Genomic DNA, 85,423 nt, shown 5'->3' with positions numbered 1-85,423 from the left:
CCCCCCCCGCCCCGCGGGGGCCCCCCTCGCCGCTTCCGGTCTGGGCTTCGGTCATAAAAAATTCGTGTAGGCAATCATTCTGCGAGTACGTGAGTTCCTTCCTACATGCGATCTCGACCCGATCCTATTTCATGCGCCTGCAGCGCTCCGCATGATGAGAGGACCAACCCCAACCCAAGGAGAATGCGATGAAACAATACCAAGGTGTGCTGCTGGGTGGCCTGATGGCCCTGGCCCTGGCGGCTTGCAGCTCCACCGGCGACAACATGGACAGCACCAGCGGCACCAGCAGCAGCGCGACCACGAGCAGCAGCACCGCGCCGAGCACGACGGGTTCCACCAGCGGCAGCAGCTCGACCTGGGGCACCGGCACCTCGTCCGGCACCAGCGCAACCACGCCCCCGCCTGTCGGCGCGTCCAGCACCACCACGACGCCGCCGGCCACCACGCCGCCGACCACGACCGATCCGCAATCGACCGATCCGAACCGCCGCTGAGCGTCCATCGCATTGCCTCTCCTGGCCGGTTTCCGCCGGCCTTCCAGGCCCGGCGCCGGGAGTGCGACCTTCCGCGCCGGGCTTGTTCCATCCAGCACGTCCCACGCGCGCGCCCGGGTTAGAATGGCCCCATGCCATCCGTCCCGACCATTCCCGCCGCACGATGAAGAACTGGCTCGCACGCCTGTTCGGCAACGCTCCCGGCACCGCGCCTGCGGCTGAAACGCGTCCGCCGGCCCCCGCCCTTCCCGCCGCCCCGCCTCCAGGCGGCGCTCCCGCTTCCGAGCCGCTCTCGGGCCGGGCGCTCGACCTGGCCTTCTTCCATTGGCTCGCGGGGCCCTGCGCCCTTCCCGCCCTGCCGGGCGGCGGCCTGGTGCTGGACGAACTGGCACGCCTGCGGGACCAGCCCGAAGCGGCGGCGGAACGTGTGCCGCGGGTGCCGGCCGTGATTCCCCAGCTCCTGCGCAGCCTGCGCGACGAGGCCAGCACGGCCGCCGGCCTGGCGCGCCAGGTGGCGCAGGATCCGGTGCTGGTCGCCGAGGTCATCCGCGAAGTCAACAGCCCGTGGTACCGTCCCGCTACGCCGGTGCGCAATATCGAAGGCGCGCTGCTGCTGCTCGGCCAGAACGGCTTGCGCATGCTGCTGGCGCGGGTCGCCTTCCGGCCCGTGATCGGCATGCAGGCCGGCCAGCTCGCGCGCCAGCTGGCGCCGGCGCTGTGGAGCCAGTCCGAGAAGTGCGCGCTGGCCGCCTCGCTGCTGGCGCCTGCCCATGGCGCCGATCCTTTCGAAGCCTACCTGGCGGGACTGATGCGCAATGTCGGCCTGGTGGTGGCGCTGCGCGTGGCCGACCAGGTGCTGCCCGGCGGCGCGCTGCCGGACGACGATGCCTTCACCGAGGCGCTCCTGGGCGCCGCGCTTCCACTGTCGGCGCGCATCGCCCTGGCCTGGGAGCTGCCGGCCAGCGTCGCCGCCGCGATCGGCGGGATTGATCCGTCCCAGCCGCTGGCGCGCGCGCGGGCCGCGGGCGACCGCCTGGCCAAGCTGCGCCTGCTGGCCGACGCCGCCCAGCCGGGCTTCGTGCGCACCGCCGGCGCCCTGGCCCCGCGCGAGCGCCAGGTATTCGACCAGCTCCAGCCCCCGGAAAACAACTGATGCCCTTTCCCATCGAGCAAAACTGGTGATCCGGGTCGACTCCAGCGCGCTGTTCGACCTGTCCGAATCGCGCCACATCTTCTTTGACCCTCAGCTCACCCACCTCCAGGCGGCGCCGGGCGGCAAGATCCCCATGGTCCACGTGCCTTTCGGCATCGCCAACCGGCGCGCGGGCGCCAAGGGTGCGGGCCCGGCGACCATCGCCGCCTGAACGCCGACCCGCGATTGTCCCGTGGTCCCGGCGCGTCGGTGCGCATGCGCACGGAGCGCGGCGTCGGCACACGCTAGGGTGGCCCCTTCACCTAAGGAGCCGCCATGAGCCAGGACCGAGGAAAGCCCCACACCCACACGCCCAACATGCCCGCCGGGGGCTGGGGCTCGCTCGGCGACGTCGCCACCATCCTGCTCGACCAGGACACGGTGGCGAAGGACAGCGCGCTGCTGCTTAAACAAAACAAGCCGGACGGCTATGCCTGCGTCAGCTGCGCCTGGGCCAAGCCTGCCCATCCCCATCCCTTCGAATTCTGCTCCAGCGGCGCCAAGGCCACCGCCTGGGAAACCACCAGCCGCAGCATCGGCGCCGATTTCTTCGCCCGCCACACCCTGGCCGAGCTGGCCGGCTGGAGCGACCACCAGCTCGAGGACCAGGGCCGCCTGACCGTGCCGCTGCGCTGGGACCCAGGCACCGACACCTACCGCGAGATCCCCTGGGACACCGCCTTCGCCGAGATCGGCGCCGCACTGCGCGGCTTCGCGCGCGACAAGGTGGTGTTCTACAGTTCGGGACGCGCCTCGCTCGAGACGTCCTACATGTACCAGCTGCTGGCGCGCATGTACGGCAACAACAACCTGCCCGACAGCTCCAACATGTGCCACGAAAGCACCTCGGTGGGCCTGCAGAAGACCATCGGCGTGGGCGTGGGTACGGTCGGCCTCGACGACTTCGAACAGACCGACTGCATCTTCTTCTTCGGCCAGAACGTGGGCGTGAACAGTCCGCGCATGCTGCACCAGCTGCAAGCCGCGCGCCGGCGCGGGGTCCCCGTCATTACCTTCAACCCGCTGCGCGAACGCGGGCTGGTGAGCTTCACCAATCCGCAGTCGCCGCTGGAGATGCTGAGCGGGCACGAGACCGTGATCAGCACCCAGTACCACCAGGTGCGGCCGGCCGGCGACAGCGCGGCCATCATGGGCTTGTGCAAGGCGATCCTGGCGGCCGATGAGCAGGCGCCGGTGCTGGACCGCGCCTTCATCGCGCAGCACACGCATGGCTTCGAGGACTTCGCCGCCGCCGTGCGCGCGGCAAGCTGGGACGAGATCGAGCGCGAATCGGGCCTGGCGCGCGCGGCGCTGGAAGCCGCCGCCGAGGTATGGTGCAAGGCGCGCGCCGTGATGGCCGTGTATGGCATGGGCGTCACCCAGCACCGCAACGGCGTACAGAACGTGGGCATGATCGTCAACCTGCTGCTCCTTGGCGGCCATATCGGGCGTCCAGGCGCCGGCGTCTGTCCGGTACGCGGCCACTCCAACGTCCAGGGCCAGCGCACCGTCGGCATCACCGAGAAGCCCGAACTGGCGCCGCTCGACAAGCTGAAGGAACAATACGGCTTCGAACCGCCGCGCAAGCCCGGCATGAACACGGTCGACGCCTGCGAGGCGATCCTGGCGCGCGAGGTCCAGGCTTTCATCGGGCTGGGCGGGAACTTCGTGCGCGCGGTGCCCGAGACAGCCCTGATGGAGGCGGCCTGGCGCGAGATCCCGCTCACCGTGCAGATCGCCACCAAGCTCAATCGCAACCACGTCGTCCACGGCAAGGCTTCCTACCTGCTGCCCTGCCTGGGACGGACCGAGATCGACCGCCAGGCCGGCGGCCAGCAAGCCGTCACGGTGGAGGACAGCACCGCGTGCATGCACGGCTCGCGCGGCATGGCGGAGCCGGCGGCGCCCACCCTGCTGTCGGAACCGGCGATCGTAGCGGGCATCGCCAAGGCCGCCCTCGATCCCAACCCGAAGCTGGACTGGGACGCCTGGGTAGCCGACTACGGCAAGGTGCGCGACGCCATCGAAGCCACCTATCCCGCCATCTTCAGGGATTTCAACGCCCGCATGTGGACGCCCGGGGGCTTTCGCAAACCGCTCGCCGCCGCCGAACGCCAGTGGGAGACCGCCAGCGGCAAGGCCGAGTTCACCGTGCCGGACAGCCTGCGGGGCGATCCCGACCTGCACAGGGAGGCCGCGGGCATGCGCCTGTTCACGATCCGCAGCGACGGCCAGTTCAACACCACCATCTACAGCCACGACGACCGCTTCCGCGGCGTACACGGCAGCCGCATGGTGCTGTTCATGGCGCCCGCCGACATGGCGCGCCTGGGCCTGGGCGAAGGCGACACGGTCGACCTGCGCGGCGCGGCGCGCGACGGCGTGGAGCGCCGCGTCGCGGGCTTGCGCATCGTGCCCTACGACGTGCCGGCCGGCTGCATTGCCGGCTACTACCCGGAATGCAATCCGCTGATCCCGCTCTGGCACCACGCCAGGGAAAGCAAGGTGCCCGCGGCCAAGGCCATCGACGTGATCGTCGAACGCGCCGGGAGCGCGCCATGAACGCGGCGGCGCAACTGGCGGCGGCGCGCTGGCACGGCGACGCCATGCAGGCGGCCAGCGAAACCGTGGCCGAGGAAGTGCCGGTGGCGCTCAGCTACAACGGCATCACCCACGCGGTGATGCTGGCCTCGCCGCTGGACCTGGAGGATTTCGCGGTCGGTTTTTCGCTGGGCGAGCGCATCGTAGCGCAGGCGCGCGAAATCCACGACCTCGAGGTCGAGGAAACGGAGGACGGCATCGCCATCGACATGCGCATCGCGTCAAGCGCCTTCATGCGCTTCAAGGAAGGCCGCCGCGCCCGCACCGGCAAGACCGGCTGCGGCCTGTGCGGCATCGACAGCCTGGCCTGGTTCGGCGACGAGACCCGTTCTCCCGGCCTGGCGGCCAATATGCCGGCGGCGGACGGGCGCCTGGCGCCGGCCGCCCTGCACCGCGCGATGGCCTCCCTGGGCGCACGCCAGGCCCTGCACCGCGCCACCGGGGCGGTGCACGCGGCCGGCTGGGCCGACCCTGAGGGCGAACTGATGTGCGTGCGCGAGGACATCGGCCGCCACAACGCGCTCGACAAGCTGGTCGGCGCCCTGGCCCGCGAGAGGGTGGACACGGCCGGCGGCTTCGCCGTGGTGACCAGCCGCGCCAGCTTCGAGATGGTGCAGAAGGCGGCGCGCGCCGGCCTGCCCTTGCTGGCCGCCATCTCGGCCCCGACCGCGATGGCGGTACGGCTGGCCGAGCGCGCCGGACTGACCCTGGCCGGCTTCGTGCGCGGCGGCCGGCACGTGGTCTACAGCCACCCGGGACGGCTGTCCATGGGTTGCTGAGCCGACAAGAAGCGGACCCGGTGCGCAGCACCCTACGCCCGGCGGCCCCTGGCCGCTTCGACTATAATGGACGACCCATCGTCGCGACTTTCACAGCACGCTGCATGCCCTTCGATCTCAAGAAACATCTCCCCAAACCAGGTCAACGTTTTGCCCTGCCGGCCCTGCACGGCTCCTCGGATGCCTACGCGCTCGCCGTCGCCGCGCTGGCGCTCAAGGCCAGCAAGCAGATGCTCACCGTGATCGTGGCCAACGCCAGCGACGGCCAGCGCCTGCTCGACGAGATCCCCTGGTTTGCCGAGGGCAAGCTGTCCTGCCACTTGCTGCCGGACTGGGAAACCCTGCCCTACGACGCTTTCTCGCCGCACCAGGACCTGGTGTCGGAGCGCCTGGCCACCCTGCACGAGATCCGCAACGACCAGTGCGACGTGCTGGTGGTGCCGGCCACCACCGCGCTGGTGCGCCTGGCGCCGCCCCCCTTTCTGGCCGCCTACACCTTCTTCTTCCGCCAGGGCGAGCACCTGGACGAGGCCAAGCTGAAGGCCCAGCTGACCCTGGCCGGCTACACCCACGTGTCGCAGGTGATGTCGCCGGGGGAGTATTCGGTGCGCGGCGGCCTGATCGACCTGTTCCCGATGGGCTCCGCCCTGCCCTACCGCCTCGACCTGTTCGGCGACGAGATCGAGACCATCCGTACTTTTGACGCCGACACCCAGCGCTCCCTGTATCCGGTCAGGGAAGTGCGCCTCCTGCCGGGGCGCGAGTTCCCGATGGACGAGGCGTCGCGGACCGCCTTCCGCGGCCGCTGGCGCGAACGCTTCGAGGGCGACCCGACCCGCTCGCCGCTGTACCGCGACATCGGCAACGGCATCGCCCCCAGCGGCATCGAATACTACCTGCCGCTGTTCTTCGACGAGACCGCAACCCTGTTCGACTACCTGCCCGAGGACAGCCCGCTGGCCCTGGTGGGCGACATCGACGCCGCCATCCAACGCTTCTGGCTCGATACCGAGTCGCGCTACCGCTTCCTGAAGAGCGACCGCGAACGCCCGCTGCTGGAGCCGCGCGAGCTGTTCCTGGGCGCCGAGCAGTTCTTCACCTGCGCCAAGCCGCACGGACGCTGGGCCATCGCCCGCGAGCCGAACGCGCCGGCCTCCGAACTGAGCGCCCCGATCCCCGACATCGCCGTCAACCGCCGCCTCGACGATCCGCTCACCAACCTGCGTGCATTCCTGGAGCGCAAGGACGCGCGCGTGATGATCTGCGCCGATTCGGCCGGCCGCCGCGAAACCCTGCAGCAGTACTTCGCCGAATACAAGCTGGACCTGGCCGCGGTCGAGGGTTTCGACGGCTTCCGGGCGACCGGTGCGCGCCTGGCGCTGGGCGTGGCGCCGCTGCAGGCCGGCTTCGAGCTGCTGGACGAAGGCAGCGGCCACCTGGTGTTCGTCACCGAGACCGAGCTGTATGCGGGCTCAGGCCGGCGCGCCGGCAAGAAGAAGCAGGAAGCGACCAGCCAGGTCGAATCCATGGTGCGCGACCTGTCGGAGCTGAAGATCGGCGACCCGGTGGTCCACATCAACCACGGCATCGGCCGCTACATGGGCCTGATGAGCATGGATCTGGGCGAAGGCGAAACCGAGTTCCTGCACCTGGAGTACGCCAAGGATTCGAAGCTGTATGTGCCGGTCTCGCAGCTGCACGTGATCTCGCGCTACTCGGGCAGCTCGCCCGAGGACGCGCCCCTGCATTCGCTCGGCTCCGGCCAGTGGGAGAAGGCCAAGCGCAAGGCGGCCGAGCAGGTGCGCGATACCGCGGCCGAGCTGCTCAACCTGTACGCGCGCCGCGCCGCGCGCCAGGGCCACTCCTTCGAATACTCGAGCGTGGATTACGAGAACTTCGCCACCAGCTTCGGCTTCGACGAGACGCCGGACCAGGCCGAAGCGATCCACAACGTCATCAAGGACATGACTTCGGGGCGCCCCATGGACCGCCTGGTGTGCGGCGACGTTGGCTTCGGCAAGACCGAGGTGGCGCTGCGCGCGGCCTTCATCGCCGTCATGGGCGGCAAGCAGGTAGCGATTTTAGCGCCGACCACCCTGCTGGCCGAGCAGCACGCCCAGACCTTCGCCGACCGCTTCGCCGACTGGCCGGTGAAGATCGCCGAGCTGTCGCGCTTCCGCACCGGCAAGGAAGTCAACAACGCGATCAAGGGCATGGCCGACGGCACCGTCGACATCGTGATCGGCACCCACAAGCTGCTCTCGCCGGACGTGAAATTCGAGCGCCTGGGCCTGGTGATCATCGACGAGGAACACCGTTTCGGCGTGCGCCAGAAGGAAGCCCTGAAGGCCTTGCGCGCCGAGGTCGACGTGCTGACCCTGACCGCGACCCCCATCCCGCGCACCCTGGGCATGGCCCTGGAAGGCCTGCGCGACTTCTCGATCATCGCCACCGCGCCCCAGAAGCGCCTGGCGATCAAGACGTTTGTCCGCAGCGAGGACGGTTCCGTGATCCGCGAGGCCTGCCTGCGCGAACTCAAGCGCGGCGGCCAGATCTACTTCCTGCACAACGAGGTCGAGACGATTGAAAACCGTCGATCCATGCTGGAGGAACTGCTGCCCGAGGCGCGCATCGGCGTGGCCCACGGCCAGATGCACGAGCGCGACCTGGAAAAGGTGATGCGCGACTTCGTCTCGCAGCGCTTCAACATCCTGCTGTGCACGACCATCATCGAGACCGGCATCGACGTGCCGACCGCGAACACGATCATCATGCACCGCGCCGACAAGTTCGGCCTGGCCCAGCTGCACCAGCTGCGCGGTCGCGTCGGCCGCTCGCACCACCAGGCTTATGCCTACCTCCTGGTCAACGACGTGATGAGCCTGACCAAGCAGGCGCAGCGCCGCCTGGACGCGATCCAGGCCATGGAAGAACTGGGCAGCGGCTTCTACCTGGCCATGCACGACCTGGAAATCCGCGGCGCCGGCGAAGTGCTGGGCGAGAACCAGTCCGGCGAAATGCTCGAAGTGGGCTTCCAGCTGTACTCGGACATGCTGAACGAGGCGGTACGCTCGCTCAAGGCCGGCAAGGAGCCCGACCTGGCCGCGCCGCTGGCCTCGACCACCGAGATCAACCTGCACGTGCCGGCCCTGCTGCCGGCCGACTACTGCGGCGACGTGCACGAGCGCCTGTCGATCTACAAGCGACTGGCCAACTGCGAGACCCAAAACCGCATCGACGACATGCAGGAAGAATTGATCGACCGCTTCGGCAAGATGCCGGACCCGGTGCGCGCACTGATCGAGACCCACCGCCTGCGCATCGCCGCCAAGACCGTCGGCATCGTCAAGATCGACGCCCACGGCGAAGCGGTGAACATGCAGTTCATGGAAAAGCCGCCGATCGACCCGATCAAGATCATCACCCTGATCCAGAAGAACCGCCACATCAAGCTGGCCGGCCAGGACAAGCTGCGCATCACGGCCGGCATGCCGGACCTGCAGGCGCGCGTGAACCAGGTCAAACAAACCATCAAACAGCTGCTCGCTTAAACCTATGAACATGAACCTGGTGCTCCAGGGGCCGCAGGCCTCTCCCGACACGCTCGCAGCCCTGGCCCGCCTGGCCGGCGGCGCCCGCGCCGTCGCCATCGATGCGCATGCCCTGCGCTGCGAAGACGTCCCCTTCAGCGCCGAACTGAAGGCGGCGGTCGAACAGGCCGCCTTCGAGGCCGGCGTGGACGCCACCTTCATCGAGGCCGGGCGCAGCCTGCGCGACTTCCGCCTGGTGGCCATGGACATGGACTCGACCCTGATCACCATCGAGTGCATCGACGAGATCGCGGACATGCAGGGCCTCAAGCCCCAGGTGGCCGAGATCACCGAGGCCGCGATGCGCGGCGAGCTCGATTTCGCCGCCAGCCTCACGCGCCGCGTGGCCCTGCTCGAAGGCCTGGAAGCCTCCGCGCTGGAGCGCGTCTACGAAGAGCGCCTGCGCATCTCGATGGGCGGCGAAGCCATGCTGCGCGCGGTGCAGGCGGCCGGGCTCAAGACCCTGCTGGTCTCGGGCGGCTTTACCTTCTTCACCGAACGCCTCAAGGCGCGCCTCGGCCTCGACTATGCGCACGCCAATGTGCTGGAAGTGGCGGACGGCAAGCTGACCGGCCGCGTGAGCGGCGGCATCGTCGATGCGGAGGAGAAACAGCGCACCGTCGAGCGCGTGTGTGCGGAACTCGGCATTGCTCCACTACAGGCCATCGTGATGGGCGACGGCGCCAACGACCTGCGCATGATGGGCATCGCCGGCCTCTCGGTGGCTTTCCGCGCCAAGCCGGTGGTGCGCGCCCAGGCCAGCGTGGCGCTCAATTTCAGCGGCCTGGATGGCCTGTTGAAGGTCCTGGCTTAGGGCCTATATAGCTGGGGAAACGAGGGGACGAGGCAGATCAAGGCCCGTCGACGCTCCGGTTGGAAGCGTGGCTTGCGTGGATTAGGGTAACGCTGCGGCCGTGCCGTGGCCGCTCGTCCACCGACAGGAGCCCGTCATGACAAGCCAGGCAAGCCGCCCTTCCCTTTCCAACGATCCTGCCAGCCGGGGCCGCCGCCGCATCTTCGCCGGGCTTCCCGCGCTGGCCGCCGCCCTGGCGCTCCCGGCGCCGCCGGCGCTGGCCCAGACCGCGCGCGGTCTATGGTATGCGACCTGGGGCTGCGCGCCTTCGGGTCCTCCGCCCTTAAGCACCGCTCTTACGCTGAGCGGCCAGACCCTGCGCCTGGTCGTGCGCACCAGCATCGGCGCGGGACGCCTGCGCGTTCGCCTGTCCAACGAGATGGGCAGCGCGCCGCTGCGCATCGGCGCCGCCAGCATCGGCCTGCGCTCCAGCGCCGCCACCGTGTACGCCGGCACCAGCCGCGCGCTCAGTTTCGGGGGGCGCTCTACCATCACCATCCCGGCCGGTACGCCTGCCCTGTCCGATCCGGTCGACTTGTCGGTCGGGCCGTTCGCGGACCTCGCCGTCAGCCTCTACCTGCCCGGACCGGTGACGGTCAACACCATCCACGCCAACGCCTACCAGGCCAATTACCTGTCGACCGGCGGAAACCACACCGCCGCGACCAGCCTGCCGATCCAGCGCACCATCGGGTCCTGGCCTTTCCTGGCCGAGGTCGATTCCGACCGGGTTGCGCCCGTCATCGTCGCCGCGGGCGACTCGCTCACCGATGGCATCGGCACCACCACCAACACCAACCGGCGCTGGCCGGACTGGCTGGCGCGCCGCTTCCAGGCGGAGTTGAGCGGCAGGGGGCCCTTCGCCGTGGTCAACCGTGGCCTCAGCGGCAACCGCCTGCTGCTCGACGACGCCAGCATGCCGCTGGCCGGCCGCGACCTGCTGGAGCGCTTCGACCGCGACGTGCTGGCCACGGCGGGCGTGCGCGCCCTGGCCCTGCTGATCGGCATTAACGACATCCTGTTCAGCCCGGCATTCAGCCCCGTGCCGCGCGAGGACATGGCCGGCGGCTACCTCCAGCTGATCGAGCGCGCCCATGCGCGCGGGATCGCGGTGATGGGCGCCACCCTGCCGCCCTTCGGCGGCAACGTCTACTTCAACCCGCGGCGCGAGGCGGCGCGCCAGGACATCAACGCCTGGCTGCGCAGCGCCGGCGCCTTCGACCTCCTGGCCGATTTCGACCTGGTCCTGCGCGATCCGCAAGCGCCGGAGCGGCTGCGCAGCAGCTACGACTACGGCGACCACCTGCATCCCAACGACGCCGGCTACCAGGCGATGGCGGCCAGCGTGCCGCTCGCGCAGCTGGCGGCGCTGGCCGCCTATTGAATCCGCCCCCCCGGCTCAGTCTCCGGCCTGTGTCGTCGGGGGTGGCTCCGGGTTGGCCTCCATCGACCACACCACGGCGGCGATCTTCCATCCGGCATCGGTGCGCAGCAGCTGCCAGCCTTCCTTGCCCCAGTTCTGCTTGTACCTGCCCTCCATGAAGGCGTAGTCGAACCAGACGTGGGCGACTTCGCCGTCGGTATCGATGCGCACGTTGGAGAAGGTCTCCTCGAGCCGCTGCGGGTCCTTGGCGATGTCCTCGATGAAGCTGCGCGGGTTGCTGCTGAAGAGCTTCGGCGGGCGCGGCCGCCCTGCGGCCTTGCTGCGCGCATGGAAGCGGTCGACACTGGCGTCGGTAAACACCGCGGACCAGGTAATGTCCTCGCGCAGGAACAGCTTCATGAAGCTGTCCTTGTCCTTGTCGATGATGGCCTTGCGGAAGGTCTCGACGATCCGCTCGATCTGCTCGCGGTGTTGGGCCTGGTCCTGGGCCAGGGCGGGAGGGACTGCGGCGAACAACAAGGCGGCAGCCAGCAGCGCGGCGGTCAAGGGTCGTTTCATGGGCTCTCCTCGTGGATGACCCGCCAGTATAGGGAGGCGCCGGCCGCCAAGTCTCACCAATATTCACTTGCCACACCGACAAGGTCGTACAATGCGGAAATTAACTGAGAGAGGCAACCATGGCGCTAGTGGCGAACATCCTGATGGGGCTGGTCCTCATCATCCACGTCTACATCTTCCTGCTCGAGACCGTGCTGTTCCGCAGCCGTGGCCGCAAGGTCTTCCGGCTGAGCGAACAGCAGGCCGAGGTGCTGGCGCCCGCGATGTCGAACCAGGGCTGCTACAACGGTTTCCTGGCGGCCGCCCTGCTGGTGGCCTTCCTGCATTCCGACCCGGGCACGGCGCGCGCCTTCGCCGTATTCGGCCTGGGCTGCGTGGCGGTCGCCGGGATCTGGGGTGCGGTCACCGTGCAGCGGCGCATCCTGCTGATTCAGACCCTGCCGGCCGTGCTGGCCCTGGCCGCGTTGCTGGGAGCCCAGGTGTAACAAAGCGTAATGCCGGCGGCATCCCGGCGCGAGAGCTTTTATCATGGCGGGATCAGGAGGACCGCCATGAAAAAGCTTGCCATCATCATCGCGTCGCTTGCCACGCTGGCAGGTTGCGCCACCCAACCGAATTACGCGACCCGTACCTACGCACCGCCGACCGATCCCAGCCAGTGGCATGTGGTCTCGGTGACGCCGGTCCCGGTCGGCACCGGCGCCCGCGCCGCCGCCAGCGGCCAGGCCTCGGCATTGAGCAGCGGCCCGGCCGTGACCTATTCGACGCCGACCACCGTCTCGCCCGTCTATGCCCCGGCGCCCGTCTATGCCCCGGCGCCGGTCTATGCGCCGCAGCCGGTCTATGTGGAACAGCCGCGTTATTACTATCCGCCGGTATCGATCGGCCTCGGCTTCAATTTCGGCCGCGGCTGGGGCCATCACCGCGGCTGGGGAGGCCACATCGGCACGCGCTTCCCTTACCGCTGGCGCTGAGCCTGCGACAACAAGAAAGCCGGCTCGACGCCGGCTTTTTTGCGTCCGCACGGACGTTCAGTGGCCGTGGCTGCGCTCGTACTCGTCCGCTTCCGCCTTGGTGGCGTGGACGATGCCGTCCGGATGCTCGGGCGGCGTGTACAGCGTGTAGAGGCGCATCGGCTCGGTCTTCGAGGTATTGATGACGTTGTGCTCGGTGCCGGCCGGGATCACGACCGCCACGCCGTCTTCCAGCTTGTGTTCTTCGCCGTCCAGCAGCGCCACGCCCTGGCCTGCTTCCACGCGGATGAACTGGTCATGGCCTTCATGGCGCTCGACGCCGATCTCCTCGCCCGCCTGCAGGGTCATGATGACCAGCTGGCTGCGCTGGGTGGTGTACAAGACCTCGCGGAAATTGTTCCCGGCGAGCGTCTTCTCTTCGATATTGATGCTGTAGCCCGACATGCTGTTCTCCATGGGTTCACGGCGGCCCTTGCCGCCCTGTCATGATTGTATAAGAGCCAAGCGGAGCCTGCCTTGGACCGGTCTGCTGTGCCGTACGTGAACGGCTTCAGGCGGAACCGAAGAGATCGTGGGCGTCGAGGATGGCCCAGGCGATCTCGGGCCGCTCGCCCAGCAGGCGCCGCACCGCCGCCGGCACCGACTTGCGCACCTTTTTGCACAGCCCGGGGCGTTCCTCGAGCACGATCACGATGCCGCGCGTGCTGCGCACCTCGTTGGGGCCGGGTTCGATGCGCAGCTCGGCGCCGATGTTCTTGCGGATCAGTCCCTGCACATGCTGCAGGTCCTGGTAGCTCTCGACCCGCTCGATGCGCTCGATCAGCTTCTGTTCCTGCTGGCGCGTCAGGGCGAGCGGACGGGGATCGGCACCAGGATCCGCCAGCAGGCGCTCGCGCCCGCACACGCAGGCGCCCGGCGGGCATTCCACGCGGACGGGGAAAGGCAAAGGCGGCGATGGCGAAGCAGGCTCGGTCACGCTCAAGGATGGTGGTCGTTTTCCTCAGGCGATTCTACATCGGAGAAGCGCTCCAGTGCATCCGCGCCGGGCCGCGAGACGGCCGCGAGCAGCGCCTGCATGCGCTTGTAGTGCGACCCCTTCCAGTACACGCGCCGGCAGTCGTCGCAGGTGGTGAATTCCTCGTGCTGCTCGCGCACCGAGGCCGGCAGGCGTTCCTCGACATCGGCCTTGGCCACCGCGTGCAGCGGCACATTGCAGTGCAGGCAGAGCGAGAACGGCCGCGCGCCGTCGGCCAGGTCGAGGCGCTCGAACAGCTCGCCCAGCTGTTCCGGCGGATCCAGCGAATGGATATAGCAGCCGTGCGTGATCGAACGGCGCTTGAGCAGTTCGCGGTCGCGCGTGAGCACGATCCGGTCCTCGTCCTGGGCGATGTCCTCGACGTCGTCGTCGTGGTAGTGATTGTCGTACAGGGTGTCGAAGCCGGCCATGCGCAGCAGGCGCGCCAGCCCGCCGAGATGGGCGTCGGCCACGAAGCGCATGCGCGCCAGCGGCCGCTCGCGCAGGCGCTCCAGCGGCGAACGGTATTCCGGCGCCAGGTCGTGCGCCACTTCCAGTACTTCGAAACGGGGATAGACCGAGACCCGGTCGCCGTCCTTGAGCACGCGGTCGAAGCCGCATTCCTGGCCGTTGACCAGCACCGCCTCGACCTCGGTGTGCGGCACGCCCAGTGCTTCGATCATGTGCTTGGTGGTGGCCGATTGCGCGCATTGCGAGGCAAAGGTGCGGCCGCGCCGCTCGCGCGGCAGGAAATCGTTCAGCTCTTCGTGGAAACTAAAAATTGCGGTAACCATGGACTCAGTATGGCACTTTCATGGAATGCCTGCATAAACTATCCGTGCATCAATTCAAGGGCATTCGGCACCGATTCGCCTGCGGCAGTGTTGTCGAAGATGCACCAGCAGGTGCGGCCTTTCGCGATATGCGCGTCGAGGTCGGCGCGCACTTCAGCGATGGTTTCGCGCGGGTAGCGCGAGTAGTAAATGCGCGGCGCGCCGTGCAGGCGCACGTAGACGTTCTCGTCGCTGGTGGGCACGTGCGGGCCGGGCTGCCCAGCCGGCGGATCGGCGATCACGCGGGTGACGCCGCGCTCGCGCAGCAGCTCGGTGGCGGGCTCCGAGAACCAGCTCGGATGGCGCGCCTCGAACGCGACCATGCAACCGAACAGGTCGTTCAGCTGGCCGAAGAAGGTGCGCGCCGGCTCATCGGTAAAACCGAACTTGGGCGGCAGCTGCACCAGCAAGCAGCCGAGCTTGCCACCGAGGCGCCCCGCCTCGCGCGCGAATTTCTCGAGCTGGGGACCGGCGTCCAGCAGGCGGGCGTCGTGCGTGACTGCGCGCGGCACCTTGACCGCGAACCGAAAGGCCTCCGGCACCGAATCGGCCCAGCGTGCATACGTCTCGGGCTTGTGCGGCCGGTAGAAGGACGAGTTGATCTCGACGGCCGGGAATACGGCCGCATAGCGTTCGAGGTGGCTGCCTTTTTCGGGGAAGGGGGCGGCGTGCTCTTTCCAGAGGTTCCAGCCGGCGCAACCTGCCAGCAGGCTGCCGGGTGCTTTGTGCGTCATCGGTCGATCGATAGTCTTGTCGATGCCGATTCTACGGAATGCTCGACAATAGCGGCGCATGGATGGCGTGGCCAGTACACCTTGACCGTCGAGCGCCAGTACTGTACGGCCGTGCAAGGCGCCACTGTGTCTGGACCGCCCGGGCCGGATGCGTAGACTGGCTGCTTTCCCATCAACGAAACGACACCATGCGCGCAGCCATCAAGACCGTCGACGTCTTCACCTCTCTTCCCTTCCGCGGCAATCCGGTCGCCGTCGTGCTCGACGCCGATGGGCTCTCCGCCGAGCGCATGCAGCAGGTCGCGCACTGGATGAACCTGTCGGAAACCACCTTCGTCCTGCCGCCGACGGCGCCGGGCGCCGACTACCGGCTGCGCATCTTCACGCCTGGCGGCGAGCTGCCCTTCGCCGGCCACCCCACCATCGGCAGTGCGCACGCCTTGCTGGAGGCCGGCATCGTCGCGCCACGGGACGGCGTGCTGGTGCAGGAGTGCGGCGCCGGCCTGGTCCGCCTGCAGGTGGAGGATGCGAGCGACGGCGCGCGCTGGATCGCCTTCGACCTGCCACCGGCAACCTTCACGGCGCTGGCGCCAGGCGATGCCGCCGAGCTGGAGGCCATCCTCGGCGTCCCGCCCGCGCACGGGGCCCGCCCCTTCCTGGTCGACGTGGGGGCACGCTGGGTGGTCGCGCAGTTGCCGCACGCGCAGGCGGTGCTCGATTGCCGCCCAGATTTGGCCCGCATGGCGATCCAGGACCGTCGCGGCCGCCATACCGGCGTCGTGATCTTTGGCGCGTACCCGGAGGGAAGCCCCGCGCGTATCGAGACGCGCGCCTTTGCTCCCGCGCACGGCGTGCCCGAGGATCCGGTATGCGGCAGCGGCAACGGGGCCATGGCGGCCTACCTGCGCCATACCGGACAGGCCTCGGCCTTCGAGGGCGAATTCCTTGTGAGCCAAGGCGCGATGGTGGGCCGCGCCGGTGTGCTCAGGCTGTCGATCTCGCAGGATCGGATCCGCGTCGGCGGACAGTGCGTCACCTGCATCGACGGCACGCTCAATCTCTAGATCGCCTTACAATATCCTCACTCGCACCAATCAAGGAGAAACCGATGAGTGACCCGCTCCACGTCGTCTGTCCGCACTGCGATGCCGTGAACCGCATGCCCCAGGCGCGGCTGCAGGATGCGCCCACCTGCGGCAAATGCGCCAAGCCAGTCTTCAGCGCGCGTCCGCTCGATGTCGACAGCGCGCGCTTCGACAGGCACGTCACGCGCAACGACATCCCCGTGCTGGTGGATTTCTGGGCCGAATGGTGCGGCCCTTGCAAGATGATGGCGCCGCATTTCGCCCAGGCCGCCCAGCGCCTGGAACCGAACGTGCGGCTGCTGAAGGTCGACACCGAACGCTCCCAGGACCTGGCGGCGCGCTTCGGCATCCGCAGCATCCCGACGCTGGCGCTGTTCAAGGGCGGGCGCGAAATCGCACGCCAGGCCGGCGCCATGGACGCCGGCCGCCTGGTGGCCTGGGTCGAGGCGCAGGCGCGCAACTAGGCCCGGGCTGCGGCCGGGCCGGTTTGGGTTATCATTCGATCAATTGAACTCACCGTGGAGGACGCCATGTCCCAGGAACTCGTCTTTGAGCAAGGCGTCGAGAACGCCAAGCAGTTCGCGCGCATCCTGTATGTCGTGCACGCGCTGACCTTCTTCTTCTCGGTCGGCACGCTGTCGATCCTGGTACTGATCGTCAACTACGTGAAGCGTCCCGACACCCAGGGCACGATCGTGTACTCGCACCATACCTGGATGATCCGTTCGTTCTGGTGGTACCTGGCGTGGATGATCCTGGGCGGCGTGCTGTGGGTGACCCTGATCGGCATCCCCCTCGCCATGCTGATCTGGGGCGTGGCCTGGCTGTGGATGGCCTACCGCATCATCCGCGGCTTCCTCGACCTCAACAACAACAAGCCGATGCCGGTCTGAGCCGCGATCGGGAGCGGGCCTGCGGGCCCGGCCCGCGTCAAAGCCTGGCGAGGGCCTGCTCGAGGTCGGCGATCAGGTCGGCCGTGTCTTCCAGGCCGATGTTGAAGCGCACCAGGATGCCCTCTTCCATCCACCGGCGGCGCATGCCCTGGATCCGGTAAGGCATCACCAGGCTGTTCGGGCCGCCCCAGCTGTAGCCGAGACCGAACAGCTTCAGGCTGTCGACGAAGCGGTCGGTCTGTTCTTCTGTATAGCGCGGATCGAACAGCACCGAGAACAGGCCGCCGGCGCCGCGGAAGTCGCGCTGCCAGTGCGCGTGGCCGGGGCAATCCTCGAAGGCCGGGTGCAGCACCTTGCCAATTTCCGGACGATCCTTGAGCCATTGCGCCACCGCGCGCGCATTGGCGTCGTGGGCGTCGAAGCGCAGCTTCATGGTCGGCAGGCCGCGCATCACCAGGTAGGCGTCGTCGGCGCCCACGCCCAATCCCAGGCGCATGTGGGCCTGGGCCAGGCGGTCGTTCAGTGCGCGGTCGCGCGTGATCACGGCGCCCATCAAGAGGTCCGCCCCGCCCGACTGGTACTTGGTCAGCGCATGCATGACGATGTCGGCGCCGGCGTCGAAGCCGCGCAGCGCCAGGCCGGCGGCCCAGGTGTTGTCGAGCGCGACCAGCACGCCTTTCTCATGGGCCGCCTTGCAGATGGCCGGGAGGTCCGGCACTTCCATCGACACCGAGCCGGGCGCCTCGGCCCAGACCAGCTTCGTGTTCGGCTGGATCAGTGCCGCGATGCCGGCGCCGATCATGGGGTCGTAGAAACGCGCGCTGACGCCGAAGTCCTGGCTCAGCCAGCGGCCCAGCTCGCGGTTCGGGTTGTAGACGTTATCCGGCAGCAGCACATCGTCGCCGCTCTTGAGCAGCGCGAGGTCGACCATCGCGATCGCGGCCAGGCCGGACGGCGCCAGCAGGCAGTGCGCGCCGCCTTCGATCTCGGCCAGGCGCGCTTCCAGGGTGAAGGTGGTCGGGGTGCCGTGCAGGCCGTAGGTATAGGCGTTCTTGTCCTTCCACTGGCCTGAGCGCATCGCGGCCACGTTCGGGAACAGCACCGTGGACGCATGGTGGATCCCCGGCGGGAAGGCGGCGAAGCCTTCCGGGGCGGCGTAGCCGCTGTGGATCAGGGTGGTCTGGACCGACTTCTGCTTTTCTTTCTCCGTCATGCCCTGCTCCTTGCCCGCTTCAGACCACGGTGGCCCAGAGGTCGTGGGCGTCGGCCTTGGTGACCAGCACCTCGGCGAACTGGCCGACGGCCAGCTTCGGCTTGCCCGGCACCAGCGAGCGCTTGATGTGCACCACGCCGTCGATTTCCGGGGCGTCCGCCCACGAGCGTCCCAGCGCCTCGCGCGGGCCGACCTCGTCCACCAGCACGCGCATGGTCTTGCCGACCTTGGCCTGCAGGCGCTTGAGCGAGATTTCCTCCTGCAGCAGCATGACGCGCGCGCGGCGCTCCTCGCGCACTTCCTGCGGCACCGGGTTGGCCAGTTCGTTGGCGGTGGCGCCTTCGACCGGCGAGTAGGCGAAGCAGCCCAGGCGGTCGATCTGCGCTTCCTTCAGGAAGTCCAGCAGGTACTCGAATTCGGCCTCGGTCTCGCCCGGGAAGCCGGCGATGAAGGTCGAGCGGATGGTCAGGTCCGGATTCATCTTGCGCCAGGCCTGGATGCGGTCCAGGTTCTTTTCGCCGCTGGCCGGGCGCTTCATGCGCTTGAGCACGTCGGGATGGGCGTGCTGCATCGGGATGTCCAGGTAAGGCAGCACGTGGCCGTCGCCCATCAGGGGGATGACCTGGTCGACGTGCGGGTAAGGATAGACGTAGTGCATCCGCACCCAGGCGCCGTACTGGCGCGCCAGCTGGCCCAGCGCTTCGGTCAGCTGGGTCATGTGGGTCTTGATCGGGCGGCCGTTCCAGAAGCCGGTGCGGAACTTGACGTCCACGCCGTAGGCGCTGGTGTCCTGCGAGATCACCAGCAGTTCCTTGACGCCGGCCTTGAACAGGTTTTCGGCCTCGACCAGCACTTCGTGGATCGGGCGCGACACCAGGTCGCCGCGCATCGACGGAATGATGCAGAAGCTGCAGCGGTGGTTGCAGCCCTCGGAAATCTTCAGGTAGGCATAGTGCTTCGGGGTCAGCTTGACGCCGTGGTCCGGCACCAGGTCGATGAAGGGATCGTGGGGCTTGGGCAGGTGCAGGTGGACCGATTCCATCACTTCGGCCACCGCATGCGGGCCGGTCACGGCCAGCACCTTGGGGTGCACCTTGGTGATGATGTCGTCGCCAGCGGCATCCTTCTTGGCGCCCAGGCAGCCGGTGACGATCACCTTGCCATTCTCGGCCAGCGCCTCGCCGATCGCATCGAGCGACTCCTGCACCGCGGCGTCGATGAAGCCGCAGGTGTTGACGATCACCAGGTCGGCGCCGTCGTAGGACTTGGCGGTCTCGTAGCCTTCGGCGCGCAGCTGGGTCAGGATCTGCTCGGAATCGACCAGCGCCTTCGGGCAGCCGAGCGACACGAAACCGACCTTGGGCGCGGCAATGCCGGGCGCCGGCGATGGGATGACCAGCGCAGGTTCGGCAACCGCGACGGCGGCGTCTTCGGTGTTGGCAGGGAGGGAATTGCGGCGAAGTTCAGGCATGGGCGGACGGCAAAGAATCTGGGCAATCCGCGATTGTACCTGAAGCAGGCCTCCCGGTCGAACCCGGAGGCCGGTTGGCGGCCCCTGGCGGGGCCGCAGTGTGGCAGGAAAGTCTTGAAAAAATTACTTTTTGTCGACCGGCATGCCCGGGAAGGGGAAAGCGCCGAACATGGCCTTGCTCTGGCTCTGCATCTGCTCCTGCATCTGCATGAACAGGTTCTTGCTCTGGTCGATGTAGTTGTTCATCATGCCCTGCATCATGGGTCCCTGGACGTTCATGAACTGGGTCCACATTTCCGGGCTGAAGGGCTTGCCTTCCAGGGCGCCGGCGGCGCCGCTGGTGAACTTGTTCTGGATGTCGGTGAAGGCCTGGACGTTCTTTTCCAGGTAGGAACCCATCATGCCCTGCATGGCGTGGCCGTAGTAGCGGATGATCTGGGCCAGCACGGAACTCGAGAACATGGGAATGCCGTTGGCTTCCTCTTCCAGGATGATCTGCAAGAGAATGCTGCGGGTCAGGTCTTCGTTCGTCTTGGCGTCGACCACGGTGAACTCGTCGGCTTCCAGGACCAGCTGCTTGACGTCCGTCAGGGTGATGTAGGAGCTGGTCTGGGTGTCATACAGACGGCGGTTCGGATACTTCTTGATCAGGCGTTCAGCACTCTTCTTTGCACTACTCATCGCAAGTTCCATAGGTTGCGCCGCAGCATAGGCGCGGCGCATTTTGATTGGTTACCAAAAAAACCCTGGTCCGCCGCCCGGTAAAGCTGGGGTATTGCTCTGGGGGACGGACAGGGCACACCTTACCACGCAATCCGCGCAGGTGCAGCAATTATTAGAATTATCACTGACGCTGATTTTTTGTCAACGCAGCCTGTGCTGAGGACCTCAATCCGCGCGCGCCTTGACGTAGCGGCCCGGGGCCGGCTCCAGCGGCGTATAGCGGCCGTTGCCCGCGGCGACCGGCGCAGGCACGTCTTCGCCGCCATACTGCGCCAGGAATTTCGCCCATTCCGGCCACCAGCTGCCCTTGTGCTCTTCGGCGCCTTCCATCCAGGCGGCATCGGTCTTGGGACGCGAGCGCCCGCCCTTGTCGTTCACCCAATAGCTGCGCTTGTTCTTCGAGGCCGGGTTGATCACGCCCGCAATGTGGCCGGAGGCGCCCAGCACGAAGCGGTTGGCCTTCGGATTCTTCGGGTTGAGCAGGTTCATCGAGGCGAAGGCAGCCTGCCAAGGCACGATGTGGTCTTCGCGCGAACCGTAGATGAAGGTCGGGGCCTCGATCGCGCCCAGGTCGACCGGCACGCCGCACACGGTGAGCGCGCCCGGCACCTTCAGCTTGTTCTCGAGGTAGGTGTTGCGCAGGTACCAGCAGAACATCGGGCCCGGCAGGTTGGTGCTGTCGGCGTTCCAGTACAGCAGGTCGAAGGCCGGCGGTTCCTTGCCCTTCAGGTAGTTCTGCTGCACGTAGTTCCACACCAGGTCGTTCGGGCGCAGGGCCGAGAAGGTGGTGGCCAGGTCGCGGCCCGGCATCAGGCCGCCGCTGCCCAGGGTCTGTTCGCGCAGGGCCACCTGGGCCTCGTCGACGAAGACTTCCAGCACGCCGGTATCGCTGAAGTCCAGCAAGGTGGTCAGCAGCGACAGGCTGGCGGCCGGCTGGCGGCCGCGCGCGGCGAGTACGGCCAGCGCGGTGGCGGCAATGGTGCCGCCCACGCAGAAGCCGAACACATGGGCCCTGTCCTGGCCCGAGATCTCGTTCACCACGTCGAGCGCGCGGATCGCGCCTTTCTCGACATAGTCGTCCCAGCTGACGTTGGCCAGGCCACGGTCCGGGTTACGCCAGGACACCATGAATACGGTATTGCCCTGCTCCACCACGTAGCGCACCAGGGAATTTTCCGGCTGCAGATCCAGGATGTAGAACTTGTTGATGCAAGGCGGGATCATCAGCAGCGGCAGCTTGTGCACGGTCGGCGTGGTCGGCGTGTACTGGATCAGCTGGAACAGCTCGTTCTCGTACACGACCTGGCCCGGCGTGGTGCCGACATTGCGGCCGACCTCGAAGGCCGATTCGTCGGACTGCGAGATGCGCCCCTTCTGCAGGTCGCCCAGCATGTTGGCCAGGCCCTTGGTCAGGCTTTCGCCCTTGGTTTCGATCAGGTGCTTCTGCGCTTCCGGGTTGGTGGCGAAGAAGTTCGCCGGCGACATGGCGTCGACCATCTGCTGGACCGCGAAGCGGATCTTCTGGCGCTCGCGCGGGCCGGCCTCGACGGCGTCGGCCAGCGCCAGCATGAACTCGGAATTCAACAGGTAGGAGGCAGCCGAGAAGGCCGACATCGGGTTCTCGGTCCAGGCCGAGCCGGAAAAGCGCTTGTCGTGCAGGACCGGGGCCTTGCCGGACATGAAGTCCTGCCACAGCTGGCCGATCTTCTTGAGGTAGTCGCCGCGCAGCGCTTCCAGCTTGCCTGGGGCGATGCCGGCGCCGAAGTCCTTCAGGATGCCGGCCAGCGGATTGTGGCCGTTCGCCGTCGGGGTCAGGGCCGGCATGGTCATCCAGCTCTGCCAGGCGGAAGGATCGGTGAACTGGGACATCCAGGTGGAGGCAAACGCTTGCGGGTCGGGCATGTTCATGTGGTCGTCCGTTGTTTAGAATCGGGGATTACATCACCAAAGGAAACAAATCATGTGGATCGTGGCCGTCGCCTGGATTTATGTCGTCGTACTCATGGCGGCAACCGAACCGACCGTTACCGGAGGGATTATGACGTTTCTTGCGTATTGCGTGGTGCCTTTGTCCATCCTTTTTTACCTGACAGGATCGAAACGGCGCCGCGCAAAGCGGGAACTCCAGGCCCGGGCGGCGCAAGACAGCGCCGCCGCCGACGGCGATAACTGAGCAGTATCGCCGTCTGGGCCGCCGTCTTAATTGAGCCAGATCAAACTTACCTGGCGGCCAGTCACGCCGTCGCGGCGATAGGAATAGAAGCGTTCCGGCGCGGTGGCCGTGCACAGCGTGCCGCCATGGACGCGGGTGACGCCGTCTTTCGCCAGCATCAGGCGGGCCAACGCGAACATGTCGGCCAGATATTTGCCCTCGCGGCCAGGATAGGGCTGGAAAGCGGGGCGCACATCCGCCCCGGGTAGGGCATTGGTGAACGCTTCCAGCACGTCGGGTCCGACTTCGAAGGCGGTGGCGCCGATGGCCGGGCCCATCCAGGCCGTGATCTCCCCTGCCCCGGCCTTGCGCATGGCGGCCACGGTCGCGCCCAGCACGCCGCCGGCCAGGCCGCGCCAGCCCGCATGTGCCGCGCCCACCACCTTGCCATCGAGATCGGCGAACAGCACCGGCAGGCAGTCGGCGGTCAGGATCGCGCACACCACGCCAGGCGCGCTCGCGATGCTGGCGTCGCCCACGCGCACCGGCTGGTCCGGCCCCACGGTGGCGGCATCGACCACCTCGGCGCCATGCACCTGCGAGATCCAGGCTGGACGGCCGGGCAAGACCTTCTGCAGCAGCGCGCGGTTGGCGCGCACGGCTTCCGGATCGTCGCCCACGTGCAGGCCCAGGTTGAGGCCGCCGCCGCCCTTGCCGTCATCGTAGGGGCCTGTGCTCACCCCGCCGTCGCGGCTGGTCGCCAGCGCGCCGATTGATGGCGGCAGGTCCGGCCAGTCCGGGAACACCAGTGCGCCGCGCTCCATTTACTCCTCGTCCCCGCCGTCGAAGTCGTCGTCCGCGGGCGGATTGTCGTCACCCGGCTCCTCGATGCCCGCGCGCGCGATCAGCTCGGCGAAATCGTCGGCCAGCGGCACGGTCCATTCGCATTGCTCGCCCGTGCCCGGATGCACCAGGCCGAGGCGGCGCGCCTGCAGCGCCTGGCGGTGGAAGACCGGGGTCAGATGGCGCTTGCCGTAGACGTTGTCGCCCACCAGCGCGAAGCCCAGCGACTGCATGTGGACGCGGATCTGGTGGGTGCGGCCGGTTTCCAGCCTGCAGCGCACCAGGCTCACCGGACGGCGGTCCAGTTCGCCCGTGGCGACGCGTTCGTAGTGGGTGATGGCCGGCTTGGCGAAGGGGCTGGTCGACACCGCCATCTTGACGCGGTCGCGCGGGTCGCGGCCCATGCCGGCGTCGATCGTGCCGGACAGGCGCGGCGTGCCCCATACCAGGGCGAAGTATTCGCGCTTGACGGTGCGCGCCTGCAGCTGGCGCACCAGGTCGGTCTGCGAGGCCAGGGTCTTGCCGACCACCATCAGGCCGCTCGTGTCCTTGTCGAGGCGGTGCACGATGCCGGCGCGCGGCACGCCCACCAGCTGCGGGCAATGGTGCAGCAGGCCGTTGAGCATGGTGCCGGTCCAGTTGCCGGCGCCCGGGTGGACCACCAGTCCGGCCGGCTTGTTGATCACCAGGATGTCGTCGTCCTCGTAGACGATGTTCAGGTCCATCGGCTCCGGGGTGAAGGCGGTGTCCTCCGGCGCGGCCTGCGGCTCGATGACGATGACTTCGTCGCCGTAGGCGGTATCCTTGCCGCGCGCCGGCTTGCCGTCCACCTTGATGTGGCCGCCTTCGAACCAGAGCTGCAGGCGGCTGCGCGAGAATTGCGGCACCAGGCCGGCGACGACCTTGTCGAGGCGCTGGCCGCAGGCTTCCGGCGTCAGGTTGAGGGTGATCGGCGACAGGTCGATACCCGAGGCGGCTTCGAAGCCCCCTTCGAGGTCGTCGTCCAGATCGGTGTCCAAAGGCATTTCCGCCGAATTCGGCGCAGGAGTTAATATCACGTGTGTCCCATCAGCTATAATCAGCTGTTCGTTGAATCTCGGTAAACTTCTTGCTTAGAGCTATGCAAAAAAAATTGTCTGTATTGGTCGCTACTTGCGCCCTCGTCGGCCTGTCGGCATGCGGTATTTTGCCGGAACGCGCCGATGAAACCAAAAACTGGTCAGCGGAGAAATTATACGCTGAGGCGCGCGATGAGATGGCCGGCGGGCACTACGAAGCGGCAATCAAGCTGTTCGAACGTCTCGAATCCAACTATCCCTTCGGCACCTACGCATCCCAGGCCCAGATGGAAATCGCCTACGCCCACTACAAGGCGCAGGACCAGGCCGAGGCGCTGGCCGCCGTCGAGCGCTTCATCAAGCTGCACCCGAACCATCCCCAGGTCGACTACATGTACTACCTGCGCGGCCTGATCAACTTCAACGACCAGCTGGGCTTCCTCAGCTTCATCTACGAGCAGGACCCGACCGAGCGCGACCCGAAGGCGACCCGCGAAGCCTTCGCCGCCTTCAAGGCCCTGGTCGACAAGTTCCCGAACAGCAAATATGCGCCGGACTCGATCTCGCGCATGAACTACCTGATCAACGCGATGGCGCAGTACGAAGTGCACGTGGCGAACTACTACTACCGCCGCGGCGCCTACCTGGCCGCCCTGAACCGCGCCCAGGACGCCGTCACCAACTACAGCGACGCCCCGGCGCGCGAGGAAGCGCTGTTCCTGATGATCCGCGCCTACGACAAGCTCGGCATGCCGGTGCTGCGCGACGACGCCCAGCGCGTGTTCACCTTGAACTATCCGAACAGCCGCTTCCTGAACCCGAGCGCCAAGGGCGACGCCCCGTGGTGGCAGTTCTGGTCGAAGGCCACCGCCAAGCCGGCGCCGAAAGACGCCGTGCAGTAATGCCCGTGCCGGCCCGTTGCGACGGGCCGGCGTGCATTCAGTCCGCGATCTTGCGTCGGAACACCCATTCGCGTTCGCCCGACACCGAGGACTCGAAGGCGTAGCCGTCGGCGTCGAAGTCCTTGAGCTGCTCGGCTTCAAGGATGCCGTGCTGCGCCGCATAGCGCGCCATCATGCCGCGCGCGCGCTTGGCGAAGAACGAGATGATCTTGTACTTGCCGTTCTTCCAGTCCTCGAACACAGGATAGATGACCGGCACGGCCAGCTTCTTCGGCTTGACCGCCTTGAAGTATTCTTCCGACGCCAGGTTGACCAGCGCCGCCGAGCCCGTCTCCTGCAGCTGGCGGTTCAGGGCTTCCGTGATCGTCTCGCCCCAGAACGCGTACAAGTCCTTGCCGCGCGGATTGGCCAGCCTGGTGCCCATCTCCAGGCGGTAGGGATGGATCAGGTCGAGCGGACGCAGCAGCCCGTACAGGCCCGACAGGATGCGTACCTGGCGCTGGGTATAGGCCAGCGCTTCGGGCGCCAGCGAGCGGGCGTCGAAACCTGTGTAGACGTCGCCGTTGAAGGCCATGATCGCCTGCCGGCCTTCGCTGTGATCCGGGTGCCAGTGGGCGTAGCGGCCAACGTTCAGCATCGACAATGTGTCCGACAAGGCCATCATCCTGGAAATCTCGGCCGGCGACTGGGTGCGCAGCACCTTGACCAGTTCGGCGGCGCTGTCGATGAAGTCGGGCGTGGTGTGCTGGGACGTGGTGCTCGGGGTGTCGAGGTCGAGGGATTTGGCGGGCGACAGAACAATCAGCATGGAACGAACATCTTCTTCTTTACGTAAACAGCCGACATGATACCTGCTTCCCGGAAACCCATCGTCATCGACACCAATGTGCTGCTCGACCTGTTCGTCTTCCACGACCCGCGCTGGGCCGGCTTGCTGGCGGCGCTCGAAACGGGCGAGGTCGAGGCGGTGACGCGCGCCGACTGCCGCGACGAATACCTGGCCGTGCTGCGCTACCCCCACCTGCCGCTCGACGACGGCAAGCGCGCCCAGGCAGCAAGCCGTTTCGACGCCTTGCTGCGGCTGGTGGCGCCGGATGCCGTGCACGTACGCCTGCCGGTCTGCACCGACCGCGACGACCAGAAATTCCTGGAGCTGGCCCGCGACAGCGGCGCCGAGGTCCTGATCACCAAGGACAAGGCCCTGCTCAAGCTCGGCCGCAAGACGGTGCGCGACGGGATGTTCAAGATCATGCTGCCGGAAGCCTGGATCAAGGCCAGGGCCGCGGCCAGCGCCGCCGCCAGCGCGGCTTCCGGCGCGACGGTAGAATAAGCCGGATCCGTTCTTTCATTACGCCATGACTACCCCAGCCATCGTCTCCCGCCTGCCGCAGGTCGGCACCACCGTGTTCACCCAGATGTCCGCGCTCGCCGCGCAGCACCAGGCCGTCAACCTCGGCCAGGGTTTCCCCGACTTCGATTGCGACCCCAGCCTGGTCGGCTTCGTGGACGAGGCCATGCGCGCGGGCCACAACCAGTATCCCTTCATGACCGGCGTGCCCGCCCTGCGCGAGGCGATCTCGGCCAAGATCGAGGCGCTCTACGGCCGCCGCTACGACGCGGCCCAGGAAATCACCGTGACCGCGGGCGCCACCCAGGGCTTGATGACGGCGATCCTGTGCAGCGTGCACCCGGGCGACGAGGTGGTCGTCATCGAGCCGGCCTACGACAGCTACGCGCCCTCGATCGCGCTGGCCGGCGGCAAGGCGGTGCCCGTGGCGATGCAAGTAGGCGACGCCGGCTACAGCGTGCCCTGGGACCGGGTGGCCGCCGCCGTCACGCCGCGCACCCGCATGATCGTGGTGAACACGCCGCACAACCCGACCGGCAGCATCCTGCGCCAGGCGGACCTGGACGCCCTGGCCGCCATCGTCGAGGGCACGGATATCCTGGTCCTGTCGGACGAGGTCTACGAGCACATGGTCTACGACGGCCAGCCGCACGCCTCGGTGTCGCACCACCCGGTGCTGGCCGAGCGCGCCTTCGTGGTGTCGAGCTTCGGCAAGACCTACCACGTGACCGGCTGGAAGGTCGGCTACGTGGCCGCGCCCGCGGCGCTGTCGGCGGAATTCCGCAAGGTCCACCAGTACAACGTCTTCACCGTCAACACGCCCATGCAGCACGGGATCGCAGCCTACATGCGCGACCCGCAGCCCTACCTGGCGCTGCCCGCCTTCTACCAGCGCAAGCGCGACCTGTTCCGCGAGGGGCTGGCCGGCACCCGCTTCAGCCTGCTGCCCTCCGACGGCACCTACTTCCAGTGCGTACGCTACGAGGCGATCTCCAGCCTGCCGGAAGCGGAGTTCGCGAAGTGGCTGACGGCCGAGGCCAAGGTGGCGGCGATTCCGGTGTCGGCCTTCTACAGCCAGCCGCGCGAGTCGGGCATCGTGCGCTTCTGCTTCGCGAAGAAGGACGAGACCCTGCAGCTGGCGCTCGAACGGCTGGCGCGCCTGTAGGCGCGCCGCCCTTCATTCACGCTGCTTCGGCCAGGTCGGTCGACACGGCCAGCGCCTGCCAGGCGCGCAGTTCGCGCTCGACCGCCAGGTGCTTGGCGCGCACCCGCTCGACCGTATCGCTGCCCAGCTGCAGGCGCAGCGGCGGCCGGGGCGACTCGGCAAGCACCACGATCGCGCTGGCGAGCTTGTGCGGGTCGCCCGGCTGCCGGTGGTTGGCGCCGGCGGCGAACTCGCGCATGGCGCCGACCGTGGCGGCGTAGTCGGTGATGCGCGCCGCAGTCGAGGACAGCGAGCTGGCATCGAGGAAGTCGGTGCGGAAGAATCCCGGCTCGACCACGGTCACGTGCACGCCCAGCGGCTGCAGTTCCTGCGCCAGCGCTTCCGACAAGCCCTCGACCGCGAACTTGGTCGAGCCATACACTCCCCAGCCGTGGTAGGCCGCATAGCCGCCCAGGGACGAGAAGTTGATGACGTGGCCGGCGCGCTGGCGCCGCATCGCCGGCAGCACGGCCCGGGTCACGTTCAGCAGGCCGAACACATTGGTTTCGTAGATGCGGCGCACCTCGTCCGCCGAGGACTCCTCGACCGCGCCCAGCAGGCCGTAGCCGGCGTTATTCACCAGCACGTCGATGCGCCCGAAGCGGGCCAGGGCTTCTCCAGCCGCCGCCACGGCGGCATGCTCGTCGGTGACATCGAGGGCGAGCGCCAGCAGGTCCTCATGGGCGCCGACGGCGTCGATGACGGCTTGCGGCTGGCGGGCGGTGGCGACCACCTTGTCGCCGGCGGCAAGCGCGGCCTTGGCGATGAGCAGGCCGAAACCGCGGGAGGCGCCAGTGATGAACCAGGTTTTCATGATCGTTTCCTTTCGAAGGGGTGGTTGGTGAAAGGAAGTCTAGAGCCCGCCGGCCTGCTACACTAGATAGAGGAAAGCTGTTTGATTTCCACTCTTTGGTTGTAAATCGCATGGACAAGGCCAGAGTCATCTCACTCTTCATCGGCGTGGTGCGCGCCGGCAGCTTCAGCCAGGCGGCGACGGCCGAAGGCTTGTCGGCGCAGGCGGTCAGCAAGGCCATTCGCCAGCTCGAGGACCACGTGGGCGTACGCCTGTTTCACCGCACCACGCGCAGCCTGGCACTGACCGACGAAGGCCAGCGCCTGTACGAGCTGGCGCATCCGGGTCTGCGGCTGCTGGACGAAGCGCTCGACCAGGTCAAGGGCAGCCGCGACGAGGTCGAAGGCCTGATCCGGGTCGCCGCGCCCACCTCGCTGGGCACCCACCTGCTGGCGCCGATCCTGCGCAGCTTCCAGGAACGGCATCCGCGCGCACGCTTCGACCTGCACCTGGCCGACCAGTTCACCGACCTGGTCGCCGCCAGGATCGACCTGGGTTTCCGGGCCGGCAATCCACCCGAGCGCAACCTGGTGGCGCGCCGGGTCGGCGACATCGTGCTGAAGATCTGCGCCGCACCAAGCTACGTGGCGCGCTTCGGGGCGCCGCGCGATGTGGAAGAGCTGCTGGGCCACCGCTGCACCGGCTACCGCCAGGCCAACAGCGGCCGCCTGGTTCCCTGGGAACTGCGCGGCGACGGCGGCACCGTGTACCAGGACGTGCCCTGCGTGGCGAGTTTCAATACGACGGAGAGCGAAGTCGCGGCGGTGCGCGAAGGACTGGGGATCGGCCAGCTGGCGGGCTACCTGGTCGACGAGGAGATCGCCGCCGGCCGCCTGCTGCACCTGCTGCCGCAGCTCGACACCTGCAACGCCGGCATCTACATGTACTACCCGCAGCGCACCCGGATTCCCTCGCGCGTGCGCCTGTTCATCGACCACGCCTGGGAGGCGGCGCGGGCGCGGCTGGGCGGCCCGCCGGCCTAGCGGCCCAGCGGCTTGAGCTTGCGCTCGACGAAGGCCTGCAGCTCGGGCGACAGCGTGCCCGTGGCCAGCGCCCGCTGGAAAGCGCCCGCCGCTTCGGCATCGCGCTTCTCGGCCTGCAGCGACACGCCCAGGCCCATCCACCACACGCCATTCTGCGGTGCGGTGCGCAGCGCCGCCTGGTAGTGCTCGGCCGCTTCGCGGTGGCGCTCCTCGCGCTGCAGCACGCCGGCCAGGAAGGCGTGGTAGTCGCCATTGCCGGCGGCATACGGCAAGGTCCGCATCAGGGTGCCTACCGCGGGGTCGCCGCGCTCGAGCTGCAGGCGCGCCATCAGCATCGCCAGCGCCGGCTGGCGCGCATCGAGCGCCAGCGCGGCCCCGAGCTGGCGCATCGCTTCCTCGGGACGCTTGGCCTCGATCAGCAGCCCCACCAGGGTCTGGCGCGCCGACTCGTGGCGCGGGTCGGCCCTCAGGGAGGCCTGCAGGTTGGCGATCGCCTCGGTCACGCGGCCATCTTCCAGGTTCGCCAGCGCGCGCCGGTAGGCGTTCTCGGCGCGCTGGGCGGTGGTCTCGGTGCGGCCGGCGGCGGACGCGGGCACGGGCTGCGCCGCCACGTCCCGGGCCGGCGCCGGCTTCGGGACCGGCTTCGGCATGGGCCTGGCCGCGGTCTGTGGCGCGGGCTCGGCGCGCGCGACAGGCTGCTTGGGCGCCGGTGCCGCTTCTTCCTTGGCTGTGGCCGGTTCTTCCTTCGCCGGTCCTTCCCTCACGGGCCCCGGGTCGGCCTTGGCAGGCGGCGCCGGAGCACCGGCCGCGCCGAATTCGCCGCGCGTACGGTCGCCCGGCAGCGGCGTCACCGTCATCTGCGTGGCGGCGTGCATCTGTTCCGTCACCGGCACCTCGACCGCCACCGCCGTGTTCTTCATGCGCCAGCCGACATAGCCGGCATACCCGACGGCGCCCAGCAGCGCGACGGTGCCGCCGATTACGGCCACCCGCATCCACGGCAGGCGGCGCTCCGGCGCCATGACCGGCTTGATGCCGGGCGCGACGCCGGGCGCGCCCGGCTCGCCGCCGCGCGCATCGAGGTCCTGCAGCATCTTGTTTATCAGGCTCATCGTGCGAACATCCCCAGCATCCACGCCGCGCCGGCGGACGCGCCGGCGACCGCGGCGCCACCGGCCAGCCAGGCCAGGATGTCGCGCCGCACGCCGATCGTATCACGCGCGGCCGTGGTCACGTGGGCACTGGCGACCTGCTGCCTGCCCTGCCCGAAGCTCAGCATCATCGCCTTGTGCGCCATGATGTTGACCAGGCGCGGCACGCCGCCGCTGGCCTTGTACAGCTGCCGGATCGCGGCGCCGGTGAACAGGCGCGCGCCGGTGTAGCCCGCCACCCGCAGCCGGTGCGCCACGTAGAAATCGAGGTCGTCGCGGCTCATCGGGCCGAGGTGGTAATGGAAGGTGATGCGCTGGGCCAGCTGGCGGATCGATTCGAGCGCCAGCTTCTGGTTCAGCTCGGGCTGGCCGAACAGGACGATCTGCAGCAGCTTGCGCTTCTCGGTCTCGAGGTTGGTCAGCAGGCGGATCGCCTCCAGGCTCTCGACGGGAATCGCCTGGGCCTCGTCCAGGCACAGCACCACGCGCTTGCCGGTCCGAGCCAGGGTCAGCAGCCGGTGCGTGATGGCCTTCAGCAGGCGGTGCTGGTCGACCTCGCGCTCCAGCGGCACCTCGAGCTCCTCGGCCAGGGCCAGCATCAGGGTGCGCGGCTCCAGGTAGGGGTTCGGGATGTAGGCCGTGACGAAACCCTCGCCCAGCGAGGCCATGAACTTGCGGCACAGGAGGGTCTTGCCGGTGCCGACCTCGCCCGTGATCTTGATGAAGCCCTCGCCGGTGCGCGCCGCCACCAGCAGCGTATTCAGGGCTTCCTGCGAGCGCGGGCTGCCGAAGAAGTAGCTGGTGTCGGGCGTGATCCCGAAGGGCAGCTCCCGCAGGCCGAAGTGGGCCGCATACATTACTTGCGCTCCCTCGTCCGCGGGTCGAGTTGTTCGATGCGGCGACCGGCGTCGAGCAGGTCCGCGCTCCAGTCGTTGGCGCCTTCGACGATGGTCGGCTTGATCAGGACCACCAGCTCGCGCTTCTGGGTGACGCGGTTCTTGTTGCGGAACAGCGCGCCCAGCACCGGCACCTTGTCGGCGCCCGGCAGCTGGTCGACGTCGCCGATGGTCGCCTGGCGCATCAGGCCGCCGATCGCGACCACCTGGCCGTTCTGGCCGCGCACGATGCTGTCCAGCTCCGAGGTGCTGGACGCCGCCAGCGGCAGGCGGAAGATGCCCGACGAACCCAGGTCGACGTCCTTGTTGACCGTGCTGACCTGGCTCACCGAAGGGTGCACGTGCAGCAGGATGTTGCCCTTGTCGTCGATCTGCGGCGTCACGTCCAGCACCACGCCCGAGAAGAAGGGCTGCACGGTCACGCTCGGCGTGACGATGGTGCCGTTCTCGGTATTGTTGATGGTGTTGGTGATGCCGGTGACGAAGAACTCGTCGGTGCCGATCTTGAGCACGGCCTTCTGGTTGTTCATCGCCGCCACGCGCGGGCTGGACAGGACGTGCACATTGCCCTGCGATTCCAGGAACGACAGCAGCGCGGCGAAGTTATTGGTCTGGAAGGCGAAACCGAACAGCGAGCCGGCCGCGGTGGCCGCGTTCGACAGCGAGAAGCCGGTACTGGCCGACAGGCCCTGGCCGTTGCCGATGACGGCCGGCTGGCCGCCGTCGCGCGGCAGCGGCGCCAGATTGGCGCCCGGGCCGATCATGCCGGTCGCCACCCGGTTCGGGTGGGAGCTGCTGATCGAGGCGAACGAGGCCCAGTTGATGCCGCTCTGGAAGCGGTCGTTCAGCTCGACCTCGATGATCTTCGCTTCGAGGATCACCTGGCGGTCGACCGACAGCTGGGTTGCCTTCAGGTAGGCGTCGACGTTGCGCAGCTCGTCCGGCATGGCGCGGATCACGAGCACGCCCGACTGCGGGCTGACCACCACGCTGCGCCCGCCTTCGCGCGAACCGACGATAGCGTCGATGGCCGCCTTCAGCTCGCCCCAGAAGTCGTTCTCGGACACCGTGTTGACGTCGGTGCTGTCGAGCTGGACCTGATTGCTGGGGCCGTTCCGGTTATTGTTGTTCTGGTTATTGTTTGGCTGGTTGCCCGCGCCTTGGCCGCCGCTGCCGCCGGACCCGCTGCCGTTGCTGCCGGCATCGGCCACCGAGGTCGAGGTCACGCGCAGGTTCGACATGCCGCGCCGCTTGGCGGTCAGGTAGTTCACCTGGAACATGCGGGTCTGCATCGTCAGCGGACGGATGGTGATGCGGGTGCCGTCGATGCGGTAGTCGTAGCCGTACATCTCGCGGATCGCTTCGAGCGTCTCGGCCAGGGTCACGTCCTTGAGGTTGGCGCTGATGCTGCCGCTGACGTCCGGATGCACCAGCATGTTGTAGCGGGTGCCGGCCACGATCGAGCGGAAGAACTGCTGGGCCGGGACGTTATTGAAGGACACGTTGAAGCGTTCTTCCAGCGCCGGGCGCGCCTTGGGCAGCTGGCTGGCCAGCGCGCTGGCCGGCGGCAGCAGCGCATTGGCGACCGCCTGGTCGACCACCGGCGCGGCGGCCGGCTTGGCGCTGGCCTTGGCCAGTTCCTTCGCGATCACGTCCGAGGCTTCGTTCTTCGGCGCGGTATCGCAGCCGGCCAGCTGCAGCACGCCGGCGGCGGTGGCGCCCAGCAGGAACAGCTTGCTCATCGCGGCGCCACGCTTCATTGGACCGCCCGGGTCATGCCGGCGACGGTCGCGGCGGCGACGTCGAGGCGCAGCACCTGGCGCTCGGCGCCGCGCGCCAGCTCGACCTCGGTCTGGGTCATGCGCACAACGCGGGCGCCGCGGAAGGAATCGCCCAGGCGCACGGTTTCGCCGTCGATCACGGCGACGTGGCGGCCGCCGGCGCGCGGCGAAATCAGCACCGACTGCAGGCGCGGCAAGCCGTCGCCGGGGCCGTCGGCGCGTGCGCCTTCGAGTGCCGCCGGCGGGCGGGTCGGGTCGGTCAGGGCCTGCGCACCGGCAGGCAGGTGGGCGAGCGCGATGCCCGCCAGGGTCGTCAGGATCAGGTTCTTCACAGCTTCATCCATTTCCGGTCCAGGCTCAGGGTGTACAGGGTGAGGGTCAGGCGGGATGCCGGATACTCCTCCACGTCGAGCTGCGCCTTGCCCCAGAACAGCCGGGTGGGCATGGTTTCGAGCGCGCTCATGTAATCGACCATGTCGAGATAATTGCCGCGCACGGTGACTTCGACGCCGTGGCGGTACAGCAGATCGGCTTGCTTGGGCGCAGCGGCTCCCGAGGGCGACGCCCCGGGCGCAGGCGCTGCCGGCGGCAGCACCGCGCCCGGCGTACCCGGCGCAGGCTGTGGCGCGGACGCCGGCGGCGCGGCGGACGGCGCGTTGCCCGCCCCTTCGGCGCCCGACAGCGGCTCCGAGGGCAAGGTGCGCAGCGACACCAGCTTCAGGCGGCCGTTGGCCTTGAGGATGGACTCGACCAGCGGCGCCATGCGTTCCGGCGGCACCAGTCCGTGCTCCATGGCCAGCAGCGCCTCGTTCAGGCGTGCGGTTTCTTCCTTGATCGCGGCCAGCCGGTCGCGCGCGGGCGCATCCGGGTCGACCTGGTAGGCCTGCACCTTGGCGGTGATCTCGCCGTCCAGGCCCATCATGTTGTTGCGCTGCTGGGCGATCTGGTCGCGCAGGGTGTCCTGGTCGCGCAGCAAGGGGCCGAGCGCCAGCGAATGCGCCAGGAAGACGATGACGGCGACGACCGCGGCGAACATCAGCCCGCGTTCGCGCAGGCTCAGGGCGTCGATCTTCGCCGCCAGTTCCATGATCCGCCCCTTCATTGGAGCACCTCTTCGGCCACCGATTGCAGGCTGAACTCCACATATGGCGCCGGGGCGGTGGACGGCTTGCCGTCCGCGCCCGTGGCGGCCACCGGCGCCGCCTGGCCGATCTGCAGGCTGGTGAAGGCCTTGCCCTGCATCAGCGGTTCCCCGGTCAAGCGGTTCAGGTAGCCCGGCACCTTGGCCGGATCCGTCGTGCGGCCCTTGATGCCGATGTCCTTGCCGGCGCCGGCCACCGTCACGCCGGTCAGCCACAGGCCCGGCACGCTCTGGCGCGCCAGCGCGCGGAAGTAGCCGGCATAGCCCCGGGTGTCGCCCAGGTCGCCGCGCTCGATGATGCCGGAAATGCGGCGCAGCGAAGCCAGGTGGGCCTCGGCTTCCAGGATCTCGGCATCGAGCTCGCGGCTTTTCTGGCGCGGCGCGAATTCGCTGTTGACGCTCGCCAGGCGCTCCTGCTTCTGCTTCAGGCGCAGGGCGCCGGCCTCGGCTTCGGCGCGCAGGCTCTCGGTGCGCACCTTGCCATAGGCGAGCAGCGCGCCCAGGCCGGCGACCAGCACGGCCAGGGCGATCGCCATGGTGGTAGCGGTCAGGATCTTCTTCTGCGGCAGGAAGATCGGGTTGAACAGGTTGATCTGCTGGCTCATGCCGCCACCTCCTCGCGCAAGGCGGCGCCCAGCGCCAGGAAGAAGCGCTGCTGGACCGACTTGCCGGCCAGCTCGGGGGTGCGCGAGATGTCGAGCAAGCTGGCCAGGTCCAGGCTTTCGACCGGGGTGTAGAGGTTACTCGACAGGTACTCCTCGAGGCCGCTCACGTCCGAGGGGCCGAGCACCAGCTTGGCCACGCTGATGAAGGAATACTGGCGCTCGAAGTGGTCGAGCGAGCGCTGCAGCTCGAGCGTGATGCGGTCGAAGCTCGCGTGCTTGCGCTCGTGGTCGGGCTCGAGCAACTGTTCGATGGTGACGTCGAAGCGGCGCGACAGGTACAGTTCGCCTTTGTAGGTGACCGTCAGCAGGCCGCCGTCCTCGCCGAACGAGAGCATGGCCACGCCCCGCCCTTCCGGCGCCAGCATGGCCGAGACATTCCGCTGCGCCATCTCGGGGATGTCGATCACGCCCAGGTCGACCTTGGCGTCCAGGAACAGCTTCTGGCGCGGACCGATCACGGTATTGCGCGCCGCGACCACGAACACCGACTGCTGGGCGCGCACGCCGGCATTGGCGTCGACCGGAATGTCGAGCACGTCGATGGTGGCCTGGTCGACCGGGAAGTCGAGGATGTCCTTGAGCCGCCAGCGGATGGCGGTCTTCATCTCTTCCTTCGGCACGTTGGGCGCCTCGACGCTCAGGACCTGGTACTCGCCGCCCGCCAACACGGTGGCGCAGTGGAAGCTGTTGGCCTGGCCTTCCCGCGCGGCTTTTTCGAGCACGGCTGCCGTATCCTGGCCCGGAAGGAATTGCGCAAAGCGCACGAAAGGCTTGCCTTCGGCGACGCGCTTGATGCTGGCGGCAGCAATCCCGTCTCGCTGGACGGCGATGCTCAACCAGCCATCTTTCTTCTTTGCTCTCTTAAAAAAACGCATGCACGCCCGGTGGAGTCGATCGACGAAAAATAAAGGGATTCGGCTACCTCTTGATTATATTCAAGAAGTGCCGAAAACCATCACAAAATCTCACCGATTACCCGCTACGTGTGCGTTTCACGCCGTTTTTGCCCGATTTCGTTATCAATAGACTTCGCGCACGTAGATCACCGGGCTGCGATATTGACCGAAGGTCACTTGCCCGAAGGTGCTGGGCAGCCAGGCCGGACTGGCGAGGTTGACAAACACGCTGCCCTGCCGGTTGGCGCCGATCGGGGCGATCTTGTACTCGGCGCGGCCGCCTGTGAGGGGCAAGGCCCCGGCGCTGGCGGAGTCCAGGGCGATGCAGTTGGCGGTGCCGCTCATGCCGGCGACCTTCAGCGAGCGGGTGCAGCTGGAGAAGCGGACCTGGCTGACGTCGAGGACTGCCGGGTCGGCGTAAGTCGAGGTCGGCGCCCAGGCGGTGCCGGTCCAGAACTGGGCCTGCAGGGGGATGCGGGTATTCAGGCGTTCGGAGCCGAAGACGTTGGCCACCTCGACCCGGCCGGTGACGACCATGATGCCGTCCTCGATCGATTGGTCGATGTCGCTTTGTACCGAGCTCAGAGTCACGCCCTTTACCTTGTTCACGGCGCTATTGTCGCCGCGGAGTTCGCTCGCCTCGGCGCGCAGGTACACGGCGGTCGGGGACGGCCAGCCCGATTTGCTTCGCGCTCCATTCGGAACGAACTGAGGGCCAAGGGTGTAGTCCAGCGGACGGTTCAAGGTCAGGCGTTTATCGAGACTTGGATCAGACAATCCGCCGTTCAGAGGGCGCACGATTTCCGTCCCTGCACCCGGCTTGTTAACGGCTTTCAGGGTGATGTTCGGAACCAGCTCCAAGAACGTTTGCTGGTTGAAGCGCGGGAGATCGGCGCCATCGACATCGTGTGCCTTGATCGTGGTCGTAAACCGCTGCGCCGAATGGGTCGCGCTATCGATGGCGGCCTGGCCCTCGCTCGGACATTGCATGCGTGGCGCGCAAGGGAGGTTTCCGGCAACGGCAGTGGAGAAGTAGGCCGGATAGAAGCGGCCCACGATGTGCGGATCGGCCTCCGGATCGGCGCTCGTGCCCAGGTAATCGATTACCTTGGAACGTAGGGTGAAGCTGCCGATGTCGCTCCAGCTAAACTCCTTGCCGAGGAAAGGACCGGCATCTGGAAACGCTCCTTTCAGCTCAGCCACTTCGTTCGCCGCTACACCTGTAAGGTTATCGGCACGTGCGATCTCCGGCTTGGCATTCGGTCTCAGCGCCACGCCTTCATTGCCGAAACCTGGCAATACCGTCGTATTGTCGCTGGCAAGCGCCAGCAGGGAGATCGTGAATTCTTCACCAGCCATGGCGAACCCTGGCTCAGTCAGCTTCATTTTCGATTGGTTGATATACAGACCCTCGTTGCGGGTCACGATAAATTTCAGCTTGCTCGGCACCGAAGTGATGTCCGCATCGTCCAGGAGCCCCTTGCTGTCCTTCAGAAAGAGCTTCAGTTTGCCGACGTCGAGGTAGGAGAATTTCGTCTCGACCGAGGCGGTATTCGCGGGATAGCTCAAGGTCAGCGATTGCCAGGTTGGGTTGCCGGTAGCCGAGCTGCACTTGTCCAGGTTGATCGCAGTGGTTGCGGTCCCGACCGTGTGACTGTACCTGGCCTGCACCGTCGACGATTGCGGACCATAGCAGCCCAGCGCGAACTGGAGCGGCGCGGCGATGGTCTGGTTGCTGCTGATCGCCTGCGCCTTGCCGTCGGAGACGGCGGTCACCCACACCGAAGCCGTGGTCCCGGCCACAATCCCGTTGGCGGTCTCGTCATACAGCGGACAGGCGCTCGAACCGACCACCGCACCGATGTCGCATTTCTTGCTGGTGAACTTGTAGGCCGCCGCCTGCGGCACCACCGTGGTCGACTTGACGCTCTTGCTGTTGTTGGTGGTATCCGGATCCATCGACCCGGTCACCGTTGCGCTGACCGTCATCTCGCCGGCCTTCGTCACCTTGGTATTGAGCACGAGCGGCGGCGTGACCTCGTTCATGGCCAGCGTCTGCGCGTAGTTGCAGGTCACCACCTGGCCGAAGACCGTGCAGCTCCAGTCGGTGCCTGTAGCCGAGGTATAGGTCTGGCTGGAAGGCAGGGTAATGCGCACCGTGATCGGCCCCTCGTCCGCCGACGGGCCCTTGTTGTTCACCGTGAAGTTGTAGCTGGCCGGGGCGTTTTCCTTCAAGGGCCCGTTCTGGACGATCTCGAGCGCGAGGTCGGCGTCCGGCGCACTGGGCACGGCGAGGACGGCCGTGCTCAGCAGGATCATGTCCTCGGTGGCGCGGAAAGTGGCGCTGGCCAGGTTCTGCTTGGGCGTGAAGGGGCCGATCTCGTAGGTGTCGAAGTCGACGCCGATCGAGGCGCTGTCCTTGTTGACGCTGCTCTGCGAGTTGAACTGGTTGCCGGACGGCGCGTAATAGCCGTTGGTGAGGATCGAGGAGGTGTTGTTACCCGTGAAGTACACCGCTTCGGCGTTGGCGGACAGCGCCTGGTCGCCCTCCCACACGATGTGGCCGAAGCGGCCGCGTTCGGACGTGGTCACGTTGTCCGGGGTGCGGAAATTGGTCATCGTGAAGCGCAGCTCGGCGTAGTACAGGGGCTGGAAGCCCTCGTAGATGTTCAGGTTGCGGTAGGACTCGTTACCGTTCGAGTACACCACCAGCAGCGCGAAGCCGCCCAGCACGGCGTTGCGGTCGCAATGCAGGCTGCCGTTGGACACGCTCAGCCCGCTGAACGTGTAGTCGCCGGTGCCGTAGGACTTGACGATGCTGGTGACGTCGGCCGCGCTGCTGAAGTAAGGGATGCCGTTGGCCACGCTGGCCGTGTAGCTGCGGGTCGAGGATGCGGTGATCGAATAGCCGTTCATCGTCACGGTCCGGTCGGGACTGCTGCCCGAACCGGCCCAGTACAGCTGGGCGGAGACCACGTTCGACAGGAACGGCAGGGTGAGCCTGGCCGTCTCCTTGGTAGTCGGCGACGTCACCTGGCAGGACTTGTTGCCTTCCGCATAGCTGCGCAGGCTGGCCTGCGTGCCGGTGAAGTTGATGTTGCCCGAGTAGGTCTTGTACAGGCGCAGCGCCGTTTGCGCCTGCGCGGACGCGGCCCCGAACACGCCCCACGAAAGGATCGCGAACGCCGCCAGCGTCCGCAGCATCGACATGCATCGTTTCATAACTCGACCTCCACCTGGCGCCGCACATAGTCCGGACTAGTGCTGCTGGGCTGCTGCTCGCAGGCGCCGTTGACCGGCTGGTTGCAGGCGATCGCGCGGATGCGCCAGCGCTGCAGCGGCTGCGGATCGCCGTTGTCGTCTTCCACCTGCAAAGTGGGCAGCAGGGTGCAGCTCACCGTCACCGTATAGCTGGCCAGCACGCTGTCCGGCAGGCGGAACGAGGTCGGCGCCGCGCATTGGCCTGCGCGCAGGCGCTGGAACAGGCCCCATTCGATACCGGCGCGGGCGGCCTGGTAGGCGCGCGCGCCCTCCAGGTCGAGGCTGGCGCTGGCCTGCTGCGAATTGAACAGGCTCACCGCCGCCACGCCCATGCCGGCCAGGACGACCAGCAGGAAGATCGCGGTGACGAGGCCGACGCCGGCGCTGCGCGCCAGGCGGCGTACGGAAAGATGGTAGCGGTTCATGGCGTGTTGTCCACATGGACCTGGTGCACCAGGCGGACGGTCGCATTGCCGCCCTGCGGCACCCGCAGGAGGAGGTTCATGACCACCAGCGCGCTGCGGCGCGAGGCGGCGCTGCCGTAAGCGAACATGCCGGCGCAATTCGCCACGCGCGCGGCGATCACGGCGCGGCGCGGATTGCCCTGCGGCGGGGTCAGCTGGGCCGCGTTGATCGGATAGTCCCAGTAGCGCACCAGCGCATCGCTGCCGTCGCCCTGGCGCTCGCAGACATAGCTGACCGGGAAGTCGACCACCTGGAAGCGGCGGCCCGGCGAGGTCATCGGCGTCACCTGGGTGGCGAAGGTATTGAACTTCAGCCTGACGACCGGATTGTTGGGGTCCGCCATGTTGACCGACTCGACCCGCTCGATATTGCGGTCGGTACCGCCGCTGCGCGCCAGGTAGGCGTCCGAAGGCGCGCTGCCCTCGCCGAGGTTGTACACGACGATGTAGTCATCGGGGTCGATCCTCACGCTGGTGCCGCCGACGACCGTGAAGTCCCTGTTGGTAGCCGGATCCGTATTGTTGAAGTCGAGCGGGGTGCCGCTCAGGCCGAAATCTTCCGCCGCCAGGTAGCGCCCGCCGGTCTTGGTGAGCAGGAACTCGATGGCGTCGCCGTTCGGGTTCACGCGCACGCTGTTGGGCAGCGCCATGCGCAGGTCGCGCGCCACGCGGCGCAGCGCCAGGTCGGCTTCGTCGGTCACGGCGGCGCGCGCGGCCGTGTCGCGGTAGCCCCCGACCGGCCCGCGGATGAAGACCGCGACGATGGCCCCGAGGATGCCGACGATGACGATCACCAGGACCGCCTCGACCAGGGTAAAGCCGCGTGCGCGGCGCAGCAGGCGGCCGGCCGTCATTGGACCAGCGGCGCGTAGCGCGCGCGGTAGCCGTCCAGCACCAGGCGCTGGCCGTCGTAGGCGACCTCCACGCGGATGCGCAGGAGATCGGTATCGGCTGCGGCGCCGGCCGCACCGACACCGTTCATGGCCTGGGGCGTGATCGTCACGGTCGCCGCGTAGCCCTGCACGCCCAGCGGCGCGCCATTGGCGTCCGACAGCACGCCGTTCACGTTGAAGGCGGCGGTTGCCTGGTTGGCGGCGGCGACGTAGTCGTTGACGTTGTCGAACGGCCGGTTCCCGCTTTCCGAGCCCCAGTTCTCCGGCACCAGGCAGCCGGCGCTGCCGGTGACCGTTTCCGGGTTCGGATCGTCGGAGCTGGGGTCGCACCAGGTAAAGCGGGCCAGCCGCACTTCTTCCAGCAGGCCCTCGGCGATCATCAGCGCCTGCTTCTGGCGCAGCGGATCGGCGCTGTTGCGCGACGTATAGTTGAGCACCCCGACCACGGCCGCGAGTGCGATGCCGACGATTACGATGAACAGGATCAGTTCGATCAGGGTCAGGCCGCCCTGGCGCCGCGGCTTACTGGACATAGCCGGTCTCCGGGGTTACCGACACGGTGCGGCTCTGGCCGTCGCCGCCGACCGCGATCGCCAGGCCCGGGAACTCCCCGGCGCCGGCCACCGGGCGGCCCAGGGCGTCGAAGGCGAACTGGGTCATGACGACGGAATAGGAATAGCTGACGCCTTTCGGGCGGCCGATGCAATACCAGGCCGCCGACTGGCAGTAGGTGTCCGTGCCCTCGCCCGTGCTGCGCCCGGACGGGAACTGCACCCGGCTGGCCGCCGGGCAATTGCCGTTCGGCGCCACGTGGCACAGGCCGATGCGGTTGTCGCCCAGTTCGACGAACACCGGGGTGTTGCGGGCGATCGCGGTCTTTTGCGCATAGCGCAGCATGGCGCGGGTCTGCTCGGCGAAGAAGGCGGCGTCGAAGCTGTTGCGATTGAAATAGCGGGCGGCGCCGATGGCGCCCAGGATGCCGATCAGGACCAGTACGACGATCAGCTCGACCATCGTAAAGCCGGACCGGTGCAGCCGCTTTGCAGGGAATGGAATTGCGCCCACTCTGGTCTCGCGAGGCTTAACCGCAGACGAGCGGGTTGGCGGCCTGGCTGAAGACCGGAGGACGGTTGGCGCCGGTCGGCGCGGCGTAAGCGATGAAGCAGGTGGCGGCGGACGGATCGCTGTCCAGCATGCCGGCGGGCGAGATCACCAGCTCGTCCTTGTTGACTTCGATGCGGTAGTCATTCGCGTTCAGGCCGGCCGCGGCGGCGAAGGCCGCGGTCGCGTCCGGATAGCCATTGACGATGCCGACAGCCTGCCCTTCGACCGTCATGCTAGCGGCCGGCTTGATCAGCCACTGGGCGTGGATCATGGCCGCCGAGGAAGTAAGCGCGCCACGCGCGGCCTTCAGCTTGGCCACCTGAGCATCGCCGCTCAGCTTCGCGAACTTCGGCAAGGCCGTGGCTGCGAGGATGCCGAGGACGACGATCACGACGATCAGCTCGATCAGCGTGAAGCCCTGGTGGTGCCGAAGACGACGGATATGCATGACGCTCCCTTGAAAATCAAAAGGCACGGCCGCGAATGCGACCGTGCCCAAAGTATAAGCTGTCAGATCGACAGGCTTATTCGCACTTGGTCAGGTCCTGGGTGTAGGTCGGCGCGGCGTTGGCAGCGGCTTCCGTATAGCGCACGAAGCAGGTGGCTTCCAGGGTAGTCGGCAGGCCCAGCGGAGTCAGCGTGGTGGTCGCGTTGGCGCCGGTGGTGGTGACGACCTTGTAATCCTGGTTGTTGGTGATGCCGGCCAGCGGGGCGATGGTGCCGGCGCTCGGGTAGCCGTTGACCATGGTCACGGCGACACCTTCGATCGACGACACATTCGAATCGATCAGCCACTTGCCGTGCACCATCGATGCCGCCGAGGACATCGAACCGCGTGCAGCCTGCAGGCTGGCCTTGCGCGCATCGCCGCTCAGGCTGGCGAATTTCGGCAGCGCGGTCGCGGCCAGGATGCCCAGGATGACGATCACGACGATCAGTTCGATCAGCGTGAAGCCGCCCTGTGCGCCTTTGTTGAAGCTCTTGTTCATTCAGTTCTCTCCGTTGAGGTGGTGCGGACGTCACGGCCGCGGTGGGTTGATTGGTACTGCCTAATGCTGTTTCAGGTTCAGCGCATCGATTTCCAGCAGCGCCAATCCCCGCGTATCCCCGTCGAGCCGGTCATTCCGGTGCATCCGGGGCGAACGCATGAATTCTACCTTGAACTTCAGCAATTTTGATGTCCCGCGAGAAAAAGTGTCGCGGCTAAACAAATAGTTGATGCTCTTGTCAGTCCGGTCGAAGTACCAGCTTCCCTTGCGCAAGCCCGCCAGGTCGGGCGAATAGTATTCACCCAGGTAGTTCGGTGGCAAGCGGCTCAGCCAGTGCATCGGGTTTTCGCCGGCCAGTTTGGCCAGTTGCGCGTCCTCTTCCATGCGTGCCACGCGCGCCGCCAGCGCAGTCCTGAGCGCCCCCGCCACGTGGTGGGCGGCAGCGCGCTCGGACTCCTCGCGCACATCCAGCAGCCTGATCAGCAGGCCGCCCGCGAGCAGCGCCACCAGCAGCATGCAGACCGCGAATTCGAAGCGGCTTGCCCCGCCCTGCCGCTTCATCACTTGCCGTGCAGCGCCGCCTGGCCCAGGTCCCAGATCGGCATGAAGATGCCCAGCGCCAGGATCAGCACCATGATCCCCAGGAAGGTGATCAGGATCGGCTCGATCTGGCTCGACAGGGTCTTGAGTTCGTAGTCGACCTCGCGCTCGTACATTTGCGCGATCTCGTCCATCAGGTCGTCCAGCGAGCCGGATTCCTCGCCCACGGCGATCATCTGCAGCACGATGGGCGTGAACACGTTGGCCGCCACCGAGGTGCGCAGGATGCTTTCGCCGCGCTCGACGCCGTCGCGCATCTGCTCGATGCGCGAGCTCAGGTAGGCGTTGTCGGCGGTCTGCGACACCACGGTCAAGGCTTGCACGATCGGCACCCCACTGCGCATCGACAGCGCGAAGCTGCGCGCGAAACGGGCCATGGTGGCCTTGTGGATGATCTTGCCGGCGATCGGGATGCGCAGCTTCTTCTGGTCCCACTTGAGGCGTCCGGACGGCGTTTTGGTCCAGGCGCGGAAGCCGAAGATGCCACCCGCCGCCAGCACGGCCAGCGCAGGCCAGTAGGCGACCGTGAATTCGGAGGTATTCAGCAGGATGCGGGTCATCAGCGGCAGCTCGGCGCCGAAGGACTTGAACACCGCGGCGAACTGCGGGATCACGAACACGTTCACGACCGTCATCGCGATCACCATCGCGACCACGACGAAGGTCGGGTAGCGCATCGCGGTCTTGACCCGCTCGCGCATGTCGCGGTCGAACTCCAGGTGGTCGAACAAGCGCAGGAAGACTTCTTCCAGGCGGCCCGTCATTTCGCCCACCTTCACCATCGACAGGTAGAAGGGCGTGAAGCATTCCGGGTGGCGCATCATGGCCGCCGACAGCTCGCGGCCGGAGTCGAGCGATTCGCGCAGGTCCTTGATGACCTTGGCGAAGGATTTGTTGATCGCCGATTCCTGCAGGCCCGCCAGGCCGCGCATGATCGGCACGCCCGACTTGAGCAGGGTGTAGATCTGGCGGCTGAACAGCTGCACGTCCATCGACGTGACCTTCTTTTCGGTGAAGCGGGCCAGCAGGCCGGCGGCGCCTCCGGCGGCCTCGCCCGGCCCCTTCTTCGAAGGCGTGATCTCGATCGGCGTCATGCCGTTGGCGAACAGCAGGTCGGCCACGGCCGAGCTGTCGGCGCCTTCCAGGATGCCCTGGGCCAGCTCGCCGCGCGCGTCGCGGCCTTTGTAGGCGAAGAAGGGCATCAGTCGTCCTGCTGGTTACTGACGCGCATCGCCTCGGCGATGGTGCTGCGCCCGGCCACCGCCAGGGCGACCGCGTGGCGGCGCAGGGTCTGGCCGCCCATCTCGGCGTGGGCCACCTTCAGGAAGTGCGAGGGGTCGGGGTGGTTCACCGCCTCGGTCACGGCGCGGGTCATCTCCAGCAGCTCGTAGACGCCGGTACGGCCGCGGTAGCCGGTGCCGTTGCAGTGCGAGCAGCCCTTGCCATGGAAGAAACGGGTGCTGGCGGCGCGCTCGCCCAGTTCGGAGCGCAGCCAGTTGACTTCGCTCGCTTCCGGCTGGTATTCGGTGGAGCAGCTCTCGCAGATCACGCGCACCAGGCGCTGGGCCAGCACGGCCTGCAGCGAGCCGCCCACCATGTAGCGCGGCACGCCCATGTCCATCAGGCGCAGCGGCGTCGAGGCGGCGTCGTTGGTGTGCAGGGTCGACAAAACCAGGTGACCGGTCATGGCGGCGCGCAGGCCGATCTGGGCGGTTTCCTGGTCGCGCATCTCGCCGACCAGCACGATGTCCGGGTCCTGGCGCAGCGCGGACCGCAGCACGCGCGCGAAAGTCAGCTCGATCTTGTCGTTGACCTGCACCTGGTTGATGCCCTTCATGCGGTATTCGACCGGGTCCTCGACCGTGATCAGCTTCTTCTCCACCGAGTTCAGCTCGGACAGCGCGCTGTACAGGGTAGTGGTCTTGCCGCTGCCCGTGGGGCCGGTGACCAGCACCAGGCCGTTGGGGCGCGCCACGATGTTGCGGAAGCGCTCGACGATGCGCGAGGGCATGCCGATCGCATCCAGGCGCAGGGTGGTGCCGCCCTGGTTCAGCAGACGCATGACCACCGATTCGCCGTACTGGGTCGGCATCGTCGAGATACGGACGTCGACGCGCTGGTTGCGCACCTTGACCGCGAAGCGGCCGTCCTGCGGCAGGCGCTTCTCCGAGATGTCGAGGTCGGCCATCAGCTTGAGGCGCAGCGCCAGCGGGGTGGCGACCTTGAGGTCGGCCTCGGTCTGCAGGTGCAGCACGCCGTCGATACGGAAGCGGATCGCCAGGCGCCCGTCCTGGGGCTCGATGTGGATGTCCGAGGCGCGCACCTGCACCGCGTCGTCGAACACCGACTGCAGCAGCTTGACGATGGGGGCTTCTTCCAGGCCCGGGTTGGCGGCCAGGGCGCCGAAGTCGATCGAGGTGTCGCCCAGGTCGGCCTCGACCTCGCGCGCCAGGCCGGTGATCTCGCCGGTGCGGCGGTAGATGCGGTCGATCGCGGCCAGGACCTCGGTCTCGTTGACCACGGCCAGCTCCACGCCCTTCTTCAGCAGGCGTGCGATCTCGTCATAGGCGAACAGGTCGGTCGGGTCGGACACGCCCACCAGCATGGTCTCGCGGCGGTCTTCCAGCACCAGGGCGCGGAAGCGGCGCGCAGCCGTTTCCGGCAGCTGGCGCACCAGCTCGTCGTTGATGTTGTAGAACTTGAGATTGATATAAGGGATGTTCAGCTGGCGTGCCAGCGCGCCCGAGATCTGCTCCTCGGTCACGTAGCCGCTTTCCACGAACACCCGGCCCAGCTTGCGGCCGGTGCGCTTCTGGTCGGCCAGCGCCTGGTTGAGCTGTTCTTCGCTCAACAGCTTCTGCTGCATCAGCACTTCGCCAAGTCGCACTTTTTCCGGCCTTGCCATACCATCCCTCGAGAGTTGTGTTTCGCGGGCACAATTTTATTCCAGAAAGAACAGTAATTGACGGCTGGCATCGAGATTGCACCGCTATTCTGTCTCGAATACGCCTCGCTCATCCATATGGGCGGTGTAAGATGGCCAATATCCGTGTCTTTTCACTCATGATGGGAGTTTCGATGCACGAGCCTGCGCCGGGCGAGCGCCGCCGCATCTACCTGATGCGCCACGGCAGCGTCACCTATTTCGACGACAGCGGCAAACCCTTCCTGCCCGAGACCGTGGACTTGAACGAGGCCGGCGTCGCCCAGGCCGACGCGGCCGGCCAAGCCTTCTTCGAGGCGGGAGTGCGTTTCGACCGGGTGATCGTCTCCGGCCTGCCGCGCACGGTCCAGACGGCCCGGCGGGTGCTGGCCGCGACCGGCCAGCCGGCCGAGATCGAGGTGTGGCCGGAACTGCACGAAATCCGCGGCGGACGCCTGGCCGATATCCCGGCGGCCGATCTGCGGCGCGCCTTCACCGGCGCCTTCGAGGGCCTGGTGGACGAGCAGCAGCGCTTCCTGGGCGGAGAATCGGTGGGCGAGATGATGGACCGGGTCCACCCGGCGGTCGCCAAGCTGCGCGCCGCGGGCGACTGGGACACGGCCCTGCTGGTGCTGCACGGCGGCGTGAACTGCGCCATCCTGTCGCTGGCCCTGACCGGCCAGCGCCTGTTCCTGGGCGGCCTGTCCCAGGCCGCCGGCTGCATCAATGCCCTCGACGTCGGCCTAGCGCCGCACGACTGGGTGGTCCGCTTCGTCAATCATGTCCCGCCCGGCCCGCTGCAGCCGGGCGCCCGCACCACCACGATGGAACAGTTGTTCGAGCAGTACCGCAAGGGGCGCTGAGAGCATTCTTTCGCCCAAAAATAGAACGTCCGTGCCTTTTGCGGACGCACATCCCACGACCTGGAGACACGATGTTCGAAGACATGATGGGAACCAAACCGGTGTCGGAGCGCCAGCGCTTCGACACCGGCGCGCTCGACGCCTGGATGCGCGCGCACGTGGAAGACTACCCCGGCGGCCCCCTGGCCGCCGATCAGTTCAAGGGCGGCCAGTCCAACCCGACCTTCCTGCTGCGCGCAGCTGGCGGCAAGCGCTATGTGCTGCGCACCAAGCCCGGCCCGGCGGCCAGGCTGCTGCCCTCGGCGCACGCGATCGAGCGCGAATTCCGCGTCATGAACGCCCTGCACGGCGCCGACTTTCCAGCCCCGCGCCAGTACGCGCTATGCACGGATGAAGCGGTGATCGGACGCGCCTTCTTCGTCATGGAGCACATCGAGGGCCGGGTGCTGTGGGATCAGTCCCTGCCCGGCATGACGCCTGAGGAACGCGCCGCCATCTACGACGAGCAGAACCGCGTGATCTCGCGCCTGCACACCATCGACCACGCCGCCATTGGCCTGCACGACTATGGCAAGCCGGGCAATTATTTTGCGCGCCAGATCGAGCGCTGGACCAGGCAATACCAGGCCTCGATCACCGAGCCGATCGAGGCCATGGACCGCCTGATCGACTGGCTGCCGGCCCATATCCCGCCAGGGGACGACACCAGCATCGTGCACGGCGACTACCGCCTCGACAACCTGATCTTCCACCCCAGCGAGCCGCGCATCCTGGCGGTGCTGGACTGGGAGCTGTCGACCCTCGGGCACCCGCTGGCCGATTTTTCCTACCACTGCATGAGCTGGCACATCCCGCCCGGCCAGTTCCGCGGCATCGCGGGCCTGGACCTGGCCGCCCTCGGCATCCCATCGCTGCAAGAATACGTGGCGCGCTACTGCGAACGCACCGGCAAGACCATCCGCGAGGAGGACTTCGACTTCTACCTGGCCTACAACATGTTCCGGCTGGCCGGCATCATGCAGGGCATCATGAAGCGCTATGTCGACGGCACCGCATCCAGCAGCGCCGCCCTGGAAAACGGCAAGGCCGCGCGCCCGATGGCGGAGATGGCCTGGCGCTTCGCTTCGCGCAGCGCGGCGTAAAGAACGACCAACGGAGACACCATGGATTTTGCCTACTCAAGCCGCTGCGAGGAGCTGCGCAACCGCCTGCTCGCCTTCATGGACGAGCACATCTATCCGAACGAAGGCGCCTTTGCCGAGGAAGTCGCCCGCAACGGCGCCAACGGCAGCCGCTGGCAGCCGGTACAGCTGATCGAGCGCCTCAAGCCGCTGGCGCGCCAGGCCGGCCTGTGGAACCTGTTCCTGCCCCGCTCCAGCCGCGCGCCCGAAGGCCTGTCGAACCTCGACTATGCGCCGCTGTGCGAGATCATGGGCCGGGTGCCCTGGGCGCCCGAGGTCTTCAACTGCTCCGCGCCCGACACCGGCAACATGGAAACCATGGAGCGCTACGCCGGCGAGGAACTCAAGGATGCCTGGCTCGAACCCCTGCTGCGCGGCGAGATCCGCTCGGCCTTCGCCATGACCGAGCCCGAGGTCGCTTCCTCGGACGCGACCAACATCGCCACCCGCATCGAGCGCGACGGCGACGGCTATGTGATCAACGGCCGCAAGTGGTGGATCTCGGGCGCCGGGGACCCGCGCTGCCGGGTCTATATCGTGATGGGCAAGAGCGACCCGGGCGCGGAACGGCACCGCCAGCAGTCGATGATCGTGGTGCCGGCCGATACGCCCGGCATCACGGTGGTGCGCCCGCTGCCGGTGTTCGGCTACGACGACGCGCCCCACGGCCATTGCGAGATCCTGTTCGAGAACGTGCGCGTCCCGGCCGCCAACATGCTGCTGGGCGAGGGACGCGGCTTCGAGATCGCCCAGGGCCGCCTGGGCCCGGGCCGGATCCACCACTGCATGCGCGCCATCGGCGTCGCCGAGCGCGCCCTGGCGCTGATGTGCCGGCGCCTGGAGAGCCGCGTCGCCTTCGGCCGCAAGCTGTCCGACCAGGGCGTCTGGCGCGAGCGCATCGCCGAAAGCCGCATCCGCATCGACACCGCGCGCCTGCTGACACTGAAGGCGGCCTACATGATGGACACGGTCGGCAACAAGGTGGCGCAAATGGAAATCGCCATGATCAAGGTGCTGGCGCCCACCGTGGCCCAGGACGTGCTGGACTGGGCGATCCAGGCCCATGGCGCGGCCGGGGTGTCGGAGGAGTTCCCGCTGGCCTACCAGTGGGCGGCCAACCGCACCCTGCGCCTGGCCGACGGCCCGGACGAAGTGCATCGCAACGCTATTGCCAAGCTGGAACTCGGACGCCACGGCTAGGCGGAGCGGCCAAGCCCCCCTAGCAGGGGCCGCGCGCACGATCCGGGACGCCGCTATGCATGGTGACTGAGCTCAGCTACCATGGGGCATCGCGGCGCCCCGCGCCGCATTGCCCGAGGGAGGCCCGTTGCCGTTCAACCGCCCATCGCTGCCGACGATCCGTTCCAAGCTCTACACCCTGGTCCTGGCCTGCGCGCTGCCAATCCTGATCGGCTACATCGCCCTGGCGCGCGACGCCGCGGTGCGCGAGCGCTCGCACGTGTCCGAGGATGCGCAGACCGTGGCCGAGGTGCTGGCCGCGGCGGTCGATCGCGACCTCGACGGCGGCGAGACCGCGGCCCGGGTGCTGGCCAATTCGGCCATGCTGGCCAGCGGCGAGCTGCAAGCCTTCCACGCCGGCGCGCGCCAGCTGCTGCGCCCCGAATTTCCGGCCCAGGGCTTCATGCTCAGCGGCCCCGACGCCCTGCCCCTGCTGCACACCCGGTTCGCCTACGGCGCGCCGCTGCCGCCGCTCGGCAATCCGGACGACATCCGGCGCGTGTTCGCCACCGGCGACACCGTCGCCTCCGGGCTGCACGAGGCCGAAGGCGACCAGCCCTATGCACTCTCGGTCGACGTTCCGGTCTGGATCGAAGGCAAGGTGCGCTATGTGCTGTCGGTGCTGTTGCGCCCGCGCCGCCTGACCGACCTGCTCGAGAGCCAGCACCTGCCGGAAGGCTGGGTGGCCGAGATCTACGACAAGCGCCTGCTGATGGTGTCGCGCAGCAGCGACCCGAGCGCGCACGTGGGCTCGCCCATGGCCCCGGCGCTGGCGGCCGAAGTGGCCAGGCAGGAGCGCGGCATCATCCTGCTGGGCGCCGGCAACGAGGCCGGCTTCGCCGCCTATGCCCGCTCGCCCAAGCACGGCTGGGTGGTGACGATCCGCTATCCGCCGAACGCCGCGCGCGAGCTGCTGGGCCACTCGCTGACGACCACGGTGATCGCGATCTGCGTGCTGCTTGTCATCAGCCTGGGGCTGGCACGGGCCCTGGGCGGCGCCATCGCGCGCGCGGTGCAGGCCCTGGCCGGCCCCGCCGAAAGCCTGGGCCGCGGCGAACCGCTGGCCCTGCCCCCGCCCGAGATCAAGGAAGTCGACAAGGTGGCGCGCGCGCTGCGCCGGGTCGACGCCGAACTGCAGGCCTACCGCACCCGCCTGGAAACCCTGGTTGCCGAGCGCACCGCGGAACTGGAACGCTCCAAGGCCCAGCTCGAGATCGTGTACGCCTCGGCCCCGGTCGGCCTGTGCTTCATGGATACCGGCATGCGCGTGGTGATGATCAACGACTACCTGGCCGAGATCAACGCCCAGCCCGCGCGCGCGCACATCGGGCGCACCCTGCCGGAACTCCTCGGCCCCGTCGGCAGTACCTTCGAGTCGGGCTACCGCCAGGTGCTGGAAACGGGGCGCCCGCTGCTGGAAGTCGAGGACACCGGCGAAGTGCCCTCCACGCCGGGCCAGCCGCGCCACTGGATCTCGAGCTACTACCCGGTGTGGGGTCCCGAGCACCAGCTGATGGGCGTCAACGCGGTGGTGCTCGACATCACCGAGCGCAAGCGCCAGGAACAGCGCAACCGCGACAACGAGGAGATGTTCCGGGTGCTGTTCGAGGGTTCCAGCGACGCCCAGGTGCTGCTGGCCTTCGGCGCCGGCTTCGTCAGCGCCAACCCGGCGGCGGCGGCGCTGTTCGGTTTCTCCAGCCCGGTGCAGCTGCTGAACGAGTCGCCGGTCAGCACCTCGCCGCCGGTCCAGCTGGACGGCCGTCCCAGCGCCGACGCGGCCATGGACTACATGCGGCGCGCGATCGACACCGGGCGCTGCCAGTTCGAATGGCTGCACAAGCGCGTGGACGGGAGCGTGTTCCATGCCGACGTGCTCCTGAGCCGGGTCGACATCGGCGGGGCCGGCATGATGGCGGCCACGATCCGCGACATCAGCGCGCGCGTGGCTTCCGAGAACGCGCTGCGCGCCGCCAGCGAGCAGCTGGCCCAGCGCGAGCGCTTCCTGCGCACCGTGACCGACAACCTGCCGGCGCTGGTCGGCTACTGGGACGCCGAGCGGCGCTGCCGCTTTGCGAACCGGCCCTACCTCGACTGGCTGGGACGCAGCGAGGAGGATGCGCTGGGGCGCACCGCGGCCGAACTGCTGCCGGCCGAGCAGCTGGCCCAGATCAGCCCCTTCCTCGACGGCGTCCTGGCCGGCACCCCCCAGACCTTCGAGCGCACCTTGTCTCGGCCGGGCGGCGCTTCGATCCATGCCCTCAGCAACTTCATTCCCGACATCGACGAGCACGGCGCCGTGCGCGGCTACTACATGCTGCATGCCGACGTGACCGACCTCAAGCAGACCCAGTCGCAGCTGGTCGAGGCCCTGCACCAGGCCGAGGCCGCGAGCCGCGCCAAGGGCGAGTTCCTGGCCAATATGAGCCACGAGCTGCGCACACCCATGAACGCCATCGTCGGCCTGGCGCGCCTGCTCGAGGAAGGCCAGCTGGGGCGGCGCGAACGCGGCTACGTGTCGCGCATGCAGACGGCCGCCCGCTCGCTGCTGGGCATGCTCAGCGACCTGCTCAACTTCTCGCGCATCGAATCCGGCCAGCTGGTGCTGGAACGCACGCCGTTCGCGGTCGACGGCCTGCTGTCCAGCATCGCGGTGCTGACCGCGCCCAACGCCTGGGCCAAGGGTGTGGAACCGGTGTTCGCGGTGGCGCCGGATGTGCCGCCCACCCTGCTGGGCGATCCGATGCGCCTCGAGCAGGTGCTGCTCAACCTGGTGGGTAACGCCGTCAAGTTCACCGAGCGCGGCGAGATTGTGCTGGCCGTGCGCGTGGTGCGGCGCGAGCACGCGCAGGTGGAGCTGGGCTTCTCGGTGCGCGACACCGGCATCGGCATCGCGCCGGAGCAGCAGGCGCGCATGTTCGACGCCTTCTCTCAGGGCGACAGTTCGACCAGCCGCAAGTACGGCGGGGCCGGCCTGGGCCTGGCGATCGCGCGCCGGCTGGTCGAGCTGGCCGGCGGCCGCCTGGGCGTGACCAGCGCCGCCGGCGCCGGCGCCGACTTCCACTTCACCCTGCCCTTCGTGGTGGTGGAGGACGAGCGTCCCCTGCCGCGGGGAGCGGGCCGCCCCTTGCGGGTGCTGGTCGCGGATGACAACGACAGCGCCCGCGCGGCCCTGGCGGCGGCCTGCGCCGCCTTCGGCTGGAGCGTGGACGGCGCCGCCGGCGGCCAGGCAGCCCTGGCGCGCCTGCGCGCGGGACAGGCTTACGACCTGGCCTTCCTGGACGGCGCGATGCCCGACCTGGACGGCGTCGCCGTACTGGCGGCCGCGCGCGCCGAGCAACTGGCCTTGCCGCCCACCTGCCTGCTGGTGGCCGACCCGGACGCCGAACGCCTGTCCGAGCTGGCCGGAGAGCTGCAGTTGGGCGCCGTACTCGGCAAGCCCTTCACCCTGGGCGGCCTGCGCGAGGCGGCCGACCGCCTGCTCGGCGCAGGCCCGGCGGCGGCGCCGGGACATGGCGCGCCCCTGGTCGCGCGCCTGCAAGGGCTGCGCGTGCTGCTGGTCGAAGACAATCCGATCAACCAGGAGGTGGCCGGCTTCATCCTGACCCACGCCGGCGCCAGCGTCGACATCGCCGGCAACGGCCGGGTGGCGGTCAGCATGCTGGGCGAGCGCGCCGACTACGACGTGATCCTGATGGACGTGCAGATGCCGGTCATGAACGGCTACGAGGCGGCGGCGGCGATCCGCCAGGCCGGCCTTTCGATTCCCATCGTGGCGATGACGGCCAATGCCATGGACGAGGACCGAGAACGCTCGCTCGCGGCCGGGATGCAGGCTCATTTGCCGAAGCCGATCGACGTCGACGAGCTGGTGGCCACCCTCGAGCGCATCGCACCGCGCGCGTCCGCAGCACAGGATGGGACCGGCGCGGCGGCGACACCGGCCACCCAGGCGGAAGCATCGAGCCCGGTGCCGATGCACCTGCCCGGCATCGACCTGCAGGCCACCCTGCCCCGCTTCGGCGGCAGCTTCGAGCGCTTCGCCGCCGTGTTTGCGCGCTTCATCGACAGCCGCACGGCCACCCTGGCCGAACTGCGGATGCTGACCGATGCCGGCGACCGCCATGCGGCCCAGGGCGTGACCCACCGCCTGCGCGGCGTCGCCGCCAACCTGGGCGCGGTCGACGTCGCGCGCACGGCGCACGAGCTGGAACTGGCGCTGCGCAACGAGGACCACCCGACCGTGGTGCTGCGCCTGGCGGAGCTGGCGGCCGCGCTGGATATCGCGGCCGCGGGCGCCCGCGAACTCGACGACCCCGAGCGCCAGCGGGCCCTGGCGGCGCCGGCGGAAGGCGACGGCCCGGCCCTGCACGATTCGCTGGCGCGCCTGCTTCAACTCCTGGAGAATAACAACATGAAGGCTCTCACCCAGTTCGATGCGCTGCGCCCGGCGCTGGCGGCGCATGCCGGCCAGGACGCCGCCGCCCGCCTGGCCGACGCCGTCGGCACCCTGCGCTTCGGCGAGGCGGCCGTCCAGGTGCGCGAGCTGCTGCAGCGAAAGACACAGGCATGAGCTGGACCGAAATGGCCCTGAACGGGCGCATCCTGATCGTCGACGACGCCATGGAAAACGTCCAGATCCTTCACGGCGCCCTGCAGGACGAGCAGGAAGTGCTGTTCGCGCTCGACGGCCCGCGGGCCCTGGAGCTGGCACGCACCCAGCACCCCGACCTGATCCTGCTCGACGCCGTGATGCCCGGCATGGACGGCTACGCGGTGTGCGCCGCCCTGCGTGCCATGTCGGAGACCAGCGACATCCCGGTCATGTTCGTCACCGCCCTCACCAGTCCCGAGGACGAGACCCGGGCGCTGGGCGCCGGCGCGGCCGACTTCATCACCAAGCCGGTGAACGCCGCCGTGGTGCGGGCCCGGGTGCGCACCCAATTGACCGTCAAGCGCCAGGCCGACGCCCTGCGCGCCCTGACCCTGACCGATCCGCTGACCGGCGTGGCCAACCGGCGCGCCTTCGACGATCGCCTGGAGGCGGAATGGCGGCGCTGCGCGCGCGCCGGCCTGCCGGTGTCGCTGATCCTGGTCGACGTCGACCACTTCAAGCTCTATAACGATCATTATGGCCACCAGGCCGGCGACGCCTGCCTGGTGCAGGTCGCGGCGGGACTGCGGCGCGCCGCCGGCCGCACCCACGACCTGGTGACGCGCTATGGCGGAGAGGAATTCGCCATCCTGCTGCCACAGCTCGATCCGGCCGGCGCCGAATGCGTGGCGCGCCGCCTGCAAAAGGAACTGGCCCAGCTCGACCTGCCCCACGCGGCCTCGCCCACGGCGCCGCGCCTGACGGTCAGCATGGGCCTCGCGACCCAGGTGCCGGGCGAAGGCCAGGCAGCCGCGGCGCTGCTGGCCGCCGCCGACGCCCAGCTCTACGAAGCCAAGGCCGACGGCCGCAACCAGTACCGCGTGGCCTTGCAGGACTAATTGTCCTCGAGCGACTGACAAAACCCCCAGGCGAAGGCGCATGGCCGACGACAGTACGCCTGTACGGCAAGTCGACACAAGGCAGCGATGAGGGTGTTGTCAGGCGCTCGAAGCGCTTCAGGCGTAGCAGCGCACGAGAAACTCGGCCGTGCACACGGGCCGGCCGCCGCTCTCGGATTCAACCGACGCATTCCAGCGCAGCTGCAGGCCTCCCCGCACGGGCTCCGCCTCCGCCAGCGTCCAGCGCGCCCGCACCCGGCTGCCTGCCGGCAGGGGCGCCACGAAACGGACCTTGTCCAGGCCGCAGTTGACCCCCATGCGCATCCCGCCGATGGAAATCGCGCTCTCCAGCATGGCCGGCAGCAGCGACAGGGTCAGGAAGCCGTGCGCGACCGGGCCGCCGAAAGGCGACTCGCGCCGGCAGCGCTCCGGGTCGACGTGGATCCACTGGCGGTCGTCGGTCGCTTCGGCGAAGGCGTCGATGCGTGCCTGGGCCACCTCGAACCAATCCGACACGGAGACCTCCTGGCCGGCCAGCGCGGCCAGCTCCTCGAACGGGATTGGCCTAGTCATGGCTGCCCTCCCGAGGACGCCGGCCGAACATGCCCATGCCCTCGACGGTGCAGACTTCCTCGCCGTGCTGGTTGGTGGCGATCCACTTCGACCACACCACGCCGCGGTCCGGCTTGGAGGCGGAGGCCTTCACCTGCTGGGTGATGTAGCGCACGCGCAGGGTGTCGCCGGGGTGCAGCGGCCGGATCCAGCGCACCTTTTCCAGGCCCGGCGAGCCCAAGCTCGAAGCGGCGCACATCATGCCGTCGACCACCATGCGCATCATCATCGAGCAGGTGTGCCAGCCGCTGGCGATCACGCCGCCGTAGATCGAGGCCGCGCCGGCCTCACGGTCGACATGGAAGGGCTGCGGGTCGAAGTCGCGCGCGAAGGCGACGATCTCCTCTTCGGTGACGATGCGCTCGCCCAGGTCGATCTCCTGGCCCGGATGGAAGTCCTCGAAATACCATTGCACGCTCATGCGGCCGCCTCCGCGAAGCCCGGCAGCGCCGCGAAGCGCGCCAGGTGATGGTCGCTGTCGCCCAGGGTCAGCTCGATCATGGCCAGGCGCTTGAAGTAGTGCGACGCCGGCAGCTCGTCGGTCACGCCCATGCCGCCGTGCAGCTGGATCGCCTGCTGGCCGATGAAGCGCGCCGCCTGGCCGACACGGTACTTGGCGGCCGACACCGTGCGGCGGCGCTCGTCCGGGTTGCCTTTGGCCAGGCGCACCGCTGCCAGCAAGGCCATCGAACGCGCCTGCTCCAGGTGGATGACCATGTCGGCCATGCGGTGCTGCAGGGCCTGGAATTTCGCGATCGGCACCCCGAACTGCTGGCGCGTCTTGAGGTAGTCCAGGGTCGTGTCGAACAAGGCCTGCATTGCGCCGAGGGCTTCCGCGCACAGCAGGCCGGCGCCGTAGTCGGCCGCCGCCTCCAGGATGGAGCCGCCCTCGCCTTCGCGGCCGATCAGGCTCGACTCCGGAACCACGGCGCCGTCGAAGCGGACATCCGCTGCGCACATGCCGTCCAGAGTGCGGTAGCCGGTGACCGTGACGCCCGGTATATCGGCCGGGACCGCGAACAGGCTGATGCCCGCGGCGTCGCGCTGGCTGCCGCTGCCGCGCGCCGAGACCACCAGCACGCCCGCAGCGGCGCCATGCAGGACCGCCTTCTTTTCGCCGTCCAGGCGCCAGCCGCCGTCCACTCGGGCTGCGCGGGTGGCGATGTCGTTCAGGTCGTGGCGCGACTGGCGCTCGCCCAGCGCACAGGCCAGTTTCAGCTCGCCGCCGGCCACCTTGGCCAGCAGCTCGCCGTGCGCGCCGCCCAGGCGCAGGAACTCCGCGCCCAGCACCGTGGCCAGGTAGGGCTCGACCACCAGGCCGCGGCCCAGCTCCTGCATCACCACGAACATGTCCACCGCATCGCCGCCGAAGCCGCCGTGCTCCTCGGGTACCGGCAGCGCCGTCATCCCGAGCTCGGCCAGGGTGGCCCAGGCGCCGTCGTCGACGCCGCTCTCCGAGCGCACGATCGCGCGGCGCCTCTCGAAGTCGTAGCCGCGCTCCACCCAGCGCCGCAGCGCATCCGCGAACTGGAGCTGTTCTTCCTTGAAATCGAAGTTCATCGTGTCCCCTTACAGCCCCAGGATCATCTGGGTGATGATGTTGCGTTGGATTTCGTTCGACCCGCCGTAGATCGAGGTCTTGCGGTAGTTGAAGTAGTACGGCGCCAGCGGCGCAGCCTCGTCGTCGCCCGCGATGCTGTGCGCGCGTTCGCCCTCGAGGTAGGCAGGGTCGAAAGGCAGGGCCATCGGGCCCGCCGCTTCCAGCATCAGCTCGGTCAGGGCCTGCTGGATGTCGGTGCCCTTCACCTTCAGCACCGAGGCTTCCGGCCCCGGCGCCTGTTCCGCGCGCGCCAGCACCCGCAGCACCGTCATTTCCAGCGCCATCAGCTCGATCTCGACGCCGGCCACCTTGGCCGCGAACAGCGGGTCCTCGATCAGCGGGCGGCCGTTCTTGTGCTCGCGGGCGGCCAGGCGCTTGACGAAGGCCAGCTCGCGCTTGGAACGGCCGACGGCGGCAATGCCGGTACGCTCGTGGCCGAGCAGGTACTTGGCATAGGTCCAGCCGCGGTTCTCCTGGCCCACCAGGTTGGCCACCGGCACCCGCACATTGTCGAAGAAGACTTCGTTCACCTCATGGTCTTCGTCGAGCATGACGATCGGGCGTACCGTGACCCCGGGCGCGTGCATGTCGATCAGGAGGAAGGAAATGCCCTCCTGCTTGCGTACGCCGGAATCGGTGCGCACCAGGCAGAAGATCATGTCGGCGTGCTGGGCCAGGGTGGTCCAGGTCTTCTGGCCGTTGACGATGTAGTGGTCGCCGTCGCGCACGGCGGTGGTCTTGAGCGAAGCCAGGTCGGAGCCGGCGCCGGGCTCGGAATAGCCCTGGCACCACCAGTCCTCGCAGGACAGGATGCGCGGCAGGTAATGGTCTTTCTGGGCCTGGCTCCCGAAGGCCATGATCACGGGCGCGACCATGTTGACGCCGAAGGGCAGGACCGGCGGCGTGCCCGCCAGCGCGCATTCTTCCTCGAACAGGTGGCGCTGCACGGGTGTCCAGCCCGGACCGCCGTATTCCTTCGGCCAGCCAGGGGCAACCCAGCCCTGGGCGGCAAGGATCTTGTGCCAGCGCACGTAGTCGTCCTTGCCCAGGCGGCGATGCTGGCGCACCTTCTCCTGCAAGTCTTTCGGCAGATGGGAATCGAGGAAGGCGCGGACCTGGTCGCGAAAGGCCAGGTCCTCGTCCGTGTAATGCAGATCCATGTCGTCTCCTTGTTATCGTCGCCCGAAAAGCACGATCGTTCACAAGAATTGTACATGAATAAAGATTGCCGCCAAGGGGGATTGCGCACTGGGCGCAGTGCCAGGAACGCAGGGGCGGCGCCTGCGTTCCCGCTTTTTCTTACTGCTTGCGGCGGCGGCCGGCCAGCGAGAAGGCGCCGGCGACACCCGCCAGCATCAGCGCCACGGTCGACGGTTCAGGCACTTCGGCCGGCTGCCCAACTTCGTCGGCGCCCTGGCCAATGTCCGAGCCCTGGCCCGGGCTGGTGTCCTGGCCGGCGCCCGCACCCGGGATGGGACCGACGCCAGGCGCGGTGCCGCTGCCGTTGCCCAGGCCAGGCTTGCCGCCGCCGGCCGGCGGAGTGCTGCCGGTTGCGCCACCGCCCATATCGACACCGACGTCCACGCCGCCGCCCAGGTCGACCTGGCCCGGGTTGGTATCGATGATGGTCACGCCGTCATTGGTGTTGACCACCGACTTGTTGTTGCCCAGGCGGGCCGCCAGGGCGCCGTTGTCCGAGCCGATCAGGTAGCTGCCCTGGATACCGTTTTCGAAACGGAGCTGGGTACCGTTGCCGAGACTGGCGCTGGCTTTGCCGAACAGCACGTCTTCCAGGCTGGCGCTCGCGCCGCCGGTGGTATGCGAGATACCGCCAATCAGGTTCACGTTGCCGCCCAGGGCGCCGGAAGCGATCACGTCGGTTCCGTTACCGGTGGTCCAGTTGGTCAGGAAGCTGGGGGCCGTGACGACTTCTGCGTGGGCAACACCCGCGCTGGCGAGCAGCGCAGCTACTACAAGGCGGCGGATTGACATGACATTAACTCCTTTGAGGTTGATCGGTTATTTTTATTGCAACTATGAAGTCATCGTAGCACAAATAAAAAAAGATCAATCTTTGCAAGGAATAAATTGTGCGTCGCTAATTACTGTTGAGTTGTATTACGCGCATGCCAAGCGAACGTATAGATGAGCATGAACCTGCTTCTGTTCTTGCCAAATGAAGAAACTGAACCGCATCTCCACCTCGTACAACAAAAGAACATTAATTCCGAGCAATACGCCATTGCGATCACAGGCGTTCTTTAGCCGATAGGCACGGGAGCGTCTGTTAGGGATTTAACATACCGCGACATAAAAATGCTTGTCGCACATATATCGTCGTCAGGAAATTTCGTTGAAGAAATAATATCCCTCGGGACAGGCACTGAGCCGGCAAACAAGCCCTGTGGCCCTGCCGCACCAATGAAAAACGGCCGCATCCCGAAGGACGCGGCCGTTGTTTTCAGACAGCGCAGGCGCGCCGGCGGCGGTCAGTTGCCGCGCGTCGAAGCCATGTAGGGCATGGCGCGCGAGGCCATGCGGGTATCGGTCTTCAGCATGCCAACCTCGTCGGCCAGGATGTTGGCTGCCTCCTGCAGCAGCACGTCCTTGGCGTCCTTGGCCGCCTTCTCGGCCGCCAGCTCGGCCTGGAGGTTGCGCTCGTCCGCCTGCAGGCCGTCGTCCTGGCGCGGCTGGCCGCGCAGGGCCACCACCGACTTGGCCGGCTTGGCCGAATCCGGCACCTTGGCGCGGGCTTCCTTGCCGCCCGGCGCACGCGCCGGTTCGTCGGCCACCGTGCCGTTCACGCCGGCCAGGCGCGCTTCACGCAGCTTGGCGCGGGTATCCTGGGCGTCGCGCTCCTTGCGGCGCACGGCTTCGTTCAGCGAGATCGCGTTTTCCTTGCGCAGCTTCAGCACTTCGGAAATGTCTTCCTGCAGGAACTGGAACTCCTTGTCCTTGGCGATGCGCGCCTCGTGGCGCTTCTGCAGCGGGCCGATCAGCTCCTTCAGGTCGCCCGCCGGCAGGTAGGTGGCCGGCTTGATCGCCACCCAGGGCAGCGCGTTGTCATACGAGGACTCGCCGAAGTTCTCCAGGTCGGACAGCACCGGCAGCTTGATGTCCGGGGTCACGCCGCGCAGCTGGGTAGTGCCGCCGTTGATGCGGAAAAACTGTGCGATCGTCATCTTGAGCTCGCCGTAGCGCACCTTCTCGCTCTGCGAGAAGCGGTCCAGGTCGATCAGGGTCTGGACGGTGCCCTTGCCGAAGCTGGGCTCGCCGATCACCAGGCCGCGGCCATAATCCTGGATCGCGGCCGCGAAGATCTCGGACGCCGAGGCCGAACCGCGGTTGATCAAGACGCCCATCGGGCCGTCCCAGGCCAGGCCGGGGGTGGTGTCGCTTTCGACCTCGACACGGCCTTCGGCGGTACGCTGCATCACCACCGGACCCTTGTCGATGAACAAGCCGGTCAGCTCGATCGCTTCGATCAGCGAACCGCCGCCGTTGTTGCGCAGGTCGATCAGGACGTTGTCGACCTTGTCCTTCTTGAGTTCGCCCAGGATGCGCGCCACGTCACGGGTAGCGCTGCGGAAGTCCTTGTCGCCCTTGCGACGCGCCTCGAAGTCCAGGTAGAAGGTCGGCAGCGAAATCACGCCGATGCGGCGCTCGACGCCATTGTCCTTCACCTTGATGATGGATTTCTTGGCAGCCTGCTCTTCCATGGAAATTTTCTTGCGCACCATCGACACGGTCACGTGCTTGGCGTCCGGGCCGCCGTCGCCGGGGATCACGTCGAGGCGGACGGTCGAGCCCTTCTCGCCGCGCACCAGCGCGACCACGTCGTCCAGGCGCCAGCCCAGCACGTCGGTGAAGGGCGCATTACCCTGGGCCACGCCGACGATGCGGTCGCCGACCTTGAGCTTGCCCGACTTGTCGGCCGGGCTGCCCGGCACGATCTCGCGGATCAGGGTGTAGTCGTCGCGCGACTGCAGCACCGCGCCGATGCCTTCGAGCGACAGGCGCATCGAGATGTCGAAGTTGTCCGCCGAGCGCGGGCCCAGGTAGTTGGTATGCGGTTCGATCGCGGTGGCGTAGGCGTTCATGAACATCTGGAACACGTCTTCGTTGTTCAGCTTCTTGATGCGGCTGACGTAGTTCTCGTAGCGCTTGTCCAGGGTTTCGCGAATCGCCTTGTCTTCCTTGCCAGCCAGCTTCAGGCGCAACCAGTCGTTCTTGACGCGCTTGCGCCACAGGTCGCGGATCTCGTCTTCGGTCTTGGCCCAGGGCGCCTTTTCGCGGTCCAGCTGCAAGGTCTCGTCCGTGGTGAAGTCAAACTTGCCTTTCAGCAGCTCACGCGCATAGGCCATGCGTTCGGTGAAGCGCTGCTGGTACATGTTGTAGATCGCAAACGGAACAGCCAGGTTCTCGCTGTTGATCGCGTCGTCGAGCTTGTTGCGCTGGGGCGCGAACTGGTCGACGTCCGCCTGCACGAAGTACAGCTTCTCGCTGTCGAGGGCCTCGAAGTAGTTGTCGAAGATCTTGCTCGACATCGCATCGTCCAGCGGCATGGCCTTGTAGTGGTAGCGGCCGAGCACGCGCGACGCCCATACCGCCGCCTGGGTCTGGGCGGCGACCGGTTTCATCTGCGAGGCGGGAGTGGAAGGGGCGATGGAGGCAACCGTGGGCCCGGTCTTGTCGGGCTGGGCGGTCACCACATGGGCGGACATGGCGAAGGCCAGGGCGGCGATGAACACGTGCTTCTTCATTCTTCGTTTCTCCGAAGGGATACTGTTGCGGTTGCGGTGCGGCCCTGGTGCCTTGGGACGTGCCTGCGGAGCCGGTCAAACCGCGCTTGCGGCCCATTCTACAGGAACGTACTGGCAAGCAGAGCGGCATTGTGCGCGCCAAGAGCCCAGGCTTAAGGCTGGCATAAGCCAAGCATTAGCCTTTGACAAGGGCGAGCAGCTGGCCATGAAAGCAATAGGCTCCGGCGCCCAGCGCCAGCAGCGGCACATAGGGCCAGGACCTGGCCGCCAGGCGCCAGTCCACCGGCGATGGCCAGAACGACAAGAACTGGGGCGCCAGTACGAACATGAGGGCGAGGTCCAGCGGTTCAAAGACCCAATCGTGCCGCGTGCGCCACCAGGCCACGGCAAAAGGCAACAGCAGCACCAGCAGCGGCGCCAGCGCCGCCGGCGCCGCGTTGTACCAGCGCAGGTTGGCGAAGGTGACCGAGCCCAGTTCCCAGTTGTGGCCCTTGCCGGGACGCGGGATGCGGCGCGGCACCACGCTCAGGCCGACCGGTTCGGCATTGGTGAGCAGGCCGGCCGAGAAGTGCGCCAGCTCGTGGCACAGGGTGCCGGCGGCGGTGAACAGGAAGAAGAAGGGATGGGCGCCCGACCCGATCCAGAACAGGAAGGCCAGCGCCGCCGAGGGCGCCAGGTAGAGCAGCACCGCTCCCGGTCCGCCGGGGGCGCACACGGCCGCCGGCAGCCAGGCCTGGCAAGCGCTCAGCAGCGCCATTGCTTCTGCATACGCCTAGTTGGAGTAGAAACAGCGGCCGCAGGCCTGGCGGTAGCTTTCGTTGCCGCCAATGCTGACCTGCTCGCCTTCCTTGATGCGGCGCCCTTCGGCGTCGACCCGGATGTTCATGGTCGCCTTCTTGCCGCAGGTGCAGATGTTCTTGATTTCCTCGATGTCGTCGGCCAGCGCCAGCAGGTAGGCCGAACCCGGGAAAGGCTCGCCGCGGAAGTCGCTGCGCAGGCCGTAGCAGATCACCGGCACGCCGCGCACCTGGGCCAGCTGGTGCAGCTGCTGGACCTGGGCGGTGGACAGGAACTGGGCCTCGTCGACCAGCACGCAGGCCACGGCCGGGGTCTCGTCCAGGAAATTGGTTTCCGGGCCGAAGGTGTCGACCTGGCGCTGGGGCCCCAGGCGCGAAGTGATCAGCCCGACTCCGTAGCGGTCGTCGATGACGGCGGTGTAGAGCTTGACCTTCTGGCCCTGCTCCTCGTAGTTGTGCGCCACCTGCAGCAGTGCCGTCGATTTGCCGGCGTTCATCGCCGAATACCTGAAATAGAGTTTAGCCACTGCGCGGTCCTGCCTGAATCTGCGATGAAGTAGGGGAAACGAAGGATGCGATTATAGCAAGCGAAACTAGCCGGCGGCCAGCTCCTGGGCGGGATTGCCGGCCACGCTGGTGCCCGCCGCCACGTCGTGGGTGACCACGCTGCCGGCGCCAACGATGGCGTCGTCGCCGATCGTGATACCGGGCAGGATGATGGCCCCGCCGCCGATCCAGACATTGCTGCCGATGGTGACCGGACGGCCCGATTCGACGCCGGTGCGGCGCCGCGCCGGGTCGCGCGGATGGTCGGCGGTGTAGATGTGCACGCCGGGGCCGATGCGGGTGTCGTCGCCGATGGCGATGCGAGCGACGTCGAGGAAGACGCAGCCGAAGTTGACGAATACCCGCGCGCCGAGCCGGATGTTCCAGCCGTAGTCGCAATGGAAAGGCGGGCGCAAGATGGCGCCCTGCCCCGCCTGGCCGAAACGCTCGGCCAGCAAGGCTTGCCAGGCCTCGACCGGTTCGGCCAGCGCCGCGTTGTAGCGCGCCAGCCAGGCCGCGGCGGCCGCCTGCTCGGCGCGCAGCTCCGGGTCGCCCGGGTGGTAGGGCCGGCCGGCCAGCATCTTCTGCTTTTCGCTCAGGCCCATCGCCTCACCATCCTCTTATTGGCCCCTCATTGTCCCGGATTGTAACGGCGTTCGAGCGCCTTCTCGATGTCCTCCTTGTAGAACAGGACATCCTTGAACTCCCCGCGGCTGTACATCTCGGCCTGGTCGCTGAAGTGCGGCGAGCGCGGGTCGCCGCTCTGCCCGCCCGCCAGGATACTTTTCGCGCGCACCCGTGGGCCGAACTCGACCGCCGCCACGAAGCTGTTGCCGCGGTCGCCGTAGATGCGCTTGGTCTTCTGCTTGGCGACCATGCCGAACGAGGCCAGCGAACCCCAGTTGGCCGAGGCGAAGGCCACCGGCCAGCTCGGCTTGCTGTCGTCGTATTGCTGGTCGACGGCGCCGCTGATGCGCTGGAAGCGGTTGATCTCGCCCCAGGGCGTGCGCCAGTCGCCGAAGTCGGCCTGCAGCTTGCTGGATGCGCGCGCGAGCGAGGCCAAACGCTCCTCGCCGTTCAGGCTGGACGTGATGTAGTCGACTGCCGGCGTGCCCTGGGCGCGGGCGCGCGCGCCATGCTGGGCCACCATATCCTGGCCCCAGTAGATGGCGAGCGAGGTCGGCACCGAGGCCGCGGCGTAGCGCAGGTCCCAGTTGCGCAGCACCGCCACCTGCTCGCCCAGGCCCGCCTTGCGCGGGTCGTCCGCCGGCAGCGCGTCGTAGTCCTTGAACAGCTGCGGCAGCAGCGGTTCGAAAGCGGTCAGGTGGCTGTCGTAGGCCGCCGCGATCAGGCTGTCGACGGTGAAGTCCTTCGCGTCCTTCAGCACGCGCTCGGCGTGGCGGCCGCGCGCGTTCTCGGGCAGCGACCACATGTAGTCCGGATAGTCCTGGCGCTTCGGGCTGCTCGCGCCTGCGCTGCTGAAAGGCCAGTTGTTGGTGTTCGAGATGTAGCCGCTGGCCGGATTGAACAGGGTGATGGTGTCCTTGATCTCGTGCAGGCCCTGCCACTCGGTGGCCGGGTTGCTGCCGTCCACCGGCTTGCTCCAGTCGAAGCGCGGATCGCGCCTGGGGATGAAGTTGCCGTGGAAGTAGGCGATGTTGCCGTCGGCATCCGCATACACCGTGTTGTTGGACGAATTGGTGCGCAGCTCCATGGCCTTGTAGAAGGCGTCGTAGTTCCTGGCCTTGGTGCGCGTGTACGACTGGGTCAGGGCCTTGAGCGGCTCGTCCATCATCTTCACCGCCACCCACTTGCCGTCCTGGGCGCGCACCACCGGGCCGTGATGGGTAAAGTAGGCCGTGACCGTGCGGCTGGCCATCGCGCCGCTTGCGGTCTTGTAGGGCAGCACGATAGGGACCGCGCGCACCGGGCGCTCGCCGTCGCCGTACTGGTAGACGAACTTGCCGTCGCGCTCGCGCACGGTCTCGAGGTACTCGTCGATCACGTCGCCGCCGCCGGACGTATGCATCCAGCCCAGCCTGTCGTTGAAGCCCTGGTAGATGAAGAACTGGCCCCAGGTCACGGCGCCGTAGGCGTTCAGGCCCTCTTCGCTCACCATGTGCACTTCCGGCCGGAAGTAGAACGAGGTATGGGGGTTGATCATCAGCAGTGCATGGCCGCCCTTGGTCAGCCGGGGTGCGATGGCGAAGCCATTGGAGCCGCGCGGCTCGGGATCGAAGCCCTTGGCCGCGCCGAGCGCAGCCAGCGCCGGCGCGGGGCGCTTGCCGTAGAAGCGCTCCAGCTCCTTGAGATCGATCGACTCGATGTCGCCGCCGATGCTGCCTTCGCTGAAGGCAAGCGCCATCCAGGGCTCGAAACGGGTGATCAGCTTGGGCTTCACCTCGGGATGGGTATGCAGGTACCAGTTCAGGCCATCGGCGAAGGCGTTCATCAGCTGCTGCAGCCATGCCGGGCTGGCCGCGTACTTGGCCTTCATGCTCTCCGGCTGGATGTACATCTTCATGCGCAGGTCGCGCCAGATCTCCTTCTCGCCCTCGATCTCGGCCAGGCGCCCCAGCGCGTTGATGTAATTGAGCTCGACCCGGTTGAAGTCGTCCTCCGCCTGCGCGTAGATCATGCCGAACACCGCATCCGCGTCGGTCTTGCCGAACACGTGGGGGATGCCCCATTTGTCGCGCAGGATGCTGACCCGCTGCGCCGCCTGCTGCCAGCGCGCCACGTCGGCGGCGCCGGCGCCTTGTTTGCCCGTTTGCTTGAGCTCCTGCTTGCCGGTTTCCCTGGCGGCAGCTTCGGCCGGGGCGATGAAACCGGCGGCCAGCAGGCCGGCGCCCAGCAGTATGGGGGTGAAGCGGTAGGGTGCGTGCATGTGGTCTCGTCTCCTGGAGGGATGTTCTTATGCGTCCTGCCCGCCGTGCGCGGCCAGGCGCTGCTTCAGCACTTCGTTCTCGGTGAGCAGGGTCGCCACGCGGTCCTTCAGGGCCGCGACCTCGGCGCGCAGGGCGGCCTTCTCGTCGACCGGTTCTCCTTCCGGCGTTTCCTTGCGCGGCCGGCTGGCGGCCTTCTGCTCGCGCACCTGGCGCGCCGCCTGCTGCAGTTCCTTGCGGCCGCCGGCCACGGCGGCGATCTGGACCGCTTCGGGCAGCTGGGCCACGTTGGCGGCGGCGTTGATCGAGATGGTCCCCTGGCGCACCGCCTCGCGCAGCTGGGGCGTGGCGGCCTTCTGGATACGCTCGATCTGGCTGATGGTATTGCTCGACACCCGGGCCGCCCGCGCGATGTCCTCGCGCGTGTTCCAGGGCGGGCTGGCATCTGGCGCCGGGTCGTTCTTGTCGCCGTCCTCCGCAGCCGGCTTGTCCACCACGCGGGCGGCATGGATTTCCTTCTTGCGCAGGGCGAGCACGCCGCGCTGGAAATCCGACACGCTGCGGCGCGCCAGGTGGTTGTCGATCATCCAGAGCATCACGTCCTCGAGGGAGGTGAACTTGTCGTTCTGGACGGTGCGGAAGTCGATGCCGTGCTTGCGGCAGATCTCGTAGCGGTTGTGGCCGTCGATCAGCACGTCGCCCCATAGCACCAGCGCGTCGCGGCAGCCTTCCGCCAGCAGGCTGCGTTCCAGGGCGGCGTATTCGATAGGGGTAAGCGGGTCGACGAAGGATCGCAGTTCGTCGTTGATCGTGATGTTCAAATGGGGGTCCTCATGCTTGCTGTTCGCCTCGGCGGCGTCGCCGTGCATGCTACACCATCCTTTGCCACCCTTCCAATGTCGGGGCGGGTGTCAATACGCCGGCGGCGCCGACGGTGTCGAGCGCCAGCTACGCTCCGTGTGAGCGGAGTGCTGGCAAGTTCACCAAAGTTGCTGTAATGATCCTAAGGGAACACGCATGTGCTAGAATGCCGCCCGCTGCCCGGATGGTGAAACTGGTAGACACCGGGGACTTAAAATCCCCTGCCAGAAATGGCGTGCCGGTTCGATTCCGGCTCCGGGCACCAGTATACAAACGACCGACGGAAGCAGCTGTGGAGGAGATAACGGCGTTCCTTCCACGCCATGGCGCCTGGATTTCGCATCGATGCCTTTATCTCACTGCCAGCGACGATCTCACGATTGCCCCGACTGAGCAGCACGACCTTCCTCACTCCTTCTCGGCGCCTTCCGTCAGGTCGAGGCAGCGGTCAGCGCATCGGAATGCGATGGCAGAATCCCGACAAATCGGGAAGGCTGAAACGTTTTATGTCCGGGACGCCAGCGAACAGTCTTGGACGGTGTGTTTTCAAATCCGACAAGCGCTTAGCCAATTCCGGTTTCATGCTGTCTACCATCCTCAGGTAACAATCCAGTTCAAGCGTGTCTTCCCGAATAGTGAGGCCAGCAACAACTTGTCCGTCTCTCGACCCTGCAGCGTGACAGTTCATACTGTGACAGAGCAGCCCCGTCGAGCTTGGCCAGATCGCTTCGATTTCCTTGAGCGCTTCCCGTCTCGAGTGAGTCGACCAAACGGTGAACGTTCCCTCGACAATTCGCTCCCACATTGGCGGATGCTTCGGATACGGCAGCCCAAGCCAATACTGGCGCGCCGCGCGTTCCCAGTCCGGTCGTAACGAACCATCGCCCGCGATGATTTCATCAATCCAGTTCGCATCGACTCTGGAGGTTTTTCGCGCCGACACGCCAACATCTGCCATGTACTCGCACTGAAAGTGCCCTCCCCATTTGTCGATCTCCCACAGTTGGGCAATGCTTTCAAGCTCGTCGAATACGAACAGTCCTCGCAATCTTGAAACTTCGTGGGGCGCGACTTGTTTCCGCACCCGCTCTAATTCGAACTCGGCTCGAATCCGGTCGGCTGATGAGTTGCGCAGCATAGAAGCCAGCGCGGTTGAGACGACAAAACCGTCTACCTCGTCGGAAAACATATCTGCAGAGTCGAAGCCGCCGCGGGCAATATTCCATATCACTGGAGGATAATGGTGGTCCAGATAGACATGGGCTTCGAATACCGTTCGATCAGAATAGAGCATGCTGGGCCGGTTAAAGTCGAGGTGTGTTGATGGGTTCGCAAGGCATGCATCCCATCACCTCCGAACAATGCCCGATGTGATGCAGTTGCTGAATAATACAGCGGGTAATCCGGAAAAAAAAAGAGCCGCTGCCCATGTTGCCGGCAGCGGCCGAATCCTCAGCGGAGCTGAGATTGGAGACACAAAGAGAACCGACCACTCGCGCCGGTACGATACCAAGATAGGGCTCGACTTCACCGCTACAAGGGCATTTTTCGGTAATCCATGCCGCGTCAGCACGTAAGTCTAGTCGGACATTAAGCCGACAATACTGCCCGGAAACTCATTCATCCGAGGCCAGGCTTCATCTATCAGGGTCCTTTGACCCATATCAATCGCATTACTGACACGCATCAGGCAAAGGAATACATTGGCATCAGGGTGATCCAAGCAGTCATGGGGCGCCCGGCCAGATTCCTTTGCAGACCCGGCGCGCCGGTCCTATCGGAAAACAGGCCGCACGGGTCCGCCAACCCGTCACGAAAGGAGCGAGCATGTACAAGACCATCGTGGTGCATGTCGACGGCAATCCGGAGGAGGAAGCGCGGCTGCGCGCCGCTGCCAGGCTCGCAGGCGAACACGCGGCCCACCTCGTGGGCAGCGCCGCCACCGGTATTTCCTGGCTCGACTACGCGCTGCTGACCGGCTCGATGGGCGCGCCGATGATGCCCGAATCCGATTTCAACGGCGTGCGCGAGGCGGTCCAGCTGCGCCTGCAGCAGTTCGCCACCACCGCCCATCGCCTCGGCGTCGCTTCCTATGAGACTCGCATGATCGAGGACGACGCGCGCTACGCACTGCTGCTCGAATCGCGCTACGCCGACCTGGTGGTGGTCAGCCGCGCGGCCGAATCCGCGCCCGCGCCCGGCCTGTCGACGCCGGTGCGCGGCCTGCCGGAGTACATTGCCCTGCATGGCGCCCGCCCGGTGCTGGTGGTTCCGCCCGGCTGGCCCGACCTGCCCCTGGACGGCCCCGCGGTAGTCGGCTGGGATGGCAGCGTGCAGGCGATCCGCGCCATCGCCGCCGCCCTGCCCCTGCTCAGGCAGGCGGCGTCGGTCAAGTTGACCCTGGTTAATCCCGAGTCGATGGCCGACCTGCATGGCGAGGAGCCGGGCGCCGACATGGCGCTGCACCTGGCGCGCCATGGGGCCAAGGTCGATGTGGTGCTGGAGCATACCCGCGACAGTCCCGGCGACGCCTTGCTGGCGGTGGCCCGCGGCGCCGGGGCCGGCCTGCTGGTGACCGGCGCCTTCGGCCACAGCCGCTACCGCGAGTTCGTCCTTGGCGGCGTCACCCGGGCATTGCTGGCGCGCAGCAACGTCCCGCTCCTGATCGCGCACTGACATGGCCCCCGATACCGTTCCCGGGGCCCGCCCGGAGTCCGCCGGCACCACGCGGCGCCTGGAAGCCAGTTCCTGGCAAGGCGGCGCGCGGCCCCGCTATCCCGAAGCCGACGTCGGCCATGCGGTGGCCGACCTCATGCTGTCCGCCTGGCTTGGGCGCCTTACCGGCTACCTGTCGCCCGGCGCCCTCGGCGTCGCCTGGTTCGACTGGGCCTGCCACCTGGTGCTGTCGCCGGACAAGCAGCACGAACTTCTCACCCAGGCCGTTTCGAACGCCCAGCGCTGGGTCACCTACGCCAGCGCCGGCGGCGCCGATCCCGTGCGTCCGCTGGAACAGGACAAGCGCTTCGCCGACCCCGCCTGGCAGCAATGGCCCTGGCACCAGCTGAGCCAGGCCTTCCTGCTGACCCAGCAATGGTGGCACCGCGCCACCGCGGGCGTGCGCGGCGTCTCGCCCCACCACTCCGACGTCGTGACCTTCGTTGCGCGCCAGTTGCTCGACTGCGTGGCGCCCTCGAACTTCGTCGCCACCAACCCCGTCGTGCAGCGCGCCGCTGTCGAGAGCGGCGGCCTGAACCTGCTCAACGGCAGCATGCGCGCGGCGCGCGATGCGCGCGAGGCATTCTGCGGCCATGTGCGCACGCCCAGCTTCCGCCCGGGACGCGAAGTGGCGGCCACGCCGGGCCGGGTGGTGATGGCGAACCGGCTGATCGAGCTGCTGCGCTACGATCCCGTCACTCCAGGCGTGTACGAGGTGCCGCTCCTGATCGTGCCGGCCTGGATCATGAAGTACTACATCCTGGACCTGTCTCCGCACAACTCGCTGGTGCGCTACCTCGTCGAACGGGGCCACACCGTCTATATGGTGTCGTGGAAGAACCCGCAGGACGCCGACCGCGAGCTGTCGATGGAGGACTACCGCCGCCTGGGTGTGATGGCCGCCATCGACGCCATCACCGAGCAGACCGGGGCGCCGCAGATCAATGCCGCCGGCTATTGCCTCGGCGGCACCCTGCTGGCGATCGCGGCGGCAGCCATGGCGCGCGACGGCGACCGGCGGCTGGCCAGCATGTCGCTGCTGGCGGCCCAGGTCGACTTCGCGGAACCGGGCGAGTTGTCGCTGTTCATCGACGACAGCCAGGTCAGCTTCCTGGAAGCCACGATGTGGCAGCAGGGCTATCTCGACACGCGCCAGATGGCCGGCGCCTTCCAGTTGCTGCGCTCGAACGACCTGATCTGGTCACGGCGGCTCAGGCACTACCTGCTCGACATCCCGGACCCGGAAACCGACCTCATGTCCTGGAACGCGGACGCCACCCGGATGCCTTACCGCATGCATTCGGAATACCTGCACAAGCTCTTCCTCAGGAACAGCCTGGCCAGCTCGCGCTATCTGGTGGGTGGGCGGCCGGTGGCGCTCACCGACATCACGGCCCCGATCTTCGCGGTGGGCACCCTGACCGACCACGTCGCGCCCTGGCGCTCGGTGTACAAGATCATTCCGCTGAGCGATACCGAAATCACCTTCGCCCTCACCTCGGGCGGACACAATGCGGGCGTGGTCGCTCCACCAGGCAGTCCCAACCGCACTTACCAGATCGGGGTGCATGCCCATGCCGATCCTTATATCGATCCGGACAGCTGGCAGGCGCGCACCGAGCAGCTCGAGGGGAGCTGGTGGCCCGCTTGGGAGCAATGGCTCGCGCGGCGCGCAGGGCCGCGCGTCGATCCTCCCGCGCCCATGCCGGACCGGCCTCCCGCGCCCGGGTCCTATGTCTTGCAGCCGTGATCGCGCGGGCGCCCATGCGATGGTCCCGATAATCCGCCCTCGGCTGCTACTTTGGATAGAGAAAAGTTGCCACTCCCTACCGTACGCACCGCCGCGCGGCCGCTGACTTAGAATCTTCGAGGCTGTTACCGCTATAGGCCGAACAATTGTGCGGGCCCCGGCCCCCTACCGATACGCTGCCGCTACGGGCGGTGCCGTGGTAATAGCCGAATCCCTCATTCAGGGCAAGCTTTTCTGGCGGTTCAGCGCACCGGGAGTCCGCCCGGTTCCTGGAAGCCCCTTCGCCACCACAAAGGAACAGGAGCATGCACGATTTCAGCTACGTCAAGATCAGCCGGCGCAATCTCCTGCTCGCAGGAGCCGCGACCATGTCCAGCGCCGCCATCCCCACTAGCGCCGCTGTTGCCGAGGCCGGCGCCGCCGCGCCGGAACGCCCGCCCAGCATCGCCGGGGTCGGCATGAAGGTGAACGGCAAGCCCGTCACCCTGCAGCTCGACACGCGCACCACCCTGCTCGACGCCCTGCGCGAGCACCTGCGCCTGACCGGCACCAAGAAAGGCTGCGACCAGGGCCAGTGCGGCGCCTGCACCGTCATCGTGGACGGCCGCCGCATCAATTCCTGCCTGAGCCTGGCCGTGATGCACGAAGGCGCCGAGGTCACCACCATCGAGGGCCTCGGCAACAAGGACCGCATGCACCCGATGCAGGCGGCCTTCGTCAAGCATGACGGCTACCAGTGCGGCTACTGTACCCCCGGGCAGATCTGTTCGGCCGTGGCCGTGCTCGACGAGATCCGCCAGGGCGTCCCCAGCCATGTCAGCGCCGACCTGAACGCGCGCCCGCTGTTGTCGGCCGACGAAATCCGCGAACGCATGAGCGGCAATATCTGCCGCTGCGGGGCCTACTCGAACATCCTGGAAGCGATTGCCGAAGTCGGGGGAGCGAAAGCATGAAGGCCTTCACCTACCAGCGCGCCGCCAGCGCCGGCGAAGCGGCCGCCGCGGCCGCCAAGACGCCCGGCGCGCGCTTCATCGCCGGCGGCACCAACCTGCTCGACCTGATGAAGCTCGAGATCGAGACGCCCTCCCACCTCATCGATGTCAACGGCCTGGGCTTCGACAAGATCGAAGCCACGCCCGACGGCGGCCTGCGGGTCGGGGCCTTGGTCCGCAACACCGACCTGGCGGCCGATGCGCGCGTGCGGCGCGACTACGGCGTGCTGTCGCGCGCGCTGGTGTCCGGCGCCTCGGGCCAGCTGCGCAACAAGGCAACGACGGCGGGCAACCTGCTGCAGCGCACGCGCTGCTACTACTTCTACGACACCAACATGCCCTGCAACAAGCGCCAGCCCGGCAGCGGTTGCGGCGCCCTGCAGGGCTTCAGCCGCCACCACGCCGTCGTCGGCGCGAGCGAAGCCTGCATCGCCACCCATCCGAGCGACATGGCGGTGGCCATGCGCTTGCTCGACGCCGAAGTCGAAACCGTGCGCGCGGACGGCAAGACGCGCGTGATTCCCATCGCCGACTTCCACCGCCTGCCGGGCAACACGCCCCACATCGAACACGCCCTGGAACCCGGCGAACTGATTACCGCCGTCAAGCTGCCCAAGCCGGCCGGCGGCGTCCAGGTCTACCGCAAGGTGCGCGACCGCTCGTCCTACGCTTTTGCCCTGGTGTCGGTGGCGGCCGTCGTCCAGCCGGACGGCAGCGGCCGCGTGGCGCTGGGCGGCGTGGCGCACAAGCCCTGGCGGGTCGAGGCCGCCGAAGCCCGCCTGCCGGCCGGCGCCGGCGCCGTGGCCGAGCTGCTGCTGGCAGGCAGCAAGACCACCGAACACAACGCCTTCAAGCTGCCGCTGGTGCAGCGCACCCTGGCCGCCGTGCTGAACGACCTCAAGCGAGTCTGAGCCATGAAATTCACGACACCAGCCACCCGCAACCCCATCGACCAGCTCAAGGTGGTCGGCCGCCCGACGGACCGCATCGACGGACCGCTCAAGTGCACCGGCGCCGCGCCCTATGCCTACGAGCGGCACGACATCGCCCCGCATGCCGCCCACGGCTACATCGTCGGCGCGGGCGTCGCCAAGGGACGTATCGCCTCGATCGACACCGCAGCCGCGCGCCGCGCGCCGGGCGTGCTCGCGGTCGTCACGGCCGCCAGCGCCGGCAAGCTCACCAAGGGCAAGTTCAACACCGCCCACCTGCTGGGCGGACCGGAGATCCAGCACTACCACCAGGCTGTCGCCGTCGTGGTGGCCGAGACCTTCGAACAGGCGCGCGCCGCCGCCGGCCTAGTGCGGGTGCGCTACGCGAAGCAGCCCGGACGCTACGACCTGGCCGCCGCCAAGGCGTCGGCCGGCGTACCCAAGACCGAGGACAAACCGGATACCAGGGTCGGCGACTTCGCCCGCGCCTTCGAGGAGGCGCCGGTCAGGCTGGACGCCACCTACACCACGCCCGACCAGTCGCACGCCATGATGGAGCCGCATGCGACCCTGGCGCTGTGGGAAGGCGGCAAGCTGACGGTCTATACGGCGAACCAGATGGTCAACTGGGGACGCAAGGACCTGGCGCGCACGCTCGGCCTGCCGCCCGCCAATGTGCGCCTGGTGTCGCCCTTCGTCGGCGGCGGCTTCGGCGGCAAGCTGTTCCTGCGCGCCGAGGCCATCTGCGCGGCGCTGGGGGCGCGCGCCGCCAAGCGGCCGGTGAAGGTGGCCCTGCAGCGCGCGCTCATGATCAACAACACCACCCACCGCCCGGCGACCATCCAGCGCATCCGCATCGGCGCGGCGCGCGACGGCAAGATCAGCGCGATCGCCCACGAAAGCTGGTCCGGCGACCTGCCCGGCGGCCAGCCCGAAACCGCCGTCCAGCAGACCCGCCTGCTGTATGCCGGGGCCAACCGCATGACCTCGCTGCGCCTGGCCACGCTCGACCTGCCCGAGGCCAACGCCATGCGCGCGCCGGGCGAGGCGCCGGGCATGATGGCGCTCGAGATCGCGATCGATGAGATGGCGGAGAAGCTGAACATGGATCCGGTCGCCTTCCGCATCCTGAACGACACCAAGGTCGACCCGGAAAAGCCGAGCCGCCCGTTCTCGGAGCGGCGCTTCGCGGAATGCCTGCGCCTGGGCGCCGAACGCTTCGGCTGGAAGAGCCGCAACCCGCGCCCCGGCAAGGTACGCGACGGGCGCTGGCTGGTCGGCCTGGGCATGGCGGCCGCCTTCCGCAACAACTTGGTGATGAAGTCGGGCGCGCGTGTCCGGCTCGAGCGCGACGGCAAGATCGTCGTCGAGACCGACATGACCGACATCGGCACCGGCAGCTATACCATCATCGCCCAGACCGCCGCCGAGATGATGGGCGTGCCGCTCGAGCGGGTGACGGTGCGTCTGGGCGACTCCGACTTCCCCGTGTCCGCGGGTTCAGGCGGCCAATGGGGCGGCAACAGCTCCACCGCGGGCGTCTACGCCGCCTGCGTCAAGCTGCGCGAAGCGATTGCGGCACGCCTGGGCGTGGTCGAGGCCGAAGCCCAGTTCGCGGACGGCGCGGTTAGCGGCGGCGGACGCACGGTGCCGCTGGCCGAGCTGGCGGCCGGCGCCGAACTCGCCGGCGAGGACAGCCTCGAGTACGGCGACCTGGACAAGAAGTTCCAGCAATCGACCTTCGGCGGCCACTTCGTCGAGGTGGCGGTCGACGCCTACACCGGCGAAACACGGGTGCGCCGCATGCTGGCGGTCTGCGCCGCCGGCCGCATCCTCAATCCCAAGTCCGCACGCAGCCAGGTGATCGGCGCCATGACCATGGGCGTGGGCGCGGCCCTGATGGAGGAGCTGGTGGTCGACGGGCGCCACGGCTTCTTCGTGAACCACGACCTGGCCAGCTACGAGGTGCCGGTGCATGCCGACATCCCGCACCAGGACGTGATCTTCCTCGACGAGACCGATCCGGTGTCCTCGCCGATGAAGGCCAAGGGCGTGGGCGAGCTGGGCATCTGCGGGGTGGCGGCGGCGGTGGCGAATGCGATCTATAACGCGACCGGGGTGCGGGTGCGCGATTATCCGATCACGCTGGACAAGCTGATTGCGAAGATGCCGATGCCGGCCTGAGACTTGGTTCGGTGTGACGTCGCAGTTGGCCTACGTTACAGTGTCAGCTTGAAAACCTCATACGCGCCACTGGCGCCTATGACTTCCGGCGAAGGCCGGAATGCAAGTTCTGCATGCGCCGACACAACGCTACGAACTTGGGCCCCGGCCTCCGCCGGGGCGACGGTTTTTCAGCTAACCACGTCATCGCGGTCACGCCCTGTGCCTCGGTCAGGAGCCATCCCCATCGGCCACCACCCGGTTCCGCCCACCGCGCTTGGCCGCATACAAGGCCTTGTCCGCCGCCTCGATCAGCGCCGCCGGTTCATTCAAGCGGTCCTTCTCGAAGCTCGCCACGCCGATACTCAGGGTCACCATCGGATGCACCGCCGCCGGCGCATGCTCCAGGGCCAGCCCCGCCACGTGCTCGCGGATCGCGTTGGCATGGGCGCGCGCCTGCTCGAGCGAGGTGTCCGGCAGGATGGCCGCGAACTCCTCGCCGCCGTAGCGCGCCGCCACGTCCGCCGGGCGTTTCAGCATGCTTGCCAGCGCCTGTGCCACCGTGGTCAGGCAGCTGTCGCCCTGCTGGTGGCCGAAGTGGTCGTTGTAGGCCTTGAAGGAATCGATGTCGACCAGCAGCAGCGACAGGTCGCCGTCCGCGCGCTGGGCGCGGCGCAGCTCGCGTTCCAGCGCCACGTCGAAGTGGCGGCGGTTGGCGATGCCCGTCAGGCCGTCGACATACGAGCGGGCGCGCAGCGATTCCGCATGGTCCATCAGCTTGCGCTCGCGCACCGCCGAGCCACTGACGTCGCGGATCTCGATCATGCAGCAACGCTCGCCGTCATCGCTGAAGGGCGTTACCGAGACCGCCTGCTCGATCAGCGCGCCGTCGAAGCTGCCCGCCTCGCGCAGCGGGAAGGGGGTACGCTCCTGGGACTGGGGGATGGTGGTGGCGATGCCTTCGGTGAGTGCGGCCAGCACCGCCGCCTCGATGCGCGAGCCGCGCAGGGCCGGGAACACGTCGAACAGGGGCTGTCCCTGCACCCGGGCCGCGGAGCGGCCGGAGCGTGGCACCATCCAACTGTTCCACAGGGCGATGTCTTGCTGGCTGTCGACCACGACGATGCCGCTGTCGACCAGGTTCAGGACGCGCGCCGCAAACCCGGCGCCGGCTACAGGCTTCGAAATGAGCACGGACAATAAGAAATAATAGTTAAACAACGGAAACAAGCCGGGTGGATGATACCGGAATTTCAACAGTTTGCGCGAAGTTTGGCAGCCCGCACGCCCATGCGCACGCTTGAACCGCGGTTCCGCAAGGCTGTGCTATGGTTAGCACAAGCACAATATTCTTGCAGACTATGAACACCGACAATGTGTTGGCGTTTGAACGCCGCGCCCCGCCCTCCCCGCCGGCCGACTTCGATGCGGTCCATGCGCTCCGCACCTGCCGTTCCCTGATGCAGAGCCTGGGCCAGTACGACCTGTCCGAGATTGTCTACGAAGCCTGCGTCGCGATGCTGCTGGTGAACCTGCACGACCTGCTGCAGACGGCCAGGGCGATCGGCAAGCCGCTGGTGTTTGCCGAATACCTGGATCCGAAGGAAGACGCGACCAACATCACGGAACTGGTGGCGAAGTGCCGCAACGCGGCCTGCCATGTGTGGACCAAGTCGAGCGCGACCAAGTCGACCGTGTACCGCTTCTACCGGGTGGCCGGTTATTGCCCGCGCGCGACCGTGCTGGACGACAAGCCGCTGGGCTGCGACTACCACGACGACGTCGCCGTGTACTACGGACGCCACCGGCTTTACCTGAAACGGCACGTGCAGCGCGCCATCGACGAGCTGGCGCTGCTCTTCGGGGGCGCTGCGCCGGCGGCGCCGGCGCCCTAGCCGGGTGTGTGGACCATTTGCCAGGCCACCGCCACGCAGACGATGCCGACAAATAGCAGCAGGCCGTAGACGAACCAGCGCATCGAGTTCGCCAGTCCGCTGACGGCGCGGCTCGCTTCGTCGTTGAGCTTGCCGCGCCGGCGCGCCGCGTTCATCAGCATGGAAATGAAGACGAACGAGGTCGCGAGGATCAATACCGCTTTCATGGGTTTCCCGAGCGCGCTAGGTGCGCGCGGCAACCAGGGCCAGCGCCACCAGGGCCAGCACCGACGACACGCCGGTTGCGACGCCCAGCCACAGCATGCGGGTCCGGATCACATCCATCTTGGCGATGAGCTGGGCGTTCTGGTCGGCCAGGTTGGCGATGATCTCGGAGGCCGAGAGCATCTGCCCGCGCAGCTCGCCCACCGTGGTTTCGTTCTTGTCCAGGCGCGCCATGACGATGCCGAACACGTCTTCCTGGGGCTCGATCTCGTCGATGATGGGGCCGGGCGGCGGCATGGTGCCGGACCTGCGCGCCACGGTGTCCCACAGGCGGCGCGCGCCGGTGGCCACTTGCGGCGCGGCGTGGATCACCTCGCTCCACGGCACGGTCTTCAATACCTTCCACCAGCCTGCTGCCATACCTGCTCCTTGTCGTCGTAACCAGCGATGTATACCTGAGCATACCATCGCGGGCCGGGACGGCCAAACGGCGCACGGCTGGCGGACAGCGTGCGTGCCTCCTCCGGCGCTTGCGGTAGGATGGGGCCATGTGTGGACGATTTGACCAGAGCCAGACGGCGCGCTACTACGCCAACGCCTTCGGCTGGGCGGACGCCGTGTACGACAGCGAATCCGACCCGGCCTATAACGTCGCGCCCGGCACCTACCGGCCGGTGATGCACGTGCAGGACGGCGAGCACCGGGTCGACGACGTGTTCTGGAGCTACCAGGCGCGCTGGGCCAAGGACAAGGTTCCCATCTGCATCAACGCACGCATGGAAAAGCTGACCAACCGCTACTGGCGCGCCCTGCTCAAGTCCGGGCGCGGCGTGGTCGCGGCCGACGGCTGGTACGAATGGACCGGCGAGAAAGGCCACAAGCAGCCCTGGCACATCCACCGCAAGGACCGCGCCCCGCTCTACATGCTGGCCCTGGCCAACTTCGGCGGCTTCACCGAGAACCGGGCCGAAGCCGGCTTCGTGCTGATCACCGACGACGCCACCGGCGGCATGCTCGACATCCACGACCGCCGCCCGGTGGTGCTCGACGCGGCCGACGCGGCGCTGTGGCTCGACCCGGCCCTGTCGCCGGACGAAGCGGTGCAACTGGCGCGCCGCGCCGCCCTGCCGCCCGAGGCCTTCGAATGGCACAAGGTCAGCACGGCCGTGAACCGCGCCGGGGCCGACGGGCCGCAGATCGCGCTGCCGATCGACGACTAGGCAGCGAAGGCCGTGCCCCGGTTCATCGTATTGCCGGGGCAATCAGATGCGGTCCGGCCCCGGCCCGGCGGCGACGAAGATACGCGCCGAGCCGGACGCGGCGACGTTCGAGCCCACTGCGGGAGCTGTCAATTCCAGCGCAGCCGGCGGAGCTTGTTCCGCAGGCGCCGGTGCAGCCTGGACGGGAGCCTGCTCGGCCACCGCCTCGGCTTCCACCGGCACCGCCGGCGCGTTCACATCCGGTTCATCGGCAGCGGCCGCACCCGCGACCGGCGCCGCGGCCACCGTCTTGCTGTCGAGGACTTCGGCCGCCGTCTGCGTTACCAAGCCATGCTCGCGCCTTGCTCCATCGTTGCCGCCGCAGCCGGCCAGCATGGATGCGGCGAAGCAGCCCAGCAGCGCATGGGTACGGAGTGTCGAGACGATCGCAGCGAGTTTTGCCATGAGAGCTTCCTTACCTGAGAAGTGAACGTACTCCTTTGAGCGAAGGAAACTGCCCAAGTTCAACTTTTCTGAAAGAAATTCTCTTGAGGTAGCAAAAACGGAGGACGATTTCCTGATAGAAATCAAACGTTTGCATGATCCAGATCGCAAGATCCACGCAACTAAGTGGCGAAGCCGACGGTCGAAACGGACTGCCACCAAACGCGAAGAGGACTCCATGGGCGAATACATGCAAATCCGGGGAATGCTGAAGGAAGGCGAGCATTACGCTGGCCTCATCCTGGGCAAGAACGAACCCGACTATCACCTGATCCTGCTGCCGGACGACGCGGCGGATGTCAGCTGGCCGGCGGCCTGCGACTGGGCCATGCAGAACGGCGGCGCGCTGCCGACGCGGCGCGAACTGGCGCTGCTCTTCGCCAACCTGCGCGAATCCTTCCAGCGCGAATGGTACTGGTCGAGCGAGCCGCACGAAACCCGGGTCCAGCTGGTCTGGGGCCAGAACTTCGCCAGCGGCATCCAGACCATCTACGGGCGCCCCTACCGCGGCCACGCGCGCGCGGTCAGGCGCATTCCGAGCGTCTGATCGCGCGGCCGCGCGCCCCGCTGCGTGTCCGGGCGGATCAGCGCTCGGGCACGCTGGCGCGGCCGATCGGCTGCTCCATGTTGGCCAGGAACCAGGCTGTGGCCGTCATCACCGCGACGTGGCGGCGCAAATGGTCCGGGTCCACCTTGTCCAGTGTATCGGCCGGGGTGTGGTGATAGTCGAAGTAGGCCGAGGTGTCGATCAGCGGCGCAAAGCTGGGCACGCCCGCGCGCTCCAGGCCCGACAAGTCGCCGGTCTGCAAGGCGTCCTGGCGCTGGAACACGCCCGCGCCTAGCGGCTGCAGGGCCGCTTGCAGCGGGCCGAACAGCTTCATGGCCCCCGGCGCGGCGCTGGTGCGCATGCCGAAGGGGCGGCCGACGCCGTTGTCGCTTTCGATCGCGCCGAAATGCTTGCCGACATTGGCCTGCTCGGCAGCCAGGTAGCCGCGCGCACCGCGGGTGCCGTTCTCCTCGTTCATCCAGGCGATCATGCGGATCGTGCGGCGCGGCCGGTAGTCGAGCTTTTTCAGGGTCTCGATCACGGCCATGGCGCTGGCCACACCGCCGGCGTCGTCATGCGCGCCGGTCGCCAGGTCCCAGGAATCCAGGTGGCCCGAGACGATCACGATCTCGTCGGCCTTGTCGGTACCCGGCAGGTCGGCGATCACATTGAAACTGTCGGCGTCCGGCAGCGTCTGGGGCGTGAGCACCAGGCGCATGCTGAGCGGGCCGCGCTTGGCCAGGCGCGCCATCAGCATCGCGTCCTCGGCCGTGACGGCCGCCGCCGGGATGCGCGCGCCATCGGCCAGGCCGGTGCCGCCCGTATGCGGCAGGCGGTAGCTCGCGCCGCCCACCGAGCGCACCAGCACGGCGCTGGCGCCCAGCTCGGCCGCCAGGCGCGGGCCATCGCGGCGGTAGGCCGAACCCTGGCCATAGGCCGGGCCCGCCAGGCCGCGGTCGGCCATGTGCTGGTCGAACGCCACGTCGAACAGCACGATCTTGCCCTTCACCTCGGCCGCGCGCGCCTTGAGCTCGTCGAAATGGCTCAGCACCAGCACCGGCGCCGTCACGCCGGCGGCCGGGGTGGCGCCCGACCCGCCCAGCGCGGTCAGCACGACGCGCTGGGTGATGCCCTTCGGCCGGCCCGTGTACTCGACCAGCTCGCCGGTCTCCACGCCGCGCACCCAGTGCGGCACCTTGACCGGCTGCAGGCTCACCTTGGCGCCCAGCTTGCGCATGGCCTCGGCCACCTGGGTCACGGCCGCGGCGGCGCCCGGCGAGCCCGACAGGCGCGGGCCGATCAGGTCGGTCATGTCGGCCGTGCGTTCCCAGGCATAGTCGCTCGCCATCGCGGCGTCGCGGATCTTCGCCAGCGCCGCCGGATCGTTACCGGGGCTGGCGGCGAAGGCAGGCAGGCTCAACAGGCTGGCGGCAAGGACGCTCAAGAAGGGAAGACAGCAGCAGCGGCGGTTCATGCGTTCGGATCCTCAATCAGGTCAAAGGATGCCAACGATAACGCATCGCGCCGGTTTCTGCAGGGCTTTTGTTGCCGTCTTTACATGATTAGGGCTAGGCCGGCACCAGGCGCACCAGGGTGATCTCGGACGGCGCCCCGAAGCGCTTCGGCGGTCCCCAGTAACCGGTGCCGCGGCTGGTGTAGACCCACATGTCGCGCACCCGTTTCAGGCCGGCCACGAAGGGTTGCTGCAGGGGCACGAACAAATTCCACGGGAAGAACTGGCCGCCATGGGTGTGGCCGGACAGCTGCAGGTCGAAGCCGGCGGCCGCGGCCTCGGGCGCGCTGCGCGGCTGGTGCGCCAGCAGCACCCGCACGTCGACGTCCTGCGGAGCCCCGGCGGCGGCGGCGCGCGGATCGCTGCGGTGGGCCGGGTTGAAATGGTGGGCGGTATAGTCGGCCACGCCGGCGATCATCAGCGCCGCGCCGCCGCGCCGCCGCACCACGTGCTGGTTGAGCAGCACGGTCACGCCCAGGCGCCTGACCTCGGCGATCCACTCTTCCGCGCCGGAATAATATTCATGGTTGCCGGTGACGAAGAAGACGCCGTCCGGCGCCGCCAGGCGCGCCAGCGGCTGGGTATGCAGGGCCAGGCGCTGCACGCTGCCGTCCACCAGGTCGCCGGTGATCGCGATCGCATCCGCGCGCAGGCCGTTGACCTTGTTGACGACGGCGTTCAGGAAGGCGCGCTTGATGGTCGGGCCCACGTGGATGTCCGAGATCTGGGCGATGGCGTAGCCGTCGAGCGCCGGCGGCAGGTTGACGATCGGCACGTCGACCTTGACCACGCGCGCCACCCGCCGGGCGTTGACGAAGCCGACCAGGGTCACCGTCGCCGCCACCAGCGGCACGGCCAGCGCGCTGCCCTGCCTGAACTCCGGACCCAGGGCGCCGGCTGCCAGCAAGCCCAGCAGCACCAGGTCGCGCAGCAGGGTCGTCACCAGCAGCGAGGAAAAGAAGCCCATCGACAACAGGCCGGCCCAGGCCACCAGTTCCGACCAGCGCCGGCGCCGCAGCGAGGCCGACATCAGCCCTACCGGCACCAGCACGGTCAGGAGCACCAGGGCCAGCACCGCCGCGATGCCCCCGGCCAGGCCCAGGGCGAGGTCGGGCAGCAGGCGCATGCCGATGTATACCTGGAGCAGGACGAGCAGGGACAGGAGGATCACGAAGCTGCGGCTGGGTCGCATGGAGGCTGGCTGTGAGGGAAGATGCAGGCTAGATGGGGCGGCGGCGCGCCACTGCAAGGGCGCGGAGCGGTCCGCGGCGCAATGTTACAGTGCCGCCCCAGTTGTAAAAATCTGTATTAACAGATGGCATCCTCCCGGACGGCAACTATAGTGGGCTCATACCCCGCGTCGCAGCGATCATCCGATCACCGCAGGGACGAAAGGAAAAGCCATGTTGAATTCGAAAACCTTTGGTGCGGTCTTGCTGGCGGCCGCCGCCGCTTCGCCGGCGGCCATGGCTGGCGACCGCGGTGTGAACACGGCAGTGGGCGCGGTGCTCGGCGCGGCGATCGGCCACAGCGCCGGCGGTACCGAGGGCGCCATCGTCGGCGGCGTGCTGGGCGCGGCGGTGGGCAATTCGATCTCATCGCGCGACGACCGCCGCCATTACGACAACCGCGGCTACTACGACAATCGCGGCTACTACGACAACCGCGGCTACGTGACCAGCAACTACCGTCCGGCGCCCGTCTATGTCCAGCCGCGTCCGGTGTACGTGCAGCCGCGCCCGGTCTATGTCGAGTCGCGTCCGGTGTATGTCCAGCCGCGTCCGGTCTACGTCCATCCGGGCCGCGGCCATGGCCACGGCCACCGCGACTGGGACCGCCATGACCGCCGCGACCGCTGGGACCGCGACGACCGCGGCTACTACGGCCGCTGATCCGAGAAACCGCCCGCGAGGGCGGTTTTTTGTTGGCGCCGCTATCCCATGCACTGCGCATTGCCACCGCGAAGGAACGGTGCGACTATGTCGTTTTGATATCGCTAACTACTCCCGTATGGGCTACCACCTCACCATCCTGCGCTCCACGTCCGACGGCGTGATCCCCATCGCACTCGGGGAGGCGAAGCTGGCGGCGTCCGGCCTGGGCTGGCGCTTCCACGACGATCCGCCCGGCTTTACCCGCGTCGCGCACGCCGGCAGCTGCACCGTCTGGCACCAGGACGGCGAACTGTGGACATCCAGCCCGGACGAAGCACACCTGCCCCACCTGGTCCTGCTGGCCGAGGTGCTGGGCGCGCGCCTGCGCGGCGACGAATTCGAAACCTACGACAGCAGCGCCGCCACCTATTCCCATCCGCACGACCTGCGCCTGAAGCAGGAAGCCATCGCGGCTTCGGAAGCCTTGCTCGCTCCCTTGCAACGGGAACAGCGCCTGATCCGCAACGGCATCGTCCTGTTCTTCGTCCTGCTGGGCGCCGCCGGCTACTACCTGGCGCGCTGAGCACACAGACCTTTTCACCCTCCCCCCGCTGAGCCACGGCATCGGCGCCGCATGCGCCAGGCTGGGGGACACCATGTACGAAGCAGGCAGCATCGTTGCGCTTTCGGGCGGCCACTACCGGCTGTGCGAGCCGCTGGCGGGCGCCAGCTACGGCGTCGTCTGGCGCGCGGAGGCCGCCAGCGCGCCGGGCGCAGGCGTCGCCCTCAAGCTGGTCAACCTGGAACAGATGGCGCGCGCGCCGCAGGCGCTGCGCGAGCGCTGGCTGGACAGCGCCCGGACCGAACTGGCCTTCCTGCGCACCCTGGCGCCCTGGGACGGCCGCCACATCGTGCGCCTGCTCGACAGCGGCGAGCACCAGGGCATGCCGGCACTGGCGCTGGAGCTGCTCGACGGCGACCTCGCCACCCACCTGGCGGCCGAGCAGGCCGCCGGGCGCCAGGTCGCTCCCCTGCAGGCGCTCGGCTGGGCCGGGCAAGTCAACCAGGCGCTGGAGAAGGTGCATGCCTACGGCTGGCGCTATCTCGACCTCAAGCCCGGCAACCTGCTGTTCGAGCGCGCCACCGGCGCCATCAAGCTGGCCGACTTCGGCACCAACCGCCGGCTCGACGACCTGCGCGCGCATTCCTATGCCGGTACCGCCAACTGGCAGGCCCCCGAACAGTTCTTCCCGGACGGCGACGGCTACCTGACCGGCGCCGCCTGCGATTACTTCGCCCTCGGCGCCCTGCTCTACTACCTGCTCTGCGGCCGCCTGCTGCGCTACAGCGCCGCCTGCGGCCAGGCCTGGCAGCTGCATGGCCGAGAGGCGGCCGCCGCGCTGGCGGAGCACGGCCGCCCGCCCATCCTGCAGGCCGACGAGGCCGCGCTGTTCGCCGAGCGCATCGGGCCGGCGGCCGCGACCCCGGCGCTGACCCTGCTGCGCCGCCTGCTGGCCCACCGTCCCGCCGACCGCCCGCGTCATGCGCTCGAGATCAGCCGCCTGCTGGGCGCCGCGGCGAATGCACTGCGCCAGCCCCCGGTGCGGAGCGCCGCATGATCGCCGCCGTCCGCCGCCGCATCCTGCCGCTTGCGCTGCTCGCGGTGCTGTGCGCGCTCCAGTTGCTGGCCTTGCTGCGCGCGCCGGCGGCCTGGATGCCGGCCGCGATCGAAGTCAGCCTGAGTCCCGGCGCGACGCTCGCACTGGGCGCGCAGGAACTCGCCGCCCCGCGCGCGG

At 67.7% G+C, this 85,423-nt stretch carries 83 protein-coding genes and 1 tRNA gene; 36 read left to right on the top strand and 48 right to left on the bottom strand.

The genetic code is table 11. The annotated features are described in order from the left end of the window. Positions 1 to 188 precede the first annotated feature (188 nt). From KBW98_RS09070 to KBW98_RS09035, 8 genes are all read left to right on the top strand, one after another. Positions 189 to 497: a hypothetical protein gene (locus KBW98_RS09070; protein WP_211519792.1), complete on the top strand. Its 309-nt coding sequence runs from the start codon at positions 189 to 191 to the stop codon at positions 495 to 497. 163 nt (positions 498 to 660) lie between these two features. Beyond that, positions 661 to 1,650 carry an HDOD domain-containing protein gene (locus tag KBW98_RS09065; protein WP_211519791.1) on the top strand — a complete coding sequence of 330 codons (990 nt, stop codon included), beginning with the start codon at positions 661 to 663 and terminating at the stop codon, positions 1,648 to 1,650. Between the two features lie 25 nt (positions 1,651 to 1,675). After that, positions 1,676 to 1,861, top strand: a complete 186-nt coding sequence (locus KBW98_RS09060) for a 5'-nucleotidase (RefSeq protein WP_229429074.1) — start codon at positions 1,676 to 1,678, stop codon at positions 1,859 to 1,861. Positions 1,862 to 1,965: 104 nt separating this feature from the next. Beyond that, positions 1,966 to 4,251: an FdhF/YdeP family oxidoreductase gene (locus tag KBW98_RS09055; RefSeq protein ID WP_229429073.1), complete on the top strand. Its 2,286-nt coding sequence runs from the start codon at positions 1,966 to 1,968 to the stop codon at positions 4,249 to 4,251. Further along, positions 4,248 to 5,069, top strand: coding sequence for a formate dehydrogenase accessory sulfurtransferase FdhD (gene fdhD / locus KBW98_RS09050; protein ID WP_211519790.1), 822 nt, complete (start codon positions 4,248 to 4,250; stop codon positions 5,067 to 5,069). Before KBW98_RS09055 ends, fdhD begins: the two co-directional genes overlap by 4 nt. A gap of 104 nt (positions 5,070 to 5,173) precedes the next feature. Next, positions 5,174 to 8,620, top strand: a complete 3,447-nt coding sequence (mfd, locus tag KBW98_RS09045; RefSeq protein ID WP_211519789.1) for a transcription-repair coupling factor — start codon at positions 5,174 to 5,176, stop codon at positions 8,618 to 8,620. A gap of 10 nt (positions 8,621 to 8,630) precedes the next feature. Continuing rightward, a complete protein-coding gene (serB, locus tag KBW98_RS09040; protein ID WP_211519800.1) occupies positions 8,631 to 9,473 on the top strand; it encodes a phosphoserine phosphatase SerB in 843 nt (280 codons plus the stop codon). Positions 9,474 to 9,609: 136 nt separating this feature from the next. Further along, positions 9,610 to 10,896 (top strand): SGNH/GDSL hydrolase family protein, encoded by a 1,287-nt coding sequence (locus KBW98_RS09035; RefSeq protein WP_211519788.1) that lies wholly within the window; start codon positions 9,610 to 9,612, stop codon positions 10,894 to 10,896. Positions 10,897 to 10,911: 15 nt separating this feature from the next. Here the strand turns inward: KBW98_RS09035 and KBW98_RS09030 are convergent, their stop codons facing one another. After that, on the bottom strand, positions 10,912 to 11,454 hold the full coding sequence (locus KBW98_RS09030) for a hypothetical protein (RefSeq protein WP_211519787.1): 543 nt from the start codon (positions 11,452 to 11,454) through the stop codon (positions 10,912 to 10,914). A 119-nt stretch (positions 11,455 to 11,573) separates the two neighbouring features. Here KBW98_RS09030 and KBW98_RS09025 point away from each other — a divergent pair, with 119 nt between their 5' ends. Both KBW98_RS09025 and KBW98_RS09020 read left to right on the top strand, forming a co-directional pair. Continuing rightward, on the top strand, positions 11,574 to 11,939 hold the full coding sequence (locus tag KBW98_RS09025; protein WP_211519786.1) for a DUF1304 domain-containing protein: 366 nt from the start codon (positions 11,574 to 11,576) through the stop codon (positions 11,937 to 11,939). 66 nt (positions 11,940 to 12,005) lie between these two features. Beyond that, positions 12,006 to 12,428 carry a hypothetical protein gene (locus KBW98_RS09020; RefSeq protein ID WP_211519785.1) on the top strand — a complete coding sequence of 141 codons (423 nt, stop codon included), beginning with the start codon at positions 12,006 to 12,008 and terminating at the stop codon, positions 12,426 to 12,428. Between the two features lie 57 nt (positions 12,429 to 12,485). Here KBW98_RS09020 and KBW98_RS09015 read toward each other — a convergent pair whose 3' ends face one another. The 4 genes from KBW98_RS09015 to KBW98_RS09000 form a co-directional block, all read right to left on the bottom strand. Continuing rightward, entirely contained in the window at positions 12,486 to 12,872 is a 387-nt protein-coding gene (locus KBW98_RS09015; protein WP_211519784.1) for a cupin domain-containing protein, read from the bottom strand. A 106-nt stretch (positions 12,873 to 12,978) separates the two neighbouring features. Next, on the bottom strand, positions 12,979 to 13,410 hold the full coding sequence (locus tag KBW98_RS09010) for a hypothetical protein (RefSeq protein WP_229429072.1): 432 nt from the start codon (positions 13,408 to 13,410) through the stop codon (positions 12,979 to 12,981). Then, positions 13,407 to 14,237, bottom strand: coding sequence for a Mut7-C ubiquitin/RNAse domain-containing protein (locus KBW98_RS09005; RefSeq protein ID WP_211519783.1), 831 nt, complete (start codon positions 14,235 to 14,237; stop codon positions 13,407 to 13,409). Before KBW98_RS09005 ends, KBW98_RS09010 begins: the two co-directional genes overlap by 4 nt. 38 nt (positions 14,238 to 14,275) lie before the next feature. Continuing rightward, positions 14,276 to 15,010: a DUF72 domain-containing protein gene (locus KBW98_RS09000; protein ID WP_211519782.1), complete on the bottom strand. Its 735-nt coding sequence runs from the start codon at positions 15,008 to 15,010 to the stop codon at positions 14,276 to 14,278. A 188-nt stretch (positions 15,011 to 15,198) separates the two neighbouring features. On the opposite strand from KBW98_RS09000, the gene KBW98_RS08995 reads away from it, so the two are divergent. The 3 genes from KBW98_RS08995 to KBW98_RS08985 all read left to right on the top strand — a co-directional run bounded on the left by KBW98_RS08995 (position 15,199) and on the right by KBW98_RS08985 (position 16,988). Then, a complete protein-coding gene (locus KBW98_RS08995; protein ID WP_211519781.1) occupies positions 15,199 to 16,074 on the top strand; it encodes a PhzF family phenazine biosynthesis protein in 876 nt (291 codons plus the stop codon). Between the two features lie 44 nt (positions 16,075 to 16,118). Next, the gene (gene trxC, locus KBW98_RS08990; protein ID WP_211519780.1) at positions 16,119 to 16,559 is read left to right on the top strand and encodes a thioredoxin TrxC; all 441 of its coding nucleotides are present in this window, start codon (positions 16,119 to 16,121) and stop codon (positions 16,557 to 16,559) included. A 66-nt stretch (positions 16,560 to 16,625) separates the two neighbouring features. Beyond that, positions 16,626 to 16,988 carry a hypothetical protein gene (locus tag KBW98_RS08985; protein WP_211519779.1) on the top strand — a complete coding sequence of 121 codons (363 nt, stop codon included), beginning with the start codon at positions 16,626 to 16,628 and terminating at the stop codon, positions 16,986 to 16,988. Positions 16,989 to 17,025: 37 nt separating this feature from the next. On the opposite strand, the gene KBW98_RS08980 is transcribed toward KBW98_RS08985, so the two are convergent. The 4 genes from KBW98_RS08980 to phaC form a co-directional block, all read right to left on the bottom strand. Beyond that, on the bottom strand, positions 17,026 to 18,201 hold the full coding sequence (locus KBW98_RS08980; RefSeq protein ID WP_211519778.1) for a cystathionine beta-lyase: 1,176 nt from the start codon (positions 18,199 to 18,201) through the stop codon (positions 17,026 to 17,028). A 19-nt stretch (positions 18,202 to 18,220) separates the two neighbouring features. Next, positions 18,221 to 19,672 carry a 30S ribosomal protein S12 methylthiotransferase RimO gene (gene rimO / locus KBW98_RS08975; protein WP_229429071.1) on the bottom strand — a complete coding sequence of 484 codons (1,452 nt, stop codon included), beginning with the start codon at positions 19,670 to 19,672 and terminating at the stop codon, positions 18,221 to 18,223. Positions 19,673 to 19,795: 123 nt separating this feature from the next. After that, on the bottom strand, positions 19,796 to 20,353 hold the full coding sequence (phaR, locus tag KBW98_RS08970) for a polyhydroxyalkanoate synthesis repressor PhaR (protein WP_211519777.1): 558 nt from the start codon (positions 20,351 to 20,353) through the stop codon (positions 19,796 to 19,798). Positions 20,354 to 20,560: 207 nt separating this feature from the next. Beyond that, positions 20,561 to 22,303, bottom strand: coding sequence for a class I poly(R)-hydroxyalkanoic acid synthase (gene phaC / locus KBW98_RS08965; protein WP_211519776.1), 1,743 nt, complete (start codon positions 22,301 to 22,303; stop codon positions 20,561 to 20,563). A 52-nt stretch (positions 22,304 to 22,355) separates the two neighbouring features. On the opposite strand from phaC, the gene KBW98_RS08960 reads away from it, so the two are divergent. Then, positions 22,356 to 22,568: a hypothetical protein gene (locus tag KBW98_RS08960; RefSeq protein ID WP_211519775.1), complete on the top strand. Its 213-nt coding sequence runs from the start codon at positions 22,356 to 22,358 to the stop codon at positions 22,566 to 22,568. A gap of 26 nt (positions 22,569 to 22,594) precedes the next feature. Here the strand turns inward: KBW98_RS08960 and pgeF are convergent, their stop codons facing one another. Beyond that, entirely contained in the window at positions 22,595 to 23,371 is a 777-nt protein-coding gene (gene pgeF, locus KBW98_RS08955) for a peptidoglycan editing factor PgeF (RefSeq protein ID WP_211519774.1), read from the bottom strand. Further along, positions 23,372 to 24,415, bottom strand: coding sequence for an RluA family pseudouridine synthase (locus KBW98_RS08950; RefSeq protein WP_211519773.1), 1,044 nt, complete (start codon positions 24,413 to 24,415; stop codon positions 23,372 to 23,374). 95 nt (positions 24,416 to 24,510) lie between these two features. Here KBW98_RS08950 and KBW98_RS08945 point away from each other — a divergent pair, with 95 nt between their 5' ends. Then, positions 24,511 to 25,350 carry an outer membrane protein assembly factor BamD gene (locus KBW98_RS08945; RefSeq protein WP_211519772.1) on the top strand — a complete coding sequence of 280 codons (840 nt, stop codon included), beginning with the start codon at positions 24,511 to 24,513 and terminating at the stop codon, positions 25,348 to 25,350. A gap of 37 nt (positions 25,351 to 25,387) precedes the next feature. Here KBW98_RS08945 and yaaA read toward each other — a convergent pair whose 3' ends face one another. Then, a complete protein-coding gene (gene yaaA, locus KBW98_RS08940; protein WP_211519771.1) occupies positions 25,388 to 26,158 on the bottom strand; it encodes a peroxide stress protein YaaA in 771 nt (256 codons plus the stop codon). A gap of 36 nt (positions 26,159 to 26,194) precedes the next feature. Between yaaA and KBW98_RS08935 the strand changes: the two genes are divergently transcribed. Both KBW98_RS08935 and KBW98_RS08930 read left to right on the top strand, forming a co-directional pair. After that, positions 26,195 to 26,680 (top strand): putative toxin-antitoxin system toxin component, PIN family, encoded by a 486-nt coding sequence (locus KBW98_RS08935; RefSeq protein ID WP_211519770.1) that lies wholly within the window; start codon positions 26,195 to 26,197, stop codon positions 26,678 to 26,680. A gap of 25 nt (positions 26,681 to 26,705) precedes the next feature. After that, positions 26,706 to 27,863, top strand: coding sequence for a pyridoxal phosphate-dependent aminotransferase (locus KBW98_RS08930; RefSeq protein WP_211519769.1), 1,158 nt, complete (start codon positions 26,706 to 26,708; stop codon positions 27,861 to 27,863). Positions 27,864 to 27,879: 16 nt separating this feature from the next. On the opposite strand, the gene KBW98_RS08925 is transcribed toward KBW98_RS08930, so the two are convergent. After that, complete coding sequence (locus KBW98_RS08925; RefSeq protein ID WP_211519768.1) at positions 27,880 to 28,716, bottom strand: oxidoreductase; 837 nt, start codon at positions 28,714 to 28,716, stop codon at positions 27,880 to 27,882. Between the two features lie 110 nt (positions 28,717 to 28,826). Here KBW98_RS08925 and KBW98_RS08920 point away from each other — a divergent pair, with 110 nt between their 5' ends. Beyond that, positions 28,827 to 29,738: a LysR family transcriptional regulator gene (locus KBW98_RS08920; protein WP_211519767.1), complete on the top strand. Its 912-nt coding sequence runs from the start codon at positions 28,827 to 28,829 to the stop codon at positions 29,736 to 29,738. On the opposite strand, the gene KBW98_RS08915 is transcribed toward KBW98_RS08920, so the two are convergent. The 17 genes from KBW98_RS08915 to KBW98_RS08835 form a co-directional block, all read right to left on the bottom strand. After that, on the bottom strand, positions 29,735 to 30,850 hold the full coding sequence (locus KBW98_RS08915; RefSeq protein WP_211519766.1) for a tetratricopeptide repeat protein: 1,116 nt from the start codon (positions 30,848 to 30,850) through the stop codon (positions 29,735 to 29,737). The two genes, KBW98_RS08920 and KBW98_RS08915, sit on opposite strands and share 4 nt — an antisense overlap. Further along, a complete protein-coding gene (locus tag KBW98_RS08910; protein ID WP_211519765.1) occupies positions 30,847 to 31,746 on the bottom strand; it encodes an ExeA family protein in 900 nt (299 codons plus the stop codon). Before KBW98_RS08910 ends, KBW98_RS08915 begins: the two co-directional genes overlap by 4 nt. Next, positions 31,746 to 33,527: a pilus (MSHA type) biogenesis protein MshL gene (gene mshL, locus KBW98_RS08905; RefSeq protein WP_211519764.1), complete on the bottom strand. Its 1,782-nt coding sequence runs from the start codon at positions 33,525 to 33,527 to the stop codon at positions 31,746 to 31,748. The genes KBW98_RS08910 and mshL overlap by 1 nt, the downstream gene beginning before the upstream one ends. A 14-nt stretch (positions 33,528 to 33,541) precedes the next feature. Next, complete coding sequence (locus tag KBW98_RS08900) at positions 33,542 to 33,910, bottom strand: hypothetical protein (protein WP_229429070.1); 369 nt, start codon at positions 33,908 to 33,910, stop codon at positions 33,542 to 33,544. Beyond that, entirely contained in the window at positions 33,895 to 34,668 is a 774-nt protein-coding gene (locus tag KBW98_RS08895; protein WP_211519763.1) for a hypothetical protein, read from the bottom strand. Before KBW98_RS08895 ends, KBW98_RS08900 begins: the two co-directional genes overlap by 16 nt. Continuing rightward, on the bottom strand, positions 34,665 to 35,312 hold the full coding sequence (locus tag KBW98_RS08890) for a hypothetical protein (protein WP_211519762.1): 648 nt from the start codon (positions 35,310 to 35,312) through the stop codon (positions 34,665 to 34,667). Before KBW98_RS08890 ends, KBW98_RS08895 begins: the two co-directional genes overlap by 4 nt. Next, a complete protein-coding gene (locus KBW98_RS08885; RefSeq protein ID WP_211519761.1) occupies positions 35,309 to 36,247 on the bottom strand; it encodes an agglutinin biogenesis protein MshI in 939 nt (312 codons plus the stop codon). The genes KBW98_RS08890 and KBW98_RS08885 overlap by 4 nt, the downstream gene beginning before the upstream one ends. Positions 36,248 to 36,391: 144 nt before the next feature. Next, entirely contained in the window at positions 36,392 to 39,478 is a 3,087-nt protein-coding gene (locus KBW98_RS08880) for a DUF6701 domain-containing protein (protein WP_211519760.1), read from the bottom strand. Positions 39,479 to 39,486: 8 nt separating this feature from the next. After that, a complete protein-coding gene (locus KBW98_RS08875; RefSeq protein WP_211519759.1) occupies positions 39,487 to 39,954 on the bottom strand; it encodes an agglutinin biogenesis protein MshP in 468 nt (155 codons plus the stop codon). After that, positions 39,951 to 40,847 (bottom strand): type II secretion system protein, encoded by an 897-nt coding sequence (locus KBW98_RS08870; RefSeq protein WP_229429069.1) that lies wholly within the window; start codon positions 40,845 to 40,847, stop codon positions 39,951 to 39,953. Before KBW98_RS08870 ends, KBW98_RS08875 begins: the two co-directional genes overlap by 4 nt. Next, positions 40,844 to 41,419, bottom strand: a complete 576-nt coding sequence (locus KBW98_RS08865) for a type II secretion system protein (RefSeq protein ID WP_211519758.1) — start codon at positions 41,417 to 41,419, stop codon at positions 40,844 to 40,846. Before KBW98_RS08865 ends, KBW98_RS08870 begins: the two co-directional genes overlap by 4 nt. After that, positions 41,409 to 41,951, bottom strand: coding sequence for a Tfp pilus assembly protein FimT/FimU (locus KBW98_RS08860; RefSeq protein WP_373888919.1), 543 nt, complete (start codon positions 41,949 to 41,951; stop codon positions 41,409 to 41,411). Before KBW98_RS08860 ends, KBW98_RS08865 begins: the two co-directional genes overlap by 11 nt. Positions 41,952 to 41,967: 16 nt before the next feature. Further along, on the bottom strand, positions 41,968 to 42,438 hold the full coding sequence (locus tag KBW98_RS24070) for a type II secretion system protein (protein ID WP_211519756.1): 471 nt from the start codon (positions 42,436 to 42,438) through the stop codon (positions 41,968 to 41,970). 76 nt (positions 42,439 to 42,514) lie between these two features. Next, on the bottom strand, positions 42,515 to 42,979 hold the full coding sequence (locus KBW98_RS24140; RefSeq protein WP_211519755.1) for a type II secretion system protein: 465 nt from the start codon (positions 42,977 to 42,979) through the stop codon (positions 42,515 to 42,517). A 60-nt stretch (positions 42,980 to 43,039) separates the two neighbouring features. After that, positions 43,040 to 43,540 carry a hypothetical protein gene (locus tag KBW98_RS08845; RefSeq protein ID WP_211519754.1) on the bottom strand — a complete coding sequence of 167 codons (501 nt, stop codon included), beginning with the start codon at positions 43,538 to 43,540 and terminating at the stop codon, positions 43,040 to 43,042. After that, positions 43,540 to 44,781, bottom strand: coding sequence for a type II secretion system F family protein (locus tag KBW98_RS08840; RefSeq protein WP_211519753.1), 1,242 nt, complete (start codon positions 44,779 to 44,781; stop codon positions 43,540 to 43,542). The genes KBW98_RS08845 and KBW98_RS08840 overlap by 1 nt, the downstream gene beginning before the upstream one ends. Then, positions 44,781 to 46,484 (bottom strand): GspE/PulE family protein, encoded by a 1,704-nt coding sequence (locus KBW98_RS08835; protein ID WP_211519752.1) that lies wholly within the window; start codon positions 46,482 to 46,484, stop codon positions 44,781 to 44,783. The genes KBW98_RS08840 and KBW98_RS08835 overlap by 1 nt, the downstream gene beginning before the upstream one ends. Positions 46,485 to 46,657: 173 nt before the next feature. Here KBW98_RS08835 and KBW98_RS08830 point away from each other — a divergent pair, with 173 nt between their 5' ends. The 5 genes from KBW98_RS08830 (at position 46,658) to KBW98_RS08810 (ending at position 55,275) form a co-directional block, all read left to right on the top strand. Further along, positions 46,658 to 47,365, top strand: coding sequence for a histidine phosphatase family protein (locus KBW98_RS08830; protein ID WP_229429068.1), 708 nt, complete (start codon positions 46,658 to 46,660; stop codon positions 47,363 to 47,365). A gap of 71 nt (positions 47,366 to 47,436) precedes the next feature. After that, a complete protein-coding gene (locus tag KBW98_RS08825; RefSeq protein ID WP_211519751.1) occupies positions 47,437 to 48,507 on the top strand; it encodes a phosphotransferase in 1,071 nt (356 codons plus the stop codon). 21 nt (positions 48,508 to 48,528) lie between these two features. Next, entirely contained in the window at positions 48,529 to 49,746 is a 1,218-nt protein-coding gene (locus KBW98_RS08820; RefSeq protein WP_211519750.1) for an acyl-CoA dehydrogenase family protein, read from the top strand. 127 nt (positions 49,747 to 49,873) lie between these two features. After that, positions 49,874 to 54,355: a PAS domain-containing protein gene (locus tag KBW98_RS08815; protein ID WP_211519749.1), complete on the top strand. Its 4,482-nt coding sequence runs from the start codon at positions 49,874 to 49,876 to the stop codon at positions 54,353 to 54,355. Beyond that, on the top strand, positions 54,352 to 55,275 hold the full coding sequence (locus KBW98_RS08810; RefSeq protein WP_211519748.1) for a diguanylate cyclase domain-containing protein: 924 nt from the start codon (positions 54,352 to 54,354) through the stop codon (positions 55,273 to 55,275). Before KBW98_RS08815 ends, KBW98_RS08810 begins: the two co-directional genes overlap by 4 nt. A gap of 117 nt (positions 55,276 to 55,392) precedes the next feature. On the opposite strand, the gene KBW98_RS08805 is transcribed toward KBW98_RS08810, so the two are convergent. From KBW98_RS08805 to KBW98_RS08755, 11 genes are all read right to left on the bottom strand, one after another. Further along, complete coding sequence (locus tag KBW98_RS08805) at positions 55,393 to 55,848, bottom strand: MaoC family dehydratase (RefSeq protein ID WP_211519747.1); 456 nt, start codon at positions 55,846 to 55,848, stop codon at positions 55,393 to 55,395. Then, positions 55,841 to 56,308, bottom strand: a complete 468-nt coding sequence (locus KBW98_RS08800; protein ID WP_211519746.1) for a MaoC family dehydratase — start codon at positions 56,306 to 56,308, stop codon at positions 55,841 to 55,843. The genes KBW98_RS08805 and KBW98_RS08800 overlap by 8 nt, the downstream gene beginning before the upstream one ends. Then, entirely contained in the window at positions 56,305 to 57,447 is a 1,143-nt protein-coding gene (locus KBW98_RS08795) for an acyl-CoA dehydrogenase family protein (RefSeq protein ID WP_211519745.1), read from the bottom strand. Before KBW98_RS08795 ends, KBW98_RS08800 begins: the two co-directional genes overlap by 4 nt. Positions 57,448 to 57,456: 9 nt before the next feature. Further along, entirely contained in the window at positions 57,457 to 58,647 is a 1,191-nt protein-coding gene (locus tag KBW98_RS08790) for an acyl-CoA dehydrogenase family protein (protein ID WP_211519744.1), read from the bottom strand. A 139-nt stretch (positions 58,648 to 58,786) separates the two neighbouring features. After that, positions 58,787 to 59,479, bottom strand: a complete 693-nt coding sequence (locus KBW98_RS24065) for a PEP-CTERM sorting domain-containing protein (protein ID WP_211519743.1) — start codon at positions 59,477 to 59,479, stop codon at positions 58,787 to 58,789. 497 nt (positions 59,480 to 59,976) lie between these two features. Further along, on the bottom strand, positions 59,977 to 62,250 hold the full coding sequence (locus KBW98_RS08780) for a carboxy terminal-processing peptidase (protein WP_211519742.1): 2,274 nt from the start codon (positions 62,248 to 62,250) through the stop codon (positions 59,977 to 59,979). Between the two features lie 175 nt (positions 62,251 to 62,425). Beyond that, positions 62,426 to 63,007, bottom strand: a complete 582-nt coding sequence (locus KBW98_RS08775; RefSeq protein WP_211519741.1) for a hypothetical protein — start codon at positions 63,005 to 63,007, stop codon at positions 62,426 to 62,428. Positions 63,008 to 63,022: 15 nt separating this feature from the next. Beyond that, positions 63,023 to 63,574, bottom strand: coding sequence for a thymidine kinase (locus tag KBW98_RS08770; protein ID WP_211519740.1), 552 nt, complete (start codon positions 63,572 to 63,574; stop codon positions 63,023 to 63,025). Between the two features lie 66 nt (positions 63,575 to 63,640). Then, positions 63,641 to 64,198, bottom strand: coding sequence for a sugar O-acetyltransferase (locus KBW98_RS08765; protein WP_211519739.1), 558 nt, complete (start codon positions 64,196 to 64,198; stop codon positions 63,641 to 63,643). Between the two features lie 26 nt (positions 64,199 to 64,224). After that, positions 64,225 to 66,480, bottom strand: a complete 2,256-nt coding sequence (locus KBW98_RS08760; protein ID WP_211519738.1) for a penicillin acylase family protein — start codon at positions 66,478 to 66,480, stop codon at positions 64,225 to 64,227. Between the two features lie 27 nt (positions 66,481 to 66,507). Continuing rightward, positions 66,508 to 67,299, bottom strand: coding sequence for a hypothetical protein (locus KBW98_RS08755; protein ID WP_211519794.1), 792 nt, complete (start codon positions 67,297 to 67,299; stop codon positions 66,508 to 66,510). A gap of 218 nt (positions 67,300 to 67,517) precedes the next feature. On the opposite strand from KBW98_RS08755, the gene KBW98_RS08750 reads away from it, so the two are divergent. Continuing rightward, positions 67,518 to 67,604: transfer RNA gene (locus KBW98_RS08750), tRNA-Leu, on the top strand. Positions 67,605 to 67,787: 183 nt separating this feature from the next. Here KBW98_RS08750 and KBW98_RS08745 read toward each other — a convergent pair. Then, positions 67,788 to 68,633: a hypothetical protein gene (locus tag KBW98_RS08745; RefSeq protein ID WP_211519737.1), complete on the bottom strand. Its 846-nt coding sequence runs from the start codon at positions 68,631 to 68,633 to the stop codon at positions 67,788 to 67,790. Positions 68,634 to 69,166: 533 nt separating this feature from the next. On the opposite strand from KBW98_RS08745, the gene KBW98_RS08740 reads away from it, so the two are divergent. From KBW98_RS08740 to paoC, 5 genes are all read left to right on the top strand, one after another. Then, the gene (locus KBW98_RS08740; RefSeq protein ID WP_211519736.1) at positions 69,167 to 70,015 is read left to right on the top strand and encodes a universal stress protein; all 849 of its coding nucleotides are present in this window, start codon (positions 69,167 to 69,169) and stop codon (positions 70,013 to 70,015) included. A gap of 1 nt (position 70,016) precedes the next feature. Beyond that, positions 70,017 to 71,804, top strand: coding sequence for an alpha/beta hydrolase (locus KBW98_RS08735; RefSeq protein ID WP_211519735.1), 1,788 nt, complete (start codon positions 70,017 to 70,019; stop codon positions 71,802 to 71,804). Between the two features lie 305 nt (positions 71,805 to 72,109). Continuing rightward, the gene (paoA, locus tag KBW98_RS08730) at positions 72,110 to 72,757 is read left to right on the top strand and encodes an aldehyde dehydrogenase iron-sulfur subunit PaoA (protein ID WP_211519734.1); all 648 of its coding nucleotides are present in this window, start codon (positions 72,110 to 72,112) and stop codon (positions 72,755 to 72,757) included. Continuing rightward, positions 72,754 to 73,707, top strand: a complete 954-nt coding sequence (locus KBW98_RS08725; RefSeq protein WP_211519733.1) for a xanthine dehydrogenase family protein subunit M — start codon at positions 72,754 to 72,756, stop codon at positions 73,705 to 73,707. The genes paoA and KBW98_RS08725 overlap by 4 nt, the downstream gene beginning before the upstream one ends. A gap of 3 nt (positions 73,708 to 73,710) precedes the next feature. After that, a complete protein-coding gene (gene paoC, locus KBW98_RS08720) occupies positions 73,711 to 75,912 on the top strand; it encodes an aldehyde oxidoreductase molybdenum-binding subunit PaoC (protein WP_211519732.1) in 2,202 nt (733 codons plus the stop codon). Between the two features lie 210 nt (positions 75,913 to 76,122). Here the strand turns inward: paoC and KBW98_RS08715 are convergent, their stop codons facing one another. Next, the gene (locus KBW98_RS08715; protein WP_211519731.1) at positions 76,123 to 77,085 is read right to left on the bottom strand and encodes a GGDEF domain-containing protein; all 963 of its coding nucleotides are present in this window, start codon (positions 77,083 to 77,085) and stop codon (positions 76,123 to 76,125) included. 167 nt (positions 77,086 to 77,252) lie between these two features. Here KBW98_RS08715 and KBW98_RS08710 point away from each other — a divergent pair, with 167 nt between their 5' ends. After that, entirely contained in the window at positions 77,253 to 77,786 is a 534-nt protein-coding gene (locus tag KBW98_RS08710) for a hypothetical protein (RefSeq protein ID WP_211519730.1), read from the top strand. Here KBW98_RS08710 and KBW98_RS08705 read toward each other — a convergent pair. Both KBW98_RS08705 and KBW98_RS08700 read right to left on the bottom strand, forming a co-directional pair. Beyond that, positions 77,783 to 77,992, bottom strand: a complete 210-nt coding sequence (locus tag KBW98_RS08705) for a hypothetical protein (RefSeq protein ID WP_211519729.1) — start codon at positions 77,990 to 77,992, stop codon at positions 77,783 to 77,785. The two genes, KBW98_RS08710 and KBW98_RS08705, sit on opposite strands and share 4 nt — an antisense overlap. A gap of 16 nt (positions 77,993 to 78,008) precedes the next feature. Further along, positions 78,009 to 78,410, bottom strand: coding sequence for a hypothetical protein (locus tag KBW98_RS08700; RefSeq protein WP_229429066.1), 402 nt, complete (start codon positions 78,408 to 78,410; stop codon positions 78,009 to 78,011). Positions 78,411 to 78,538: 128 nt separating this feature from the next. Here KBW98_RS08700 and KBW98_RS08695 point away from each other — a divergent pair, with 128 nt between their 5' ends. After that, positions 78,539 to 79,210 (top strand): SOS response-associated peptidase, encoded by a 672-nt coding sequence (locus tag KBW98_RS08695; RefSeq protein ID WP_211519728.1) that lies wholly within the window; start codon positions 78,539 to 78,541, stop codon positions 79,208 to 79,210. Positions 79,211 to 79,252: 42 nt separating this feature from the next. On the opposite strand, the gene KBW98_RS08690 is transcribed toward KBW98_RS08695, so the two are convergent. Continuing rightward, on the bottom strand, positions 79,253 to 79,654 hold the full coding sequence (locus KBW98_RS08690; RefSeq protein ID WP_211519727.1) for a hypothetical protein: 402 nt from the start codon (positions 79,652 to 79,654) through the stop codon (positions 79,253 to 79,255). 229 nt (positions 79,655 to 79,883) lie between these two features. On the opposite strand from KBW98_RS08690, the gene KBW98_RS08685 reads away from it, so the two are divergent. Next, on the top strand, positions 79,884 to 80,240 hold the full coding sequence (locus KBW98_RS08685; RefSeq protein ID WP_229429065.1) for a DUF1566 domain-containing protein: 357 nt from the start codon (positions 79,884 to 79,886) through the stop codon (positions 80,238 to 80,240). Between the two features lie 37 nt (positions 80,241 to 80,277). Here KBW98_RS08685 and KBW98_RS08680 read toward each other — a convergent pair whose 3' ends face one another. Both KBW98_RS08680 and KBW98_RS08675 read right to left on the bottom strand, forming a co-directional pair. Further along, positions 80,278 to 81,714 carry a M20/M25/M40 family metallo-hydrolase gene (locus KBW98_RS08680; RefSeq protein ID WP_211519725.1) on the bottom strand — a complete coding sequence of 479 codons (1,437 nt, stop codon included), beginning with the start codon at positions 81,712 to 81,714 and terminating at the stop codon, positions 80,278 to 80,280. A gap of 94 nt (positions 81,715 to 81,808) precedes the next feature. After that, on the bottom strand, positions 81,809 to 82,945 hold the full coding sequence (locus KBW98_RS08675; RefSeq protein ID WP_211519724.1) for a metallophosphoesterase: 1,137 nt from the start codon (positions 82,943 to 82,945) through the stop codon (positions 81,809 to 81,811). A 211-nt stretch (positions 82,946 to 83,156) separates the two neighbouring features. Between KBW98_RS08675 and KBW98_RS08670 the strand changes: the two genes are divergently transcribed. The 4 genes from KBW98_RS08670 to KBW98_RS08655 all read left to right on the top strand — a co-directional run. Beyond that, on the top strand, positions 83,157 to 83,645 hold the full coding sequence (locus KBW98_RS08670; protein WP_211519723.1) for a glycine zipper domain-containing protein: 489 nt from the start codon (positions 83,157 to 83,159) through the stop codon (positions 83,643 to 83,645). Between the two features lie 118 nt (positions 83,646 to 83,763). After that, the gene (locus tag KBW98_RS08665) at positions 83,764 to 84,210 is read left to right on the top strand and encodes a hypothetical protein (protein ID WP_211519722.1); all 447 of its coding nucleotides are present in this window, start codon (positions 83,764 to 83,766) and stop codon (positions 84,208 to 84,210) included. Between the two features lie 73 nt (positions 84,211 to 84,283). Then, the gene (locus tag KBW98_RS08660) at positions 84,284 to 85,246 is read left to right on the top strand and encodes a serine/threonine protein kinase (RefSeq protein ID WP_211519721.1); all 963 of its coding nucleotides are present in this window, start codon (positions 84,284 to 84,286) and stop codon (positions 85,244 to 85,246) included. After that, a partial coding sequence (locus KBW98_RS08655; RefSeq protein WP_211519720.1) for a hypothetical protein occupies positions 85,243 to 85,423 on the top strand: 181 nt, incomplete at its 3' end. The genes KBW98_RS08660 and KBW98_RS08655, both read left to right, overlap by 4 nt.

Origin of the sequence: Massilia sp. ST3 (assembly GCF_018119405.1) — a bacterium.
In the GTDB taxonomy this organism is placed as follows: domain Bacteria; phylum Pseudomonadota; class Gammaproteobacteria; order Burkholderiales; family Burkholderiaceae_D; genus Telluria.
Note: the sequence above shows the minus strand (reverse complement) of the source record. Positions and strands in the feature narration are given on the sequence as shown.

What these genes read in the sequence shown, in the direction of transcription:
- KBW98_RS09070 (WP_211519792.1), top strand. Translation starts at nt 189, where the DNA reads ATGAAACAATACCAAGGTGTGCTGCTGGGTGGCCTGATGGCCCTGGCC.
- KBW98_RS09065 (WP_211519791.1), top strand. Translation starts at nt 661, where the DNA reads ATGAAGAACTGGCTCGCACGCCTGTTCGGCAACGCTCCCGGCACCGCG.
- KBW98_RS09055 (WP_229429073.1), top strand. Translation starts at nt 1,966, where the DNA reads ATGAGCCAGGACCGAGGAAAGCCCCACACCCACACGCCCAACATGCCC.
- fdhD (WP_211519790.1), top strand. Translation starts at nt 4,248, where the DNA reads ATGAACGCGGCGGCGCAACTGGCGGCGGCGCGCTGGCACGGCGACGCC.
- mfd (WP_211519789.1), top strand. Translation starts at nt 5,174, where the DNA reads ATGCCCTTCGATCTCAAGAAACATCTCCCCAAACCAGGTCAACGTTTT.
- serB (WP_211519800.1), top strand. Translation starts at nt 8,631, where the DNA reads ATGAACCTGGTGCTCCAGGGGCCGCAGGCCTCTCCCGACACGCTCGCA.
- KBW98_RS09035 (WP_211519788.1), top strand. Translation starts at nt 9,610, where the DNA reads ATGACAAGCCAGGCAAGCCGCCCTTCCCTTTCCAACGATCCTGCCAGC.
- KBW98_RS09030 (WP_211519787.1), bottom strand. Translation starts at nt 11,454, where the DNA reads ATGAAACGACCCTTGACCGCCGCGCTGCTGGCTGCCGCCTTGTTGTTC.
- KBW98_RS09025 (WP_211519786.1), top strand. Translation starts at nt 11,574, where the DNA reads ATGGCGCTAGTGGCGAACATCCTGATGGGGCTGGTCCTCATCATCCAC.
- KBW98_RS09020 (WP_211519785.1), top strand. Translation starts at nt 12,006, where the DNA reads ATGAAAAAGCTTGCCATCATCATCGCGTCGCTTGCCACGCTGGCAGGT.
- KBW98_RS09015 (WP_211519784.1), bottom strand. Translation starts at nt 12,872, where the DNA reads ATGTCGGGCTACAGCATCAATATCGAAGAGAAGACGCTCGCCGGGAAC.
- KBW98_RS09005 (WP_211519783.1), bottom strand. Translation starts at nt 14,237, where the DNA reads ATGGTTACCGCAATTTTTAGTTTCCACGAAGAGCTGAACGATTTCCTG.
- KBW98_RS09000 (WP_211519782.1), bottom strand. Translation starts at nt 15,010, where the DNA reads ATGACGCACAAAGCACCCGGCAGCCTGCTGGCAGGTTGCGCCGGCTGG.
- KBW98_RS08995 (WP_211519781.1), top strand. Translation starts at nt 15,199, where the DNA reads ATGCGCGCAGCCATCAAGACCGTCGACGTCTTCACCTCTCTTCCCTTC.
- trxC (WP_211519780.1), top strand. Translation starts at nt 16,119, where the DNA reads ATGAGTGACCCGCTCCACGTCGTCTGTCCGCACTGCGATGCCGTGAAC.
- KBW98_RS08985 (WP_211519779.1), top strand. Translation starts at nt 16,626, where the DNA reads ATGTCCCAGGAACTCGTCTTTGAGCAAGGCGTCGAGAACGCCAAGCAG.
- KBW98_RS08980 (WP_211519778.1), bottom strand. Translation starts at nt 18,201, where the DNA reads ATGACGGAGAAAGAAAAGCAGAAGTCGGTCCAGACCACCCTGATCCAC.
- rimO (WP_229429071.1), bottom strand. Translation starts at nt 19,672, where the DNA reads ATGCCTGAACTTCGCCGCAATTCCCTCCCTGCCAACACCGAAGACGCC.
- phaR (WP_211519777.1), bottom strand. Translation starts at nt 20,353, where the DNA reads ATGAGTAGTGCAAAGAAGAGTGCTGAACGCCTGATCAAGAAGTATCCG.
- phaC (WP_211519776.1), bottom strand. Translation starts at nt 22,303, where the DNA reads ATGAACATGCCCGACCCGCAAGCGTTTGCCTCCACCTGGATGTCCCAG.
- KBW98_RS08960 (WP_211519775.1), top strand. Translation starts at nt 22,356, where the DNA reads ATGTGGATCGTGGCCGTCGCCTGGATTTATGTCGTCGTACTCATGGCG.
- pgeF (WP_211519774.1), bottom strand. Translation starts at nt 23,371, where the DNA reads ATGGAGCGCGGCGCACTGGTGTTCCCGGACTGGCCGGACCTGCCGCCA.
- KBW98_RS08950 (WP_211519773.1), bottom strand. Translation starts at nt 24,415, where the DNA reads ATGCCTTTGGACACCGATCTGGACGACGACCTCGAAGGGGGCTTCGAA.
- KBW98_RS08945 (WP_211519772.1), top strand. Translation starts at nt 24,511, where the DNA reads ATGCAAAAAAAATTGTCTGTATTGGTCGCTACTTGCGCCCTCGTCGGC.
- yaaA (WP_211519771.1), bottom strand. Translation starts at nt 26,158, where the DNA reads ATGCTGATTGTTCTGTCGCCCGCCAAATCCCTCGACCTCGACACCCCG.
- KBW98_RS08935 (WP_211519770.1), top strand. Translation starts at nt 26,195, where the DNA reads ATGATACCTGCTTCCCGGAAACCCATCGTCATCGACACCAATGTGCTG.
- KBW98_RS08930 (WP_211519769.1), top strand. Translation starts at nt 26,706, where the DNA reads ATGACTACCCCAGCCATCGTCTCCCGCCTGCCGCAGGTCGGCACCACC.
- KBW98_RS08925 (WP_211519768.1), bottom strand. Translation starts at nt 28,716, where the DNA reads ATGAAAACCTGGTTCATCACTGGCGCCTCCCGCGGTTTCGGCCTGCTC.
- KBW98_RS08920 (WP_211519767.1), top strand. Translation starts at nt 28,827, where the DNA reads ATGGACAAGGCCAGAGTCATCTCACTCTTCATCGGCGTGGTGCGCGCC.
- KBW98_RS08915 (WP_211519766.1), bottom strand. Translation starts at nt 30,850, where the DNA reads ATGAGCCTGATAAACAAGATGCTGCAGGACCTCGATGCGCGCGGCGGC.
- KBW98_RS08910 (WP_211519765.1), bottom strand. Translation starts at nt 31,746, where the DNA reads ATGTATGCGGCCCACTTCGGCCTGCGGGAGCTGCCCTTCGGGATCACG.
- mshL (WP_211519764.1), bottom strand. Translation starts at nt 33,527, where the DNA reads ATGAGCAAGCTGTTCCTGCTGGGCGCCACCGCCGCCGGCGTGCTGCAG.
- KBW98_RS08900 (WP_229429070.1), bottom strand. Translation starts at nt 33,910, where the DNA reads ATGGATGAAGCTGTGAAGAACCTGATCCTGACGACCCTGGCGGGCATC.
- KBW98_RS08895 (WP_211519763.1), bottom strand. Translation starts at nt 34,668, where the DNA reads ATGAAGGGGCGGATCATGGAACTGGCGGCGAAGATCGACGCCCTGAGC.
- KBW98_RS08890 (WP_211519762.1), bottom strand. Translation starts at nt 35,312, where the DNA reads ATGAGCCAGCAGATCAACCTGTTCAACCCGATCTTCCTGCCGCAGAAG.
- KBW98_RS08885 (WP_211519761.1), bottom strand. Translation starts at nt 36,247, where the DNA reads ATGCGTTTTTTTAAGAGAGCAAAGAAGAAAGATGGCTGGTTGAGCATC.
- KBW98_RS08880 (WP_211519760.1), bottom strand. Translation starts at nt 39,478, where the DNA reads ATGTCGATGCTGCGGACGCTGGCGGCGTTCGCGATCCTTTCGTGGGGC.
- KBW98_RS08875 (WP_211519759.1), bottom strand. Translation starts at nt 39,954, where the DNA reads ATGAACCGCTACCATCTTTCCGTACGCCGCCTGGCGCGCAGCGCCGGC.
- KBW98_RS08870 (WP_229429069.1), bottom strand. Translation starts at nt 40,847, where the DNA reads ATGACGGCCGGCCGCCTGCTGCGCCGCGCACGCGGCTTTACCCTGGTC.
- KBW98_RS08865 (WP_211519758.1), bottom strand. Translation starts at nt 41,419, where the DNA reads ATGTCCAGTAAGCCGCGGCGCCAGGGCGGCCTGACCCTGATCGAACTG.
- KBW98_RS24070 (WP_211519756.1), bottom strand. Translation starts at nt 42,438, where the DNA reads ATGCATATCCGTCGTCTTCGGCACCACCAGGGCTTCACGCTGATCGAG.
- KBW98_RS24140 (WP_211519755.1), bottom strand. Translation starts at nt 42,979, where the DNA reads ATGAACAAGAGCTTCAACAAAGGCGCACAGGGCGGCTTCACGCTGATC.
- KBW98_RS08845 (WP_211519754.1), bottom strand. Translation starts at nt 43,540, where the DNA reads ATGAAGCGGCAGGGCGGGGCAAGCCGCTTCGAATTCGCGGTCTGCATG.
- KBW98_RS08840 (WP_211519753.1), bottom strand. Translation starts at nt 44,781, where the DNA reads ATGCCCTTCTTCGCCTACAAAGGCCGCGACGCGCGCGGCGAGCTGGCC.
- KBW98_RS08835 (WP_211519752.1), bottom strand. Translation starts at nt 46,484, where the DNA reads ATGGCAAGGCCGGAAAAAGTGCGACTTGGCGAAGTGCTGATGCAGCAG.
- KBW98_RS08830 (WP_229429068.1), top strand. Translation starts at nt 46,658, where the DNA reads ATGCACGAGCCTGCGCCGGGCGAGCGCCGCCGCATCTACCTGATGCGC.
- KBW98_RS08825 (WP_211519751.1), top strand. Translation starts at nt 47,437, where the DNA reads ATGTTCGAAGACATGATGGGAACCAAACCGGTGTCGGAGCGCCAGCGC.
- KBW98_RS08820 (WP_211519750.1), top strand. Translation starts at nt 48,529, where the DNA reads ATGGATTTTGCCTACTCAAGCCGCTGCGAGGAGCTGCGCAACCGCCTG.
- KBW98_RS08810 (WP_211519748.1), top strand. Translation starts at nt 54,352, where the DNA reads ATGAGCTGGACCGAAATGGCCCTGAACGGGCGCATCCTGATCGTCGAC.
- KBW98_RS08805 (WP_211519747.1), bottom strand. Translation starts at nt 55,848, where the DNA reads ATGACTAGGCCAATCCCGTTCGAGGAGCTGGCCGCGCTGGCCGGCCAG.
- KBW98_RS08800 (WP_211519746.1), bottom strand. Translation starts at nt 56,308, where the DNA reads ATGAGCGTGCAATGGTATTTCGAGGACTTCCATCCGGGCCAGGAGATC.
- KBW98_RS08795 (WP_211519745.1), bottom strand. Translation starts at nt 57,447, where the DNA reads ATGAACTTCGATTTCAAGGAAGAACAGCTCCAGTTCGCGGATGCGCTG.
- KBW98_RS08790 (WP_211519744.1), bottom strand. Translation starts at nt 58,647, where the DNA reads ATGGATCTGCATTACACGGACGAGGACCTGGCCTTTCGCGACCAGGTC.
- KBW98_RS24065 (WP_211519743.1), bottom strand. Translation starts at nt 59,479, where the DNA reads ATGTCAATCCGCCGCCTTGTAGTAGCTGCGCTGCTCGCCAGCGCGGGT.
- KBW98_RS08780 (WP_211519742.1), bottom strand. Translation starts at nt 62,250, where the DNA reads ATGAAGAAGCACGTGTTCATCGCCGCCCTGGCCTTCGCCATGTCCGCC.
- KBW98_RS08775 (WP_211519741.1), bottom strand. Translation starts at nt 63,007, where the DNA reads ATGGCGCTGCTGAGCGCTTGCCAGGCCTGGCTGCCGGCGGCCGTGTGC.
- KBW98_RS08765 (WP_211519739.1), bottom strand. Translation starts at nt 64,198, where the DNA reads ATGGGCCTGAGCGAAAAGCAGAAGATGCTGGCCGGCCGGCCCTACCAC.
- KBW98_RS08760 (WP_211519738.1), bottom strand. Translation starts at nt 66,480, where the DNA reads ATGCACGCACCCTACCGCTTCACCCCCATACTGCTGGGCGCCGGCCTG.
- KBW98_RS08745 (WP_211519737.1), bottom strand. Translation starts at nt 68,633, where the DNA reads ATGCTCTATTCTGATCGAACGGTATTCGAAGCCCATGTCTATCTGGAC.
- KBW98_RS08740 (WP_211519736.1), top strand. Translation starts at nt 69,167, where the DNA reads ATGTACAAGACCATCGTGGTGCATGTCGACGGCAATCCGGAGGAGGAA.
- KBW98_RS08735 (WP_211519735.1), top strand. Translation starts at nt 70,017, where the DNA reads ATGGCCCCCGATACCGTTCCCGGGGCCCGCCCGGAGTCCGCCGGCACC.
- paoA (WP_211519734.1), top strand. Translation starts at nt 72,110, where the DNA reads ATGCACGATTTCAGCTACGTCAAGATCAGCCGGCGCAATCTCCTGCTC.
- KBW98_RS08725 (WP_211519733.1), top strand. Translation starts at nt 72,754, where the DNA reads ATGAAGGCCTTCACCTACCAGCGCGCCGCCAGCGCCGGCGAAGCGGCC.
- paoC (WP_211519732.1), top strand. Translation starts at nt 73,711, where the DNA reads ATGAAATTCACGACACCAGCCACCCGCAACCCCATCGACCAGCTCAAG.
- KBW98_RS08710 (WP_211519730.1), top strand. Translation starts at nt 77,253, where the DNA reads ATGAACACCGACAATGTGTTGGCGTTTGAACGCCGCGCCCCGCCCTCC.
- KBW98_RS08705 (WP_211519729.1), bottom strand. Translation starts at nt 77,992, where the DNA reads ATGAAAGCGGTATTGATCCTCGCGACCTCGTTCGTCTTCATTTCCATG.
- KBW98_RS08700 (WP_229429066.1), bottom strand. Translation starts at nt 78,410, where the DNA reads ATGGCAGCAGGCTGGTGGAAGGTATTGAAGACCGTGCCGTGGAGCGAG.
- KBW98_RS08695 (WP_211519728.1), top strand. Translation starts at nt 78,539, where the DNA reads ATGTGTGGACGATTTGACCAGAGCCAGACGGCGCGCTACTACGCCAAC.
- KBW98_RS08690 (WP_211519727.1), bottom strand. Translation starts at nt 79,654, where the DNA reads ATGGCAAAACTCGCTGCGATCGTCTCGACACTCCGTACCCATGCGCTG.
- KBW98_RS08685 (WP_229429065.1), top strand. Translation starts at nt 79,884, where the DNA reads ATGCAAATCCGGGGAATGCTGAAGGAAGGCGAGCATTACGCTGGCCTC.
- KBW98_RS08680 (WP_211519725.1), bottom strand. Translation starts at nt 81,714, where the DNA reads ATGAACCGCCGCTGCTGCTGTCTTCCCTTCTTGAGCGTCCTTGCCGCC.
- KBW98_RS08675 (WP_211519724.1), bottom strand. Translation starts at nt 82,945, where the DNA reads ATGCGACCCAGCCGCAGCTTCGTGATCCTCCTGTCCCTGCTCGTCCTG.
- KBW98_RS08670 (WP_211519723.1), top strand. Translation starts at nt 83,157, where the DNA reads ATGTTGAATTCGAAAACCTTTGGTGCGGTCTTGCTGGCGGCCGCCGCC.
- KBW98_RS08665 (WP_211519722.1), top strand. Translation starts at nt 83,764, where the DNA reads ATGGGCTACCACCTCACCATCCTGCGCTCCACGTCCGACGGCGTGATC.
- KBW98_RS08660 (WP_211519721.1), top strand. Translation starts at nt 84,284, where the DNA reads ATGTACGAAGCAGGCAGCATCGTTGCGCTTTCGGGCGGCCACTACCGG.